We start from the raw sequence: 107,567 nt of genomic DNA on the forward strand, positions 1-107,567 counted from the left end.
GGACTAACCAGACCGCTTGCTCGGCAGGGAATCTTCGTTTACGCACAGACGCTTTACCGGTTTGTTTAACCGCTTCTTCAACCCAATCTAAGGGAATGTGTTTAGCAAAGGCATTGATATGGTGTTCTTGACAGAACTCCGCAGTAACGTGTAATTCTTTAGAAAACTCGGACATAAAAAAATCGGTCTCAACTATGTTGAGACCGATTATGATGCCTTGGGAGGATCGTTCAATTACTTAAAACGATCAGCATTAAGTGCCATACTGAGCTTTTTTATACCAATACCAGTCATTTAATTATCATTGCTATTATCTTTTTGGGTTGGTGGTTATATAACTCACCAGCGATAAACAGCATGGAATGGTATAAATACTAAACAACATTGCGCTTTAATAACAAAAAAGAGCAGCGTTTTGCTGCTCTTTATGTTTACAACTTCATACACAGTTGTGAAGGCTAAGAATAGACAACGTGGTCTTCAATGCCGTCTACCAACGCTTGTGCACTCGGCCAACTGAACACTTTTTCCATCACTTCCGTGCCCCCCGGCGCGCGCCAAATACGCTCTTGGCACTCTCGGCCACCAATGTGGCGATAAAATTCAATTGCTGAAGTATTTTGCGAAACGACTTCCAGATATAAGCCACTATCTTTGAAGTACTGCTGCTGCCATTCTGCGGCGGCAAGTAATAGTTGTTTTCCAATACCACGGCTACGAAACGCGTCATCTACATGCAATGCATCAATAAAAGTCCCACGCTCAAAATCATGGTTACCAAAGATGCAAACAAAGCCAATTAAAAGCCCCCCCTCTTCTGCCAGTACGATGTGCTGGTTAAATGGAGGGTTGGTAAGACGGGTCTGCCAAATCAGCAATTTATCATCCAGAGCATCTTTGTCTAAATAACTGTTACTAAGGATGCCTTGATAGTGACGTTTCCAACTCTCTGCATGCAGATGCGCGATACGCTCGTAGTCCTTATATTCCGCTAGTCGTAAATCCATTACGTATTCCTATATTCTTATATATGCTGCTCTTCCAAATAACCTTAGCATTTTCTACCATAATAATCCTGACTTACCGGTAGATTTCACATAGCCTAAGCTAAAGTTCATTTTTTAATACTACTCATTATTTAATTAAAAGCAAAATATGCCGACAGATTTATTAGCTATATACTATAAGAATCATCACAATTGTGTAACTTAAGTTTGACTTACACGTGTACGCTGATAATCTAGCGTACAGTTGTTAGCTCAAAGTCAGGAAAACATTGTGACTCAAAACAAACCACCTCTTATCTGGTTGAATATAGTAATATTTTCTACCAGCTTCGTACTTGCCTTCATTGTTACTCCTTGGTATGCCTACCACTTTGGGTTAGGGTGGGAGCACTTAATATGGGGCATTGTCGCGTTCAGTTTTACCAATCTATCAATTACAGCGGGTTATCATCGTCTTTGGAGCCATAAAACCTACGAAGCTCATCCAATGTTACGTGGCATATTCGCTCTTGGCGGCGCATTTTCCCTACAAAATAGTGCATTACACTGGTCTTCCGATCATCGCGTACACCATAAACACGTGGATAACAACGATAAAGACCCCTATTCAGCTAAGCGTGGCTTCTGGTACTCGCATTTAGGCTGGATGTTGCGTGATTACAACAAATCAAGAGAGAACGACTACACCAACTGTCGTGACCTTAAACGTGACAAGATAGTAATGTGGCAACACGACTACTATGTTCTACTGGCGCTCGTGACCAATATCGGCTTTCCGGTTGCCTTAGGACTTATTTATGGTGATGTCTGGGGCATGCTATTAGTGGTGGGCGCGGTTCGTCTTTTTATGAGTCACCATACCACCTTCTTTATCAATTCATTGGCTCATATTTGGGGTAAGCAGACGTTTACCGACAAAAATACAGCGCGTGATAATGGAATTTTGGCCTTTTTTACGTTTGGTGAGGGCTACCATAATTTTCATCACATCTTTGAGAATGACTACCGTAACGGAGTATATTGGTGGCATTACGATCCAACCAAATGGCTGATTAAATCATGCTCGTGGCTGGGGTTAACATGGAAATTACGTACAACCCCAACTTTCAGAATAGAAAAAGCCCGTGCGACCCAACTGTTAAAGACGACCAAAGAGAAGCTAGAATCGAGACCGAATACCCAGCCTATTCTCGACCAACTTCAGCAAGAGTTTGATTCTCTCGTTCATCATATGCAGGAGTATTATGAGGTTCGAAAAGAGCTGATTAGTAAAAAAACAGCAGACGTAGTGAAGAAGTATGAGTACTCAGTCTGTAAGTTGAAGTATCAGCAGATAAAAGCAGAGTTTGAAAGGCAACAACACAGTTGGAATCTAATGGTTCGTCAATACGCGTAACCTTATCCCTACCACCACTTCAAAGCTCCGACTCATCGGGGCTTTTTTTCTTCAGACATTCATTAACTCAAAATCAGGTTACAACCACCCATTTAGATTACTTTCCGCCCACCTCCTGTGTTAATGCACCAGTTATCGACCAGTATTATATTTCATTAAAACTTATATAAATTGGCATATATCACTCACACAACCATATTTAAACAAAATAATACATCGCGTTTACTTATTAAAATATTATTTGTTTTAGATCATGCAAGTCCCAGATTCAACTCGTGCCACAGACAAGAATTCTGTACATTTCTTGTCATAATTTGAAACAGTTTCATCCTTATTTTCAATACATCTGGAGACCCTTATGCTAGAGCTCTTAATTGGCTTAATAGTGACCATTGCCGTGGGCTATTTCATTGTCAAAGGCTATAAAGCGGCTGGCGTGCTTTTAACCGCAGGTATTAGTTTGCTTCTCTTAACTGGCGTGTTAGGCCACCAAGTATTACCATCAAGCATTACCTCGACCGGTAATATGGTAACGGACTCATTAGAATACGTTAAATATATGCTTCAGTACCGTGGTGGTGGCTTGGGCATGCAGATTATGTTGCTTTGTGGATTTGCGTCTTACATGACACACATTGGTGCTAACAACGTCGTAGTAAAACAGTTCTCTAAACCGCTTTCAGTTATTAAGTCTCCTTATGTCCTTTTAGTTGCGGCATACATTGTCGCCTGCTTAATGTCTTTAGCCGTAAGCTCGGCAACGGGTTTAGGTGTACTTTTGATGGCGACTCTATTCCCTATGATGGTAGCGATGGGTATCTCACGCCCAGCGGCGGTTGCAGTCTGCGCCTCTCCAGCAGCAATCATTCTTTCTCCAACCTCCGGTGATGTTGTTATTGCCGCAGAAAAGTCAGGACTTGCTCTGGACGTTTTCGCTGTGCAAACCGTTCTGCCTGTATCGATTTGTGCCATCATCGTCATGGCTGCGGCTGCCTTCTTCTGGAACAAGTATCTGGATAAGAAGGAAAACACGCCAATGGAAAAGATTGACGTATCAGAAATCAAAGCGGATGCACCCGCGTTTTACGCAGCACTGCCATTTTTGCCAATCATCGGTGTATTTCTCTTCAACGGGCGTACAATCCCTGGATTAAGCCTAGATATCTACACTATCGTTGTTGCTTCCATTTTCCTTGGAGCTCTTATTCATTACGTCGTGAACAAGTTTGATGGCAAAAAGTCGCTGGAAGATTTGGATTCTTGTTACGAAGGTATGGCTGACGCATTTAAAGGCGTGGTAATGCTGTTAGTTGCAGCTGGTGTATTTGCACAAGGTTTGATGTCTATTGGCGCAATAGATAACCTGCTTCACCTAGCAGATCAGGCTGGTGCTGGCGGCGTTGCTCTTATGCTTATTTTGACAGTTCTAACCGTTGCAGCAGCAATCGCTACAGGCTCTGGTAACGCACCATTCTATGCCTTCGTTGAGCTCGCTCCTTCACTGGCAGCAAAAATGGGCCTAAACCCTGCATTCCTAATCATCCCGATGCTGCAAGCATCGAACCTAGGTCGCACTATTTCTCCGGTTTCAGGTGTCATCGTAGCAACATCCGGCATGGCGAAAATAAGCCCGTTCGAGGTGGTTAAACGCACCTCTGTACCTGTACTAGCAGGGTTAGTAACCGTCATTATAGGAACAATGGTTCTGGTACCAATGAGTGCTTAATATGTTTACTAAAAATATCTAGTTTCAACAATGACAAAGACCCGCTGTAAAGTTGGGTCTTTTTGTTGACGCCAGTGTTAGATCGCATCTTCTATCACTGCCTCTTCCTATCTTTTCAATCACTCTCGTTGCTTATTGACACTACTCAACACGTGACATATTTCGCGTATGTGGAACGGTATTAACGTTAGAGTTTGCTTACTATGACAACAGCTTATATAAAAACTTAACTCACTCGAAATCTGGAACTGATTATGACTGCACTGATTGTCTTTATTGTTATTGTTCTACTTATCGCGGCATACGCCATCAGCATCTACAACAAACTTGTGACTCTGCGAAACCGATTCAAAAACAGCTTTGCTCAAATTGAAGTTCAACTCAAACGCCGATACGACCTGATTCCAAATTTGGTCAACACCGCGAAAGGCTACATGGAGCATGAGAAAGAGACATTTGAACGTGTAATCCAAGCTAGAAACCAAGCATTATCTGGTCTTAAGGCAGCAAGTGAAGCGCCCGACAGCAATGCTGCGATAAGCCAACTTAGTCAAGCTGAAGGCATGTTACAAAACGCATTAGGTAAACTTAATGTTGTCGTTGAAGCTTACCCAGAGCTAAAAGCCAACGAGACGATGAGCCAACTCCAGGAAGAGTTAACCAGTACGGAAAACAAAGTCGCGTTTGCACGCCAGGCATTTAATGATGCGGTAACAAGCTATAACATCTACAAGCAAACTTTCCCGCCCGTCATTTTTGCCAACATGTTTGGGTTCCAGGACGGTAAATTGCTCGAATTTGCTGATAGCGAAGCCATCCAAGAAGCGCCGAAGGTTGAGTTTTAATGGACTTTTTTCACTATCAAGATACTGCACGTCAGCGAACTGGGCTTCTAGTAATACTGTTTGTGTTGGCAGTTTTAGCGATCACCAGTCTGGTTAGCGTGACATCGATTGGTATCTATTTTGCCGTCACTGGTAAGCCTTTCGATACTCAAAGCGTCATAAACTACAGTCTGTTAAGTTTTGTTGGTGTCATCTTGGTTGTGTCGATTAGCTCATTGATTCGACTTACAGACCTTAGCTCAAATGGTGGGCGCGGAGTAGCAGAAAGTATTGGTGGCAAACTTATTTCTCCAGATACAGTAGATTCGAAGCACAGGCAATTACTTAATGTCGTTGAAGAGATGGCAATTGCGTCAGGCATACCAGTTCCTCCTGTCTACTTGATGACAGAAGAGCGTGGAATTAACGCTTTCGCCGCAGGAATGAGCATCGATGATGCCGTCATTGGTGTTACACAAGGTGCCCTTGATAGCTTCAATCGCGATGAACTTCAGGGCGTCATCGCTCATGAATTTAGCCATATCCTGAATGGAGACATGCGCCTCAACACTCGACTGATAGGTGTCTTATTCGGCATCACTTGTATCGCTCATTTTGGCCACTTGGTATTGGACAATTCACGCCATACAACTCGAGGACTTTCTCGTCGCTCTTCAGATTCCAGCAAAGGTTATGCCGCCATTCTACTAATCGCTATCGTCTGTCTGGTACTTGGATGGTTGGGTACGCTGTTTGGTTCTATGATAAAAGCTGCGATTTCCCGTCAGCGTGAGTTTTTAGCAGACGCGAGTGCAGTACAGTTTACTCGCAACGATCAGGGGATAGCTGGCGCACTCAAGAAAATAGGCAGCAGTTCTAACGGCTCAACATTGGACACCAAAGCAAGTGACGAAATGAGTCATATGATGTTTGGACAAAGTAAACTCTCTGGGTTTTCTGGTTTGTTTGCGACTCACCCACCTCTTGATGAAAGAATTCGCCGCATTGAACCTAGTTGGGATGGAAACTATTCGCACCGAACTAAAAATAAAACTGCCACTTTTGCTAGTGAACAAATAAGCGGATTTGCGGAAAACGCACCCTTTACTGCCAACAAGTCAGATTCAACGTCAACGCTGTTCAATGATGCAGGCCAGCGCTTAATAGAACAACTACCTTCAGAACTTGTTGACCTTGCACGTGAGCCTTACAGTGCACGCTTCGTTACCTTCATCATCATCTTCGACGGCAGTGACATTCAACGAGAGAGGATAAAATGTCACGTCCCTCCTTCCTCTCAAACAAAACTTCTCCCTTGGCTCGATTACGATATACCGCTTCATCTTCGCTTTCCGCTGCTTGAATTAGCAATACCGGCACTCAAATCCCTCAGCGAAGGTCAGAGAAATCGACTTTGTGAGGTGCTGCGTGATCTTTCTCAAACTGATAATGATTACTCACTCGCAGAATGGTGCGTAATCAACTTGGTTGAAAAACAATTACTTGCTTCCTTTGGCCATACTAAGCAGAAAAAATCACTAAAACAGCTTAAAGAAAGTGTGTTTTGGTTGCTTAGGGAGCTGGCCTGGGTTAGCCACTCTCAACAGGATCATGCACAACACGCTTTCAACTCTGCGCTCGCTTATTTGGGTTTTCCTGAACATGATTTGGAAAAAGCGAATAACAACTGGAGTTTGAGTCGTGCTACGTTAGAACTGCTACTGCAGTTAAAGCCGAGAGAACGGGAAATGTTTGTTAAGGCATGCCGACTCGCAATTGAATCTGATGGTGTAATTACTGTCGCTGAAGGAGAGCTCTATCGCGTTGTGGCTTGCTTCCTTGAAGTACCAGAGCCACCACTAACGATATCTGACTAGAAACTTGTAGTGCGCAGACTACTTCTTTTTATTTAGTCTTTTATATAAAAAGCAAAACGCCAGCGAATTATCGCTGGCGTTTTTACAATTATCTTTTTACGCTGCTTTGAAGCGCTCTGGAACTCGAGTAATGCTTTGGCGGTAACTAAACCACAGATACGTTACTGCAACAGAGAAGTAGAAATAAGACAAAGCAAACACTATTGGCGAGGTAATCAGTTCCGCAGACATACCCCACATAACACCCGTAACTGTGATTGCCAATTTAGATAGCATGCCACAAATCAACAAAAATAGCGCGAGGTGCGGGAAGCGAGAGCTACGAAAAGCGAAAAAGTAGCAGCTACCAACAGCCAAGGAAGCGATAGAAAGACCTAACATAAATGAATGGAAATGCTCTGCCGATGCCACACCTGCAGAAACAGAAGCGATAAGCATTAGGAACAGTTTCATAAGTTACCTCACAATAAATCGAAAAAAGCATCCCTTCATAAATGAAAACTCATTTTTCATTATATTCTGCTCATTTTGCATGCTATTACAAGCACATTTTTTGCTCGCTTTGTGTACGACCTGCTGCATCAAACAACCTTATTACAAAAGGTTAACAACTAACTTTTCACAAATCCTTTGTATCAAATACTTAGCCATAGAAGCGCTCATTTTAGGCACTTTTGTCACAAAGTATTAACACGGAAATATTTCGTAACTTTTGTCTGAAAATGTGAACCAAATAGATATGTTCAACACGTTCACACTATTTTCCTGCACCACTCGCGGCCATTAACGATTTATTTACATATACGCCATAAATGTACACATGGTTTTATAGATTCAAATAATTTTTAAATCTAACATCAAAAAGAGATTCCAATCACATATTTATTGGTTATAATCCGCGCCAATTGCGTCAAATGTTGAAAAACGCAAACTTATTTTTATAAAAAACATCTTTAAACCCACCACTCTCTAATGTTGGTGCAATAAGCCATTCCAAAGACTGTCTATCAGTGATTGGTTGTAGGCCCCTGCCAGAGAGTTAACCGAGAGAAAAAATGAGTAAGATTGATAAAGCGATGCGCATCCTGCTAGCAGGTTTCTGCATCAACCTTTGTCTTGGCATCCTGTATGCCTGGAGTGTATTCAATAAGGCACTGGTAACTGAATCCGGCTGGACTGCTGCAGAAGCTTCTGCGCCGTACGCGACTGCAACCATCACTTTCTCTATCTGTCTTCTTGTTGCAGGCATCTTACAAGACCGTATGGGTCCACGTTTGATCCTTATTCTTGGTACAGTTCTAACAGGCTTGGGCATGATTGCATCTGGCTTTGTTGACACTCCACTTATGCTTAACATCACGTTTGGTGTGATCACAGGTGCTGGTATCGGTTTTGGTTACGCATGTTTGTCACCTTCTGCAATGAAATGGTTCCACGCCTCTAAGAAAGGTATGGTTAACGGTCTAATCGCTGCAGGTTTCGGTCTCGCGGCTATTTACCTAGCGCCAGTGACTTCTGCGCTAATCGATAGCATGGGCATTCAAACCAGCTTTATGGTTCTTGGTGTTGGTATCCTTGCGATTGCCGTTCCACTTGCAGCAACGATTAACAACCCACCAGCAGATTACATGCCAGCTGAGCCTAAAGTAAAAGAAGGCCAAGCGCCTAAAGCGCTTAAAAAGTCTGACGATTTAACCTGGAAAGCGATGTTGAAAACACCACAGTTCTACTCACTGTGGATCATGTACGCGTTCGCGGCTTCTGTTGGCCTTATGATCATCGGTAACATCACGACGATTGCAAGTGTTCAAGCTAACCTGCCAAACGCAGTTTACCTGGCTTCTATTCTTGCGGTATTCAACTCAGGCGGCCGTGTTGCAGCTGGTATGCTTGCAGACAAAATTGGCGGCGTTCGTACACTTCTACTTGCGTTCATTCTGCAAGGCGTCAACATGGCGTTGTTCGCAACGTTCGACTCAGAGTTTACTCTCATCATTGGTACCGCTATTGCGGCAGTAGGTTATGGCACACTTCTGGCTGTATTCCCTACCCTTACCGCAGAGTTCTACGGTCTGAAAAACTACGGTACAAACTATGGTGTGCTATACACAGCATGGGGTATTGGTGGTGCCATCGGTGCAGCAGTAGTTGGTTACTCAATGACTAACGGCGAAGGTTACACACTGGCTTACACAGTCTCTGCAGCAATGATGGCAGTATGTATCGTATTAGCGTTCATCACTAAGCCACTAACTGAAACGAAAGTTGCACAGCTCAAAAACGCATAATTGTGAATTGATTTGATGATGAAAAGGCTTAACCTATTGGTTAAGCCTTTTTTTATCGGTAATAAAACCCTGTCGAATTATGCAAAAACTTGTCGAACTTGCACCAGATTACTATTTAGATAACTTCCTCAAGCTAACCCAACATGCTACGCATTGGTATAGCGACTTATTACTAGAGGAAGAGCACCATTGGCTCACAGCATTCAAGCAACTGAGCAAACCATCACAATGTCTATTAGTGCGATTGTACAGTCGTAAAGGGTGTTGGTTTCGCAGTGATAAACTCAATTATCAGGAAATAGCGTCTATTCACGAAGCTCTGTCAGAGTTAAATCAATCTGAACTTATTGAGCTCTCCCCTACGCTTTCTCACCAAGAGTTAGCGGCTCACTTACTGACGAAGTCAGAAATCTCTGCGCTTTACCCTGACCTACCTAAGTCATTAAAAAAAGACAATCTCGTTGAGTGTTTGAGCAATACGGAGTTCGACCAGTTTGATTTACTGGAATTTACTATTATCCGACTGAATGCCGCTCATATGATTGATGTATTGCTGACGTTGTTTTTCGCCAATACTCACCAAGATTTAAGCCAATTCGTACTCGATGATCTTGGCTTGCATCAGTTCGAACGCTATCAATTAAGCAAAGAGCGCCGATTTTTTGATTCGCGAGAGCAAATTGATAGATTGATTGAACTCAGCCAGCTCTCTAATCTTTATTGGCAATTTGATCGGAAAGATAAGACCAACCTCGACCTGCTCATCGATGCAATGCCAGACCCCGTCAAGCATGACTACGTGGATAGAAAGCGTGAACACATGCTGAATGACATTGCCAGAGACTACGAGCGTATCAATGAATTTGAAATCGCGCTTGCACTTTTTGAACAAACCCATCTCCCGCCGAGTAGAGAACGCCGCGCGCGCATTTACGATAAACTGGAGCACGACACACTATTTAGTGACATTGTCACAAACATGGTAGAAACGCCGATCAACGCCTCCGAACTTGAAGTGGCACAAAAGCTAAAACAACGCGTAAAGCGCAAGCTTGGGCAAAAGGTGCCAAGAGCTCCAAAGCCAAAGTGCGATGAACTGCATCTTGAACTCGATTTATCACAACAACGTGTCGAGCTTGTCACTAAAGAACACTTTGAGCAATTGGGTTGGCAAGTATTTTATGCAGAGAATACGTTGCTCAATGCACTGTTTGGTTTAACCTTCTGGGACGCCATTTTTGCTCCCGTCGAAGGCGCTTTTATAAACGCGTATCAACATCGCCCACTTGATTTGTATCACAGTGGCTTTGCCTCTAAACGCGAACAGTTAATCACATCCGCGTTCAAGAACCTCGAAGCTGGTAATACAGGAACGTTAATAGAAAAATACGATGCCAAGTTTGGGATCAGCAACCCGTTCGTTCATTGGGGCGCGGTAAGTAAAGAGCTAATCGAACACGCACTCAGAACCATTCCGACTTCAATGTTGGTGGATCTATTAAACGTCCAACTCCGTGACCTCAAGCTCTACCGTAACGGTATGCCAGATTTAATTGCATTTAAGGGAGAGCAATTTGAATGGATCGAAGTGAAAGGTCCTGGCGATAAACTGCAGGACAACCAATGGCGCTGGATTAAAGAGTTTAACCGTCTTAAGGTACCGTTTTCAGTCTGCTACGTGACCGCTAAAATAGACGCATAATTAGGATAATAAGAGATTTAGCCAGATGCTCCAACACAGGGGCTGTCACTCGGTAGTACTAACTGAATGCTTTTAGGTAACACTTCAAAACGTATTTTACGCGAACTGTAAGGTTCTCCATCTAAATTGAGTGGAAGAGGGTTCGGAAAATCGATCTCCAACCAACTGGTGCGCGTATGTTTGACAAAATCACCGGTAATCCTTGGGTTATTGATCTCCTCGATCACTTTAGGCAAGTCTTGAGGTAAGAATGGGCAAACCAGCGTTAAATCCATTAATCCGTCATCAATCATAGCGTTGGGAGCTAATGACTGACCACCTCCAGCCAAACGGCCATTACAGAATGCCCCGAGTAATATCCCGCCTTCGTAGCTTCCGTCATCTACGGTGATGGTTCCATCATACGGTTTAAAGCCTAGAGCTTTTACGACCCCAGTCAGGGTATAAGCTCCCCCACCCAGAAAGTTCTTCAACTCGACAGGGGTTTCAGTGGTAATTTCGGCACCAAATCCTGCCGTAGCGACATTGATAAAATAACGGTCATTCGCTTTTACACAATCGACAGAAACGGGTTGCCCATTCACCGCCAAAGAAAGAGCGTCAGGAATAGAAACAGGTATACGGTTGGCAGTGGCAAAATCATTGGCGGTACCAAGTGGAATTATCGCAAGTTCAGGTCGCTGGTCTTCATCAATTTGGGCAATCGCCGAAACAACTTCATTGACGGTCCCATCGCCACCAGCAACAACAATACGTTTAACACCCTCTTTTACGGCTTCCTTAACTAAACGCATCATGTCTTGAGACTCCCAAGTCACACGAACCTGTACATCGACGCCTTGCTCTCGCGTCTCCATGATTGCGCTTCTTAACTCGGGTATACCAGCCTTTTTGCCATTTAGTATCGCTCGTATTGTTTTCATTGAAATCCGTCTCTGTGGCTTAATCTAGTTTCTTACTGCTCAGTACTTTCGAGAGTGTAGACAAAAACTCCATAGTTATAACGGTCAAAGTGCTCTGATTGATAAATAATTAAGATTTACCTAAATACGGCGTTAAAAACGCACTCACTTCATCAGCGCAAACCCCGACTTCTACTTCAACACCAGCTTGCTCTAAGATAGCGATACCACGGCCGCTGTTGCGTGGATCTGGGTCGAGCATGGCAACGACAACCTTTTTTATCCCGGAATTTACTAACGTCACGGCACAGGCAGGCGTTCTTCCGACAAACGAACAAGGCTCAAGTGTCACATAAGCGGTGACCTGCTCTAACGTTCCCTTGTATCCATTCAACGCTTCCACTTCGGCATGATTTCCACCGATAGCCTGAGTGTAACCCTCGGAGACTATCTGATTATCTTTAACTAAAACACAGCCTACTGGCGGATTAGGTTGACACGCTGGTAGTGCGTTTCGCGAAATCTCTAACGCACGGCGCATATATTCTTGGCTCATAGAACATCTATTCTTTAATGAAAAACAAGGGGCTATAGTAGCGCTCAGCTTTATTCAATACCATCTCTTTGCTTTAACTTATCCAATTGAGGTAAAGCCTTAGGTATACGAAGTTTGAGATGATTTTGCTTCGTTTGAATTTTCCGCCACATCGACTTGATCAGACTAGAACTGTGCTCTCCACTTTGCATTCGAGTTGAGCTTTTCTGCCATGAATCACTAGAATCTGCATTGCGCATCTCCAATTCAGAAGTATTCACTCGCAATTGTCGGTAAAGGATGGCTCTCGCCTCTCCCCAGCGATTTTCTTTGAGTAATCGATGCAAGCTAAGCCAAGGGGGAACTGGCCTTGAACGGTAATAGCGCTTGATGGCTAAAAATAAAATAATACCCAATACCAAGGTGGTAATGAGACCTATAATCCAGACAAAATAAGCTTTAACGAACGACTTTAACGTATGTTTTGCTTGAAATGACTTCCCTTCAATCACAATGCTTTCTAACTGCTGCGTTTCGCTGTTCCACCACTGGAACTCATGAGCAGGTAACGTGAGTTCACCGCCTTGCTGAATCACATATACGCTTTGTTCAGTTCGGGTAGATTGATAGTCTCCACGCGTTTGTGTATCGGTAAGCTGGTGAGGCTGCAAGTAAGTTTGATAACGATCGTTTGACTCACCTTTTAGCAAGTCAGGTAATAATACCGATAAACTATCCTGTGCGGTTATTGTAATTTGTCGAGTGATCGCATCTCCCACTTTTAACGGTTCAGAAGACGTTGCCCACTCTTGCTTTACGTCGACATGTGTCGCGGCAAACCACGGGGTATTATCGCTCAATAAGCCAGATGGCAGCGATGCTGAAAACCTAATTGGCTGAGTGTAAAGGGTTCCTGCGACGTTTTTTCCATCAGGCACTGAAACCTGAACCCCCACCGCAATGGGAGGCACTACAAAATCACCCGATACCTGAGGATACAACGTCACCTCCCAACGTTGACGCGACCAAGTTTGTCCCCCCTTTCTTTCAGTGAAGTTGGTTGCCAGTTGGTTACGCTGTTTCGCAATCACATCCGGGATTTCCACCGAGCCAACTCGCGTGCCGCCAGTAAACCAACGCGGAGTCGCCACCTCAATAGTCAAAATGACTTGCTCATTAACACTGAAGTTGGGTGAGTTTCGATTGTCTTCGTTACTTGTCGCTTTACCAACCCACGCTTTTATCTCCACATCATTATTGCGCTGTAAGTCATTAATATCTTGCGCGAATGCCAGACCGCTTGTACAGAAACTTGCCAACACTATGAAGATACAAGCCAGATAGCCGCTCATAACGCGTCGAAATAATGCCATCATTGCGTTATCCCCTCGTTATCATTACCAGTATCAGAAGCAGTCCCACCCACTGGCGTCGAGTTTAGTTGAATTTGAAACTTCGCACGTAGAAAGTCCCTTGGATCAGACTCGACACGTTTTAGCCACTTATCAGCCATCTCTTGATTACCCAGTATGTCAGCGGCACTCAGTGTCTCTTTGATCATCATTTCTTGCGAAGTTTGCTCATCCGCCCCTTCTGCCGTTTGAGGGTTATCACCAAGCTCAGTCGACATCTCTTGTTCTGTCCCTGCCTGACTTTCACTCATCTGATTGATTTCTTCAACAATGCCTCCGATGACGTTCAAGTTGTGCTCTACATCAGGGCGTAACGCTTGGCTCAGTGTTGGTTTGTTCGCCAATGATTGAAGCAGGTCTCGCGCTGCCAAGTATTCACGTTGACGGGCCAGTGCGCTCGCCGCGTTGTATAAACCAAAGTCTCTGACTTCTTCCGAGGGATCATTTTGCATTTCTAAAAACGCGCTGTGGGCGAGTTCAAATTCACTGGCATAGTAATAAGCCGTCCCTTTGTGTAGAGGATCCGAGAAATGCTTTGCCGCATCCAAATATTCTTGTTTGTTAAACAACCCCTGTCCTTGTTGATCAGGTGTCAACCACAAGTCCCACCACCATTGGGCAGCTTTGTCGAACGTAGTCACTTTTTGTACAACTTGAGGTTCTTCGGCTTTTAGCGATACATTTTCAGCCATTACCTCGCTGGGCATCACCAAACTTCCAGATACCATTGCAATTAAACACCACTGAACTAACCAGCCCTTTCGGAACCAAATCAGCATAATCAGTGCAATAGGAAATAAAAGCGCATACCCCATGTCTTTCCATGGCATTGAAGACTCACCATTCAGCTGCATATTACGTTCTACATACCGACTCAACTGCTGGATGTCTGTGTTATCAACACTCACTTCAACAAGTCTTCCACTAGTTTTACTGGCAAGTGTTTGCAGCGAATCGAGATCAATCGGGTTATTACTGACAATATCCGGGTTGCCAGCTGCCAATATCAACAACTGATAGGGTTTATCGGCAAAATAATCTTCATACTTACTGATGGTGGCGGGATTGACGCCATCCGTCACTAATAGAACCGTAGAGCCGGCTAATTCTTGTAATTGCTGGTCAATCAGAGGTAATGCCTGCTCCGCGAGCTTGCCTTTAACGGGCATGATTTCAGGATCAATTGCCGCGAGGAATGGGTCAAAAACGGCGCTGTCTTGCGTGATCGGCATAGCAACGTGTGCGGTCCCCGCAAACACCACCAACCCCGTTTTACCACCTTTTCTTGCAGCGAGTAGATCACGAATTTTTTGTTTAGAACGCTCTAAGCGGCTTGGCGGCAGATCTTTTTGCAACATAGAGTCACTATTATCCAAAACCACCAGCATCGACGCTTTATCCTCACCAAATGGTGACGCTTCTCGCTGCCAACTCGGTCCTGCACAAATCAAAATGGCGATGAATACATTGACCATCAGGAGTTTTAGTGGCAATTGTTTCCGCCAGCCATGCTCGCCTATCGTCAGTACCTCACGCAAATGATCGGGCAGGATGTCTTTCCAGCTTGGTTTGCTCTCCTCGTGCCAGCGTAGCCAAACCAGAAAAAACATCGGGATCAGCGCCAATAACCACTGAGGGCGAATGAAATGAAACTGAGTAAAAAATTGCGTTAAGCTGAGAGAATCAAACATCGCGTTCTCCTACCGATAGTTTCCTTGTTGCAAAGCGCGCTTTGGCTCTTCTTCTCAGTGTCGCAACACTGAACGCGAGCAAATGCATCAATACCACCAAAGCCATCAAGTAATGGTGTAAACTTTGTTTCGGCCGATATGTCGTGCTTTCATACAACTCTGGCTCAAGCTGGCTGATTTCTTCATAGGCCTTTGACAACTCATCTCGATTGAGCGCTTCAAATGCCTCGCCTCCTGATTCTGCCGCGATTCGCGTAATCGTGTCCATATCAAGCGCCGTTTCACCAATGGTTTGGGGATCGCCCATCGCAATGACATGCACGCGAACCCCCTTCGCTTTCGCCACTTTTGCCGCGTCTATCGGTTCAACAAAACTGCCAGTGTCGTTGCCATCGGTTAATACAATCGCAACTTTTTCACGCTCTGTAGCTTGCGTTAACTCACTGCGAGTCTTATCACTCTGCTCAAACACTTTAATCGCTAACCCAATCGCATCTCCAAGGTGCGTACTCTGCCCTGCCATAGCAACGTCAGTTTGATTTAGCAGTTCTAACCACACACTTTGATCGGCGGTAAACGGTGTTTGCACAAATGCTGCGTCACCAAACAACACCAAACCAAGTCGATCACCTTTGCGTGACTGCACGAAATCTGCCAATACTTCTTTGGCGGCATCCAGACGAGATACCTTCTCGCCCGTACGGGAGGTAAAATCAGGCTCCGCCATAGAACCAGACAGATCGACCACCACCATCACATCTCTGCCAAAACTTTCGCGCACTTGAGGTTCACCCAAAACAGTGGGCTTCGCTATCGCGCAGACAACCAATACCCAAGAGAGGATCAACGTCGCGCGCTGCCACCAGCTTGGTGTTAGCTGGCTCGCCCCTTCAGATGGCGTTTCGCCGATGGCTTCGACCAATTGAGTAAAGAACGGCACTTTAATTGCCATTTGTTTGGTACGGTAAGCCGGAACCAAGTAATACACTACCAGTGGCAAAGGTAAGAGAATCAGCCATAAAGGATAGCCAAACTCAAAGCCTGACAACCCGATAGAAGAGAGAAGATCATTCATCCTGAGCTCCTTGCTTCATCTTTGTTCTTGGCGTTGAATGAGTTGCAGCGGGCATTTGCAAATGCTCTCTAACCCAATAATTAGCTTTCTCGATGAGAAGTACTCGCTGTGCGTTGGTCAGCTCAACGTTTGGGTTAATAATGCTTTTAAGCCATAACGTTGACGTTTCATCACTAAAAGCTTGTTTTTTTGGTTCCAGCTCGTCAAGTTTACGGAGAAAAGCACCATCAAACAGTCTGGCATTACAACTGTCTATATGAATCAAAACAATTTTTAGAATCGAAAATAGCGTTTTCGGCATGTCACTGTCGCTTGGATTAATCTGGCTGATCATATCCAGTGCCTCTTTGCGATAGCGGTTAACCCACCATTTTCTTAGAAAGCGGTAAGCGATGTACGCTAAAGCCAGCACAAATACGGCAGCTAGAATTTTCCAACCAATAGTTTGAGGATACCAGCTGATACTGGGTGGTACGGTTACGTCATGAAGCTCACTCAGAATGTAAGAGCCAGGAGGCTTCGGAAGCTCACTCATTTACCGCCCTCCTACCAGTTTTTGGAACTCTTTGACATGCTCACCAGTCGTATCAAGCTCAATGTAGGGCAGATGCTTAATTGCCATCAGTTGCGCTAGGGATTGACGCTGCACGTCTGTTTTCGCTTCCAGTTTTGCGCTTGCGGCTTCCACTTTCGCTTTGCTATCCAAATTGAGCTGATATTGACCATCACCGACCACCCATTTTGATTGTGCCAAATCGTCAGGCAGTGTTTGTTCGAGCGGATCACTGACCATCACGGCAAGAATGTCATTGTGCTGTTGAAGCTGTTTCAAGTGGTCGAGATGCTGCTCTTCACAGTCACTCCAATCACTAATCAAAATCAGCGTAGCTTGCTTGAGCTTCATTCGTTTTATCAACTCAATCCATCGACTAAAGGTGACTTTTTCGGAATCGATCGAATCAACACTGAGAGATTGGTTTGCCCGCGATAAGTGTTTAAGCTGCGTTAAAAGATCGTTTTGCGAACGCTGTGGCTTTGAATGAAACAAGGCTTGATGGGAAGCAATGACAAACCCTACTCGGTCACCATCTTTTAATACTCGCCAACCACACATAGCCGCAACTTCCGCAACAACCACGGACTTCATCACTTGTGTGGAAGCAAAAAACATCGCACTGCGTTGATCAACACAGACGATAACATTGCGGTCTTTTTCTTCGGTATAACTGCGCACATGAGGTTTACCCGTACGCATCGTCACCTTCCAATCGAGATTACGAATATCATCCCCTAATTGGTAATGACGTAACTCTTCAAAATTCAGTCCGCGACCGCGAAAAAGAGAATTGTGTCGTCCAGATAGCACACTACCAGCGTTCAGATGAGGGAGTAAACTAAACGACTCAGCTTGCGATTGTAAACGCACAAGCCTTGCGTAATCACAATATAAACGATGATCTATCCCTTCAGGTTTGGGAGCAAGCGTCGGCTTTGCCATAATGCCACCACTTATCCGATTTCAACGTAATCGAGCAATTCCTCAACGACTCGTTGATGATCCACGCCATCCGCTAAGGCGTCGTAGGTCAGTGAGAAACGGTGCCCTAATACTGATGGGACCATAGCACGAACGTCATCGGGGGTGACATGGTCACGTCCCTGGAGCCATGCATAGGCACGAGCACACTTATCCAGCGCAATTGAAGCGCGAGGACTTGAGCCAATTTCAATCCATTTGGATAATTGCGAGTCTGCATAGCGCTCAGGTTTACGAGTCGCCATCACCAACGCAACAATATAGTCTTCAACTAATTCAGAGACCGCGATATCTGGTAGTTGGCGGCGTGCTTCTAAAACCAAGTCGGGTTCAATATGCTGTGGCGTAACCAACTCGGAACTGGTTTCCGCGCCGAGCTCTTCACTACGAACCAAACGAATAATCTCTCGCTCTGCGACATCTTCCGGATAGTCCACCGTGACCTTCATAATAAAGCGGTCCATTTGCGCTTCTGGCAGAGGGTAAGTCCCTTCTTGCTCGATCGGGTTTTGCGTTGCGAGGACCATGAATAGATCGGGTAAGACATGCGTTTTATCGCCAACGGTAATTGTACCTTCAGCCATTGCCTCAAGTAGCGCTGCCTGTACTTTGGCAGGAGCACGGTTGACCTCATCTGCAAGGACGATGCTGTTGAAAATTGGTCCAGGCTGAAAACGCAACTGAGGCTTACCGTCTAACTCCTGATAAACCTCGGTTCCGGTCACATCCGAAGGTAAAAGATCGGGCGTAAACTGAATGCGACCGAAACTGGTGTTTAGAAGATTGGCTAGTGATTTTACCGAACGAGTCTTTGCTGTACCTGGTAAGCCTTCCAACAGAATATGTCCATTGGTCAGTAAACCTATCACTAAGGCCTGTACAACGTGGCTTTGACCAATGACGCTTTTCTCGGTCTGTTCAATCAGTTGATTTATCGCTTGCTGCGCGTTGTTCATGAGTATTCCTTACTTAGAATTCTGTTGTTGTAAAATCTGAGATAGACCCACCAGCATAGGTAATGTGTCATCAAAGAAACGGCGAATACCAGAACAAAGGTAATTCAGCCCTTCTTCACCATCTGGTGTTTTAATAAGGCGATTTTTAGGACATTCACCCCAACAGTATTTAAGGTAAGGACATTTCTTACAGTAATCCGGCAATGAGTCTCGTTTTGCCATACCGAAGCTAAACTGACGCGTCGAGAACGCCATTTCGTTCAACGAGTGTTCGTGAATATTTGAAAGTTTGTATTCTGGATAAACGTAATGGTCACAACTGTACACATCGCCGTTGTGCTCTATCGCTAACCCCTTTCCACAGAATTCAGAGGTAATACAAAGCTGTGCAGGCTTACCCATCACCTGAGCTACCGCAGTTTCAAACAGGTTCACCAACACGCGGCCTAAATCGTTGTTCACCCATTCGACAAACATTTCACTGAGGAACTTACCCCAATCATCAGGGTCCACAGACCAATCCGTCACCACTGACATTGGATGCCCAGGCTTGGCTAGCTCGCTCCCCATGACCGGGATCATTTGTTCGTTCCAAAACTGAGGCGCGGTAGTGTGAAAATCATTAGCTTCAACCACAGGCGCAAGCTGAATATAAGTCACACCCAGCTCTTGGGTAAGAAATCGATATATCTCCAACGGATACTTAACATTGTGGCGATTAACCGTCACTAGAGCATTAAATCGCACCCCATGCTGCTGAAGTTTTTCTACCGCCTTCATGACCAAATGAAAAGTCGGCTTACCGCTGCGGGTTTTGCGGTATTTATCGTGGAGCTCTTCCGGGCCATCTATTGATAAGCCTACTAAGAAGTTATTCTTCAGTAAAAACTCACACCATTCATCGTTAAGTAGAATACCGTTAGTTTGTAAGTCATTTTCAATACGAGTGCCGTTAGGTTTGTGTTTCTTTTGCAGTTCAACCACTTTACGGAAGTAGTCTAACCCGAGTAACGTCGGTTCTCCGCCTTGCCAAGAGAACACGACTTCTTCGCCATCTTGACTCTCAATATAACTCTTAACAAACGCTTCTAATGTTTCATCATCCATCTTTGGTTGTTTTGGTTGATGAAGCAGGTTTTCTTTGTGTAAGTAAAAGCAATATTGGCAGTCAATGTTGCATTTTGCGCCGCCGGGTTTAGCCATAACGTGAAAACGGCGTTCATTACCCTGTTCGGATTTGAATGCCGTTTTCATTGGAACAATTGGCATAACTGTAGAATGACGTGGTGAAGTTTTGCTCATGCAGCCTCTCTTTTGATTTTGGCTTTTTACTTTTCTTTTTTAAGTATGGCGCTCCTAAGAGCGCCATTTATATTTATTCTAGTCTTTGCGTAAGTGCAACGTTATTTAGGAACAAATGAAGCGGCTTCCATTCGAGGAGGGAAATCTTTAAACGTATCCTTCACCTCTTTCACTTTTTCAATTGCTGGCATAACTAGGAACGTACGTTCATACATCCAACGGTCGTAACCCATACCAGTGTCACCACGTTCGAATGGATCGATGCTTAGGTCATAGAATTGTGGAACACGGAGTTTAGTAAATGGTTTCTTCCAAATATCCAAACCAGTTTCGTTTTCTTGAATCAAGAAATGGAACTTGTACTTACCTTGACGTAGTGCAAGTAGATCACCATCGTCACTCCAGTAAACAAACTCGTTACGTGCAGATTTGTCTGATTTACCAGTAAGGTAAGGCAGTTGGTTGTAACCATCTAGATGAACCTTGTAGTTCATATCACCAACTTTCTTACCCTTAAGCAACTCATCAGTCACTTTATCGTTACCTGCCGCGGCAACCAATGTCGGGAAGAAGTCTTCCAGTGACATCATACCGTTAAACGTCTTACCTGCTTCGATTTGCCCTGGCCACTTAATTAACATAGGGACACGGAAAGCACCTTCCCAACCAGTATTTTTCTCTGAACGGAATGGGGTCATGCCGGCATCTGGCCACAAGTTGATCATCGGGCCGTTATCTGTGGTGTAAACGATGATAGTGTTGTCATCAACGCCTAGCTCTTTAATCTTACTAAGTAGGTGACCGATTTGATCATCATGCTGCTTCACACCATCTGCGTAGAAACCAGCGCCTGTTTTGCCCTGATATTCCTCTGGAACGTGAGTGAAGTTGTGCATACGCGTAGTGTTGAACCAAGTAAAGAATGGTTTATCCGCTTTTACTTGTTTCTCGATGAAACTTTCTGCCGCATCAAGGAATTCACCATCAACGGTTTCCATGCGTTTACGGGTCAGTGGACCTGTATCTTCAATCTTTCCGTCAGCATATGAGTGAATCACGCCACGAGGGCCAAACTTTTTCTTGAACTCAGGGTCTTGGGGGTAATCAACATTCTCAGGCTCTTCTTCCGCATTTAAGTGGTAAAGGTTGCCGAAGAACTCATCAAAACCGTGGTTTGTTGGAAGGTGCTCGTCGCGGTCACCCAAATGGTTTTTACCAAACTGACCGGTGGCATAACCAAGCTCTTTAAGCATGGTTGCTATCGTTGGGTCCTCTTTAGAAATACCTTCAGGGGCTCCAGGCAGACCTACTTTAGACAAACCTGTGCGTTTTGGCATCTGACCAGTAATAAACGCTGAACGACCTGCCGTTGAACTCTGCTGCGCGTAGAAGTTAGTAAACTTCGCGCCTTCTTGAGCAATCGTGTCAATGTTTGGCGTGTTGTATGCCATCATCCCTTGGTTGTAGGTACTAAGGTTCCAATAACCCACATCGTCACCAAAGATAACGAGGATGTTTGGCTTGTCAGCTGCGTATGCGGTTGCCGAAGCAGCCCCTAGCGCTAGAGTACATGCGTTAAGCACGAGTTTTTTACTGCTCGTTTTGGTCGCATTTTTCATATTTTCTCCAAAAGTTTGCTGATGCATTAAAATGGCATTCGCTTTTCAACACCATTGCTGATATAAGATAAAGCACTAATTTCAGACGATAAATACAGTCAAAACTAGTTAACCTATAAATTCAATTTATGAGTGGCATTATGGACTTAAACCTTATCCAAACTTTTCTGGTCGTCGCTGAGTTCCAATCCTACACAAAAGCTGCGGAACAACTTGGCCTGACGCAACCTGCAGTAAGCGCGGCGATAAAGCGTTTAGAACAAGTCGTAGATAAGCAATTATTCGTTAAAAAAGGCCGCGGAATAGCTCTTACTTCTACCGCACATCAATTGCTTCCTCAATTTCAGCAAGCGGTAAGTATCATTGATAGTGCAATATCTGATAAAAACCATTTTGAAATATGCTGCTCAGAAATTATGCTTCATAGCATGCCTCCTATTGAAAACGTGGTGTTCTATGAATCTCCACCTGAAAAATACCTTCTGTTTGAACTTATAAGGCAACAAAAAGTCGACTTAGCTATCGATACAGTCATAACAAAAGACTCCGCATTTGTTATTGAAGATGCATACTCCGAAGAAGCGGTTGTCATTTGCCGAAAAGACCATCCCAGAGTCCATGGCGCACTTTCAAAACAACAGTTCTATGAAGAAGCTCACTGTCTATTTTCTGGAAAATGGGACAACGTGACAGGGTTCGAACAACTTGCTAAAGAAAAGATACAGGAACGAAAAGTCGATTTAGTGACATCCTCGCTAGCAGGCATGGCTCTCTATGTTGCCGACCGAGATTGCTTAGGTGTTGTCTCCCAATCGTTTGCAAAGAAATGGAGTAAGGCGCTAAACCTGCAAGTGCTCCCTTGCCCTATTCCGATTCACCCCATCCCTTACAAGTTTGTCTATCACAAACGTGAGGTTGGCAACCCTACTCACCTTGCCCTGCGCCAAAAAATTAAAGAGCTGCTTGTCGCCGTACATGACGAACCGTTCATGTAATAGAAAGCATTATCCAACTAAAATAGCCGATCTTTGGGTTTTGTCAGTTGCTACAACTTTTCAAAATGCTTGTATCGGCACCTACTAAGGTACAGACCGTGCATCAATAAACGCCTGACAAACCAAACCTAATGCAACAAATTTTATAATATACAAATCAGCCATTTTCAACAAACAAATTAGGCATTTGCGATAAATGGCATATAGGGCATCTTATAGTTTGTGAAACAAGGAGCTGTTTATCTTTTGGTTAATCTTAGGATCTTTACTCTAAACACCTTGCTTTAATCTTTGGTATTTCACCTCTTATTTTGCTTTAATTAGCGTAAATGCCATTCACCTCAAGTAACTCGATGAATTTACGCCTCATTTTCTTACTATGCATTGTTAGTATTTTTGCGGGTTGTGCCACTTATGCTGGTCTTAATTACGACCTACTTTTTGGCCCGCAACTGGTGCGAGAACGTACCGCGAGTGCTACAACACAGCATGCAAACTTTTTCCAAAACGAAGTTAAGCCGATCGTGGATAATCGTTGCGTGGTTTGTCACGCATGCTACGACGCTCCGTGTCAATTGAAGCTCTCATCGGTGGAGGGAATTGATAGAGGTGCGACTAAAGCAAAGGTTTACGAAGGCACACGTCTCACCGCAGTCGCACCCACACGTCTTTTCGAAGATGCGGATACGACCCAAGAGTGGCGCGATGCTGGCTTTCACCCGGTGTTAAACGAACGAGAGCAGAGCATGGCAGCGAATTTAGATGCTGGCTTAATTGCACGGCTCCTCGTACAAAAAGAGCGCCACCCTTTACCCGATCAAGTTCAGTTGGAAGGTTTTGATTTTTCGATAGATAGAGAACAAACGTGCCCGACAATCGAAGAGTATGAGAAGTACGAAAAAGATAACCCAACTTGGGGGATGCCTTTTGGTATGCCAAACCTGGCAGACTCTGAATACCTTACCTTGATGACCTGGCTGGAAAACGGCGCAGTCATGAATAGTCACAACCCTATTACCAGTCATGAACAAGCAGAGATTACTAAATACGAAACACTACTAAATCAGGATGATTTAAAGAACCAACTCATGGCGCGCTACATCTATGAGCACCTTTTCTTATCTCATTTGTACTTCTCTGAACTAAACGATAAGACAACACCTCGCTTTTTTTCGTTAGTCCGCTCCTCGACCCCTCCGGGACAGCCTGTAGAACGTATTTCGACTCGTCGACCATATGATGACCCGAACACTGAACGTGTTTACTACCGAGTCATTCCTGAGCAAGGCACTATTGTTGACAAAACACATATGCCCTATGCGCTAAATCAGAAACGCATCGACAATTGGAAGAAGTGGTTCATTCTTCCTGAGTATGCGGTTAATGAACTGCCTAGTTATGAACCAAAAGTTGCTGCGAATCCGATGACCTCATTTACTGATCTTCCAGTGAAGTCTCGTTTTAAGTTCATGCTGGATAATGCACAAAATACAATTATGGCCTTCATCAAAGGGCCGGTTTGCCGCGGTCAGTTGGCACTCAACGTCATCAATGATCGTTTCTGGGTATTCTTCCTTGATCCCGATAAAAGCGATATTCCTGAAGTAAACGAGTTTTATCGCTCGCAAGCAGAAAACTTAAAACTACCAAGCGAGTTAGAAAGTAACACACTGCCTGTTGCTAACTGGGTGAAATACTCACGCCAGCAAGCTCGCTATCTTGAAGCTAAGTCTGAGTTTGCTAACCAATGGTTCAAACATGGCGAGCACCTGTCTTCGGACATTATCTGGGATGGCGATGGTACCAATTCAAACGCCGCTTTAACCGTTTTCCGCCATTTTGACAGTGCTTCGGTTGTACAAGGCTTAGTGGGAGATCAACCTAAAACGGTCTGGATCATGGATTATGCCCTACTTGAACGGATCCACTATCTGCTTGTAGCCGGGTTTGATGTCTACGGTAACTTCGGCCACCAACTGATTACACGTATGTTCATGGACTTTCTTCGTATGGAAGGTGAAAGTAACTTTATCTCACTGTTACCAGCAGATATGCGCCATCAGTTACAATCGAGCTGGTATCAGGACCAAAGCCCTCAGTTATCGAATTTCTTATTGAGAAATGTTAAGCCCTTCAATCAACCGACGAGCATTGTCTACCAAACGGAAGATCCTAAGTCTGAATTGCTTAATAAGCTGAAAGACGATCTGTCTCCGATTCTGCTTCCTCGATATGAGATAACGAACACGGCTCTCTCAGATGATAATGAACAGCAAATAAAACGTATCGGTCAGGTACGTGGCGAAGGGTTGAAGCCAGTACCTCAAATAACAATGTTGATGGTGCGCAGCAAGACTGGCAAAGATGAGCTTTTTACCCTGCTTCATAATAATGCGCATACGAATATCTCCAGTTTGTTCGATGAAGAAAGCAATCGCAACTTCTCAGAAGATGATATGACCATCGTACATGGTGTGGTAGGAAGTTATCCCGCTGCGTTTTTTTCGATAGAAGAAGCTCAAGTAAAAGATTTTGTCGATCAATTCAGCAATATTCAAAACGAAGAAGATTACGTTAAGTTATTGGATCGTTTTGCGATTCGTCGTAGCTCACAAAAGTTCTGGCCATTTAGCGATCGACTTCATCATTGGTATCGTACAAATCAACCGATCGAATTTGGATTACTTGACTATAATCGTTTTGAGAATCGATGATGACTTAAGGGGGTTCTCATGGGTATCCGAGATAACATTGCCGCTCTGGAACAACAGATTTACGTTGCCTGTTCAGAGGGAGACTACGATACGGTCAATATGCTTGAGCATCAACTCGAATACTTGCGAGGCAAAGTGGAACATCCTTTTGACGATGATCCTTATGCTCTAGACACTCGGTTCGAGTGGGAAGATGATATGACCGAATAGAAAAAACCTCCGGCAAGTTCCGGAGGTTTTTGTTTTTGTCATAGTCATTAATCAGCGATAAGTTCATCAAGCGCGCTTATCGATGCTGTGATTTGATCAGTAAGCACACTTTTGTTTTGCTTGTATACCTCTAGCGGATCGGCAGCGGCTTCGATGCTCTGTAGCGTACTCATGAGCGTCGTTAAGCCTAAACTGCCTGAACTTCCTTTTAGCTTATGCGCTAAGGACTTCACTTTATTCGTGTCGCTTTTCTCTGCCGCTATCTCCAATTGATTGATAACATCAAGGCTGCTGGTTCGGAATAAATCAATAATGTGCAGCATTTTTTCTCTGCCCAAAATCTTCATATCAGACAGAACAACTTGTGGCGAAATCATGCCATTAAAAGGCAGTATGTTGTTGTCTACAGGCTTAGCAACGGCGTCTATGGAAACGGATTCTATTTGCGGGATACTGAGCTCTTTTTGGCTTAACAATAATGGCTTACCGTCTAACTGCTCTTGAATCATTACTTCAAGAGATTCTTTCACTAACGGCTTTGGTAAGTAACCATCAAACCCTGCCTCTAGATAGCGCTCAACCTCCTCTTCAAACACATGAGCAGAAACCGCAATCATTGGGGTTGGTGAGTTCTCTCGTTGTTGAGGCTTATTCTGTTCAATACACTTTAATCGCTGAATTAAGTCTACGCCGTTGCTATCAGGTAAATTGATGTCGACTAACGCTATATCAAAATCCTGCTTTTCTATTATTTTTTCTGCCTCAAGTCCATTTTCAGCCATCACTACTTGGTGTCCCATGCTTTGCAGGAAACCTTTCGCAACCACTCGATTTACTTCGTTGTCTTCAACCAGTAATACTTTGGCTTTCACTTCACAAGGCGTACTTAGAACCGTACTCGTTTCCACTTCGTTACTCTCTTCTAGCGGCAACGAGAACCAAAAACGACTGCCCTGGCCTTTTTTTGAATCAAACGCCAATGTGCCTTCCATTGCCTCAATAATGCGTTTACTAATCGCGAGGCCAAGTCCCGTTCCACCGGTTTGACTTAATCCACCTTCAGCCTGAGTAAAGGCATCAAACAGCGATGTTTGCTCTTTGTCCGCTATGCCAATGCCAGTATCGGAGATCTCGAACAGGACTTGCGTTTCGTCTTCCGGATTGAGGCTCACATAGATATCAATTTCCCCTGCTTGGGTGAATTTTATCGCATTACCAACCAGGTTATTCAGTACCTGACTGATACGTGTTACGTCACCTTTCCAGTACTCACTCACATCGCTTTCAATATGATAAGAGAACAACAAGTTCTTCTCTTTAGCACGACTTTCCATTAGCTGGTAGGTGTCTTGCACCATTTGATGCAAGTCGAAGTTTAAATGACGTATTTCGAGATGGCCAGCCTCAATTTTTGAGTAATCCAGCACGTCATTAATTATGGCAAGTAACGTTTTACCACTTCGATTAATGATGTCTGCATATCGCTTTTGTTGTGGATTTAACCCTGAATCAATGAGCAAGCGCGCCGTTCCTAACACCCCATTCAAAGGTGTACGTATTTCGTGGCTCATTGTAGAAAGGAAGGCGGACTTAGCTCGGCTCGCTTGTTCTGCCTGCTTACGTGCTTTAGCGTGGTTTAATACCTCTTCATTCAAGCGGTAATTAGCTTGCTTTAGCTGAGACGTACGTTGCTCTACCAATTCTTCTAGGTGTTCTTTGTGATCTTCGAGTTCTCTCTTCGCCTTCGCCTCACCTTCTGCGACGACTTTTAAAGCCTGAGCGGTATCTCTTGCGGTAATAATAGCTCGCCCCATATGCGCGAGTTCATCTTTTCCTTTGACTTCCAAGTCCACCGCTAAGTTACCTTGCGCCACCGACAACAACGCTGACGAATACTCCCCAAGTCGCTTGAGGACTGACAAATAAACAACACGCCAAACAATTAAAATAGCCACTATGAGGCCAACCACCGAAATAATCGCCAATGACCATTGTGCAAATGTAAGTGAACTGGTCATTTCATCTATCGCGACAGAAGTGGCTGTGTTGGAGTCGTCAACCAACTTATTAACGGTACTATTCAGTTCAGCGAACAGCTCCAGTGTTCTTTGCATCAATTGTTGAGACTGCTCATTATTTTCATATTGATGCATTAAAATGCTGAACACGACCTGACGTTCACCAAGCTCCGTGAGCAGTTGTCCCATTCGCGTCGATAAAGTCGGATCTTCCACCGCCTGTACGCGTCGCTTCATAATTCGAAGGTTATTAGCGAAGTCCGCTTGTACTTGTTGGATACGATCTAAGTTAGTCAGTGTACGCGCTTCTTCAATTTGATTGAGAACCTGAAACGCAAGCAGATGAAACTCATGCAACCGTTCGGTCAGATCCAAATCGACTTCAACCAAGGCATCTAATGCTTGATAAGCTTGTTCTTTTTTATTTGCTTCCACCAGGCCATAAATGTGGGTCACATTCGCGACAGCGACAGTGCTGGTGTTTTGCACTTGGGTGCGGGTCAGTTGCTCTAATTCCTCACTAAGTAAACGCATTTCTTCAACCCGAGTTTCTACCTCTTTGGAGAGGTAGAGCTTCCTTTCAACCGATATCCCCAAATCACCCAGGTTATTAATAACCTGCTGAACATGGCTTTCTAACTTATCGAGTAACTGGGAATCAAATGCGTCTCTTCCAAGCTTTTTGATATGAGAAAGCAACACTTCTAGCTGGTCGAAGAGTGCTCGTCCAGCGGCTTGTCGCTCGAACTCATTTTTAGCGTTAGACAACATCTGAACAGAAGAAATAATACGAGAACTTAATTCAGAGACCTGTCGGGCTTCTATCATGGCAGGGATCGCAGAATCAACCACGTTCCTTTCCGTTTTCGACACCATCGAAAAGCCAGACATGCCGATCAATGCAGATAACATGACCAACATTGCCATCGCAATAAAAGAGAGCAAAAGCTTACGACCGATGCTTGCGGTTGCTAGCAGCATATTTTAATGACCTTACTATTCGTGTTTGGCGAAATATACTCAAATGAATTCAAGATGAAAGCTTCACAGTGATATCGCTAAAATAAATATCCTGAGGATATTTGGGTATAATACGTTATATTTTGAATTGTTCACTCAATCTAAGCCAACGAACTTCATCCATGGTTATCAATCAACGCTTGTTTCGCTCAATTATCAAACACTTCGTCCTAGCCGGCACTTTATTCGCATCCTTACCGTCGTTTGGTGAAGAAAAAATTTGTGCCATTTACCCACATTTAAAAGATTCGTATTGGTTATCTGTAAACTATGGAATGGTTTCCGAAGCAGAAAAACAAGGCGTTCACCTTCGTGTATTGGAAGCGGGTGGGTACCCAGTCAAAAATCGCCAAGAACAACAACTCAAGCTATGCCATCAATGGGGTGCAGACGCCATCATTTTGGGCACAGTAGACCCTCACGCATATGAACACAACTTGACCACACTTGTAGATGACATACCGGTATTTGCAACAGTCAACCAGCTGATTCTAGATAAAAAACAGAGTCCCCTGTTAAAAGGTGAAGTCGGAGTGGATTGGTATTGGATGGGTCATGAAGCAGGAAAGTATTTAGCTCAGCACCATCCCAAAGGTTCTGGCAATACCAATATCGCTTTGTTACTTGGTCCGCGTACACGTGGCGGAACAAAGCCGGTAGCGGCTGGCTTTTACGACGCAATAAAAGACAGCGACATCCACGTTGTCACTACTTTATGGGCGGACAACGACAAAGAGTTACAGCGTAACCTAGTGCAACGCGTGATTGACAAAGGCAATATTGACTACATCGTGGGAAGCGCAGTGGCAATAGAAGCAGCGATAAGTGAACTACGCAGCGCCAGTAAAGCAAGTGAGATTGGCTTAGTTTCCGTCTATTTAAGTCACGGTGTTTATCGTGGCTTACTGCGCAATAAGGTGCTCTTTGCCGCGACAGACAAAATGGTCGAGCAAGGTCGACTATCCGTTATACAGGCAACACGTTACTTGAGAGGTTTGCCGTATAAAAAGTATGCGTCACCGAACATCATACCACTGACACCTGCAACACTTGATCAAGATACAATTCAGGAATCGTTATCCCCGTCCGAATATAGGCCAACATTCAGCGTAAAGCCTATTGATTGATCGATTAAAAAAGTGTTCTATTAAAGGATATACCTCAAATAACTTTATAATCTTGAATCGGAAATAACTTGATGCAAAATACGACTCGTACCATGCCTGCACACAAGCACGTGGCTTTAGTAGCCCACGATAACTGCAAACCTGAACTGCTTCGCTGGGTACAAGAGAACAAAGAAAAACTCCAGCGCCATTTCCTGTATGCGACAGGTACAACTGGTCATATGCTAAGCAAAGAAACAGGCTTAGCGATTAAAAATATGATCAGCGGCCCTATGGGGGGTGACCAACAGATTGGCGCCTTGATTTCGGAAGGTAAAATCGACGTACTGGTATTTTTCTGGGATCCATTAAATGCCGTACCACATGATCCAGATGTAAAAGCGCTTCTGCGTATCGCCAGTGTCTGGAACATTCCTGTTGCAACCAACCGTGCAACGGCTAAATTTCTTTTTAACTCTCCTCTTATCGAACAAGAAGTCGATATCGAAGTGCCAGACTACGAAGCTTATATAAACGAACGCACATAACCTGAGCTGATCATTTTAGATAAAACAAAGGCGATACACAGTATCGCCTTTATTATTTCAAGCCATGTCTATTTTATCGAGACGTAATCACAGGATAATCCCCAGCAACCAGCTCCTGAATGAATGCCGACCCAGCACCTGTATGGGTAATCCAGACTTTCTCTTTCGCCCGGGTAATCGCGACATAGAATAATCGGCGCTCTTCGGCATGCGGAAACTTATCGTTAGATTCCGTCAGCGCACCATCAATATGCACTTGCTTTTTCTTCGCCGGGAACTGACCTTCATCTACAGAAAGGATAATCACGAAGTCCGCTTCACGCCCTTTACTCGCGTGACATGTCATAAAGCGAATATCAAGGTTTGGGAATCGTCGCAGCCAGTCATCATACAAATCAGGTTTATGATAATGGTTACGCCCAAGCAGCAGCACTGATTTGGTTTGCTTTGCCTGTTGGTTTAACTGATCGAGAATTTTCTCAACTTGGTTGCTTGGCGCTGTATGGACACTTTTCTGCTTACGTTGTTTATGGCTATTTAGGGTCTTAGGTAACTGCGCCGGATTTTGCTGCACAAACGCATTTGCCACATTACCAATCTGATTATTAAAACGATAAGTAGTATCAAGGTGATGAACGGTCGAGTAAGCAAATCTGTCTTTAAAGCCTGTAATCAGATCGACATCAGCCCCGGCAAACTGGTAAATAGATTGCCAATCATCCCCTACAGCAAACAATGTTGCACCCGCTTGTTTCTCACTTGAGCCACACAGTGCTTCTATTAACGCTAAACGATCTGGAGAGATATCTTGATACTCATCGACCATAACAAAGCGCCATGGAGAGACAAACTTGCCTTTTTTCACATAATCGGTCGCCCGACTTATCATGGTTGGGAAGTCAACCTGATTCGTCTCTTTGAGCATTTTTTGCCAGGCAGTAAAACACGGCCAACACAGTGCGAGTTCACTATTTAATCGAGTGTACTCTTGATGATCGACCAGTTTTTCTTGAACCTGCTTTTTGGTTAACCCAATCGCAGCCAGATGTGATAACTGCGAGTCTAACCACGCAATCAGTTTAGGGTTTTCAGAATGACTGCCAAGCTCGTCATCCCCTTTCAAATAAGCAATCGGCCACTTGTCCAAGTGCTTTTGCCAGCGCTTGAAGTTAGTTGGTGTCATCCAATGCTTTTTAAGCCAATCAATACACCACGCCGTACGCTGGTTGTCGTCCAATGCTAACGGGCTTATCTCCACGGGCTGTGGCTCGACCTGATTGAGTATGTATAACCCTAATTGATGGAAGGTGTTTACCCGAGTGCCCTCTGCCGCCATGCCTACTTTATCAACTAAGCGTTCTTTCATTTCTGTCGCAGCATCACGCCCAAAAGCAAGCATCAGCAGTTCTTCAGCTTGTGCCTGATGGCTTTGAAGTAAATAAGCGACACGTGCGGTAAGGACGCTAGTTTTACCAGAACCGGCACCAGCGAGCACTAGGTTGTGATCATCGTTGAGCAGTACGGCATATTGCTGCGATAAGTTCAGCGGCGAAGATTCAATACCACTGAACAGAACCTCCCAATTTGGACGCTCACTCTCCAACCATTCGCGGTTTCGCTCTTCTAACGTCTCAGAGGTATAGACAAGCCAAGGTTCAATTTCTGCCATACGGTTCGGCATTCGTAACTTTGCTTCTTCCAGACTCGTTTTAATTTCCACGAGTTCTTGGTTTAAACGCTCTACCCAAGACTGAACTTGCGAGTGAGACAGGTAAGCAGGGAGATGTTTTAACTTATAGAGTTCTTCTTCCCACACAGGAAGGTATTCGGCTAGCTTTTTACACTGATTGTTATGCCAATCCTGATACTGACGCACAGCATCAAACGCAAATTTTCTGCATTGTGGCCATGGTAAACCCTGAACCAACCAACTTCTCTGCTTGCCACCTTGCTCATGAGAAAAGAATTGTAGCGAGCTCCAAAGCAACCCGCGCTTGACACTGACTTTACCATTCCAAACCGTAAACGGAATATGCTCTTCACTGCCTATGGAACTTAATAAAACACTGTTTTCTTTTATTTCGACATGATAATACTCATTTTGAATAAAAAACTGTGCTTTGCTGGTGGCAGTAAGCTGCATGAAATGTGTGCCTTTTCAAGTGATAAGTTTTCGATTTATATCATTTTAGAACATTTAATTGTAGCAATGACACGCACTGAAATAAGCATCCAGTTTACATTCTTAAATAAATTTCACATTACTGCTGATTTTGTGAACACTACTAACACTAATCAGCCTAAAATCATCGTTCTTGCATGAAGAACTTACCAGCTCAGACAGTCAGTAAGATTGAGCTTTTATCTTGTCACGCCAATATCTAGACTCTTTCTGATTATTTCATAAGCAAGCTATCTTTTTTCTTAAATTAAATCATAAAAACGCTATAGTGGGGTTGGTATGATATCCAAACAACCTCGAGATATACGGGTATAACTGCCCGTTTTTTATCGGAAATCTAAGGCGCATCGTGCAAGCAACTTCTAAATTTCGCCTCTATTGGGCTAACAAAACCGTTAACTACAGTATTCTTATCCTGATAACCTTATTAGGTGTTGTCATACCTGCCTGGTATTTCGGTCAAAATACATTGATTACGCCACTAATATTGGGAATTATCGCCGCAGCTCTGGCGGAAAGTGATGACAGCTTTACCGGACGGATGAAAGCGCTAATCCTAACGTTTATCTGTTTTGCTGTTGCCGCATTTTCAATTGAAGTTCTGTTCAATACTCCATGGTTGTTTGCTATCGGGCTATTTATATCCACGTTCGGGTTCATCATGCTTGGTGCAATCGGCCCCAAATACGCCAGTATTGCGTTTGGGTCATTGCTTATCGCCATCTATACCATGCTTGGAGCCCATGAAAGCCCAAATCTATGGTTCCAGCCACTACTACTTTTAACCGGGGCGGCATGGTATTACTTCATGTCGATGATATGGCAGATTTTTTGGCCGTTACAGCCCGTTCAACAAAACTTGGCGAACGTATTTTTCCAAATGGCAAACTACCTGGACGCTAAAGCAAAACTGTTCCATCCAGTGATTGACCTAGCACCGCAGCCTATGCGGATTGAAGCGGCACGCCTTAACGCAGCGACAGTTACGGCGTTAAACGCTTGTAAAGCGACGCTGCTTAACCGCTCGAAACGTGGCCATATCGATGGTCCAAGTGACCGATTTTTAAATATCTACTTTATCGCCCAAGACATTCACGAACGCGTAAGTTCTAGTCATTATCGTTATCAAGATCTGGCTACTGAGTTTGAACGCTCGGATGTTTTATTTCGTTTTAAGTATCTGCTGGAATCTCAAGCGCGAGCATGCCGAGATATTGCTCAGGCTATTCGACTTGGCAACGAGTACACTCACACCAATGAATCGATTCTCGCGTTAGCTGAAGTTCAAAACTCTCTCAACTATCTCGAAGAACAAAAGCAGAGTCACTGGAAGCGATTATTAGGTCAACTTACGTATCTATTCAATAATTTAGCTACCGTCGAAAAACAGCTGAGTAATATTAATAACCCCGATGCGGATAGGCTTGAAGAAGATATGCTGGATGACACCAATCCACATACTTTAAAAGCCATGTGGCAGCGAATTTCCGCAAACCTACACCAAGATTCGATGCTATTTCGCCATGCATTACGTATGTCGATTACATTAACGCTTGGTTATGGAATTATTCAGGCGTTTGATTTTGACCGTGGATATTGGATCCTTTTAACGACGCTGTTTGTGTGTCAGCCCAACTACAGTGCAACGCGACAGAAGCTTACTGCCCGAGTGATTGGGACGTTAGCTGGTCTATTAGTTGGCGTAATGCTGCTTACCGCTTTCCCTTCTCAAGAAAGCCAATTGGTGTTCGTTGTTGTCTCCGGAGTGATGTTTTTCGCCTTCAGAATGAACAATTATGGTTTTGCGACTGGCTTTATCACTCTGCTCGTATTGTTCCTTTTCAACCAGCTAGGAGAAGGCTACGCAGTTGTACTACCTCGATTGGCCGATACAATTATTGGTTGTATGCTGGCAGTAGGGGCGGTCATGTTTATTCTTCCTGACTGGCAATCTCGACGACTTCATAAAGTCATGTCAGATGCGATTGATGCAAACAAGCAGTATCTTGGACAAATCATTGGTCAATACCGAGTCGGTAAAAAAGACAGTTTAAGTTATCGTATCGCACGTCGTCAGGCACACAATAATGACGCCACGCTTACCTCAGCTATCAGTACCATGCTTGCAGAGCCAGGGAAATACAGAACAGCAGTTGATGAGAGTTTCCGTTTTCTCACTCTCAATCACGCTATGCTGAACTATATTTCTGCACTAGGTGCGCATCGTACACGTATCGACGATAACTCAATTCATAAATTAGTGTTAGACGCACACCGTTGTATTCATCAGCATTTGGATGTACTTCATCAGCAGCTTCACCAGCACTGTGAAACATGTGATCTTTCAGAAATTGAAGACGCAGGTCTGGAACAACGTTTAAATGAATGGCGGGACGAAGATGACAGTTCTGCTCGGATGGTATTGCAACAACTCCACCTTATTTACCGCATGTTGCCGGAGCTACATTCTCTGGCAAGTAAATTCGCTGTCCGCGTGAACTGATCGTATTCGCGACTCACTGATCCGCTCATTAACTCGGGAAGCTTGTTAGCTTCCCTTTTCTCGCCTAGATACATCAATCAAAGCGAGCGTTCTTGAATTCAACATGCGCTCAATTCATGTCGGTGTACATTCCTACATATTTACGCACCTTCCTACAAGATAAGTTTTTTCATCTTACAATTTCGTCACATTTTGACTCTTCACTTGACACACCTTGACAATATTCGGACAAAAATAATGCGATTGAGTTCTAATCTAGCCTTGTGTGAATAAGTTTGTTGTATGGCCATGGCGGCCCTAAAAATAGGTATTGAAGGATAAACCTGTGTACAACGAGGAATGTGATATGAACAAACAGCAATTTAACGAGCTAAAACAAAAATTGAGTGATTTAACTGATAGCCAGCTTAAATCTCTTCAGGGTGAAATCAGCAAGACCCTGGACAAAAAACGTTCGCCACTGCTTTCTTCGGAAGAGCGTGAGATGATTTCACAACTGTTTTCTTAAACTCACCGATCACGAAGTCAATTCGCGTATTATTCTGCCGCGCTCTCCCCTCTCTGTAGCACGTACAAAGTAACGTCTTTTAATACTCAGATCAGAGTGCGAGCCTGACCCTCCGTTAACTCCCCCCTCTTCAAATAAATACTCGTTAAGCCTTACTAGTTTATTAAACTAACGAACTCAATCAGTCACCAAAAACTGTGTTGAAACTTTGTGTATTTTTTGAGGCAACCTTATAGACACGCTTACTTCAGGTGAAAACAAAACTTCCCGATGCGACCAATAGTGGCAAAAGCCCAAATATAACGCTGTAGAAACTCGTGCGCTTAGACAGTTTAATCAGCAAAGGGGATGAGTAAAACGTAACCATAAGATAAGGAATAATGTAGATCGGTTGCAGAAACAACGCGCAAAGCAGATGCGAAAAAATATGCAACTCCGCACTCCAAGAGCTTGGGTTCGTTCTACGGATCAATGCAAAAGAAAGTATAAGGCTAACAATAAGGTTTAACATAACAGTAAGAATGAAAATGATTATCATTTTCTATTTTAGTAAACCATTCAAACATCTTCAAATACGTTTTAGCTATTAATTCTATCACCATAATCAATCTAACAAATGGATGACGCTACCAATAATTTTCTTATTAAACGTTTGCGTAATCGCTAACCTTCACTTTCCCTAATTTTGAGGCTTTTATCACGTTATGTACGTTGTTATAGTACGCCCATCATAAAGACCATTCGAGGCACGGAGCTTCCTCAATAATCTCAAGAAGAGAAGAATTGGTACCGACATATTCGGCAGATTTAAAGAGGGTCAAAAAATGGAAATGAATATGGTTGAAATTCTAGGTTATGCGGCTTCTATCATGGTTGCTATCTCGCTTACTATGAAAGACATCGTTAAACTTCGTGTTCTTAACTTTATCGGTTGTGGTCTATTCACCGCTTACGGCCTTATGATTGATTCATGGCCAGTTGTGCTAACCAACGGCTTTATTGCATGTGTTAACGTGTACTTCCTCGCTAAAATGCATCAGGAAAAGAACAACTTAGAACCTGAAAAAGCACAATAGACACCAATGTCTTAAAAATACGGTATTTAAAAAGCCCGCTAACTTCGGTTAGCGGGCTTTTTTGCCTCTATCACTTCATCCATCGTCTTCTTCAAGTACAAACATTGATCTCCAGACAAAGATGGTTTCTAACATCTTTCAGCAGATACATAACCTCCATCATGTCGAACGTCAATTAATCACGAGAAATAATGAGCACAAACCGAGGCAGCGTATGAAGCTGGTTATCACCATCCGTCCAATCGAACGAACGTGTTTAAAAAGGCGTTTGGTGTGCCACTTCATGAAGTCGCGAAAGGATAAACTGCTTATCAAGCATGGGGCTCTTTCGAAAAGCTTGAGATAACTAATTATTTTACCGGAACTTTCCCAAAAAACCTCACTCTAACTCCTGGTGCATATTGAAGCTATTTGGGTATATAATCGCGTTAAGCGCTGTCTTGAATGAAGAGGTAAAATATGAATATTGGTGCTGTAGCCAAACTGACTGGTCTTTCCTCTAAGTCTATCCGTCTGTATGAAGATAAAGGAATCATTACACCACCAGCTCGCACTGACTCTGGATATAGAGAATATTCTGACAACCATGTCCAAGAGCTTAACCTAGTTTCACGCGCGAAAAATGCAGGATTCTCGCTGCAAGAGTGTAAAGAATTTGTCCAACTCGCGCACAACCCTAATCGAAAAAGCAGTGAAGTTAAAGCTCGCACCATGGATAAATTAAAAGAAGTGGAAGAGAAAATAGCGCACCTGCTAGAGATGAAGCAACAGCTAGAAAGTTGGGTATCTTCCTGCCCTGGTGATGCTAAAAGTCGTTGTCCTATCATTGACGAACTAACCAAGTAAGTTCATTTGCCCATATAAATTGAAAGGAGGACACAAGCCCTCCTTTAACAATTCAAACTAGTAGTGCACTTACGCTACGATTTTGAAATTGGGTATCTTTTCTTAAATGCCGATGCGGATGCAAACAGCCCAGTCGCGGCAAAAGTGACAAAAATCCCTAGCATGTATGATAATTCCTCATGAGCTAGAAGACCGTAACTACTAAACAAAAAGACAAAAAAGACGAGTGCTACACTAACACGATGACACCATGGCCGTTTTACAGAATACTGAGCGTATTTTTGAACTAGAGCAAACCCCATCCAACTACCTCATTAATTACAATTTTATTATTTATTGGCGGTAATCATAGATATTTTATTAACTTATGAAAATGTGTGTATTCATTTCCTGGTAAAAAGTCACATTTATTATAAAAATAGTCACTTAGCGTACAAAATTAACCCACGCAACTTAAAAATTGATATATATCAAAGATATAAAAAACCAACATAAACAGTTAGTAAAAATGGCGCTAAAAGAGCATTTTTACGCTATTGCGCTCAACTAACGCAGGCTCTAATTGGACAACTTCTGCTTCCGCTGCTTTGTCGTTTAGCCGTCTTAGCAAGGTTTCAACTGCAGCCTGCCCCAATCGATACTTAGGCTGGTGAATGGTTGTCAGTGATGGCGACATAAATTTAGCGATATGTATGTCATCGTAACCAATGAGAGAAAGATCCTCTGGCACGTTGATGCCAAGCTCGTTAGCCGCATTGATCACCCCCATCGCCATCATGTCGTTGGAGACGAAGATAGCAGTCGGTAGCTCTCCCCTTTCAGATATCTTTTTCAGTGCCTGATAGCCACCTTCACATTCAAAATCCGATTCGATGATCCAGTTTGGATTAAACGTCAAGCCGGCTTCAAGCATCGCACGTTTGTAACCTTCATATCGCATCTGAGCTTGATGCTTGATCAGAGGGCCGGTGATGCAGCCAACCTGCTTATGCCCACAATCTATCAGGTGCTTCACTGCAAGGTATCCGCCACGTAGCGAGTTATCTTGAATCTTATCGCTGGTAAAAAGCATTGGTCCCCAGTCCATCACCACGACCGGGATATCAGGGTATCGCTCGAACACATCAATACGCTCTCCTTCCAATGAATCACACATCAGAATTAAACCATCAACACGCTTTTGAAGCAGCGTACTAATAGATTGACGCATACGTTCGTTGTCTCCTTCCGTGTTACACAGAATAAGGCTATAACCTTTTTGGTAACAACTGCGCTCAACCCCCTTTACGACTTCACCGAAGAACGGGTTGGTAGAGGTTGTTACCAACATACCAATAGTTTGAGTTCGATTGACCTTGAGGCTGCGCGCTAACGCTGATGGAGCATAATAATTGAGCTCTTTTGCTGCGTTATTAACTCGCTCTGAAATCTCTTCACTAACAAAGCGAGTTTTGTTAATAACATGGCTCACCGTAGAAGTGGAAACCCCTGCCAGTTTTGCGATGTCTTTCATCGTTGCCATGTTATTAATTCCTTACTTATTGGTTTTCAGCTAAGAATGCGTCCACCTCTTCACGAGTTGGGATAGACGTCTGTGCACCAAAGCGCGTAACTGAAATTGCTGCCGCTGCGTGTGCAAACTTAATTGCTGATTCTAAAGACAAACCTTCCAATAAACCAGTGACGAATGCCCCATTAAAGGTGTCACCCGCTGCTGTGGTATCGGTGGCGTCGACACGGAAACCAGGAATAATCTCGCCACGACCATTCTGACTTAACCAAACGCCTTTCGCACCGAGGGTAATCATCACGATTTCAATGCCTTTGCTATGCAGGATGTTGGCCGCTTCCTGAGCACTATCGTTATCCGTCACTGTCACGCCTGTCAGCACTTCTGCTTCGGTTTCGTTCGGAGTGATGACATCAATGCACGCTAATAACTCGTCAGACAATTCACGCGCAGGAGCGGGGTTAAGAATTACGTTCGTTTTTGCATCTTTTGCTACACGTGCCGCTTTCTCGATCGCACATATCGGAGTCTCAAGTTGCATTAGCAAGTATTCAGCGCAGCGTATGCGCTCCAAATCAGGCTCAATAGCATCAGCAGTGAGCTTAGCGTTCGCTTCTGCCGAAATACAAATACTGTTCTCGCCACTATCTGCTACCTGAATCATCGCGATGCCTGTTGGACAGTTTGGCTGCATCTTCACCGCGGTAATGTCGATGCCATCCATCTTAAAATTCTCACGAATATTGATCCCGAATGAATCATCACCAACACAAGCAATAAAACCAATATCAGAATTCAGGCGTGCTGCGGCAACGGCTTGGTTCGCCCCTTTACCGCCAGGGATAACTTGGTAGTTGCGACCATGAAGCGTCTCGCCTGGGCGAGGAAAAGAAGGCACTTGAAGAACATGGTCAGCGTTTACACTACCTAACACTACTAACTTATTCATACGGTTATCCTCGGTTCTGAATGAACCCTTTTTGAAAAACTGTTTTCTGGAAAATACATTAGATGACTTTAACTTCTCATTTGAGTCGCCTTAAAAAGTCAAAGGCATCTATTCTTGCCCTCTCCCCCTAACGACAGATAAAAACGGAGGAGAGAGCTAAGAAACTAGGATACTTTATCCCAAGTCGTAATTACTTAGTGACTACTTTTAGAGGAACAGGGATGTAAGCTTCTACTTTGTCGCCTTTCAGTACTTTGTCCGCTGTTTCGACACCAAGTGCGCCAATAAGGTCTGGTTGCTGTGCGATGGTTGCTGCAAGCTTGCCACGATTTACCGCTGCGATACCGTCTTCTGTGCCATCAAAGCCGACGATAACTACATCTTTTCCTGATGCCTGTACCGCACGTAGCGCACCAAGTGCCATTTCATCGTTTTGTGCAAATACCGCTTGTACATCAGGGTTTGCTGCCAGTAAGTTTTCCATAACGTTCAGACCTTTAGTACGGTCAAAGTCTGCTGGTTGGCTGGCAAGAAGTTCCATGCTGCTGCTCTTAACAGAAGTCATGAAGCCTTCACCACGCTCACGCGCTGCGGATGTACCCGCAATACCTTCGAGTTGGATGACTTTCGCTTTCTCACCCACTTTCTCCATGATGTATTTACCAGCCATTTCACCGCCGATCACGTTATCTGAAGCAATGTGGCTAACAACATCACCACGGCTTGCACCACGGTCTAGCGTCAGTACAGGGATATTAGAACGGTTCGCCATACGAATCGCATTGGACACTGCATCGGAGTCTGTTGGGTTGATCAGAATCGCTTTAACACCGCGTACAGTCAGATCTTCGATGTTTGATAGTTCTTTACTCGGATCGTTTTGCGAATCGAGGACAATCAAGTCGTATCCCAGTTCTTTCGCTTTCGCTTCAGCGCCGTCTTTCATCGTTACGAAGAAAGGGTTATTCAGCGTTGAAACCACAATCGCCATTGTATCTTGAGCTTGTGCAGCTACCGATACTGTAGAAGAAAGAAGTGCAGCAGAAATAAGAGTTGCGAGTTTTTTCATCGTTCTAGTCCTTTGTGTAGGGGGAGCCAGCACACGTATACCAGCTCGGTTTTATTCACATATTTTTGGATTGTTATGAATTACTTGTTTTTGTTATCTACCAGTACTGCGGCCAAAATAACCACTGCTTTTGCAATCATTTGGTAGTAAGAGGAAACATCGAGTAGGTTCAGTGCGTTATTCAAGAAACCGATGATAAGCGCACCAATGAGTGTCCCCATAATGCGGCCTTTACCACCCATCAAACTGGTACCGCCCAACACTACCGCTGCGATGGCATCTAGCTCGTAGCCCATACCTGCTGTAGGTTGCGCGGAAGACAGCCGAGACGTCACGATGATGCCAGCAAGTGCCGCTAACATACCGCAGATTGCATAAACACCCATCTTGACACGATCAACATTGATGCCTGATAGGCGAGTAGCAGATTCGTTACCACCAAGCGCGTAAACATAGCGACCAAAGCGAGTGTGGTTTAGTAAGTACCACGCGGCAGCAAACACAATTACCATTATCCATACAGGAACGGGAATACCCATAGCATAACCTGTACCAAACCATGCAAAGGCATCAGCTGTATCCGTAAAGCCAGTCGAAATTGGTCGACCATCGGTATAAACCATGGTTACACCACGCAATAACGTCATGGTAACCAGTGTGGCAATAAAGGCTTGAACCTTACCCTTCGCGATAATAATGCCGCTGATCGCGCCCAGTGCAGCACCTGCAAGAAGAGCAGTGGGCACTGCAACCAGTACAGGTACTTCCATCGCAATCAGGCTTGCAGCGAATGCACCACATAAAGCCAGTACAGAGCCCACACTCAGATCGATACCTGCGGTCAAGATAACAAGTGTCATACCTACAGCGATGATCGCATTAACCGAGGTTTGACGTAGGATGTTCAGAATGTTGTCTACCGTAAAGAAGTTCGGGTTCAAGAATGAAACGACAACAATCAAAAATATCAGTGCAATCAGTGATTTTTGTTCAATCAGCCATTCTTTAGTGAACAATTTTTTGCTGCTAGTTGCATTCGGTTTGCTCATGGTATTGGTACTCATGCTGCTTCCTCATTGATCTTTTTGCCCACGGCACAGGCGAGTAATGTTTCTTGATCGGCGTCTTTCGCATCGAATTCGCCAGTAATACGACCTTCATGCATAACAAGAATGCGGTCACTCATGCCCAGCACTTCTGGCATCTCAGAAGAGACTAAGATGATGCTCATGCCTTCGGCTTTGAATTTATTGATTAGCTGATAAATCTCTTTCTTGGCGCCAACATCAACGCCGCGTGTTGGTTCGTCCAGAATCAGAACTTTAGGTTTGGTCATCAATCCTTTCGCGATAGCCACCTTCTGTTGGTTACCACCAGAAAGGTTGCCAATAATTTGATCTCGCGTAGGCGTTTTGATATTGAACAGTTTGATGAAGTCTTCCACCGCGATCACTTCGTCGCCGTGCTGGATTTGGACACCTTTTGTCAATTTATCCAAAGAACACAAAGACATGTTCTCTTTAACGGATAAGCCGAGAACTAAACCGTCGCCTTTTCGGTCTTCAGAAATATAAGCGATACCGTTGGCTAAACCATCTTGTGGGCTGACCGGGTTAATGGTCTTGTTGTCCAGGTTGATGACTCCATGCTCACTCGGAAGCGCTCCATAAATCACCTTCATCAATTCAGTACGACCAGCCCCCATCAACCCTGAAATACCAAGAATTTCACCACGCAGAAGCGTGAAGCTAACGTCGTGAACACCTGAGCCCGTTAAGCCGATCACTTCAAGACAGGTCTCACCGTGTTTCACATCAATCCGTGGATATTGTTCTTCAAGCTTGCGACCTACCATCATTTCGATAAGGCCATCTTCGTCGGTATCAGAAACCTGACATTCGCCAATGAACTTACCGTCACGAAGAACCGTAATATCATCACAAATTTCGAAGATCTCTTTCAAACGATGAGAGATGTAAACAATGCCGCACCCTTGAGCACGAAGCTCATTGATCACTTTAAATAGCGATTCGGTTTCGGTATCCGTTAGCGCATCAGTTGGCTCATCCATGATGATGACTTTGGATTCAAAAGAGAGCGCTTTGGCAATCTCTACCATCTGTTGCTCACCAAGACTTAAGTCACCAAGCAAGGTATTTGAGCTGTGTTTTACATTCAGTCGCTGTAAAAGCTTGTCCGCTTCATCATACATTTTGCTCCACTGAATACGTCCCATCGCACCAGTAAACTCACGCCCTAGATAGATGTTCTCCGCAATGGTCAACTCAGGGATCAAATTCAGCTCTTGGTGAATAATGCTAATACCAGCTTCTTGAGAATCTCTTGGGCCTTTAAATGCAGCAGGTTGACCTTGGTACTGAATGGTACCTGAATCCATGTGATAAATGCCGGTTAGCACTTTCATCAAGGTTGACTTACCTGCTCCATTTTCACCCATAAGCGCCATTACTCGCCCTGGATAAACGTGTAGGCTCGCTTTATCTAGTGCCTTAACGCCCGGAAACGCTTTTTCAATTTCACTCAGTTGTAGAATGGCTTGAGTCATATTCTGTCCTCACATTCCCTGGCTTAAAAAACCACGCCAGCTTGGAAGATAACGTTCGCATACGGTGTACATTCACCCGTGCGAATCACTGCTCGGCTTTGTTCCGTGCGAGCTTTAAACGCTTCATGCGATACATAACTAATTTCAACAGGCTTGCCTGTTCGCTTGCTTTCTTGGTTTAACTCTTCGATTAATGCTTTATGCAGCTCTGGGTTAACGTCGCAAAACTCTTCTGCAAGGATGGCCCCTTCAATCTGTGATTCAGACAACATCACTCGAACAGTATCAATAAAGCTTGGTACCCCATGAGTGAGCGCTAAGTCGATTCGTTGCACATGATCAGGAATTGGCAAGCCAGCATCACAAATGGTGATTTCATCGGTATGACCCAACGTCGCCACCAAGTAAGAAATATCTGAGTTTATAAGGGTACTTTTTTTCATCTCATAGACCTTTCGGTTACACGTTCATAAAACAATAAGTGTCTGCATTAGGATGTTTTGGTTATTTACAGAAAGCTCATCGAAACGTTTCGATTGAATAATAGTTCGAAGGAAAAATTTGAAAAGAGAGCGATTTATAAGGTGTGAGAATGATCTGCAATTGAAGCTTCAACATACATAAAAATACAACTTACATCACAACCTACCCATCGAAACGTTTCGATAGATAAGACTTTTACTCATTACCTATCGGCATATAGAGTCAGACACTAATAACAAACACGTCTAATTATTGAGAATCAACCCAATTAGGCCAGTTAAAAACCATATGCAACTTCACAGTTCTCAGAGAGCCAACTGATTTTCAACATCGGTAAACTCAAAATCTAGTTACACTTTGACAACATACGTCATCCGTTAACTACCGAGTAGGTATATAACGTTTGTAAGGACACAAACGGAACTGAAGAAACAGAATGAAATTAAGCAGCAGAGTAATTTTGCTTGTAACACCTGTGATCTTATTAGGTGCGGTGGTATCGAGTTACATTATCTACAGCATCCAAAAAGTCACCCTCATCAAGCGGGAAGATAGCTATATTCAATTGCAAATGGAGAAACTTGCGGGACAATTCCGACAAGCTAATATTTTCCTTCATAGCTACGCTTATACGTTGGGTAAAAGTAACGTTCTAAACGATTATTTAATTAATCACAATAACCCCTACCATGCGCGAGTGTTGTTTAACCGCTTAGAAGAAACAGCTAATGTATTAAGCCACGGTTATCATGGCGATACCAACATGGCTATCCTCAATGGCAATAAAAAACTACTCTATTACACAGAAAATAATTTTTTTGAATCTTCAGGGTCTATTGATCCCAAAGTAAGGGAGTACATTTCAGACAGCTTTTCAAAACACGGCGATTATAGCCGTACGGGTTTTATTTATAACTCCAGTGGTCAAAGCATTCTTCTTCAATACGATTTGATCGATAAACGCACGGGAGAACACCCGTTAAGCTTTGATCCTAGCAATGTGTTTTTTGTTATTGTGACCGTCTCTCTGGAAGCATTTAGTGATATTAAACACGAGATCGAATTTGACACCCATAGCGTCATTACTTTCTCTGATAAGCCGATATATCTCGACGTTCCTCTTGCTCAAACGATAGAGCTGCTGCCAAACTTTTTTGCCATACTCTCTCCAGCAGAATATTTGATGTGGAATAAAGTCGACAAAGTGTGGCTGGAGTTGGCACTTTCATTTGGGATTGCTGCGTTTTGTACAATTACACTGATCGTACTGGTTCTATATCAAAATGTATTACGCCCTGTAGCTCGACTCGACAGACAACTCAAAGAACTCGAAGCAAATAAGAGAGAGAATATTGAAAAGTTGGATACTAATGACGAGATAGGAAGGCTTTCTTCACGCTTCTTCGATATGTATGAAGAGCTAAGTACCATCTACAAAAAAACAAAACGTCTAGCAGAGACAGACCAGTTAACGCAACTCGCAAACCGTCGCCGATTCAATCAACTGGTTACTCAAGAACTCGCCTCAGCTTCTGAGTATTTATGGGTCATTTATGTTGACTTAGATAACTTTAAATATGTAAATGACAAGTATGGGCATGATTTGGGGGATTCGTTATTAAAAGTGTTTTCAACCCACATCAAGAACGTGTGTCAAAAGTTCTCTAATCAATATAACAGCCCTTGTTTTGGTGCGCGTCTTTCCGGAGATGAATTCGCCATTCTGCTTAGCTCCAACGAATACGTGGAAAATCTTCCTGACTTACTCGCAACAGAATTGCTAAAACCTATCAATACTCTAAGCCATTCGTGGCCAAATACCTTCCCTGTCACTGCCAGTGTAGGCATTGCACGTTACCCAGAAGACGGTGCAGACATTACAAAACTTCTGTCCAATGCAGATGCCGCAATGTACCAAGCTAAACGCGCTGGTAAAAACCAATACACCTATTACTCTGCCGAGTTGAATATAGAGTCACAAAGACGGTGCCAAATTGAACGAGCGTTAAGAAAGGCCGATGTAGAACAAGAGTTCCGATTAGTCTTTCAACCCTACTTGAGCCGTTACGACAATGAAATTGAAGGCTTAGAAGTATTACTACGTTGGGATGCGGAAGGTATAGGGCCAATACCTCCCACTGAGTTTATCCCTATCGCTGAGCAAACAGGTCTGTTTGATAAGGTTGACCGTTGGGTGTTCTCCACTGCCGCAGCGCAATATCACCAATTGAGAGAAATTTTTGATAAAGACATTATTTTATCGATCAACCTATCCTCCGCAGAACTCAATTCTCTGGAAATGGCGGAGTATATCCATGCATATACAACGAAGTACGACGTTGAACCCAAATTTATTGAACTTGAAATCACAGAGACTTTTGCCTCTGACCAACGCGGAACAGCGCTGCTAGACGAACTTTCTAAACTTGGTTATCGATTGGCAATAGACGACTTTGGTTCAGGTTATACGTCCCTTACCCAGCTTGTTCAATTCCCTGTGCAAAAAATTAAATTTGACCGCGAGTTTCTGCTCACACTGATGAGAACCAATAATGGGCATGTAATCAAGCCCATTATTGACCTGTGCCACGCCCAGAATAAAACCGTCACCGCAGAAGGTATTGAGCACGAAGTGATGCGCCAATGGCTATCAGAATATCAATGCGATTTTATGCAAGGCTATCTTTTTGGTAAGCCAATGAGTATCGAGGAATTGGAAACATGGTGGGAATCATCCAATCACATGATCTTCAATCGACAGAAGCATACTCAGAATTTTGCAGGAGGGCTTTCCAAAATAGCCAAGTAAAGCGGTATTGAATTAACTTTGTTTTGTATTTAGCGCCTTACCAACGCGGCTTTTTGACGAAACAGCAGGCATAAAAAATTCACAGGCATACCTCGTCGCTATGGTTGGCTGCCCCCAAGCGCCACATATATCTTTATTGTTTGCCTTCTCTCGAGTAAATTGCCGACATTGACCACATTTATTCATCATTTCATTCGCCATCTAGCAAACCCTAATGTATTGACGATCGTGACTAAACATTTCTCTATGCTCTCCATTTGCTAGGAAAATTGGATAGGATAATCAGTTCATAAAAAATATAGCTGGAAAACTTGATATTTCACAACGTTTATATTCATCGCTTAATTTTTAAAATACACGCTTTAGTATGAGTCAGCTTTCGTTGATTAATTAATAGTAAATTTTTAATTAAATCTAATTTACTCAGATTTAAAATGAACTAAATGTATCTTTCATTCGTCTAAACTCTTTCAACGCGATTCTATCAACCTCTGTTGCTACCGGAGAGTTATTAGCCGTATACCAATCAATAGATTCCGCTTCATAACACTCTAAATCCCCTTCCCACTCAGTAACGATATAATAATGTATTAGCTGTAATTCGATCGTGGGATGGTAAAGAGAACATAGATATACAAATGATCTTGGAGTGACATTCAACTCTTCTTTAAGTTCTCTGAATAATGTTTGCTTCTGGCTCTCAGTTGAATCCATATGCCCTCCTGGAATAGCAATAACTCCAGGATCTGTTTCTTTATCTTTTGCTCTTGTTTCCAACAGTATTTGTGAGTCTTTTACTAATATAAAGGAAACGCATTCGTGTACTATCATCCTAACCTCATGCTCATCGACACTCTATTCCAATCTATACTGTGCAAGTGTTTTCATTCAAGATTAAACCCAATGTTTTGTTACGACTCGGATCACAGAGTTAGATTTTTATTAGCAGTCGATAACTAGAAATAAACACATTGAAATTTCAAGAAATTTTTTAAAAACATTAATAATTATACATTGTTTTAAATCAGAAGAATTTGATAAACGTTGCTACTCACCATTTTATTAATTATCAATTTAAGTTATTATTAAATCTAGAGTTTCTCTTAGTTTAAGGAAAAGCTCTAAATATCAAAAAGTTAGCATTTAAAGCTAGATATTAATAACACCCCAAAACGTAAGTGCTTAATGCATAAAGGTTAATATTGGGGAAATATAATTGATGTGCATGTAGTATTACTGAACGCATGAAGCATTCGGCAAATTTGTAACACCTAGAGTTTTATTTGATCAAAATGAAAAAATCATTTTTATTGTTTATATGGACATTTTTCTCTGTTTCTCCTTTTGCTTTCGCCAAAGATTCGGACGGTAAAGCTCAATTAGAGAATCAGATTTCTCAACAACAAGTTAGAAAAGCATATAAAGACGCCAAACTAGAAGGCATTATCGACTTTAAGCTATTTAACGACGCCTATTTAGCTTACAAGAAGACCAAGAAGAGAAAGAAGCCAGTACTTACAATCATCGACTACAGCAAACCTTCAACGGATAAGCGATTTTATGTTGTTGATTTAAACAAGAAGAAGCTGATCTACAATACCTATGTTTCACACGGTGTAAATAGTGGAAAGAAAACCGCAACGAAGTTTTCAAATATTGTGGATTCTAGGAAAACTTCTTTGGGTACTTTTTTAACCGATACCACCTATTACGGGTCTAATGGTTATTCTCTTCGCTTAGATGGCCTGACTTCTGGACTGAACGACAAAGCACGTGAACGCTACATCGTCGTGCACGGTGCCAAATATGCGAATCCTTCTTTTATTAAAAAGAACGGGTATTTAGGACGCAGTTGGGGTTGTCCGGCACTACCAGACGACCTGTCTCGAGAAATCATCGACACGATTAAAGGCGGCAGTGTTATCTACGCAAGCGCATAATAAACGAAAGGGAGCTGTGGCTCCCTTTTATCTTTCTAGTTAGCACTATCAACCCTATTTCTTTACTGTCGTCATTCCTTCTATTTCTTCACCTTGGGTTGTATTTTGAAACAATTCAAGCTTGAAATTCCAGTTACTCCGTGAGAAAAGCCTGTTCATCCATCTTTCCTCTCGTTACTATACGAAGTCTTTCAGATACTAAGGTTGAAAGCCGCGAGGTAAGGAACTCACCGGTGATGAATTGGTGTGTAGAATCGACAACAAATCATTGATGTATTAGGGTTAATTTTTGCGTTATCTACTTTGTACGTTTTGGCTAATTGCTTTGTCTCTGATCCCAGATTGCATGCTATCTGCCTACGCGCATGAATATGACAATAACCAAAAAAGCAGTACGTCAGATCATTTAGCGAAATGGACTCAACAGTCACTTTTAACACCAGATTTTGCTTTACCCCAACTCTCTTTAGAAGATGATACATCTTCGGTTTCCCATGATTACTCTCAGCACCACAAAAGAGACTTATTGGCACTCGTCTCATGCCGTCGCACTTCTCTGCATGATGATCTACAAAGTTTACGCTTCGAACCCGACTATCAATTACTCATCGCTTTTTTATCGCCGCCTTTGATTTCTCTCGCTCAGTTGACAACCCCATTACCTCGAGATACTTACGGTAAACTTAGAAACCAACGCTTGCTTTATCATCTTCTTGGAAGAAAGGAAGCGAACTTACTCTATGTATTTAAACATGGCCGTGAATACTTGACGAAAGAAAAACAAAGAAATCAAGAAAGCGTGTCAACAAGTGACATGGATACTCTTATATTTACCTGAATCCATTCGAGGCCCAGATTATGACCAGATTCGTAATTCCAACTAGCTTAACTTTATTACTTACTGCATTCTCTAATGTCGTTTACGCCGACGTAAATATTGAACAAATGAGCAACGAAGCCCTTTTGGAATGCGCCAATGTTTCGAACGTTCAGAGTGCCGTGCCAGAACATCGAGCCTCTTTTAGAAACTATTTAATGTCCGTGCGAAATTATAGTTTTAGCAAGCTTTCTTCCGCAGAACTGGAGTTTAAAGCAAAGAACAAAAACACGACAGATGTGTTGGTAGTGTATCAGAGCCAGTGCCGGGAGCTTGGTGAACATCTCTACAGCATTGGGTACTGATTCGAGTTAACGTCCTACGACAAATGAAAAAGGCGCACACATTGCGCCTTTTTCAGTATCAACCATAAATCTCACTACTTAGCGCCATAAGGGAAGTTTTCAAACATCTTCGCGATCTCTTCTGCAATTAACTGCTCTCTTTTCTCACTATCCATTGACGCCGTTAATTTACGGCTGGATACCCCTTTCCAAATGACTTGGTTTGCTTTGATGTCCACTAATTCGATAACTAAATTACCATATTTACGCTCTCTGTATCGCTCCGGGCTGGAAGTAACAACACCAAATCGATTCCATCCGTAACCGAAGCTCACATTCGATCCAGAAGAGACAAATTCCGTGTTCTCGACAATATCATGATGGGCATAAATATCACCACCACTCGAGACTTGTGTAAGACCATTTGCTAGTAATTGAGAGGCAATACTCTGCTCAATACGCCTCGCATCGATGCTTGCTGGCGCACCATTCAGCTCTCCGAAGTCGAATGTTTTATACGATGAAAAGTCTGCCTGCTTGTCGACATCCGTTGTTACTGTAGTGCATGCGACCATAAACAGCCCCATGACTCCTAACATAAACCCTTTCCACATAGATATTCTCCTCTGATTTATCGACAGTATCAGCGTCGTCCTCTTTATTTCATTTATACGGCTATAAACAAAAATGAATCATTGTGCTACTACAAGATGACTGATTCAGAGCATTTTCTAACTCGTAAGCCACCTCACTTTCGTTGAAGCACGCATCTAAAAATTAACTAGGTAGACATTATTGAGTCTTACCTAAGAATGCCAAGTGTTCAATATCTGGGGCTTGTTTAGCAAAGCCTTAGCCAATTTAGTGCTGATCTTATTGATAGAATTGCCCACCAGCACCCGAATTGAGTGTCCTTGCATCATATTGAGTGATATTTACGCAATCGACAAACAATTGAAGAGAAAAGACTTTTCTTTTCGAATTAATGTGGCATATTAGATGAGTCCTTTCGATGCGCGGGCATCGTATAATGGCTATTACCTCAGCCTTCCAAGCTGATGATGCGGGTTCGATTCCCGCTGCCCGCTCCAAGCTTCCTTGCTTAAATTTCACACTCTTTCGTACACATTCCCGATAAAGCCTTTGATTTGTTATTCGAATGACATCATCTCAACCATGTCAAGATTTTTACTAATTTAGTATTTCTCGGATTAAAATTGGTAAGGAAAACTCCTCTTTCCAGCGACCAGTTTTTGGAAAGTGATACACTAAACAATTATTTTAAGCCGAGACGTTTCATTAGCCGGTGTAGATTACTCGGATTAACTTTCAACTGCTTAGCGGTAACACTCAGGTTCTTATCATTTTCCAGATAGGCACTCTGTACAAACTGAGCCTGAAATAGATCAATAGCCTCTTTTAAACCCTGATGTTTATATTCAGCCACAACATTTTCTGACATAGCGCCATCTTCTGGCTTGTATTCAGCAGCCTGTATGCCAGCCACCTCTGAGGAAAAGTTAAAATGTTGAGGAAGCAGCGTTATCTGCTCAGACGAAGTATCCGACTTTGCTATCACTGACGCCCTATTTATTGCATGCTCAAGTTCACGGACATTACCGGGCCAAGAATAGCTTTGGATAACGCTAAGGGTTGCAGCATCCAAGCTGATATTCGCCACACCCAACTTATGAGCACATCGCTCAGCAAAAAAGCCAGCAAGCAATACAATATCTTTATCACGCTCACGCAAGGGAGGAACAAATACCGGGAAAACACTCAGTCGATGATATAGATCTGCCCTAAAATTACCTTGCTTAACCTCGTCATGCATTACTCGGTTCGTGGCAGCAATAATACGTACATTAACCTTAATGTTTCTATCATCACCTACCCGCTGTATATCCCCATACTGAAGTGCACGCAGCAGTTTTGCCTGAAGAGGAAGGGACAGCTCACCGATTTCATCCAAAAACAAGGTACCATTATCCGCTAACTCAAACTTACCTTTTCGATTGCTAATTGCACCAGTAAAAGCCCCTTTTACATGCCCAAACAACTCACTCTCAGCGACAGACTCTGGAAGCGCGGCACAGTTCAAGTAAACCAGAGCGTTTTCAGAGCGACTAGACTGGCTATGAAGCGCATTTGCTACCAACTCTTTACCTACCCCTGTTTCACCCATAACAAGCACGGAAAGATCGGTATTTGCCACAGCATCAATCTGTGATTTTAGCTCTAACATTGGCGGCGACTGCCCAATTATTTCTCCCTGTTGACTCAATTTACGAGAACGTCGTGGGGAGTGAGCTTCAACCCCCGCCGTTCTTTCTAATTGCTCCATTAGCAAGGCCGTGTTCAGACTGCTGGCAGCCAACGCACTGACAACCCGCAAGTCATCATTTTTGAAATTTTCAAATTGAGTCGGATCAAATGCATCTATCGTGACCGCTCCTATCAGACGATCATCCAGCATCAATGGCAGCCCTATACAGGAATGAACCTTGAGCTCTTCTTCATGGTTTGGGATCAGGCCATCATAGGGATCGGGAAGATCACTGTTCGAAGGAAAACGCACGATATCTCCCGCTCTTGCAATGGCCTCAAGACGAGGATGCTTTTGAACATCAAACCTACGACCCAGTACATCTTCACTTAGCCCATTAATCGCGAGAGGAACAAACTGCTGATTACGAAAAAGTAATAAAGCTGATGCATCGCATCTTAGTGTGTGTCTGATAGTCGAAAGTAATCTGTCAAACCTGTCCTGATCGGAAATACCAGAGGTAATATCCAACGCCACCTGTATCCACTCTTTTCCAACCTGATCCATAACCATGCGTCTAACCCCAATCTTTATCAATATGACAATGAACTTATCATAAAGACAAAACTATTTCCTTGTCAAAATGACAACAAAAAAGAACAAGTTAATATATGTTATTGATAATTAATAAATAAAAAACATGGCACGCAACATGCTCTTATAAGAGAAAGTAATACTACTATTTGAAGGTAAGAGTAAAAATGACTATTCATGTAAAAAATAATATTCACTGGGTTGGCCAACGTGACTGGGAAGTTCAGGACTTCCACGGTACAGAATACAAAATGACAAAAGGGACTAGCTACAACAGTTACCTTATCCGTGAAGAGAAAACGGTATTGATCGATACAGTAGACCACCGTTTCAGTCATCAATTTCTTCAGAATCTGGAGATGGAAATAGATTTGAACGATATCGATTTTATCGTTGTAAACCATGCTGAAGAAGATCACTCTGGCGCTCTGTCTGCCCTCATGGATAAAATTCCCGGCACACCAATCTATTGTACCGAAGCGGCTATCGACTCTATTGTTGGTCACCATCACCATCCTGAGTGGAATTTCAGAACCGTTAAAACCGGCGATAGCATAGATATCGGTAATGATAAGCAACTTATTTTTATTGAAGCCCCAATGCTACACTGGCCTGATAGTATGATGACGTATCTGACAGGTGATGCGGTTCTGTTCAGTAATGATGCTTTTGGTCAACACTATTGCGACGAACATTTGTTTAACGACGAAGTCGATCAAAACGAGTTGATGGATCAGTGTCTTCGTTACTACTCCAATATCCTGACGCCCTTCAGCAGTTTAGTCATAGCTAAGATTAAAGAGGTTCTCAGCTTTAACGTTCCAGTAGATATGATCGCAACCTCTCACGGCATTGTATGGCGTGATAATCCAACGCAGATTGTGCACCAATACCTTGAGTGGGCAGATAACTACCAAGAAGACCGAATCACTATTTTATACGATTCCATGTCTAATAACACGCGCATGATGGCCGATGCCATTGCTCAGGGGTTTCATGATGTTGACCCGAAGGTAGCCGTTAAAGTATTCAACGTTTCTAAACACGATAAAAATGAAATTCTGGCGAATGTATTCCGTTCTAAAGGCATATTTGTAGGCTCATCAACAATGAATAATGTAATGATGCCAAAGGTCGCTGGTATGCTTGAAGAGATCACCGGTCTAAGGTTCAAAAATAAAAAAGCGGCGGCATTTGGCAGCTATGGCTGGAATGGTGGAGCCGTTGATCGTATTCACGCTCGATTAACCGACGCAGGATTTGAAACAGCATTAAGCCTGAAAGCCAAGTGGCGTCCGGATGGTAAAGCAATGCGAGAGTGTCGAGAGCATGGTCGCCAAATTGCTAAACTGTGGACACTCAACAGCGAAAGACAAGTAAAAGTAGAGCCTGCTCCCGCTGAAATTACAGGGGCTTCTGCCAACAATGCTCATCCATCAGATTGTCAGTGCATGATCTGCACAGTGTGTAACTGGGTTTACGACCCTGCTATCGGTGAACAAAACCAAGGCGTAGAACCAGGCACAGTTTGGGACGAGGTTCCGGACTACTTCCTTTGCCCAGAATGCAACTTGGGTAAAGAAGTCTTCGTTGAACACGCAAAAGAAAGTCAGGAGGCCGCTTGATGAACGCCCCTCTGATTATAATTGGTAGCGGCTTTGCCGCTTACCAACTGGTAAAAACACTACGTCGTAAAAACAGCGATATCACTATCCAGTTATTTACTGCAGATAACGGGGACGAGTACAACAAACCGGATCTCAGCCATGTATTTACTCGCAAAAATCGGGCTGACGATCTTGTTTCTGTAACGGGAGAAGAGTTTGCTGCACAACATCAAATCAAGCTTTTTGCCAATACCAGAGTTGATAAGATAGACACGGAAACCCGTACGATTTCTGCCAATGGCTCAAATTATCGCTATTCAAAACTTGTTCTGGCAACGGGTGCAAAAACATTTGTTCCTACATTAAATGGTGATGCGACCGAAGAGGTTATTACACTAAATAGCTTGGAAGAATACCGTACTTCTGAACAGCGTATAGCTCATGCCAAACACATTTCTATCATGGGTGGCGGGCTTATAGGTACTGAACTCGCAATGGATCTCGCTGCCAGCGGTAAACAAGTCACAATTATTGAACCGGGTGCTCACCTTATGGCAAACCTGCTGCCCGACTTTGTCGCCACAGCTTTGGAAAAACAACTGCGCAACGACGGCGTTCAAGTTGAGTGTCGGAACTATGTCACCTCCGTTGAGCACAGTGAGAATGGCCTGATTATCGCGACAAATACAGGCTCACGGCACCAGACAGACTGCGTAATATCCGCCGCAGGGTTAACTCCCAATACCAAACTGGCCCAAGAATCCGGAGCAGCAGTCAATAGAGGTATAGTGGTTAATAAGCAGTTAAGAACCTCATTAGAAGATGTCTATGCTCTGGGAGACTGTGCCGAAATAGATGGTAAGGTAATGTCCTATTTGCAGCCGATTATCCTGAGTGCAAACACACTGGCAAGTACAATACTGTCTGACAGTTCAACACTGAAAATACCAGCCATGATGGTAAAAGTGAAAACGCCAAACTACCCTATCCAGCTGGGAGGACACCATAACTCTGACTCCAGTTGGCAGGTCAGTTTCTCTGAACGGGGGGTGCTCGCTAAAGCTTATGATCAGGAGCAACGTATGACTGGTTTTATTGTGACTAAGGACAACGTTAATCAGGCATTCCCTCTTTTAAGAGAAGTGCAAACCCAATAAACATATATGACAACTAAAAAGCAATGACTGGTTCACTGGTACAAACTTAACTGAGTCAGAAGCTACAAACGTTCTTCCGGCAGTAAGATTTACGGCCAGCACTGTCAATATTGGCATCGTATTGAACTGAGTGATGATACTCAGTTCAATACAATTTTAGGCAGTATAATTAAGAGCCCTAGAAATGACATGCCATTAGGCAAGATCTGCCACCACAATCTGTACCGGCACCTCAAACTTTACATTACCCTCTGAAGATTGAAATGCCTTCAATGCGATTTCAGCTTCTTTGGTAACAGCATTAATAGTGTCCTCATCTAAGTCAATCCCGGCAAAGGGGAACCATCCTTTAACGTCAGATAGAACCATCTCCCTTATGCTTGAAAAGCAAACCACTTCTGACTCCGTCGTCGTTCGTGCCGCTCTAATTCCAGCACTATTAAACAGAGACGTAAGTGTATCCTTATCACCCATCGAAAATGGCATACGTAGAGCATTACCTACGGACTCGTTTACCACGTGCTCATATACATCAGCGATCGCTTTATAGGCAGGTAAATTGTCTAGAGAGCCAAAAACAGCTACCACTAATTTACCATCAGGTCTTAAGACTCGACTCATTTCTTGAAGAGCCACTTTGGGTGAAGAAAAAAGCATCAATCCGAACTGGCATAAAACAGCATCGAAGCTATTATCCTCGCATGGTAATGACTCCGCATAACCTTCACGCCAGTCAACTTCTGGGGTTATTCGCTTTCCAACCGCTAACATTCCTGGATTAGCATCCACTCCCACGACTAAACCTGTACTTCCAACTCGATCCGCGATGACCCTCGTTAGAATTCCAGTTCCACATGCAACATCCAGGGCATCTTGACCCTCTTTAATTTCTGCTATGTCGGCTAAGCGATATGCCCAATTTTTAAACATAACGGGTGCAAGTCGTTTTTCATAAGCTTCAGCAGTTGTTTCAAGTTCTCGTAGAGTTAGCTCTCTCATCGTAGGCCTCCTTCAAACCGTCCACACCTTTAAGGTGAGAAAGTTCAGGTTCTATGATTATTAAGTCTAGGAAACCCTATGAATCATACAACCATCGACTGCCACCACTGTATCTAGCTGAGGGGGTAAACATGAAATAGTACCCTGGCTGTAACCAGAGTCGCTTGGTGATCAAACAGCTAGCCTCAAAAACGCTAAAACGTCCTTAGACAAAAGAGTGTCAGTTAATCTATTAATTTAGCAAATCATGACTAACTTCAGGTATTGAGAAATCGTATAAACACTGTCTAGATTTGATGTTGCGAGTCATATTCTCCTATTTACCAACTAGGCCATCATTGTTTAAACGAAGTTCCTTAAACTGTAAACGAATGAGTAATATACGTTGAACGTTACATAGAGGGTAATTTAAAGCAACCTCATGATATTAAATGTACGGATGCCATCCATATAGCCATTATCATCATCATTATATTTTCGGTAAGCGAGATAAACCCTAAAGGCACATTGCTAGCTCCACCTACACATGCGCATTTTAATTCACGTTTATCGATATAAACTGCCTTAAAAACGGAAATGGCACCAATAGCACCTATGGTAAAGGCCAACGGCACAGATAACCAATAGAAGACCCCTGATATCATGAGAATACCAGCTAAGCCTTCAGCAAATGGATATAGGTATGAATATGGAACCCACCGTCGAGCGAGCAAATCATAATTAAGAAACATCGACGAAAAACTTTCTACATCTTGGAGTTTTAACAGTGCCAATATCGCCATACTAAAAGCAATGAATAGTTCCAATGCCTTAACAGTAAATGGATTGCCATTGAACGAAAAATTTACTGCTAATGACATTAGCAGCATCATTATAAACAAAGCGACAACTGGTCGGTATGTTGTTGCTGATGGATCTTGCACTGCTATCCCAAAATAACGTCGAAGCTCATCCCAACCACCAACTCGTTTGTTATCAATAAAAATCTGAGGGGTTGTCTTTACATCGTGTTTTTGCTTGAAGTTATCTACTTCTTTTCTGCTCGTTAGCCATTTATCATCTACATGATACCCTTTATGTCTTAGTAGATATTTTGCTTTGATTCCGTATGGGCATACGTGACTATCCATCACAATTCGATATAGTTCAGCAGTTTTATTATGCCTCATATAATCTCCTGAATTAGATCTATGTGATTATTCCTCACTTTAGTCTATTTAAAGATTTCATGATGTGTTTGAACCAGTAGTAACGCGATTATTTAGCAAAGCCATTTATGCTGTTCATCCCCGCATCAGAAGAACTAGTTTTCATGCTGCCATACTATTCGGGCCACTCATTTTTCTGTTGCCGAACGGCCCTAAGGTTTTCGCGCGCTTCTTTACGGCTTTACGGGTTGCTTCGTTCATTTTATCCCAGTTTTTATTCACATCTAACCTCTTGACCATTGATATCTGAAAATCAATACAATGCTCACTTAAATCGTGATATGGCATTTCTAACTGCAATTGATAGTGAATCCCACGCACTATCAGCGCCAGCTTTAAGATCCTCCCAAGCATCGTCACTAGACTCCCTCAATTCAGCTAGTTTGTTATTTGCATCTTCCTGCATGGAACGTAACTCTTCTATTTGCTTATAATATTCAAGCTGAGCATCAGCTTCTGCATTATCAGCCTTAGCTTTTAGCTTATCTATCTCTGCCCCCCACTCATCTAGTTGGGCCTGTAGTTTTTTTTCATAAGCTTCTTTCATACCCATAATTAACTCCCTCGACATAAAGTATTAATTCATTAAAATTCCTGAACAGAATCAGACATTAAAAGACACTAATAATCAAAAAATTAATTTTTTGTAAGCAACTACTATTGCCGTTTAAAATATCGAATCAATGATCACTGTAGTAGTAAGATAAACGTTATTCAAGGTTAGTATTACTTTTGAATGCTGACATAATCTAAATGCATCGAACTATTAAATATATGAAATGTATTTCTTTAATGTGGTATACACATCCATAACCAATTATTTTTATGATTAGGCGTAATATTTACCCAAAATATATTTATTGATACAAAAAAGAATTGGCATTCGCATAAAAAGATCAATTTATCCATTAGGTTTCTTATGATTTAATGACCTCGTTTCCTAACTCGAAGCAACGAATTCCGACCTTGTCGTTCTGAAATTGAAACGCCAAATTCTGTGCTACTCTTTGCCGTGCTTGGCCTCTTCCATTCGCCTGACAGTTATTACTAAACCTGATGCTTAAGTTTAAACTAAAGTGAAATCATCTCTTCTAGCAGCACTGAGTACTATGGTTTTGTATTATGTTAGGAATAACAATCTTGTTTTAAGAATACCTGTCAACATAAAAGGGCCTTGCCGTTCAAGCAAGCCCCCTTGTTCGGTACGCTTCGTTATTGAGAACTCCGTAAAGGAGGCAGACCTATCGTTAAATATCCATCGCTTCCTACCGGACCAATGAGTGTCGCATTTGGCGGTATTGTATCGATATTGCAGCCATTACCGTAACATGCGAAATGGCAAGTAAAATCTGTCGCTTGTAATGTGTCATGTAATGCAAGGTCGAGGTTTCTGCACAATGGTTTATCTTTATCTCCACTCAAGATAAACAAATTATATACAGTCGATGCATCAGCACAGTCACGATACTCTTCAACTATATAGGCAAGTCTCCCATACTCATCGGGGCCGTGTCTTCCTGTAATTGTATTCAGTGCATACGGCTTATTGTCAGGACATTTCTGTGTCATACCCAATACTAAGTCTAAGTCCGTACACGGCTCCCGGTCATTAATATGACCACAAACCAGTGCCTCTGTACCTTTTCGACCAGGTTCCACCAGCGCAACAATCTCGCTCGTGGTTTCTGCTGTTCGCTGGGCAGAATCAGTCACTGTCAGTTTAACTTCCAGACGATAACTAGCCACATCGACGCGGCGTTCAGCGACGTCAACAGGTGTAATGGTCGGGTTTTGACCGCTCTCGCTTAAGGTCGGTAAGCTAAAAGCCATCTTACCCGCAATCGCTTGTACTTCAGGTACTATCTCCCATTCATAACTATAGGGTGGTATGCCTCCCGTAGCATCCCCTTGCAGACTCAGCGAAGTTCCCAAGGCAAAACTGGTAGGCGATGAAATATTCGGTACTAATGGACTCAAAGGTGGCGCTTTTACGATGATATCTTGCGTCGTTTTTACCATATTATCCACCCTGTCATAACTGGTAAATTCAAACCTCAACACTGCATCATCTGCTCCAGGTGTCAGTATGGGTGCACTAAAGTGCCAATTTCTAATCTGATCGCCTGTTGCATCACCAAGAGGGCTTAATGTCACAGTTGGCGATCCGCTGACTTGCACTATCGAGTAGCGGTATCGCTCCGACGTGGAAAACACGACACCACCTATCGGCTGCGGTGCATTGAGCTTGACCTTATCGCCACTTGCGACCGTCATTGGTGCCATCACTCCAACGACAAAACTGTCTGCCACGTCATTAACCTGAACCAACACATCCCGGTCAGAAGTCTGCACTCCATCCGTCACTTCTACATGAAAACGTAATAGCTGAGGTCTGTCTACTGCTGGCGCGATTAGCTCTAATCGGGATGAATCTTCACCTGAATAGTCAATATCTGGATCACCACTTTCCTGCTGATAAGTCCACTTGTAACGATAAGCAGCACTCCCTTTGCCTCCCTGAGCCACTACACCTAACGCTTGCGTAGCCCCTTCACTAATTATCACCCCAGAGGTACCCCCCACGATAACGAGTGGGTCATCTTGTTTCGGCACCTCTTGCGGCGGTAGCACCTGGACTGGTGCTTCTATTGCTGGCGTTTGTTGTGAAGGTCTCATGATCAATACTGGGATAATATTACGCACAGGTAAACCTAACTTGTCATAGCCAACAACATCGATGGTGGCATATGCCGAGTGCTCTTTCAGCTGCGGGGCCTTGACCATTACCTGAGTACCTGAGCCAGCAATGTCAGGCTGTTGAGTAATCTGCAGCTGTGGACCAGCTAGTTGCGTTACCGTTAAATTCTTTAATTGTGTATACATTACCGGAACGGTTTCATTCACCACAACCATACGAGGCTCCAATGGTGTTATCGGTACCGGGGTATCGCCCCCGGAAGCTGCAGGTGGTAAGAGAGCCTGAATGACTGCCTCAGCCGTACGTACTTTCCCCTCCACATCGGTCACCGTCGCTCGGAAGGTAAGAGTCTGCGCAGTCGTCACCGTAGGTACGGTAACTCTTGTCACAGCAAGCGTGTTGTTTGTAATAATCGCATCTGGTCCACTCGTTTGTTCCCATTCCCACTGATATGGCTCTCGACCACCACTGGCCGTCGCACTTAGAAAAACGTCTGTTCCCCCTGTCGCAAACTCCGGAGGTTGCGCCGTAAGCACTAATGCCTGAGGAGGGATCTTTGGTGGCACCAATACCGGATTTGGCACAGGCACCAATTGTTGAGTTTGTGGCAGATTAAGTGGTTGGGCTATTTGTAGTGGGCTAAGCAAAGGTGCTGCTAAAGGGACAGGCATAGGTACCTGTTCTGGTGTTTGTGATGGCTCCTGAATCGGCATTGGTGTCGGCACTTCGTATTGTACGCCCACCGATGTACGTGCGCTTGCGCTTTTCCCAGTAAGCGGATCACTTACCGTAACTTCAAAATGTAAAGCGCCTCCTTGAGGCATCTCCGGAACCTTAAAGCTCGGATTTGCTGTATCGGGATCTATGAGAGTGACTTCTGGAGTTTCTGGAGAGGCCGGTAATATTTGTCGCCACGTGTGAACCAAATTTTCATGGCTTCCACTAGCATGCAGAGACACTTCGTCGCCTGAACTGGCAACACGAGATGGAGCACCCACTTTAACGCTAACATTATTTGCAGGTATTACTGTGACAGCGACCTTCGAAGGTCGACCAGGCCCGTTATCGTCGTGAGTTCTCAGCACAAATGATAATAGAGTGTTCTCCGTTACATCTGGCGCGACAAGAGTGAGCTCTGCGCTGTCGGTATCCGTCAATATAACTTTTGGACCACTCTCTTGTGACCAGTTCCACACAATTTCACCAGTAGCATTTTGGGCAAATGCATGTAATGTGGTTTTCAAACCAGAAATGACTTGGCGGCCATTATCACCAATATTCGTTGTCATCTGCGGTAGTTCTTCGGCAGGCGCTTGTGCTGCTGCTAAAGACGCAATAACCGAACCACAATATTGACCTTCGATAGCTGCGCACGCTTGTAGATGGTAAACATACGCTTGCAGGGCGGTGTAAGGAGGATGGTCGGTATAATGAGTTTCGGTGGTATATCCAATCGGTTCGCCACAGTTTTCTACTGGTGCAGAAGAGATAAGATCCTGACTTACACTTTCAGGAACTTCACATCGATACAAAGCATAGCTTGACGCCATCGGAACACTTGGCCATGTGAGATAAACGCCTTCTGTTGAACCTCTCTCCGTGGTCATGGTGATCGGAGCAGAAAGTTCGTCAGATACAACTGTACCCTTATGACTATCACACCCCACTAGAAAAAAAGCGGAAATAACACTTAATAATGCAATTCGTCCAGTAGCCAACACATTATTTTCCTTATATAAACAAATGCAATCAAATGAATATTATAGTATTAGCATCATAAATTCGCTCAACAAGCGCGGAACCCGAATTTAAAAATAATGTAATGAAGGAAGGTGTATTCAGTATCTTTCGGCAAATCAAGGTTTTAATATTAGCATTGAAGTAACCTTAAAAGGTCCTTGTCTACAGTACTATGAACTAAATCCACTAAGGTATTGAAAAGCTTAGATAATGACTTAAACATCATTTCTCGTTCTTCAATGGCAATCTTTGTATATGGTTATTGAGTTTGCAAATAGCCTTTTAGAAAACAACGCTTATGTCTTCGGAAAACTTTTTGTAGGGTAAAAGTTCGTTAACAAGGTTTGATTTAGCTTTCGATCTAAATTGAAATGGGGCAAAGCAAGTTTGCGATAAGCGGAGAGGTAAAGTCCTTTATTGTAAATGAGCAGACTTTATTGGAGCCGAAAATATATTGTCTTGCAACAACCTGAGAGCACTCAGTGTATTAACTAAAGGTCTATCTGTAGGTTGAGTTGTAAGGTGTTATACCCCGCATTCGCTGAATACATCCCACCATTGGAGTAATGGAGGTAGAGTAATGATAAATAGACCCGATCCCATTTCAACCCGGCTCCAATTCTGTCTTCAAATTGGAAATGCCCCCCCATATTACGGTCGATGATTTCTTTTGCACTGATATAGCTCGCGCCGATGCCAAACTCTATTCTAGGTTTAGCTTGATATATGCTTTGATGAAACTCGTAATAGAATACCGGTGATAAAGCGTAGATAGTGAGGTCATGGGCCTCAGATAAAAACAAATGGCTGTACGAAACATCCAGATACGCTGAAAGCGCTCCTGTATCACTGAGCCACCATGCGGAATCGAAGTAATGTTGAAGACCAACGCGCACCAATACCTCCTCATCCAGCGAGTATCCAACCCCTGCGCTAAAACTACTGACTATCGTTTGTCCAGATACCAATGGCGATAAAGTGCAAGTAAAAAACAGCAAAAGTAATTTGTATATTGTGGATTTCATAGGCAATTAATCATTATGATTTTTTATAGTTAATTGTAGATATAGAAATCAATCACAACAAATAATTAACCCTATCTCATATGACCATCCCGTCGAAGGTAAGAAACCTTAACTAACTGAGCCCCGCCAGCTGATTAAGTTATCAGCCATAAATCTTGCGTGTTAACGGCGTATAACACATTGGAGAGATACGTAGTCAGGTGTTGGCTTTTACCACTCATTATTTTTTGATATCAATGTTACCTTTTCATCTTTATTTAAATTTAGATTTAGATGCGTAACTTGAGACGGGGCATAAATTAGTCGGAGACATCACTAACTCGAATGTGGGCAAAAGTTATGTTCGGAAAATTGAACATTAGATATTAATGAATAGCCTTTTATAAGGATTGATACTAACAGTGCGCACTCTTTTGGCTTATGTCGAATAGCGCACTATCTTATCGCAAGTGGAGGAGATAAGTCTCGTTAAGCGTACTTACCTCATCCAGTATTGATTAGGAGGTTATATCAGTCAGCCAACATACGTTTTTTAAACCGTGGCAGGGACATTTTTACTGATTAAGCAGCTCCATCGACTGCGAAACTATTACCCACTCTTCATTGGTAGGAATAACCAGTACTTTCGCATCAAGTAATTCAGATTTACCAATCTCACCCGAATTACCAAATCGGGCATCTTCATTCCCTTTCTCATCTTCAACGAAGCCAAGCAGGCTAAGGTTCTTCAGTACTTCACGGCGAATATCCAGAGAGTTTTCGCCGATACCACCAGTAAAAATAACCGCATCTAGGCGATCAAGAGGGATCAAGTAAGAACCGATGTATTTCGCGACACGATAGGTAAACACCTCAAACGCCAACTTCGCACCTTCGTGACCTTCTTCCATCGCTTGCAGAATGCCTCGAGCATCGGAAGTCACTCCAGATACTCCCAAGAAGCCTGATTTCTTGTTTAGCGTTTCGAAGACTTGCTCCTGAGTCCACCCTTTCTTCAATAGGAACTCAATAATGCCTGGGTCTAGATCACCAGAACGTGTCCCCATCATTAAGCCAGCCAGCGGAGTGAAGCCCATCGAAGTATCAACCGATTGGCCATCTTTGATCGCACATACAGAAGCGCCATTGCCAAGATGTACCGTAATGAAGCTAGACTGTTCTACTGGCTTGTTAAGCATTTTTGCAGCTTCACGACTTACAAAGTAATGACTTGTGCCGTGGAAACCGTAGCGACGGATGCCATACTGCTCGTACAGCTCATGTGAAATAGCGCCAGTAAATGCCTTTTGAGGCATCGTTTGGTGGAAGGCAGTATCGAAGACCGCAAATTGAGGGAGGCTTGGAAACGCTTCAATCGCAGCACGAATACCGATAGCACCTGCCGGGTTATGTAATGGAGCAAGATCGGAAAGCTGTTCGATTTCTTGTGTCACTTCATCTGTAATACGAACCGTCGCTGTAAATTTTTCACCGCCATGAACGATACGATGACCAACCGCAACGATGTCTTTCGCTAAACCTAATTCGTCAGTTAAGCCTACTAGTTTTCCGATAGCGATTTTATGATGGCTATCGTCACCTTCGATAGAAATTTCCTTTTTTTCACCGTTGAATTTCCAGCTCATACGAGATTCTGGAAGACCAAAACATTCACCCAAACCACTTAGAACGGCATCACCTGAATTTGAATCGATGACGGCGAACTTTAGTGACGAGCTTCCTGAGTTGATCACTAGTACAAACGAATTAGACATGAAATAGTTATCCTGTTGTGGAGCAGAGGTTGTCATTGCGCTTTCACGCTGCGAACTACTTATTTATTGCCTTCTATTATTCAATAATTTTTTAATCTTTCAACAATCTTTTAAAGAACACAGTCTGATCGAACATTTTTTATTGATCTAGAACACTTTTTGATTTTATTCGATGCGAAAAATATATCTAGTTAGATGATAGATTTGTGATTTAGCCACCTTATGCATAGTCTAAATAATGAGCTAATTTATTTGCTAGACAAATAAAAACAATAAACATTTCAATAAATCGGGGAATACCGTGCCCAAAATAACGCTTTGGCTTGTCAGTTTAGGCTTAATATTGCTCTGCTTCGGATGGCAAATGACCAGAAATATCCGCTCGAAAACAGATGTTGTTGGGTGGACTTGGCTGCTAGTCTTGATCAGCTATTTCATCATTGCTTACGCAGCCTATTTATACACCATTGTGCAAAATCCCGAAGCTTCAACACTTGAAACAGGGATTTCTTTACTCTTGTTTACCGGAAGTGTTTTTGTCATTTTCGTTATAAAGTTTAGTAAAGACTCCATCGTCGAATTGCATCTCCTTGCGAAACGCGAAAACAAAAATGCCTTTCATGATGCATTAACCGGACTCCCTAACCGAAAATACTGTTTTGAGGTGATCAGCGATCGCATTCAAGCAGATCTTCCTTTTTCGGTAATTGTCTTTGATGTCGTGAATTTCAAGCAAGTGAACGATGCGATGGGCCATTTCTGTGGCGACCAATTACTGGTTCAAATTGGCCGAAGACTGAAAGATACCCTTGAAGATAATGACAAGATCTTTCGTGTCGGCGGTGATGAATTTGTGATAATCACAGCGTCTGCGACTGAGCAAGATGGTAAAAAGCTCATCGATACTCTCAGCACCGCGTTGTCTGCTCGCTTTAACCTCGACGAGTTCCACGTTTCAGTAGGTGTAGTGTTTGGTATAAGCACGTACCCACAAGATGCGGAATCCAATGAGTTGCTGATAAAACATGCTGATATTGCAATGTATAACGCCAAACGTAACGGGACCCTTTTCGCATTTTATAATGACGACATGAATATTGGGGCGAAATATCAGCTGGAAATTTCATCACGCATTCAGTTTGCGCTAGATAAGGAAGAGTTTCGTTTGTATTACCAACCATTAATTGATGCTCGTACCAGCGTTGTGGTTGGCTTTGAAGCAGTTATTCGTTGGCGAGACGAGAAAGGCAATAACATTTCGCCGAATGACTTTATTCCAATTGCCGAACGAAGTAATCAGGTCAACAACATAACCATGTGGGTGCTAGGGCAAGTTGAAAAAGATCTGAAAACCTTTATCCGAAGAGGCATCAAGCTTCCAATTCATGTCAACTTATCAGCCAAAGACCTATCTTCAAACGTATTACTTAGTCGCCTAAAAACGTTAATCGAACATTCTCCCGAATTTACCAATCTTCTCAGTTTAGAGATAACAGAGACAATGGCGATTGACAAAGTTAAGGAACTTAACCCATTGATACAAGAAATAAAAGAACTTGGGATCAAGATCAGCCTGGATGACTTTGGTACGGGCTATTCTTCACTCTCGCTATTAAGAGACCTGCCAGTAGATCAAATTAAAATCGACCGTTCATTCTTATCCACCGCGAACCGAACTGAAGGCAACCGCTCGATTGTTGAAAACACCATTGCCCTTGCGCATGGGCTCGGTTACTCCGTAGTAGCAGAGGGCGTACAAGATATGGATACCCTGCACTTTCTACGCAATCGCGGCTGTGACATTATCCAAGGCTACTTATTCTGCCCTGCTCTCCCACTTGAAGAAGTGATCAATTGGGTGACAGAACACGACGAGAAGCTCGACAGTTTCCTTCCCGCATAAAAAAGCCGAGCATGTTAACTATGCTCGGCTTTTGCAATTAGCTTTTATCTAAATCAGGTTATATGAAGTAACCTAAATCGATTTATGCTTCTGGTGTACGACGGCCACGGCCGTGACCACGTTCACCACGGTAGTTACCACGGTGATCTCCACCACGGTTACGGTCGAAACGACGCTCACCACCTTCTCGGTTGCCATCACGGCTGCCTTCGCGGTTGCCACGGAAGCCACCCTCACGACGGCCACCACCTTCGCGACGAGCACCGTCACGATTACCACGGTAACCACCATCACGACGTCCGCCGTCACGACGACCACCACGAGACTCACGGAAATCATCGAAATCACATACTACAGCACCAACATCTTGTTGACGAATACGTAGTTTGCTTAACTTGCTCGCCGCTTCAGAAGTCATTGCTTTTGGTAACTGTACGAATGTATGACCTTGCGCTAGCTTAATCGCGCCGATAGAACCTTTACCTAGGCCAAGTTCGTTCGCCAGAGCACCAACGATGTCTTTAACTTGAACACCCTGCTCACGACCAACTTGTAGCTGGTAAGTATCCCAATCTTGGTTGTTGAAATTACGACCGCCATTGTCACGATCTTCACGACGATCTTTACGACGCTGCTTGTCGCGCTCAATAGCTTCAACCATTGGATCTTCACCAATGTAGAACAACGGACGCTTGCCTTGCTGACGCTTAAGAAGCATCGCAGCAAGCATCGCTGGATCGATTTCCAGAGAAGCTTGTAGTTTCTCAACCAACTCAGCAAACTTATCTAGTGATTTGTGTTCTTTCTCAGCTTCTAGCTCCGCACCTAGTTGAGCTAGACGAGCTTCAGCAACCTGGTCACGTAGAGGAAGTTGGATCTCTTCCATTAATGACTTAGTTACACGCTCGATAGTACGAAGCATGCGGATTTGGTTAGTGCGAACTAGAAGGATCGCTTTACCTTTACGTCCAGCACGACCAGTACGGCCGATACGGTGAATGTATGACTCTACGTCGAACGGGATGTCGTAGTTAAATACGTGAGTAATACGTGGAACGTCAAGGCCACGTGCAACAACGTCAGTTGCAACAAGGATATCGATAACACCCTGTTTGATGTGGTCAACAGTACGCTCACGTAGAGACTGAGGAATATCACCATGTAGAGCAGCAGCTTTAAAGCCACGAGCTGACAGCCAATCAGCTAAACGCTCGGTATCTTGACGAGTACGTACGAATACGATTGACGCATCCGTTTCTTCAGTTTCAAGAAGACGAGACATCGCTTCATCTTTCTCTACACCCTTCACTACCCAGAACTGCTGTTGAACTTTGTCTACAGTGTGGTTCTTACCAGCAACGTCTACCATTACAGGGTCACGAAGGAAGCGCTCAACAATTTTTTTCAGCATTGGAGGCATTGTTGCAGAGAATAGAACGCGTTGTGCTGATTCAGGAGCGTGCTCCATAATTGCAGTTACGTCGTCAACGAAACCCATGTTTAGCATTTCGTCCGCTTCATCTAGAACGAAGGTACTAACTTCATCTAGGTGTAAGCGCTCACGGTTGATAAGGTCTTGAACACGGCCAGGCGTACCAACAATGACATGCGCACCGTTCTTAAGCGCACGCATTTGATCGACGATAGACGCACCACCGTAGATTTCTAGAACTTTCAAGCCCTTGATATTTTTACCAAGGTTCTTCATTTCAGCGGCAACCTGAATCGCTAGCTCACGAGTTGGAGCAAGTACGATTGCTTGTGGTTTACGTTGATTAAGATCTAGTTTGTTTAGAAGAGGCAGAGAGAATGCTGCCGTTTTACCTGTACCCGTTTGTGCCTTGCCCAGCGCGTCAGCACCTTCCAACAGGTGAGGGATTGCCGCAGCCTGAATTGGAGTTGGTGACACGAAACCCATTCCGTCTAGAGCAGAAAGGATAGAATCATTCAGAGATAAATCACTGAATTGAATAACAGAATCTTGCATTGGGATCCTACTTAATTAAACTAAAAAACAGTCCCATATGCTCTTCCAATTCAATACTGAATTATCCAGATACTAAATCCATTCAGATAGGAATTAGCACAGTACACAACCGCGATAAGCCATTAGGGACGACTAAGGGAGGCGGATTATTCCTTAAAAGCATAAAAAAAGCCAGAAAAAATTGAATTCCATCACAATTTATTCTCAACAATGGCATTTTCCGCATAAAATACCACCAGCCCACCATTTAAAAAAAAGCGCGCCATGAAAATTGATGAATTCTTCACCAAATCCAAATCACTACGCCGCTGTTTATCAGCCCATGTTTTATAGAAGGCTCTCAGCGAAATACGCTCTATCGGTAATAATAGCTCGCATTGGTCATAGCCTGTTTACCTTTTGTATTGAAAGTTTGGTTGAATGTAGGCTGACCGTTGAGGTTTAGCTGTTTGTTCTTAAGAAAACACCTTTATAAACCGAGCTTCGGAATGCTCAACGATCACTTATCTTAGTTACCGCTTAAGAGTTTCTTTTCCTCATCAAAGTCAGCATGCATTAATGCGATGCGTTTGAACTCGTCTTGAATTTCGATAAACGCTTGCAATATAGTCGGGTCAAAATCATCGGGCGAGGTACGGTTGTCACCTTTGGTGATAATCTCGACGGCCTTTTCATGGGTAAAAGGTGGCTTGTACACGCGTTTACTGATTAACGCATCATAAACATCAGCCATGGCCATGAGTCGTCCTGAAAGTGGTATTTCCTCGCCTTTTAAGCCTTGTGGGTAGCCTTTTCCGTTCCATTTTTCTTGATGTGTATATGCAATTTCTTTAGCGATATGAATAAAGGCATTTTCACCTAAACGTAACTCTGCTCTTTTCAAGGTATTATAACCGTAAATGGTATGCCGTTTCATTTCCTCATATTCTTCTTCGGTCAACTTGCCCGGTTTTTGTAAGATATGATCCGGAACACCAACCTTACCGACATCATGAAGTGGTGAAGAAATATAAAGTAGCTGAATATAGTCATCCGTGAGAATATCACTGAACTTACCTTGCTTTTGTAAATGCTTTGCCAAGGCTTTAACATAATTTTGGGTTCGCTTGATGTGTCCACCCGTTTCAGGGTCCCGGTATTCCGCTAAGGTACCCAGGCTTTCGATCATTACAGCCTGAGTAAGCTGTAGCTCCTGAGTCCGTTCGACAACCATTCTTTCCAGATCCTCTTTATTCTGCTTAACAATGAGTTGATTTCGTACTCTTGTCTTAACCAACGCTGGCGAAAAAGGCTTGGTTATGTAGTCTTCGGCTCCCAGAGAAAGCCCCTTATATTCATCTTTTTCGTCAGACAAAGCGCTAACAAATATGATTGGTATGCTTTCCGTCTGTGGCATGCCCTTAAGCTGTTCACAAACTTCATACCCGTCCATGTCTGGCATCTTAATGTCTAATAATATCAAATCAGGTTGGGGATCTTTTTGAGCCAGCTCTATCGCCTTAGAACCATTTGTGGCTGCGATGATTTTGTAATCTTTTTTTAGCAGCTGCATCAACACCTGTATATTTTCTGGTGCATCATCAACGATGAGAATTTTCTTTTGTTTCAATTCCATCAATATTCCCTTCCTTGAGTTATCTATTGAGCGAATTCATCATTCGCTTGACAAGTTGAGCAGCTAAGTCGACATCGAATGTATCTAAACTGGCGACGAGCTCCTTGGTTAGTCCCTCTACCGATGTACCTTGCAACTTATTCTCTAATACATCGGCAATGTGAATTGCTTCAGACAAATCGTCTTCCAAAACGCGGTTAAGTTCGGTGAGGAGGGCTTTAATCTCCTCCGGATCCATATTTTTGCCAGCCTCTAGATCATCCGAACGAACCTGTTCGCTGCTCTCAAGAATCACTTGGTTAACGGACTGCATAACCTCTTTTAGAACGTCTTGAAACTCATCGAGCAATACATCTAAATTATCGAGAGACTTGTCTAGGAGTGCTCGTTCTGTACTGGCCGCACATCGAGCTAGCTCGATGGCGCCTAAGTTTCCTGCAACTCCCTTTATAGTGTGTGCGAGTCTTGCCGCGGTATCCAAATCTTCCTTGTGTAATGTGGAACGTATATCACTCACCACATTCACATGCTCGGCGAGAAATGTTTTGAGCAGTCTTCTGTATAACTTGCGATTGCCGTTCAGTCGCGCAAGGGCATCTTGAACGTTTAGCCCAGGAATATTCTCGAGAGACACATCATCAACTTGGTAGCTAACGATTTCCTCGCTATTTGGCTGATTGATTTGTTCGGGAGTCCACTTAACAAGCGCTTGATATAACTCTTCAGGGTTGATGGGCTTAGTAACGTAGTCATTCATTCCAACCAGCTCACTTCTCTTTTTATCTTCTTCCATAGCGTGAGCCGTCATCGCGATAATCGGCACGGTCTTATCAATCTGACGAATCTGACGAGTTGCCGTAAAACCATCCATAACTGGCATCTGAATATCCATTAATATCACGTCAAATTTGTTCGTTTGCATTTTCTCTAATGCTTCTGCTCCATTATCTGCCGTTCCCACATTGAGTTTACACTTCTTCAGAAGATTCACAGCAACCTGCTGATTAATATCATTATCTTCTACCAACAGCACTTTGGCCCCTGATATTTTCTTCAATGATCTCGTATCTAATTTAGGTACTGTTCGGATACTAGCTTTTTCATCTGCAATGCCAAAACGCGAAGTGAAATAGAATGTACTTCCCTTACCAAATTCGCTCTCAACATTGATTTCTCCGCCCATCAACTCAACCAGTTTGCGACAAATTGACAAGCCTAAACCAGTACCACCATACTTTCTGGTTGTAGAACCATCTGCCTGGACAAAAGGTTCAAATAGAGATTCCATCTGTTTCTCAGTAAGGCCGATCCCTGTGTCTTTCACCAAGAATTTCAAAGCAACTTGCTGCGCATCTTTTCTCGTCAACTCAGCACAAATGGTAATTTCCCCTTTATGTGTGAATTTCACAGCATTGCCAACAAGATTGATAAGCACTTGGCCTAGGCGCAATGGATCGCCAATTAAGTAACGAGGGACATCGGGTGATATATTAAAGCGAAGGATGAGCGCCTTCTCTTCACATCTAAGACTGAAAATAGTGGAAAGATCATTCATAACCTCATCCAGATTAAAGGCAACCTTTTCAATATCCATTTTCCCAGCTTCGATCTTAGAAAAGTCGAGAATATCGTTAATGATACCAAGCAGAGAGTGCGCTGAGCGACTGACCTTACGAATATAATCCCTTTGGAGTGGAGAAAGCTCCGTTTCCAAAGCTAAGTAGCTCATGCCCATAATCGCGTTCATTGGTGTACGTATCTCATGGCTAATCCGAGCAAGAAAGTCACTTTTCGCCTGAGCTGCATCTACAGCCAGTTCTTTCGCGAGCGTTAGCTCCTGCTCTACTTGTTTTAATTGGGTTATATCGCGAGCAACCGCTTCAATGACCGGCTTGTCATTGATTTCAATCAAATTTAATAATATGTCGGCCGTAAACTCTTCACCATTTAGGCGTCGATGTAACCACTGGAAGCGAAGACTGCCATTTTTTAATACTTCCGCCACTTTCTGCTCCGCCAACTCCCTTGAAGGCCGCCCATCAGGTTGAAATTCTGACGAAACATCCGCCGGGTGATACTTAGTAAATTCTTCAACGCTATCACACCCAAACATTTCTAGTGCCGCAGGATTACAATCAATAAAATGCTCTGAATCAAAAAGCATAACCGCATCGCCCGTCGCCTCGTAAATCGTCCGGAACTTACTTTCACTGGTTTTTAGTTTCCGTTCGCTTTGCTTGCGTTCGGTAATATCAAGAAACCAACCAAGAATCCCCTCTTTGCCAAATAATCGTATCGGCATGAAGCTCGCAAAAACGTCTCGAATTTCGTGATCCGGAGAGTACATCTGGATTTCAAAATTGTTTACATGCCCATGATTCTCTAGTTGATTAACCATTTTTTCTCTTTCTTCCGGGCGGACGTAAATGTTCATTGCGGGTTGATCAATTTGGGCATCTACCATTTCAAGTACTTTAGGGTTTACAAATTTAAATACCCCATCTACGGTAAAAGCAACGCCAATCGGGCTAGTATCGAGTATGGTCTGCAACTGCTCCCTTTCTTCAGCAATGGCATTTTCGAGATCTTTTTGTTCTGTAATATCCGTTGCGATACAGACCAGTGCATAAGCCTCACCATGTTCATCTAATAGTGGCACTTTCGAAGTGAGATAATTATGTAAAGTACCATCAGGATGTGGCACCGACTCTTCGAATGTTTTAGGTTGACGAGCTGTCATAATCTCCAGATCGTCAGCCATAATCCTGGACGCAGTTTCGGCATCAAAAAACTCTGCGTCGGTTTTTCCCAGCACTTGTTCAGACTGACAGCCAGTCGCCAGAAGATGATATTTATTCACAACAAGGTGGCGTCCATCCCGATCCTTAAGAATGACTATATTTGGAACATTATCGATAATGCTCCTTAATAGCGTTTTACGCTGCTCCAGTTCATCCAACGCTTTACGCTTCTCTGTAATGTCCTCTTTAACGGCAACAAAGTGTGTGATGTTTCCGTTTTCTTCCACGATCGGGGCGATAGAAATGGTTTCCCAAATTAAGTCTCCATTTTTAATCTTGTTAACCATTTCTCCTTTCCAAACATTGCCCTCTAAAATCGTCTTCCACAGATCATCATAAATATCTGTCGACATTTTTCCTGACTTCAGAATACTTGGGGTTTCACCTATTGCCTCTTCATAGGTATACCCCGTAACACGCGTAAATTCCGGATTAACATACTCAATCATACCGCCGCTATCAGTAATGACGACGGTTGCGGGACTGTACTCTACCGCTTTGTGGAATTTTTCTAACTTCTCTTCCACGCTTTTTTGCTCACTGATATCAACCGACAGCCCGGCCATTTTTATTGCTTTACCCAGCTCATTCCACTCGACGGCACGTGAGACCATAGAAATCCACGCCCAAGTACCATTTTTCCTTTTGATGCGCAGGTCTGCCTTTTGAATGGGCTCAATTCCTTGAACGTGTTTTAGGAAACTCTCTGTAAGTCGTGGACGGTCATCTGGATGAACCAACGCGACATACTCCTCTACGCTCGTTGGTATTTCATTTTCATGGTATCCATACTGGATAAGAAACTTCGGAGAGTCATACGTCATCACCTTTGACTCTAAATCACCAGTCCAGTAATACGCACCTAACGCAGCCAGCGAAAATCTAAATTTTTCGGCAGCGTCTTGGATGGCTTTTTCCGAGCGTTTATGATTCGTTATATCACGTACGCTGCAGACGATTAGCAGGCCAGCTTCAGTTTCAATAGGGCTCAGTTTGATGTCTGCAGGAAAGTGTTCACCTGTTTTTTTAGATGCGACAATTTCCAAAGCCTCACCGATTCTCTCTTTTGAAGCTCCAGACTTTATTGCAGACAGGTATTGATTGAGTTCAGCTTTATACTTCGTCCTATCCTCCTCTGGAAACATCAACCCTACCGACTGACCTATGCACTCCATGCGAAGGTAACCAAAAACAGACTCGAACTGATGGTTAGTTATCACGATCTCCCCAAGATCGTTGATGATTATTAATGGATCTGGCGAAGATTCTAGTAACGTTCGGAACTGTTTCTCACTTGATTCAAGTTGTTTCAGGCTCTCTTTCCGCTGACTGATATCATTGAATACAACAACAGCCCCGCTTAAAACGTCTTCTATGAATACGGGTGTGGCGGAATACTCAACGAAGAAACACGTCTTATCCTTTTTCCATAGCACTTCGTCACTCACCCGACTTGTTTTTCCGAAACGGTATGCTTCTGTTATCGGGCTTATATTGATTGGATATGGGTTTCCGTTTTCGTCAGAATGGTGGAAACTCTCATGGATATTCCAGCCGATAATCTCATTTGCCGGATAACCTAGCATTTTGCTTCCCGCTCTATTGCAAAATACGATCTCGCCTTTTACATCAACCTCAAAAACGCCTTCAATTGTCGAATCCAAGAGAAGCTGTACACGTTCTTGAGCTCTTTTAATATCGCTCGTTCTTTCTTCTACTTTGCGCTCTAATATTTTCTTAGATGAACGAAGACTATCGTTCGCTACTTTGGCCATCCAAAGGGATATACTCGCCAGAATTGAGGCTATGAATACTGTGATGGTTAAGACCATCAGTAACACATTTCTTATTTCAAAGTAATCACTGAATGCTTCTTCCACGTCGATTTCTGATACTATGCCTAGCCCTAGAGCATCATCCCAAACCCAAGCACCGACCACCTCGACACCACGATAGTCTCGATAACCTTGAACATTAAAACCTGTTCCACCCTGCAGCGCATGACTCGCCATAAGCGTTAGCGGATAATTTTCAGGCGAGAAGTCACCTGCAGGCTTTAGGGTTAAATTATGTTGAGGATCGACTAACTTTATGTTTCGAATTGACGTATTTGCACCATCGAGTAACCCCATTCTTTTAAGGCTTGGTAAAAAGCGACTTTCAGTCAACATCCAGCCATCTGCATCGAATGCGTAGGTATCTCCACTTTTACCCATTTGTTGGCCTAGACTAAGAAACCGATAAAATATTTTACTTAAGTCATCTTCTACAATAAGAGCCGCAACAACATCACCATTGGCGTCCAGTACCGGGCTGGCAACATGAGATATGGGCAATGTCTTGTCGACCTCCTCAACTCTGATTGCTATCGACGGAATAAATGTTGAACGTCCTGAAAAAACTCGAAGCAGATAATCGGAATTACTTATAGCGATATGGCTAAGTTTACCAACGGCTGAGTTATCACTGGATGAGATGGTGATGTAATCTGGAGAGATGAGTTCATACGCAAATGCGCTATTTCGCTCCGTTTGGTTAAAGTACTGACGTAATTGTCCCCGTGCACTTTCTAATGCTGCCCCATCAAGCTCGCCGTTTATTAGTGGCCTCGCTAACTCAATAAAAGCGGAAGAGCGTACATGACTTACCGTATTATTGATTTTCTGTTGTACCCAGAAATTAATCATGTTGTGAGCAGAGTCTCGTGCAAAGATCAAGCTATCTTTCACATTTTGCTCTGTTTTGTGTTTTACATGATCAACCACCAAATAGGCTGCAAAGCAGACCATAACTAAAAACAGTGACGATGACACTAAGCCAAAAGCACGCATTTTTTGCGAATTCAAAGCTTGAGAAGAATCGTTATTCGCATAGCGTTTGTAGAAGAAGGCCAGCAACAAAACAACTGTAGTAATAAAAATGCTCGAAAGAGCCTCTATTTTTAACAATGGTTCAACATCACCTGAATAAGTTAACCAGCCAGCGCGTGCATTGCTTATAAAATGAGTCAAGTTATGAATTGTGTAGTCTAGCGGACTATAGTCATCAGCTGCAGATGCCACAGATGAGATTGTGGAGGAAAATGACATGGCAAAACACAATCCGATAAAAGCTATTCTCATAATTGCTTCTCAATGTTCTGGTTAGAATGACTCAGAAAAGGTTTTCTAACTTTAAGAGTAGCAAACGTAGGCTTTGTTGCTTAGAACGATGGAAATAAATCAAGAAGTTACGTTCTGAACCGCTTATCCCGCCCAGAGGCGGGGATAATTTATCTTTTCTCTGAACTTAGACAATAATGCAGATTTAGCTTCTTTATTTTGGGTTTCGCCACATTCGATAACCACTTTTCCGCATGGCTTTACCTAATAAGTGCGCGGCAACAGGTGCAGTGAGGAAAATAAACAACATGGTACCCAAAGCGCGAGAAATCACCGTGGCATCAGGAATGGCTATAGCTACCGACAGAAGCAAAGACGCCACTCCAACCGTTCCCGCTTTTGTTGCGGCGTGCATGCGAGTGTAAAGATCTGGCATTCTAACCACGCCCAAGCTGGCGATCAGAAAAAACAAGGTGCCAATGCACAACAAAATACCAATGATCAGTTCCATCACTCCTCTCCTTTTCTCTTCGCTATCATTCGAGCAAATGCAATCGTTCCGAGAAACGCCACTAAGCCAAGCGTGATAGCGATATCTAACAGCGTTTGTTGTCCGCTATCCAAGGTATAAACGGCGATGAACCCAATCGTGACAAACGAGATAAGATCAAGTGAGACGACTCGGTCTGCTAACGTTGGCCCTAATACCAAGCGTACCATTGCCATTACGACGCTTAGCAACAATCCACTGTAAGCAAAGAAAATACTGAACTCTAGCCAGTTATCCACGCGTCACCTCCAATATCCGTCTCTCTAAGCCACCTTTGATGTCTTGAATCACTTTATCGTGTTCCGGCGCGAACATGGCATGCACGATCAGATGCTTTTTGTCAGGGGTAATATCCAAACTTAACGTGCCTGGCGTTAGCGAAACCATATTCGCAAGCAGCGTGATTTCTATATCGGACTTAGCATCGAGTGGGACGTAAATGATATCCGGTTCACTTAAATGTGTTGGCGTTAACACATCCCACATCACTTGAGCGGCAGACATTATCAACTCGAAACAGAAATAGCTCACTAAGCCCACAAGTGAGAGAAAAACTTGAAAGTAACGGCTTTTCGTTCCAAATGGCTGAGTTAGCTTCAATACAAAGAATCCAGCAATAAAGCCAAATACAAAGTTGAGGCTGGTGTATGTTCCGTTTAAAAGCAGCCATGCCAATGCGAGGAAGAGGTTGAGAAAAAAGTAAATCATTGTCCACCTCTCAATACGGCCTGAATATATTCTTTAGGTTCCAACAGCTGGACCGCAGCCTGCATCGCAAATTGATAAAATGGCTCTGCAACCAGGCCGATGATCACACTCATCGCTGTCAAGGTAACAATAGGAATACAATACAAGTACGTCGTCGACTTAGTCATTATTTGTACTTCAGTATCACTTTCCTGTTTTTTCCAAAACACGGCATTCCAAATTTTGCTCATGGAAAAAACCGTCAGCAACCCCACCAGCAAAGCCGTCCCCGCGAGCCAATATCCCTCTGTTTGTAAACTCGCTTTAATCACTAAGAACTTACCCCAAAAGCCGGATAGTGGTGGAAAACCAGCTAAAGAAAATGCAGTAATGAAAAACAAAAAGGCCAGCCAAGGCATGGCTTTATATACACCACCTAATTGCTTAAGCTGACTGGTTCCGTATTTACGCTCTACGAAGCCGCCAATTAAGAACAGGTTCGCCTTCACCAAAATATGATGAACGATATAGAAAATAGCCCCAGCCACCGCCAAGGGCGTATAGATGGCGAGTCCCATGATCATGTAACCAATCTGACTGATGATATGAAATGAAAGGATTTTCTTTATGTCGTAGTGACTTGCCGCCCCTAATACCCCCGTCAACATCGTCAAGCCAGCAATCCACATCAACGTCGATTGCCAGCCACTTTCTGCCAACGGAAAAACCAGCGTAAATACACGTATTAGTGTGTAGACGCCTACTTTAGTCAGTAAAGCAGCAAACAGAGCAACCACGGCACTCGGTAACGTGTGGTAAGAAGCTGGAAGCCAAACAAACAAGGGAAACAGTGCTGCTTTGATGGAAAAAGCGAATAAGAACAGACCAGCGAGCAAGGTTTTCGTGTCGGATGGTATCAAAGCCGCTTTAGCATGAAGGTCCGCTAGATTTAGTGTCCCGGTCACGCCGTACAACAGACCTATCGCTAGCAGAAAAAACAACGTCGAAATCAGGTTCAATAACACGTATTTCACTGCGCCATCAATCTGATACTTGTTAGCGTCCAACACCATCAGACCGAAGGAAGCAATAAGCATCACTTCAAACCAGACATAGAGATTGAAGATATCACCAGTCAGAAATGCGCCGTAAACGCCCGCAAGCAAAACATGTATCAGCGCATGGTACGTCGCGTATGAAGGTTTGTTTCGGAGATCGCCAACGGCATAGAACACACAGACGAGACCAATCACCGCCGTTACCATGACCATGGCTACCGTGAGCAAATCTGCCACAAACACAACGCCGAAAGGTGCGAGCCATTGCCCAAAAGCCACCGCAACTGGCCCATGCTGCACCACGTCGTGTGTAAGAAAAGCGGCAACACACAGCGTAGAAAAAGCGCTCGCACAGCTGACGCGTTCAGCAAGATACAGATTACGTTTAGCGACAAACACAGCGACAGCCGTCAGGAGTGAAATCACGATAGGTAGAGTTAGCCAAATGGTCGTCATTCCTCCTCCTCTTCTGAGCGTCGCATATCATCAACGTCTGCTGAGCCTGTTTCTGAATAAGCCCGATAGAACAACAGCAGAGCGAAAACTAACAAACCAAAACCAATCACGATCGCGGTCAAGATCAATGCCTGAGGTAAAGGATTGGCAGCACCATCTGGTGGGAGTTGTGCGTTTGACTCAATAAGCGCGGGAATACCTAAGGTTAAACGCCCGGCCGTCAATATGGCAAGATTCACAGCGCTGCTTAATAAAATCAGCCCAAACAGTATTCTCAATATATGCCGTTCGAGTAACAGATAAATACCTGCAGTAACAAACACGCCGACGACCAAACTCCACAGTACTTCCATCAGTCGAGCACCTCATTCACATGTAACATCACGCCCATAACGCCACCAATGACCGCAAAGTAAATGCCGAGATCGAATAGCAGCGGTGTCCCAAGTGGCAGAATATCCTTCCACCATAATCCGGTCAGGAAAGGGAGGTTGAGTGCCAAGCCTATTAGCCCTGCCATAACACTGAGCGAGATACCGAACATCGCAATACTTAATGGCGAATAATACAAACGGTCTCTTACGTACTTGGGCGACTCTGCATACATCATTAGCGCGAATCCTATTACCGCAATAAGTGCTCCGATAAACCCACCTCCCGGTTCGTTGTGCCCGCGCAGTAGTAAATACAGAGAAAACATCAACATCAATGTAAATACAATGTGGGCAGTAGTAGAAAAGATCAGTGAATGGACAGGAGGATGCTTGTGATTTGGGGTGGTAAATAAACTTGTCGCAGCAATACCCGCCATCACGACCACGATCACCTCACCTAACGTATCGATGGCACGAAAGTCCACCAAGATGACATTGACAATATTTCGCCCGTGTCCTTCTGATAGACTATTGTGGACAAAAAAGTCGGACAACATCGGGTCGAACGGTTGAGAGGTGATGTTGATGAGCGCAACGCTCACAGACAATCCAACTATCCCGGCGATAACAGCGTGTAATAAGCGACGCTGTTTAGAGTGATTACGCACAGTGGTTAATTTCGGCATATGGCGCATCAGTAAGACTAAAAATACCACCATCAGTGTTTCTACTAACAACAAGGTCTTTGCGACATCGGGCGCGCTGTACAACATAAACACGAGTGTTGTCATAAAGCCAATCACACTCAGGGCTGACACCGATAACAAGCGAGAGTTAGAGAACGTGCACACCGACACTGCTGCCACGAGTAACAAAGCAATCGTTACTTCGTAGAAATTAATCGCAAACAGCTCGGTAAAACGCGCTGCTGAAATATCTAACGGACGGCTAAGCAAAACGATTGCCAGAACGAGACTAAACATAAGCACATAATTGCTCAACCGTTTTTGCTGTATCCATTGTGTCTGCCACGTGGCAAAACGTATGACACCATTGACAAGGTGATTAAACACCAGCTCCGCAGTAGGGACTATAAATGCGCTTTTATACCACTTGGCAAACCTCTGCGTGTACAGAGCGTAAACCGCCCACCCCAGCGCCAAGGTCACTACGCTCAATAACAATGGAAAGTTGACTCCATGCCATAACTTAGTGGCCTCCGGATTTGATGCTGGAAGGCTCGTTAAGACCCCGGGAATAATGACATGATGATTAACCCAACCCAGCCCCAACACCGGTACAATCAATCCCCCGATTGACAGTAGCAGCGGTGGAATCCATAAGCCTCTTTGTGACTCGATGCCTTTCGCGGGGGTTGGCTCACGGTAAGCATGAGCAAAGAACGGTTTATAGATAAATGCAATCGTTACTGCCACCATAATGACATTGACAACGAGCAACAAACCAATCACTACACTGCTAATCTCCAGTCCTGACTTATACATATATTCTTTGCTCAAGAAACCGAGTAATGGTGGTATACCTGCTTTTGATAACGCCGCTAACGTCGCTGCTACTAAACTTAAAGAAAGCACAGCTTTCAGACCATTCAGCTTTGTTATGTCTCTCGTGCCTGTTGATTTATCAATATTTCCGACCACCATAAACAGGGCCGCTTTATAAAACGAATGCGCCAGTATGAACAAAAGTGCCGCGGTCAGAGCAAGCTCCGTTCCCATTCCAATTAACAGAACGAGCTTACCCAGCGCAACATTGGTACTGTAGGCAAGCATTAACTTTAAATCCGTCTGCTTTAATGCCAATAATCCACACCAGATGGCCGTAAACCCTCCTGCAATGCTTAGAGTGTAAAACCAAATGTCGCTGTGCGCGTAAACAGGAGACAACCGCGCCAGAAGATAGACGCCCGCTTTTACCATGGTAGCGGAGTGCAGATAAGCGCTCACCGGTGTAGGTGCCGCCATAGCATTTGGCAACCAGAAGTGAAATGGAAACTGTGCTGACTTGGTAAAAACACCGAGGAAAATCAATATAAGAGAAGGCAAAAACCATTTGTGTGAGGTAATTTGCGTTGATTGTTGGACAATAACACTCAGTTCATAACTTCCGGCTATTTGTCCTAAAAAAATCAAACCCGCTAATAGGGCTAACCCTCCAGCGCCAGTAACCAAAAGCGCCTGTATCGCTTTTTCACGCGACTCCTCTTTTTCGTGGCTAAAACCAATCAGCAAATAGGAGGTGATGGTCGTGAGTTCCCAAAAAACAAACAGCAGCAGAACGTTGTCGCTCGTGACAATGCCTAACATAGAAAGCATGAACAACGTCAGGTAGACATGGAAGGAAAAACGCGCCGCATGGCTGCGCATATAGGCAAGCGAATAGAAATGAATCAGAGCCCCGATACCACAAATCAAACACACAAATAGGAATGACAAACCATCGAGACGAAAGCTTAAATTGACATCAAGACCCGGAACCCAGCTCCCCTGCCAACTCACCCCTTCAGGGCGGTACCAACTCAAAACAAAGAACAAGATAATTATCGGTATCAAAGGAAAGATCATCAAAAGCGGCGTGCACTTTTTTGACTTGTGAGTCTGACTTCTATCGTTAACGTCGTTCAATGTCGCCATCCATACCTTCAATGTGTTCAACACAATCCAGTTGATTGAATACTCACGACATAAAAGCGCTCTCGACCTCTAAAAAGCCAACCGTTTGAGGATAGAATACAGTCCGAGCAATGCAGGTGAACGGACTATATTGTACTAAGCGATGAACAGAACTCATGAGCATCAAATTACAACTGTCTACTTCAAAAGTAGACTTAATTTCCTATTAATTCTAGCTACTTAGTATCGGGGACAACATAACCACGCGTATCGCTGAATGTATTCGTATGATTTAGCGCTGCTGTAAAGTCGTCCTGCGGTATGTTGAGCGGATCATAACAACAATCCCCAATATCATTTCTCGGACATACAAGAACGTGCGCACGTTCAACCATTTCAGTACGGCAAATGGGACAAAAAGCTTTCATATCATCCTCCTTTAAGCACTTAAAGCTTCGTGGTAACAACGTAGACGTTAGTGATTCTCCTTGACGTTTCAATGAATATTGAGTTACTCAATCGGTGAAACAAATCCTTCGGGTTTCATCGCGACTAACGAGCAACTAATGGATTGCAGGATATTTTCTGCAGTATTACCAATGACGAACCCAGATATACCAGTTCTGGCAAGCGTCCCCATGACAAGCACATCGATTTCTAGTTCATCAACACTATCCGGAATCTGGTCATCAGCTTTGCCGTGAAGAAGGTGGTACACCATTTCACCGGAAATACCAGATTCCTCAACAAGGCTTTGCAACGCTTGCTTATGTTTCACTTTAGCTTGAGACACTTCATCGGCAAGTTCAGCGTCATCAACTTGGATCCAAGCATTATTTTCTAAATAGCTTTCCAAATAGTATTCCCAGCAAGAGATAATATGCAGACGACTGTCACAGGTGTCAGCGATCGAACGCGAGAGTTCTAATAATCGTAGTGACATCTCGTGTTGCTCGTCACTCGTCTTCATCGGATCAATTGCGACCGCAATGCGCCGTTTATTCCTTGGCTTGTTGATTGGTCGGTGTAACCAAACCGCACACGGACATTTTCGTAGTAGCGTCATATCAAGCGCTTTAAAGCCTTCTGACCCTTCATCAATTGGCTCGGCTTCTTTAATGATCAAGTCATTCTCGTGTGCTATCGCTTCTTTAATAATACAAACAGCTGGCTGATCGCTGCTTTTAACTGAAAGGGGAAATGGCACTTGCTCTTTAGACACGTCGTACTCAACGCGCAAGGCTTCTACACGTTCCAGTAGAGAATCATACAGAGACTGCTCATACCTTTGTTGATATTGAACCAAGTGGCTAGGAAAGTCCGGACAAGCAATAAGACCAGACACTTGAACGTGATCATGGGATGCGATTCTAATAGCTTGCCCCAACGCGTCACTATGCCCAGGAAGTCCTTGAGTCGCAAAAAGTATATTCTCAAACCGTTTCATACACGCCTCCTTTATTGATTAAATCTTAACCAATAAAAGTTTTTTTTCTAGTTAACGATTGTAACGGCGAGTAAATTTAAACACTCACTACATCGTTGAACCTAGTACAGGCTTGTTTTCCATGTGTTACTTTTTTAGAAGAAAGAACAAACTGTGAAGCAGATTTAGATAATAAGGTTTAGCTTGAATTTCTCAGCCAGAAAAGCGCGGTTCAATATCGTGATGAATACAATGATCACTATACAATCATTCCTATGCCAAGTAACATGTGTCTCAGTAACTATTTCGGTAAATTTATTGCTTTCACTGCGCACCTTTTTACGTTCACTCTCATTAAAAGTAAGAGTTTTAAAAAGGGCCGAAACATCCAATAAGTTTATTAAAAGCAATCAGATAGAAAATCAAGATGTTTCAAGATAACCCGCTATTAGCCCAACTTAAGCAGCAAATCCAAGAAAACCTTCCTAAAAAAGAAGGTTCAATCAAAGCAACCGATAAAGGCTTTGGTTTCCTTGAAGTGGACAGCAAAACCAGTTTCTTCATTCCACCTGCGTACATGAAAAAGTGCATTCACGGCGACAAAGTGGTCGCTATTATTCGCACAGAGAATGAACGTGAAGTGGCAGAACCACAAGAGCTGCTAGAACAGTCACTTACGCGCTTTATTGGCCGCGTAAAAATGTTCAAAGGTAAGCTAAATGTTGTCCCTGACCACCCACAACTAAAAAAGCTGTCTCTGAAAGCCAAACTAAAGAAAGGCCTAAAGCCAGATAACTTCAATGAAGGTGATTGGGTTGTCGCTCACCTAATTCGCCATCCTCTTAAAGGGGACAATACCTTCTTCGTGGAAATCTCTGAAAAAATCACGGATGCCGACGATAAGATCGCACCATGGTGGGTAACCTTGGCACAAAACGATCTTCCAAACTCTGAGCCTGCTGGTATTGAGAACTGGGAATTAAAAGACGACGCAGAATTAAACCGCGTTGATTTAACTCACGTACCTTTCGTGACTATCGATGGCGAATCCACCAAAGATATGGACGATGCGCTGCACGCGAAGAAAACTGAGTCTGGTGATTTTGAACTGACCATCGCAATTGCCGACCCTACCGCGTACATTACTCCAGAAGATGAAATGGACAAAGTGGCTCGTGAGCGTGGCTACACCATCTACTTGCCTGGCCGTAACATCCCAATGTTACCTCGCGATCTTGCTGATGACCTATGTTCTCTGATTGAAGGTGAAACTCGCCCTGCTCTTTGCTGTACCGTAAGCGTGAGCAAAGAAGGTGTGATTGGTGACGACATCAACTTCTTTGCCGCTAACATAAAATCTCACGCTCGTCTCGCGTATGACCACGTATCTGATTGGCTAGAAAATGGCAGCTCAGATAAATGGCAACCATCAGAAGATATCGCAACTATCGTACGAAATCTTTACGACTTCTCTCTTGCTCGTGCCGACTGGCGTGAAAAGAATGCTGTGGTATTCCCAGATCGTCCGGACTACCGTTTCGAACTGAGCGAAGACAATGACGTTATCGCCATTCATGCAGATATGCGCCGCAGTGCAAACCGTCTTGTAGAAGAGTCGATGATCACAGCGAATATCTGTGCTGGTCGCACTCTACGCGATAAGTTTGAAACTGGTGTGTTTAATACTCACTCTGGCTTAAAAGCTGAAAAGATTGAAGAAGTGGTTCAACTCATTGACCCTGAAGGTGTACATGGCTTTACGGCAGACTCAATAGCAACACTAGAAGGCTTTGCAGCATTGCGTCGTTGGTTATCTACTCAGGAAACTTCATACTTGGATAACCGCATTCGCAAGTTCCAAGCGTACAGTGAAGTTGGTAATCAGCCACTTCCTCACTATGCTATGGGTCTAGATATTTACGCAACTTGGACATCACCAATTCGTAAATACGGCGATATGATCAACCACCGTATGCTAAAAGCGGTGATTCTGGACAAAGAGCCGGTTCAAAAGCCTGATGACCAAGTTGGTGAAGAACTGGCATTGCACCGTAAGCACCACAAGATCGCGGAACGCAATGTATCAGATTGGCTTTACGCTCGTACTCTTGCTGAGGAGCCAAGCAAGCAAACTCGTTACACCGGTGAGATTTTCGATATTAATCGTGCTGGTGCGCGTGTTCGCCTGATTGAAAACGGCGCAGCAGCGTTTATTCCTGGCTCACTGATTGTTGACAATAAAGAACGCATTGAGTGCAGCGGTGACAACGGTACTATCTCTATCGATAAAGAAGTTGTGTACAAACTAGGCGATACGCTAGAAGTTGTCTTGGCCGATGTGAACCAGGAAAACCGCAGTTTAGTTGCTAAACCAACGCAGGTGTTTGCTGAGCCGAAAAAGGTACAGATAGAACAGACGGTTAGTGAATAAAACTGAATAAACCGAAACGATAAAGGCGCTCTCAAAGCGCCTTTTTATTGTTCAACTTTAAAACTCTACTCCCAGAAACACGCCTGAGGGTCGCTTTCTAGTTCACCCAGTAACACCTCGAGGGACTGGCTGTATGGCAAAGTTTCATAAGGGACCCACTTCAAATCACCAGTTCGATAGCTCGGCACATAAAAACGCCAAAGTTGCGTTTTTACATCAAACAAAATCTTTGCTACTGGAGACGTATATTCACTATGCTGTGAATCTAGCAGGAAATGTGCACGATGAAGCTCCACGCCATTTTCTATAGGCTCATACAAGCACTTGCCTTGCTCTACGGGTAAATTCGCATTACGAGCAGAACAGAGTGAATGAACTAACTTGTATAAACGGCTGGTTGCCATTTGCGACACTGACATGAAAGATCTCCTGATAGGTAGTTCTTAGTATACACCTTACCCCAGCGAAAAGAGGCACTCTTAGCCCATTTGTTTGTTCACTTGCGAGTGATGTTCGCAAAAATAAATCTGACTTAAAAGAAGGTATTTCCCTCCTTTTGGACTGGTCAATTCACAAAAATGTAACTTCAACGAAATATCATATGCGCTGCTTGATACCATTTTTTGGAGTTTAATATGTTACGTTTTACTGTGGTGACTCTGCTAGCCATGGCCATCGCTCTTCCTTCCGCAATGGCGAAAGAGGTGAATATCTCTGGTTCTACTTCCGTTGCACGTATTATGGATGTTCTTGCCGAGAAATATAATAAAACGCACCCTGATAACTATATCGCAGTCCAAGGCATTGGCTCGAGTGCAGGCATTACCATGGTGAACAAAGGTGTGGTTAAAATTGGGATGAGCTCCCGATACCTGACAGAAAGCGAAAAAGGAGAAGACCTAAACGTTGTACCAATCGCTTATGATGGTTTGGCAATCGTGGTAAACCGTGCAAACTCTATAGAAAACCTCTCTCAGCAGCAACTATTTGATATTTATAAAGGCAAAGTTAAAAACTGGAAAGAAGTCGGTGGTGACGATCAACCTATCGCTGTTGTGACTCGTGAAGCGTCATCAGGCTCACGTTTCAGTTTTGAAAGTCTTTTGGGTCTTACCAAAATCGTCAATGACCGTTTGGTCTCTGATATCAGCCCAAATAACCTGGTAGTAAACAGCAACAGCATGGTGAAAACGATCGTAAACCATAACACACGTGCTATTGGTTTTATCTCTGTGGGCTCAGTTGACCGCTCTGTAAAACCTATCCTGTTTGAAGGAGTTGAGCCTACCTCTGAAAATATAGCGAACCACAAATACACATTGGCACGACCTTTTTTAGTTCTGTATAAAGTGGACGCACTGGACAAGGCAGGTAAAGACTTCGTAGCATTTCTGAAATCAGATCAAGGCCAACAAGCCGTGGCTGAATACGGCTACACGCCAGTGAAAAAGTTTGACCAATAAATAAAAAGAGAGCATATCGATGCTCTCTTTTTTTGTTCTTTCCGTCGTTTAGAAATGCAGTTGGATAACTGAAACGACAACGGCCCCTGGGCGACGTATACCTTCAATTTCGACTTTGATCTCACGCTCAATCTCAAGACCTTTCTTGATTGGAGTAACTTTAGTCAGCGTACTCACAGCGCGAACGTTGTTGCCCGCTTTTACTGGATAAGGGAAACGAACTTGGTTCAGCCCTAGATTGACAACTAACTTCGCCGTCGGGAACAATGGCTTGTCGGGATCAACCGAATCTGTCAGCTTTGGTAATAACGCCAAAGTTAGGAACCCATGAGCGATGGTCGTCTTAAACGGTGACTCTGCTGATGCACGTTCAGGATCAGTATGAATCCACTGCATATCTTCAGTTACTGCACCGAACTGATTAATGCGATCTTGAGACACGTGAACCCAATCACCAACGTGAATGACTTCACCAATTTTCCCACCGAGCTCTTGGTACACCTTTTGAGCTTCCGGTGCCATGACGATTGGTTCTGGCTGAGGCGCAACTTCTTCGTTAATCGCAGGTTGCTGGTGATCGCGCACTTTTGAGAATAGGAAACTATGCTGAGCTTTATCCAAAAAGTCACTCCAATAGTCGCGTAGCGTTGGAGACATCCAATTCATAAACTCGGATTGATGTGCAGAAATCGCATCAACTTTGTCTTTAAATAGATTTGTGACCTTCATAAACACCCTTAGAAATTTAAGCACAACTGGCTATACCAGTTAATTTTGAATTAGTTCACAAATTGATGCAAACACTTTCGGGCGAACACATGTATACTCAAAGGTGATTATCTCTTTATTTTCATAACGATATCAATAAAACACCATTTTATTGATAAGCCACAAGATAAAGTAAAAGCTCTATAAAATGCCCTACTTAAATAGATATTTCTATATCACGACCTATCACAGCATAGATCTATGATTACAAAACGACCAAACAGTTCTTTTTCGTTAGTTCAACGCTTTACAAGCTTTCTCACTGTCACTATTATACGACCCACACGGAGAGATGGCTGAGTGGTTGAAAGCACCGGTCTTGAAAACCGGCATACGTTAATAGCGTATCTAGGGTTCAAATCCCTATCTCTCCGCCACATTTAGAAAGCCTGTTGAGAAATCAACGGGCTTTCGTCGTTTTAGCATAGGGGAAATTTAACGGGATTTCTAAATCCCTAGTTGAACGTAACCCCCGGCACTCCGCTACATTTAGTAAAAAGGCCGCTAAGAAATTAGCGGCCTTTTTCGCTTCTATGTCACGTCCTGAAGATGAACGCTAAGCCTCAGAATTGCTGATCAATCGCCATATTCCTGAATTGGCCGAACGTAGTATTGCTCTTGGTAACCTCATAGCAACGAAATGTTTGATTCGTCACCGGGAACGAAAAATTGTATGTTGCTCTTCGGTAAAAACAAAAAAGGTGGGCATGTAGCCCACCAAAAACGCTATCTAAAATTCGAACTGATACACGGTTCGATGCTGATAGCAACCCCCAAAACTCAACCCCCTTTTGTTGAGTCCCCATTCTGGTTTGTTTGGTCCATCAGGAAAGTATTGGGTTTCCAATGCAAGGCCGTCATAAAGCGCGTAGGTTTTGCTGGCACCCGGCACGCCTGCTAAAAAATTTCCTGAATAGAACTGGATAGCTGGTTTAGTGGTTTTGACCTTCATCACCACATCTTCTTTCGGTGCAGTCAGAACCGCAGCGACAGACACTCCATCAGACACTTCAGGCTTGAGTACAAAGGCGTGATCATAGCCACCAGCGGTTTTCTGATCCTGCTCGGTAAGAAATGCTTGGCCAATAGGTTTTGGCTCAGTGAAATCAAAACTGGTACCTAAGACAGGCTTTTGTTCGCCCGTAGGAATTAACCCCGTATCCGTTGGCAAGTAATGCTCTGCAATAAGCTGCAAGGTATGATCCATACTGTTCACGTTACTCGCCTCACCCGCTAAATTAAAGTAAGCGTGGTTGGTTAAGTTCACCGGCGTTGTTTTATCGGTATTCGCTTCATAGGAAATAACGAGCTCATTCTCGTCGGTTAGCGTGTATGTAACTCTGACATCTAGATTGCCTGGATAACCTTGGTCACCATCAGGCGAGTGGAGTGTAAGGGTGACTTCTTGAGTGCTTTGCTCGACAATCTTCCAACGGCGTTTATCGTACCCATCCAAGCCTCCGTGGAGCGAGTTTTCACCGTTATTAACGCTAAGTTGATAATGCTCTCCATCGATCTCAAATTGACCTTTTGCAATGCGGTTGGCAAAACGACCGACTATGGCACCAAAGTAAGCGTCTTGCTTCATGTGCTCAGCCATATTGGGTGAGTGCAATAGCACTTCTCTTTGTTCATCATCTAACGGCAGTGTGCAACTCAACCACGTCGCGCCAATATCCATGAACGATGCTGTCATACCACTCGCATTAGTAAGGTGGATCAATTTCGCGACTTGACCGTCAAACGATGGCGTTTGCATCATCGCATGTTCTAGTTGTTCAAAATATGCCTTCATCACTTGCCTTTACAACACTTCGACCAGACCAGCGCCATCTTTGGCTTTGCAAACATAAATCGACTCTTTTAAACCTGTCGCTGCTTGGTATTTTGCTTCTACCGTCGCTTTCACTTCATCTACCAATGCAGGTGGAACAAGAGCGACAATACAACCACCGAAGCCGCCACCAGTCATGCGCACGCCACCTTGACCATCAATCACTTCTTTCACCATCTCAACTAGGATGTCGATCTCTTTGACGGTAATTTCGAAATCATCACGCATTGATGCATGTGACTGAGCCATCAGCTCACTCATACGTTTAATATCATGCGAACGTAGCGCTTTTGCTGCTTCAACTGTGCGTTCGTTTTCAGTGATCACGTGACGAGCTCGTTTTGCCACCATTTCATCCAGCTCAGAAACTTTCTCGTTGAACTGCTCAATAGTTACATCGCGCAGCGCTTTAACGCCAAAGATGCGCGCCGCTTCTTCGCACTGTGCGCGACGAGTGTTGTATTCGCTGTCTACCAAGCCACGTTTTTTGTTCGAGTTGATGATCACTACTGCCATGTCCTCAGGCATAGACACCGCTTCTGTTTCCAGGCTACGACAGTCCAATAACATGGCGTGATTTTCACGACCTTCTGCCGAAATCATTTGATCCATGATGCCGCAGTTACAACCAACGAATTCGTTTTCTGCTTGCTGGCCATTTAGTGCGACTTCCGGTTGGCTGATTTCTAGGTTGAATAGTACCTTAAACGTTTGACCAATCACGACTTCAAGTGCCGCTGAGGAGCTCAACCCTGCACCTTGAGGGACATTGCCGCTCACAGAGATATCAGCACCTGAAAACTGGTAACCACGCGCAAGTAGACACTTCACGACACCACGAATGTAATTCGCCCACATCTTGTCTTCTTGGAATGTGATTTCTTGAGTGATATCGAATTCATCGACCGCGTTGCCATAGTCAACCGATATCACGCGTACTAAGTTGTCTTCACGTTTTGCTGCCGCAACAACCGTTTGATAGTTGATCGCGCATGGCAGTACAAAGCCATCGTTGTAGTCGGTGTGTTCACCAATCAGGTTTACACGACCAGGCGCTTGGATAATGTGGCTTGGAGCATAGCCCAGCACTTTCTCAAAAGACGCTTTCACATTTTGGATTAAATCAGACATAGGGGCGTTCTCTTAAATTTTGAAATTAATGTTGGGATAGCGCTTTGAGCCTAACTTTTATTTGTAAAGTCGCGCTATCCCATTATTCGTTATCAGCCTAACTTGAAGGCTTACTGTTCTTTGTAGTGCAAGTCACTTAGATCACGCAGACGCTGTGCCGCTTGCTCTGCGGTTAAGTCACGTTGACTTTCAGCCAGCATTTCGTAGCCCACCATAAACTTACGAACTGTCGCGCTACGTAGTAGTGGCGGGTAGAACAGTGCGTGAAGCTGCCAATGGTCGATGTTTGTGCCTTGTTCAAAGAACGGCGCGTAGTGCCAGCCCATTGAGTAAGGGAAAGAACATTGGAATAGATTGTCATAACGGCTGGTCAGCTTTTTGATAGCAACAGCAAGATCGTCACGCTGCTCATTACTTAACTCGCTCATACGGCGGATGTGTGTTTTTGGTAATAGCATGGTTTCGAATGGCCACGCCGCCCAATAAGGGACAACCGCAACCCAATGTTCGGTTTCTACCACGATGCGGGAGCCGTCTTTCATCTCTTCCTGCACATAATCCACCAGCAGGTTAGTGCCATTTTCTTGGTAGTAAGCTTTTAGGTTCTGCTCTTTGCGTTCAATCTCGTTTGGTAAGAAGCTGTTCGCCCAAATTTGACCGTGTGGATGCGGTTGAGAACAGCCCATAGTTTCACCCTTGTTCTCAAATGCTTGAACCCAAACGTACTCTTTGCCTAGCTCTTCAATTTGCTCGTTCCACGTGTCAATCACACCACGGATTTTGTCCACGGGTAGTTCAGGTAGGGTTTTGCTGTGGTCTGGAGAGAAACAAATCACTCGGCTCAAACCGCGCACACCTTGGGTTTTAAATAGTGAGCTTTCTGATTCTGGCGCATCTGGTGAATCCACCATCAGAGCAGCAAAATCATTATTGAACACGTACGTACCTTGATAATCTGGGTTAACATCGCCAGAAATACGCTCATTTGTCGGGCACAGGAAGCAGTTCTCATCGTAGCTTGGTAGCTCATCGATCGCAGCTTTCTCATCCGCGCCACTCCAAGGACGTTTTGCACGATGTGGTGAAACTAAAATCCATTGACCCGTTAGTGGGTTGTAACGACGGTGTGGATGATCCACTGGGTTAAATTCAACGTTCGACATTTTACTTACTCAACTTAATATTCTTGCTAGTCCGACGCGCTGCACCGGATTTAAATTAGTAACCTTGTGGGTTCTTAGATTGCCAACTCCAAGTATCGGCAGTCATTTCAGAAATGCTGCGAATTGCTTTCCAACCCAGCTCTCGCTCTGCCTTATCTGTGCTCGCCCAACATTCCGCAATATCACCCGGACGACGTGGGCATAGCTCGTAAGGTACAGGTTTACCGCAAGCAGCACCGAAAGCTTCCAGCATTTCAATTACGCTAGAGCCTTTACCTGTACCTAGGTTGTAAATGTGCAACCCCTCTTTCTCACCCACTGATTTCAATGCCGCAATATGACCATCAGCCAAGTCCATTACGTGGACGTAATCACGCACCCCTGTACCGTCTGGCGTTTGGTAGTCGTTACCAAATACCGAGAGTTTTTCACGACGGCCAACCGCGACTTGTGCGATGAACGGCATCAAGTTGTTTGGAATACCTTGTGGGTCTTCGCCCATTGTGCCCGATGGATGCGCGCCAACAGGATTGAAGTAACGCAGCAAAGTGATGCTCCAATCCCTTTCTGCATTGAACAAATCACTCAAACACTCTTCCACCATGTATTTACTGCGCCCATATGGGTTTGTGGTTGCGCCTGTTGGTGAGTTTTCTGTAATCGGAACGATTTCTGGATCGCCGTAGACGGTTGCAGAAGAGCTGAATACGATGCTCTTCACACCCGCTTTACGCATACTGCGCGCCAACACCAATGAACCATTGACGTTGTTATCGTAATATTCCAATGGCTTGACGACTGACTCACCTACCGCTTTCAGGCCAGCAAAGTGGATCACCGCTTGAATGTCATGCTTAGCGAATACTGAGTCCAAAAATACTTCATCACGAATATCGCCTTGGTAGAACGCTGGCTGTTTTCCAGTTAGCGCTTCAATACGGCTCAATACTTCTGTTTTGGCATTACACAAGTTATCGACAATGATGGGCTCCATACCAGCCTCAATCATCTGAACGCATGTGTGACTACCGATGTAACCCATACCACCTGTGACAAGAACTTTCACTTTTGCTTCTCCACTGTTACTGCCTCCTGCTCGATATCGGGTCCGATGCTCACTGAACCAGTTTTAATCACATCCGATCGATACGCCCATTTCTTAGCTGTTTAAAAGTCTATCAATCAATACCGATTCAGATCCGTGATCAAACTCAAATTAGTGTAAACGTTTCCACTAATTTCTAAAAGATAACTGTTTAGTATTACAGAGGATGGGTGATAACTAGCCTATATAAGCATTCATAAATGTTCGACAAGTCTCAACTCGGAGGTAGTCACAAATTTAACTGACTTAAATTCGGAAAATACGCCAACAAGTGTAATCGTTACCACTAAAATGCAGTTCTCTTTGAATGAGTAATAACTCATCAGCGCACGAGAAATAGAAAAAGATCGGCATGAACAAGCGAGTCAGATAACTTTGACGACAAACGCAATTATGTATACTTTCAGCTCATTGTATAACTAAGCTAGAGAAGACATATCGATAACAAAGCGATGCGCTAAATCGCGAACAGCTGATTGCTTAAAGGCGTCGTTAATTTCGTTTATTCTCTATTGCTAATATATACACCTTATACATTTAGAGATCACAGTTCTTGCCCGATAGCCTTTTATCCTTGCTCGATAGTTGTTTAATGGATTTAGATTAAATGAGATGCCCCAATTTAAAAGTAAGTGAGAAGTAATGCAGGTAAAAACCCCGCAATCGAATCAGCGTAATACTTGTCCTGATCCCATCAGAATCGGTTTTATTCTCCAACCGCATTTTTCTCTTATGGCGTTTACTGCTGCGATGGATGCACTGATTACAGCGAATCTTGTGCATGAAACAGAGCTATTTCAAATCCAAACCTTTGGTATCGACTCACGTAAGGTATTGAGTGATATTGGGATCGATATAGCAACAGATGCAACAGTTGAGTCGTTAAACCTACACAAAAGAGGCTCACTAGATTGGCTGTTTGTTTGTGGAGGTTACCGTTGCAGTACGCAAGCATCACTGCCCCTTACGGAATGCCTGACTTCCGCCAACAATCAAAAGATCAATCTGGGAAGCATTTGGAATGGGACCATTGCGTTAGCACATGCGAATACTATTGAAGAAAATACCGCTTCAGCGGTGCATCCCAATAGCCATCAGTTTATTCATACGACTTTCCCAGCTCTGGAATTATCTCCTCATACTTATGAAGTCACGCCTAAGACTGCGAGTTGTGCAGGGCCAAACAGTGCGATGGAGATGATGCTGAGTATCATAGAGGTGAAGTTTGATAAAACGTTAGTGCGTGCTGTGCGAGAGATCTTAAGCTGCGATCAAGCATCCGAAGGAAGGCAGGCAATATTACACAGCCAAGCGAATAAGCCGTCAGTAGATACCCTTGCCCGCCCAGACGCACTGCAAGACGCGATAGCCCTGATGGAATCAAACATTGAGGAACCTTTGACGCCAGACGAGCTCGCGCGATTTTTATCGATGTCACGAAGACAGTTAGAACGGCTATTTCAAACTCATCTAGATATCTCGCCATCGAGGTATTATCTGAAGCTACGTCTGTTGGCGGCTCATAAAGAGCTGGAGAAGAATAAAGAACCGATCATTCAAATCGGCTTAAGCTGTGGATTTGTTAGCAGCAGTCACTTCAGCAACTGTTTTAAAGACTTCTTTGGTTACACACCGACTCAACTTCGTCAAAACATGAAGAACAAAAACTCAACGCATTCGACACGCTAACAAGCCAAGTTCCAATAAAAATAGGTGGTGCAATAAAAAAGAAGACACAGAGCCCGCTGTGTCTTCTTTGGCTTAGTAAGTGAGTGTCAACACCAAGGACGAGAGATAGAAAATATTAACACTCAATCACATTAACAGCTAAGCCACCTGTTGATGTTTCTTTATATTTGTCCTGCATATCCAGACCAGTATCGCGCATCGTTTTGATGACTTTATCCAGAGAGACAAAATGCTCTCCATCACCGCGCAGCGCCATTTGTGCAGCGTTAATCGCTTTCATTGCAGCAATCGCGTTACGCTCGATACACGGAACCTGAACGAGTCCACCCACCGGGTCACAAGTCAGTCCTAAGTTATGCTCTAATCCGATTTCTGCTGCGTTTTCAATTTGTAGTGGCGTTCCCCCTAGAACGGCACAAACACCCGCAGCGGCCATCGCACAAGCAGAGCCAACTTCACCTTGGCAACCCACTTCCGCGCCAGAGATAGACGCATTCTTCTTACATAGAATACCTATCGCTGCTGCAGTTAAAAGAAAATCGACCACTTGCTCGTCTGAACAGTTCGGCGTGAACTCTTTGAAGTACATTAATACTGCTGGAATGATACCCGCCGCACCGTTTGTCGGTGCCGTCACCATTCGACCACCTGCTGCGTTTTCTTCGTTAACCGCTAACGCGTATAAATTTACCCAATCCATACCGCTTAGTGTGGAGCTGATAACATTCGGGTTCTCGCAATAGACCAGCGCATCAAATAGTTTCTTTGCACGGCGTTTAACATTTAGCCCGCCAGGTAACACGCCTTCAGCACTAAGGCCGTTAGAAATACAAGATTTCATCGCGTACCAGAGGCTGAGCAAACCGTCTCGAATCTCCTGCTCTGAGCGCCAAACTTTTTCATTTTCCAGCATCAGTTCACTGATACTGAGTTTGTGTTTTTGGCATAGCTTTAGGAGTTCTTCACCGCTATTAAAATCATAAGGAAGCGCGACAGAATCCGTTGCAGAAGTCTCAGACAGCGCTTCTTTCTTATCTAAAATGAAGCCACCGCCCACTGAAAAATAGACGTTTTGGTACAATGTATGACCAGATTGGTCGATGGCTATGATTTCCATTGCGTTCGGGTGGTAAGGGTGCACTTCACTTAAGAACTTCATGTCGTTTGGCCAGTCAAAAGGGACTAACTTTTTACGCTTTAGCCATAAGTCTCCGCCTTGCTTTAGCTCCTGTGTGATGACGGGGATCGTTGCCGTATCAACGGTATCCGGCAGTTCACCCATCAGGCCAACGACGATGGCGGAATCCGTGCCATGGCCAACACCAGTCGCACTCAAAGAACCCATTAACTTAACCACAATTCGCTGAGTCGCTTCTAAGAAATTTAATTCATCTAACTCATTGGCAAATCGATTGGCGGCGACCATGGGTCCAACGGTATGGGAGCTTGATGGTCCAACGCCAATTTTAAACAAATCAAAAACACTGATAGACATCCCTTGCTACTCCTATCAATGGCTTAAAATAATAGTGCGAGAACCGGATAAAAATACCCGCTTTTCAACATGATGTTTTACGGCATTAAACAAAGTGATTCGTTCAACATCCTGACCTTTAGCAATCAAGTCTTCTGGGTAGTGAGCGTGCCCTACTTCCTGAAGGCCTTGAGAGATGATTGGACCTTCGTCCAAGTCGTTGTTTACGTAGTGAGCCGTTGCGCCAACCATCTTCACGCCTTTTTCCCATGCCTGATGGTACGGACGTGCGCCTTTAAAGCCTGGTAACAGGGAGTGATGGATATTGATTGCGCGTCCGTTTAAGCGTTCACATAGCCAAGGAGAGAGAATTTGCATGTAGCGCGCCAGTACAACCAGTTCGATGTCGTATTCATCTAACAAGCGAACAATTTCAGCTTCCTGCTCTGGCTTGGTTTCTGGGGTAATAGGCAAATGGTGGTAAGGAATACCGTGCCACTTGGCTAGGTTTTCCAAATCAGGATGGTTAGAGATGATAACTGGTACTTCAACGTTCAACTGACCGGTACGGTAGCGATAAAGCAAATCGTTTAGACAGTGATCATATTTTGAGACCAGGATAGCCATGCGCATGCGATGGCCAGACGCGGTAAGATTCCACTCCATCGAGAAATCTTTCGCTCTTACACTAAACTCTGAGTCAAACTGCTGCGGATCAAAATCTGGTTCTGCTGGAATAAACTCAATACGAATAAAAAACTGCCCTGTAGCCCTGTCATCAAAAGACTGGATTTCATTGATGTAATGTCCAACGCTCGCCAAGTAACGCGTAACGACGTCAACAGTGCCACTTACACTTGGGCAATGTGCGGTAAGAATCCAAGTTTGTGTTGAATTTTCCATAGTTCCCTCTACTCATGGTATAGCCGGTACATCCCGTACCGGCTTGATTACGACTTAGCTAGCTCTTTACTTAGCGATCGACAGACCAAACTCTAGGCTTGCATCTTGAATCCACAACCATAGGTAGTCAGAGAAGCTACGGCGAACAACCAACTCGAACTTATCTTCTTCAAGGCGACGAATAATAGCGCCACTTTTCGCAAATACCGTTGACACAACTTTGCCAACTGGGAATTCCTTCAAGTGAATATCAATCGGCGTCGATTTTTTTAGAACATCAACAGCATGAGTACCAGAAAGCTCAAGAATCGTTGAACCGCCGCTACCGTTAACCAGCGAGTAGTGACCTTTCATCTGCTCACGAAACGCAGATTCCACATCAAATGCTGTCAGTCCAGGAACCGTTATCAACCATTCATCCGGCGCTAACCAACGAGCGGTAAAATCGCCTTTCGACGTGGATGTCAACGGCTCAAGTGGTAATGAGAAGCCAAGAATTGAAGACACTGTTTTTAGCATTTCTTCATTTTCTGGGTTGCATCGTAACGTTAGATGCCCCATCAACTTCACTTCTTTAAGAACCACACCTTGTCGGTCTGGCGGCATACTTGCCAATTTATCGAACTCTGCGTGATGCAAAGGAGATTCACCGAAAATTTCTCCACCAGGAACCTGGTTCATTAAGTCAAACAATGGTTGTTTGTTTTCTTGTTCAATCAATGTTGTATCAGACATTTTGGCGCTCTCCCTTTGGATCCAAAAATACAGTGCTGCAGATTTCAGCTTCAATCACGCTACCGTCTACTTGTGGGTAGTAAACCTTTTCGCCCATGCGGTCCAGACCACCTTTTACAAAGCCCATCGCGATACTGCGGTTCAGGTTTGCACTCCAGTAGCTAGAGGTAATATGCCCAACCATTGGAACAGGAATCGGCGCATTTGGATCAAGCACACCTTGTGAACCTTCAGGAATAACCACATTCGGGTCGATGGTTTTCAAGCCAACCAGTTGCTTACGGTTTTTTCTTACACAGTCTTCACGTGCCATGCCTCGTTTACCGATAAAGCTGAATGGCTTGCTGTTAGCCACACACCACCCCATGCCTAAATCGTAAGGGTGAACGCTTCCGTCTGTATCCTGACCTGCGATAATGAAACCTTTCTCTGCACGTAGAATGTGCATTGTTTCAGTACCGTAAGGCGTGATGTCGTATTTCGCACCGTGTTCCATCAACTTCTTCCAAACGTGTAGGCCGTAGTTCGCCTGTACGTTGATTTCGAATGACAGTTCACCAGTGAAAGAGATGCGGAAGATACGCGCTGGTACACCGGCAACCGTTGCTTGTTTCCAGTCCATGAACGCAAAGTTTTCTTTGCTTAGGTCACAGTCAGTTAACTCTTGCAGCAGTTTGCGGCTGTTTGGACCTGAAATCGTCGCCGTCGCCCAGTGATCAGTAACCGAAGTAAAGTACACTTCAAGTTCTGGCCATTCTGTTTGATGGTATAGCTCTAACCACTCAAGTACGTGTGCTGCACCACCAGTCGTCGTCGTCATCAAGAAGTGGTTTTCACCAAGACATGACGTAACACCATCGTCAAACACCATACCGTCTTCGCCACACATTAAGCCGTAGCGACACTTACCAATTGGCAGTTTTGCCCATGCATTACTGTAAATACGGCCTAAGAATTCACGCGCATCTTTACCTTGAATGTCGATCTTACCAAGTGTTGATGCGTCCAGAATACCGACTGAGTTACGTACTGCCAGACACTCACGGTCAAGAGCTTGTTGCATCGTCTCTGCTGGTTTTGGGAAATACCATGGGCGTTTCCAGTGACCAACATCTTCAAACAAAGCGCCATTGTCTAAGTGCCACTGATGCATTGCGGTGTAACGCTTAGGATCAAACAGCTCTTTACAGTTACGTCCCGCAATCGCACCAAAGGTAACCGGCGTGTAGTTTGGACGGAAAATCGTCGTACCTGTTTCTGGAATTGACTTGTTCAACGCGTTAGCGGCGATAGCCATACCATTAATGTTACCTAGCTTACCTTGGTCGGTACCAAAGCCCATCGCTGTATAACGTTTAACGTGCTCGATTGACTCAAAGCCTTCACGACATGCCAGTTCAATACCAGCCGCTGTTACGTCATTTTGGAAATCCACAAACTGTTTCGGCGCTTTCGATGTCTTTTTCGGATGCGGGATATGGAACAATGCCATTGGTTTCGCTACCGGTAACTCATTGGTTTTTGGTAGCGCAACATCCACTGCACTCAGGCCTAACTCTTGGATTGCTTTATTCCCAGCGTCAATACCTTCTTGCATTGCGCCTTTAGTGGTAAAGTTACCGTTGATCGCACCTGCAATCAGTTGCTTCTGCTTAGTTTCACCAGGAACAAAACCGATAACCTCTTCGTTCCACACAGGACGGCTGCCTGTATGACAAGAAAGGTGTACTGCCGGGCTATAGCCACCAGATGTAGCAATCGTATCAACTTGTATCGTCTCGCTTGAGCTTTCAACTTTCTTACCGCTCGCGTCGAGTTTGTTAATACGAACTCCAGTTACGCGCTTGCTTCCTAGAGCTTCAACAACCGCAGAACCTTTGATAACACGAATACCCGCTTTAATCACGCTCTGGATTATTGCACTATCCGCATTCGCTCGGGTATCAACAACGGCACTGACCTTACGACCCGCGCCATGCCAATCCAATGCTGTCTGGTAACCACTGTCATTCGTCGTCATAACGACAAGGCTTTGACCTGGTACCACTGAGTAGCGGTTGATGTATGTAGATACAGCGCTACAAAGCATGCTGCCTGGTAGATCGTTGTTACCAAATACAAGTGGACGCTCGTGCGAACCTGATGCCAACACTACCCATTTCGCGCGAACACGATGCAAACGCTGACGAGCAGTATGCTTAGGCGCTAAATCAGTCAGGTGATCTGTACAACGCTCGTGGATAGTTAAGAAGTTATGGTCATGGTAGCCGTTCACCGTTGAACGCGGTAGTAACTTCACTTCTGGGCAAGCTTCCAGCTCCGCCAGAACCTCTTGCACCCACTGGGTCGCTGGTCGGCCATCTACTTGCTCTTTAGTGTTAAGCAGGTTGCCGCCCATCTCACTTTGTTCATCAGCCAGAATAACGCGAGCACCGCTGCGTGCTGCTGTTAATGCCGCCATTAATCCTGCAGGGCCTGCACCAACGACTAAAACGTCGCAGTGTTGGTTGATGTTTTCGTAACGGTCAGGATCGTTCTCTAATGGTGAACGACCTAGTCCCGCAGCGCTACGAATGTATTTTTCGTAGGTTTCCCACATTGATTTTGGGTACATGAATGTTTTGTAGTAAAAGCCTGGAGGCATCATGCCACCGCCGACTTTACCTAAAACGCCCATTACATCTTTATCAACATTCGGCCAGCCATTGGTTGACTGACAAACAAGACCATCGTAAAGCTCTTGCTGTGTTGCACGGATGTTTGGAACCTGTGTGGCTTCTGTCGCACCAAGTTGGAAGATTGCATTTGGCTCTTCTGCACCTGCCGCGATGATGCCGCGAGGACGACTGTATTTAAAACTACGACCTACAACATCAACACCATTTGCTAATAGTGCTGAAGCCAATGTGTCACCAGCATAACCTGGGTATGACTTACCATTGAATTCAAAAGTCACTGACTTGGACTGGTCAACTCGACTTTGTGATGAAATACGATTTACTTGTGTCATCCTTAACACTCCTTACTCTGCAGCCAGTGAAGGTTGCTCACCAATCTTGTAGACTTCTTTAATTTCATAAGTCTGCGTGTCGCGTGTCATGTTGAAAAACTTGCGACACCCCGCTGAGTGCACCCACATTTCGTGGTGAAGTCCTCTTGGATTCTTACGGAAGAATAGGTATTGGCCCCACTCTTCATCTGTGCAGCTGTCCGCATCGACTGGACGTGTAATGTGAGCCTGACCTTTTGGGTGGAACTCTTCTTCTTCGCGATACTCACAGCAGTGAGGGCAATAAATCAGAAACATAATTCTTCTCCTGTTAGTGCGCTACGCCCGCAGCACCGTGTTCGTCGATCAATGCACCATTGTTGAAGCGGAACATTGAGAAAGGTTCAGCAAGTTCATGCATTTCGCCTTTCGCCAAGCTGGCTGCAAATACATTGCCTGACCCAGGTGTTGCTTTAAATCCACCCGTACCCCAACCACAGTTGAAGAATAGGTTTTCAACCGGTGTTTTCGTGATGATTGGACAAGCGTCCGCTGTGGTATCAACAATGCCGCCCCACTGACGATTCATGCGCACACGGGAGAAGATTGGGAACATTTCAACAATCGCTTGAACAGTGTGTTCGATGGTTGAGTAAGAACCGCGCTGACCATAACCGTTGTAGCCATCGATACCTGCACCGATAACCAAGTCGCCTTTATCTGATTGGCTGACGTAACCGTGTACGTGGTTAGACATCACTACTGTATCCAGAATTGGTTTGATCGGTTCTGATACTAGTGCCTGCAATGGATGAGATTCTATAGGCATTTCGAAACCAGCCATTTTCGCTAGCACGCCTGAGTTACCTGCTACCACACAACCAACTTTGTCAGCCATGATGTTGCCGTAACGGTTCGTTTTCACACCAACAATCGCGCCATCTTCAATGATCATGTCGATCACTTCAGTTTGCTGAATTAGGTCAACACCCATGCTGTCTGCACCACGAGCAAAGCCCCATGCAACCGCATCGTGACGAGCTACGCCAGCGTTAGCCTGCCATGACGCACCAAGGATTGGGTAACGAGTGTTCGCAGAGCAATCCATGTGAGGTACAAGCTCTTTAACCTGTTGCGTATCAAGAACTTCACCCTGGATACCGTTCAGGCGGTTTGCTGCAACACGACGTTCGATGTCGCGCATGTCTTGCAGCGTGTGCCCTAGGTTGAGACAGCCACGACGAGAGAACATCACGTTATAGTTCAGGTCTTGTGACAAGCCGTCCCACAGTTTCAGTGAATGTTCATATAGAAATGCAGCTTCATCCCACAAATAGTTAGAACGAACGATGGTTGTATTACGTGCTGTATTACCGCCACCTAAATAACCTTTTTCAATGACAGCAACATTAGTAATACCATGTTGCTTTGCCAAGTAGTAAGCGGTCGCTAGACCATGGCCACCGCCACCAATAATAATTACGTCATACTTTTTCTTTGGCGTCGGATTGCGCCATACACTTTGCCAATTTTCGTGATGGGAAAGCGAGTGTTTAAGTAGACCAAAACCAGAATAATGCTGCATTTGTCTGTTCCTTCATTTCAGCTAAAGTCAATTACCGTTTTGATATCTATTGGTATGCTGGGAAATCACGACATAGTGACTGAACTTTGCTTCCTACCACTTCAATCGTACTTGCAAGCGCTTGCGGGTCATCAAGTACATCTAGAATGTCTGAGATCCAACCTGCCAGCAGTTCACACTCAGATTCTTTGAAGCCACGTGTTGTGATGACTGGTGTACCAATGCGCAGGCCTGAAGTAACGAACGGAGACTGTGGATCGTCCGGTACAGCATTTTTGTTTACGGTAATACCCGCCAAACCTAGCGCCGCGTCTGCCGCTTTACCTGTCAGTTTCTGACGGATTAGGCTCAATAGGAACAGGTGGTTATCTGTGCCGCCAGAGACAACGTCGAAACCGCGTTCGATAAATACTTTCGCCATCACTTGTGCGTTAGCGACAACTTGTTTTTGGTATTCAACAAACTCTGGTTCTAACGCCTCTTTAAACGCCACTGCTTTTGCAGCAATAACGTGCATTAGCGGGCCACCTTGACCACCTGGGAAAACTGCAGAGTTGATCTTTTTCTCTAGCTCAGCATCGCGAGAGACAATCAAACCACCACGTGGACCACGCAGAGTTTTGTGCGTTGTGGTTGTTACGACATCAGCGAAAGGAACAGGGTTTGGATAAACACCGGCTGCAACCAATCCCGCTACGTGAGCCATATCAACGAATAGGTAAGCGCCAACTTTGTCCGCGATATCACGGAAGCGTTGCCAATCAACGACGCGTGAGTATGCTGAGAACCCAGCAACGATCATTTTAGGCTTGTGCTCAAGAGCAAGTTGCTCAACTTGTTCGTAGTCGATTTCGCCGGTTTCAGCGTTTAGACCGTATTGAACAGCGTTATAAATTTTGCCTGAAAAGTTAACGTGTGAACCGTGAGTCAAGTGACCACCGTGAGCAAGGCTCATGCCCAATACTGTGTCACCTGGTTCACAAAGAGCCATGTACACGGCAGCGTTTGCTTGTGACCCTGAGTGTGGTTGTACGTTCGCGTATTCTGCACCGAACAGTTGCTTTGCACGTTCGATTGCCAATTCTTCTACTTCATCAACATACTTACAGCCACCGTAGTATCTTTTTGCCGGGTAACCCTCAGCGTATTTATTGGTTAGTTTACTACCTTGAGCTTGCATCACTCGTGGGCTGGTGTAGTTTTCAGAAGCAATCAGCTCGATGTGGTCTTCTTGTCTCTGTTCTTCTTTTACAATCGCCGACCATAGTTCACTGTCGTACGCTTCGATGTTTTGAGTAGTGTTAAACATATCTTCTCCTTGATACTGGAATCTCGCTTCCCTGTTTAGGCATCAGGTTTGCCGCACGACATTGAATTCAAAATCGTTACAATGAAAACCTAATCGACAACTCAATAGTAATTAATTCGTAATATAGCGCTTGCGTAAATACGACAAAATCTGCGGATTTGCGACATGATTTAATTTATTTTTAAATAAAAAAAGCAGAGCTTGCGCTCTGCCAAAATCCCGATAGAAATCAATAAGTCTTGTTATATACACCTCCTTGTCTACATCCCAAAAATCATTATTAATACATTTATTAACAATGATTTTTAGAGCACAACAATTCAGTTCTTAATTCAAATAAATGAGCGTTATAATTTCATTTATTGACACTTATTCTTTGAATTAAGTACTGAAGTTAAGGTTGTGAGTTTTTACTATTTGATTAGCATTCGATAACAACGTTTCCGTTAGGAACACTACAGCAAGAAAGAATGTAGCCATCTGCGACATCGTCATCGGTAATACCGCCGTTGTGGCTCATTTCTACATCACCACTGACTTTCTTAACCTTACATGTACCGCAAATACCCATACCACAAGCTTTTGGAATGGTAAGTCCTGCTTTGGCCGCGGCAGCATGGACTGTTTCACCCGGCGCGACCTGAACTTGCTTGTCGCTTTCAGTAAACATGACTTCGATTAGATCGCTTTCAGTCAATAGTTCCGCTTCTTCTGCTGCAATTTCAGCATCTTGAACCGCTTGTTCTTCTACGCCCGCAGGAGCCTCACCAAATGCTTCTTCATGGTAGTGCTCCATGTTGAAACCTAATTTGACAAGGATAGATTTTACCGCGCGCATGTATGGCGTCGGACCACAACAGAAAATCTCGCGTTCATGCAAATCTGGCGTGATCATCAATAGCTTGATGTCATCTAAATACCCACGGTATCCCGACCAGTTTTGCCCTGACTCCAAACGCTCACAAATTAGATGCAGGTGGAAGTTAGAGATGCGAGATGACATAAATTCAAGCTCACGATGGAAGATGATGTCTCGTGGCGTTCGAGCACTGTGCACGAAAGTAACATCGACGTCGCTATTGGTATCGTATATCCAGCGAGCCATAGACATTAGCGGCGTTACACCTACCCCACCAGATAGTAGAAGTACTTTCTCTGCAGGGAAGTCAATGCTGTTAAATGCCCCAACCGGTCCATGGACAGCTAATTCAGAGCCTTCTTCGAGATTGTCATGGATCCAGTTAGAAACAAATCCACCCGGAACACGCTTTACCGTGATCGAAAAGCTATAAGGGACCGACGGTGAACTCGAAATGGTGTAAGAGCGGAAAACTTGCTCCCCTTCTATCTCAAGCTCAAGCGTGACAAACTGACCAGGCTTAAAGAAAAACATGATCGGCTGTTCAGCCATAAAACAGAATGTTTTGGTGTCCCAAGTTTCTTGAATGGTTTTAACGCAACGAACTGCGTGACGACCGTTATCCCAAATTTGAGTTTCAACAGGTATAAAAGAGCCACTGGTGGCTAGTGAGTTCATTGGGGTATTCATATCCGGCTTCTCCGCAACGGTGTATTTGGTGGATTCCCTCCATGGGTTGTGCTTATTTTGGTTATTATTGACTATTCGAGTTATCCATTAACGACACGGAGTTATCCAAAACGGTCACGTAAGGGAAAATAGTTTATTGCGTGTCTTAAATAGGCTCACTCAATGTCGCATTTAGACCACTTCTTAACATGCCAATAATGGCAGGATATCTGCGAGCCAAACATTTACCCACTATTAGTAAGGCTGTTGGCCAAAAACGCATGGAAGCCCCCTAGTAGGGCGTATCGTCCACATTTTCTAGAAGAAGATAGACAATGACACAAAACGATATTCTCAACATCAGTTACTCGAGCTTAGAAGTAGCACGAGCAGAAATGAAAAAAATGCTCGAAGAGCGTCGTATTAATTATTCACTACCGCGTCCGTTATATAACGATCCACTTCTATTCAAAATTGATGTAGAAGAGATCTTTCAGAAGGAGTGGTTATTCGTTGGCATGACGAGTGAAATACCGTCAAAAGGCGACTACTTTACTGTAGAGATCGCGCAAAGCCCTGTCCTTATCGTCCGTGACGCTGATGGACAAGTTAACGCGTTCCACAATACGTGTCGTCACCGTGGTTCTCGTATTTGCTTAGAGCACAGAGGGAAAGTGGCCAATTTAGTTTGTCCATATCACCAGTGGACATACGATACGAAAGGTAACTTGCTATTCGCTGGCACTGAGATGGGCGATGAGTTTGATATGCAGAAGCACAAACTTAAACCTGTTCACTGCAAAACGGCGGGTGGCTTTATCTTTATCTGCCTTGGTGAACAGCCACCAGAATCAGATTTTGATGAGTTCCTAGCAACACTTGAAGAATACATGGAACCGTACGACGTTGAGAATACCAAGCTTGCCGTTGAGTCGAACATGTATGAAAAAGCGAACTGGAAACTTGTTCTAGAAAACAACCGTGAATGTTACCACTGTTCAGGTAGCCACCCAGAACTACTGAACACGCTTCTGGAGTGGGATGACACGAACGATCCACGTGCTCCAAAAGAGTTCTTAGATTACTACGAGCGTATGGCTGCGGAATGGGATGCAGAATCGATCCCGCACGAGCATAAAAAATACGGTCGAAGAAACCGTTTGGTGCGCATGCCTTTGAAAGAAGGTACGTCTGTAATGACCATCGATGGCTCGGCCAGTTCACAAAAACTGCTAGGCCGTATCAAGAATGACAAGTTGGGTTCTTTGCGTATTTTGCATCTACCTAACTCGTGGAACCACATGCAAAGCGATCACTTCATCGTTTTCCGCGTTCTGCCAATCTCAGCGCAAGAATCGATGGTAACGACCAAGTGGTTTGTTCACAAAGACGCGATTGAAGGTGTGGATTACGATCCAGAAAACCTACGTCGTGTTTGGGATGCAACAAACGAGCAGGACCGTCGACTTGGTGAAGAGAACCAACGTGGTATCAACTCGCTAAGCTACGAACCAGGGCCTTACTCTGAAACCTTTGAGTTTGGTGTCATTGATTTCGTCAACTGGTACGCAGAACGAATCCAGGAAAAGTTGTAATTAGCTTTGCTCCCTGACAAAAGCCTCATCCTACGATGCAACGTAGTTCACTTAAGCGGAGCTGCCTTGCGATTAACAGGATATCGGGTCTTTGATATTTTTACCGCCCTAGGCCTATTAGGCTTAGGGCGTTTGTCTATAAAAAGGATAGACAAGTCGCCACG

81 protein-coding genes, 2 tRNA genes and 1 pseudogene are annotated in these 107,567 nt (G+C 43.9%); 29 read left to right on the forward strand and 55 right to left on the reverse strand.

The window, feature by feature from the left end; genetic code table 11:
* Both L3V31_RS18500 and L3V31_RS18505 read right to left on the reverse strand, forming a co-directional pair.
* Positions 1-175, reverse strand: a 175-nt coding sequence (locus L3V31_RS18500) for a transposase domain-containing protein (RefSeq protein WP_237318322.1), incomplete at its 3' end; no start/stop codon positions are given.
* Between the two features lie 283 nt (positions 176-458).
* Positions 459-1,007, reverse strand: coding sequence for a GNAT family N-acetyltransferase (locus L3V31_RS18505; RefSeq protein WP_237318181.1), 549 nt, complete (start codon positions 1,005-1,007; stop codon positions 459-461).
* Between the two features lie 271 nt (positions 1,008-1,278).
* Here L3V31_RS18505 and L3V31_RS18510 point away from each other — a divergent pair, with 271 nt between their 5' ends.
* The 4 genes from L3V31_RS18510 to L3V31_RS18525 all read left to right on the forward strand — a co-directional run bounded on the left by L3V31_RS18510 (position 1,279) and on the right by L3V31_RS18525 (position 6,830).
* Positions 1,279-2,403: a fatty acid desaturase gene (locus tag L3V31_RS18510; protein ID WP_237318183.1), complete on the forward strand. Its 1,125-nt coding sequence runs from the start codon at positions 1,279-1,281 to the stop codon at positions 2,401-2,403.
* Between the two features lie 358 nt (positions 2,404-2,761).
* Positions 2,762-4,129: an anaerobic C4-dicarboxylate transporter DcuC gene (gene dcuC / locus L3V31_RS18515; RefSeq protein WP_237318186.1), complete on the forward strand. Its 1,368-nt coding sequence runs from the start codon at positions 2,762-2,764 to the stop codon at positions 4,127-4,129.
* Positions 4,130-4,383: 254 nt separating this feature from the next.
* On the forward strand, positions 4,384-4,974 hold the full coding sequence (locus tag L3V31_RS18520) for a LemA family protein (RefSeq protein WP_237318188.1): 591 nt from the start codon (positions 4,384-4,386) through the stop codon (positions 4,972-4,974).
* On the forward strand, positions 4,974-6,830 hold the full coding sequence (locus L3V31_RS18525; RefSeq protein WP_237318189.1) for a M48 family metallopeptidase: 1,857 nt from the start codon (positions 4,974-4,976) through the stop codon (positions 6,828-6,830). Before L3V31_RS18520 ends, L3V31_RS18525 begins: the two co-directional genes overlap by 1 nt.
* Positions 6,831-6,926: 96 nt before the next feature.
* Here L3V31_RS18525 and L3V31_RS18530 read toward each other — a convergent pair whose 3' ends face one another.
* On the reverse strand, positions 6,927-7,283 hold the full coding sequence (locus L3V31_RS18530) for an NADH:ubiquinone oxidoreductase (RefSeq protein WP_237318191.1): 357 nt from the start codon (positions 7,281-7,283) through the stop codon (positions 6,927-6,929).
* 602 nt (positions 7,284-7,885) lie between these two features.
* On the opposite strand from L3V31_RS18530, the gene L3V31_RS18535 reads away from it, so the two are divergent.
* Positions 7,886-9,118 carry an OFA family MFS transporter gene (locus L3V31_RS18535; protein ID WP_237318193.1) on the forward strand — a complete coding sequence of 411 codons (1,233 nt, stop codon included), beginning with the start codon at positions 7,886-7,888 and terminating at the stop codon, positions 9,116-9,118.
* Positions 9,119-9,197: 79 nt separating this feature from the next.
* On the forward strand, positions 9,198-10,820 hold the full coding sequence (locus tag L3V31_RS18540) for a VRR-NUC domain-containing protein (RefSeq protein WP_237318195.1): 1,623 nt from the start codon (positions 9,198-9,200) through the stop codon (positions 10,818-10,820).
* Positions 10,821-10,837: 17 nt separating this feature from the next.
* Here L3V31_RS18540 and yegS read toward each other — a convergent pair whose 3' ends face one another.
* The 10 genes from yegS to L3V31_RS18590 form a co-directional block, all read right to left on the reverse strand.
* The gene (yegS, locus tag L3V31_RS18545) at positions 10,838-11,743 is read right to left on the reverse strand and encodes a lipid kinase YegS (RefSeq protein ID WP_237318197.1); all 906 of its coding nucleotides are present in this window, start codon (positions 11,741-11,743) and stop codon (positions 10,838-10,840) included.
* Positions 11,744-11,852: 109 nt separating this feature from the next.
* The gene (locus L3V31_RS18550) at positions 11,853-12,278 is read right to left on the reverse strand and encodes a bifunctional diaminohydroxyphosphoribosylaminopyrimidine deaminase/5-amino-6-(5-phosphoribosylamino)uracil reductase RibD (protein ID WP_237318199.1); all 426 of its coding nucleotides are present in this window, start codon (positions 12,276-12,278) and stop codon (positions 11,853-11,855) included.
* A gap of 50 nt (positions 12,279-12,328) precedes the next feature.
* Entirely contained in the window at positions 12,329-13,609 is a 1,281-nt protein-coding gene (locus L3V31_RS18555; protein WP_237318324.1) for a BatD family protein, read from the reverse strand.
* A 20-nt stretch (positions 13,610-13,629) separates the two neighbouring features.
* On the reverse strand, positions 13,630-15,360 hold the full coding sequence (locus L3V31_RS18560; protein WP_237318201.1) for a VWA domain-containing protein: 1,731 nt from the start codon (positions 15,358-15,360) through the stop codon (positions 13,630-13,632).
* Positions 15,353-16,435 (reverse strand): VWA domain-containing protein, encoded by a 1,083-nt coding sequence (locus L3V31_RS18565; protein ID WP_237318202.1) that lies wholly within the window; start codon positions 16,433-16,435, stop codon positions 15,353-15,355. Before L3V31_RS18565 ends, L3V31_RS18560 begins: the two co-directional genes overlap by 8 nt.
* A complete protein-coding gene (locus tag L3V31_RS18570; protein WP_237318204.1) occupies positions 16,428-16,970 on the reverse strand; it encodes a DUF4381 domain-containing protein in 543 nt (180 codons plus the stop codon). Before L3V31_RS18570 ends, L3V31_RS18565 begins: the two co-directional genes overlap by 8 nt.
* On the reverse strand, positions 16,971-17,933 hold the full coding sequence (locus L3V31_RS18575) for a DUF58 domain-containing protein (protein ID WP_237318206.1): 963 nt from the start codon (positions 17,931-17,933) through the stop codon (positions 16,971-16,973).
* Positions 17,934-17,944: 11 nt separating this feature from the next.
* Positions 17,945-18,928, reverse strand: coding sequence for a MoxR family ATPase (locus L3V31_RS18580; protein ID WP_237318208.1), 984 nt, complete (start codon positions 18,926-18,928; stop codon positions 17,945-17,947).
* A 9-nt stretch (positions 18,929-18,937) separates the two neighbouring features.
* On the reverse strand, positions 18,938-20,230 hold the full coding sequence (locus L3V31_RS18585) for an anaerobic sulfatase maturase (RefSeq protein WP_237318210.1): 1,293 nt from the start codon (positions 20,228-20,230) through the stop codon (positions 18,938-18,940).
* Positions 20,231-20,331: 101 nt separating this feature from the next.
* Complete coding sequence (locus L3V31_RS18590) at positions 20,332-21,849, reverse strand: arylsulfatase (protein ID WP_237318212.1); 1,518 nt, start codon at positions 21,847-21,849, stop codon at positions 20,332-20,334.
* 140 nt (positions 21,850-21,989) lie between these two features.
* Here L3V31_RS18590 and L3V31_RS18595 point away from each other — a divergent pair, with 140 nt between their 5' ends.
* The 3 genes from L3V31_RS18595 (at position 21,990) to L3V31_RS18605 (ending at position 25,768) form a co-directional block, all read left to right on the forward strand.
* Positions 21,990-22,844 carry a LysR family transcriptional regulator gene (locus L3V31_RS18595; protein ID WP_237318214.1) on the forward strand — a complete coding sequence of 285 codons (855 nt, stop codon included), beginning with the start codon at positions 21,990-21,992 and terminating at the stop codon, positions 22,842-22,844.
* A 353-nt stretch (positions 22,845-23,197) separates the two neighbouring features.
* Positions 23,198-25,558, forward strand: coding sequence for a fatty acid cis/trans isomerase (locus tag L3V31_RS18600; RefSeq protein WP_237318216.1), 2,361 nt, complete (start codon positions 23,198-23,200; stop codon positions 25,556-25,558).
* A gap of 18 nt (positions 25,559-25,576) precedes the next feature.
* On the forward strand, positions 25,577-25,768 hold the full coding sequence (locus tag L3V31_RS18605; RefSeq protein ID WP_237318218.1) for a hypothetical protein: 192 nt from the start codon (positions 25,577-25,579) through the stop codon (positions 25,766-25,768).
* A gap of 47 nt (positions 25,769-25,815) precedes the next feature.
* Here L3V31_RS18605 and torS read toward each other — a convergent pair whose 3' ends face one another.
* Positions 25,816-28,767, reverse strand: coding sequence for a TMAO reductase system sensor histidine kinase/response regulator TorS (torS, locus tag L3V31_RS18610; protein WP_237318220.1), 2,952 nt, complete (start codon positions 28,765-28,767; stop codon positions 25,816-25,818).
* A 161-nt stretch (positions 28,768-28,928) separates the two neighbouring features.
* On the opposite strand from torS, the gene torT reads away from it, so the two are divergent.
* The gene (gene torT, locus L3V31_RS18615; RefSeq protein WP_237318222.1) at positions 28,929-29,933 is read left to right on the forward strand and encodes a TMAO reductase system periplasmic protein TorT; all 1,005 of its coding nucleotides are present in this window, start codon (positions 28,929-28,931) and stop codon (positions 29,931-29,933) included.
* A 71-nt stretch (positions 29,934-30,004) separates the two neighbouring features.
* Entirely contained in the window at positions 30,005-30,460 is a 456-nt protein-coding gene (locus L3V31_RS18620; RefSeq protein WP_237318224.1) for a methylglyoxal synthase, read from the forward strand.
* Positions 30,461-30,533: 73 nt separating this feature from the next.
* Here the strand turns inward: L3V31_RS18620 and helD are convergent, their stop codons facing one another.
* On the reverse strand, positions 30,534-32,603 hold the full coding sequence (gene helD, locus L3V31_RS18625; RefSeq protein WP_237318226.1) for a DNA helicase IV: 2,070 nt from the start codon (positions 32,601-32,603) through the stop codon (positions 30,534-30,536).
* A gap of 388 nt (positions 32,604-32,991) precedes the next feature.
* Between helD and yccS the strand changes: the two genes are divergently transcribed.
* The 4 genes from yccS to cueR all read left to right on the forward strand — a co-directional run bounded on the left by yccS (position 32,992) and on the right by cueR (position 37,575).
* The gene (gene yccS / locus L3V31_RS18630; protein WP_237318228.1) at positions 32,992-35,145 is read left to right on the forward strand and encodes a YccS family putative transporter; all 2,154 of its coding nucleotides are present in this window, start codon (positions 32,992-32,994) and stop codon (positions 35,143-35,145) included.
* Positions 35,146-35,491: 346 nt separating this feature from the next.
* Complete coding sequence (locus L3V31_RS18635) at positions 35,492-35,653, forward strand: hypothetical protein (protein WP_014234060.1); 162 nt, start codon at positions 35,492-35,494, stop codon at positions 35,651-35,653.
* Positions 35,654-36,477: 824 nt separating this feature from the next.
* The gene (locus L3V31_RS18640; RefSeq protein ID WP_237318229.1) at positions 36,478-36,729 is read left to right on the forward strand and encodes a YgjV family protein; all 252 of its coding nucleotides are present in this window, start codon (positions 36,478-36,480) and stop codon (positions 36,727-36,729) included.
* A gap of 459 nt (positions 36,730-37,188) precedes the next feature.
* Positions 37,189-37,575 carry a Cu(I)-responsive transcriptional regulator gene (gene cueR, locus L3V31_RS18645; RefSeq protein ID WP_237318231.1) on the forward strand — a complete coding sequence of 129 codons (387 nt, stop codon included), beginning with the start codon at positions 37,189-37,191 and terminating at the stop codon, positions 37,573-37,575.
* 514 nt (positions 37,576-38,089) lie between these two features.
* Here the strand turns inward: cueR and L3V31_RS18650 are convergent.
* The 6 genes from L3V31_RS18650 to rbsD all read right to left on the reverse strand — a co-directional run bounded on the left by L3V31_RS18650 (position 38,090) and on the right by rbsD (position 44,112).
* A complete protein-coding gene (locus tag L3V31_RS18650) occupies positions 38,090-39,097 on the reverse strand; it encodes a substrate-binding domain-containing protein (RefSeq protein ID WP_237318233.1) in 1,008 nt (335 codons plus the stop codon).
* Positions 39,098-39,113: 16 nt separating this feature from the next.
* Positions 39,114-40,034, reverse strand: coding sequence for a ribokinase (rbsK, locus tag L3V31_RS18655; RefSeq protein ID WP_237318235.1), 921 nt, complete (start codon positions 40,032-40,034; stop codon positions 39,114-39,116).
* Between the two features lie 190 nt (positions 40,035-40,224).
* The gene (gene rbsB / locus L3V31_RS18660) at positions 40,225-41,103 is read right to left on the reverse strand and encodes a ribose ABC transporter substrate-binding protein RbsB (protein ID WP_237318237.1); all 879 of its coding nucleotides are present in this window, start codon (positions 41,101-41,103) and stop codon (positions 40,225-40,227) included.
* 80 nt (positions 41,104-41,183) lie between these two features.
* A complete protein-coding gene (gene rbsC / locus L3V31_RS18665) occupies positions 41,184-42,167 on the reverse strand; it encodes a ribose ABC transporter permease (RefSeq protein WP_237318239.1) in 984 nt (327 codons plus the stop codon).
* Complete coding sequence (rbsA, locus tag L3V31_RS18670) at positions 42,164-43,669, reverse strand: ribose ABC transporter ATP-binding protein RbsA (RefSeq protein ID WP_237318241.1); 1,506 nt, start codon at positions 43,667-43,669, stop codon at positions 42,164-42,166. Before rbsA ends, rbsC begins: the two co-directional genes overlap by 4 nt.
* Positions 43,670-43,692: 23 nt before the next feature.
* Positions 43,693-44,112 (reverse strand): D-ribose pyranase, encoded by a 420-nt coding sequence (gene rbsD / locus L3V31_RS18675; RefSeq protein ID WP_237318243.1) that lies wholly within the window; start codon positions 44,110-44,112, stop codon positions 43,693-43,695.
* A gap of 476 nt (positions 44,113-44,588) precedes the next feature.
* Here rbsD and L3V31_RS18680 point away from each other — a divergent pair, with 476 nt between their 5' ends.
* Positions 44,589-46,961 carry an EAL domain-containing protein gene (locus L3V31_RS18680; RefSeq protein WP_237318245.1) on the forward strand — a complete coding sequence of 791 codons (2,373 nt, stop codon included), beginning with the start codon at positions 44,589-44,591 and terminating at the stop codon, positions 46,959-46,961.
* A gap of 429 nt (positions 46,962-47,390) precedes the next feature.
* On the opposite strand, the gene L3V31_RS18685 is transcribed toward L3V31_RS18680, so the two are convergent.
* Positions 47,391-47,792 (reverse strand): NUDIX domain-containing protein, encoded by a 402-nt coding sequence (locus L3V31_RS18685; protein ID WP_237318247.1) that lies wholly within the window; start codon positions 47,790-47,792, stop codon positions 47,391-47,393.
* Between the two features lie 461 nt (positions 47,793-48,253).
* On the opposite strand from L3V31_RS18685, the gene L3V31_RS18690 reads away from it, so the two are divergent.
* The 3 genes from L3V31_RS18690 to L3V31_RS18700 all read left to right on the forward strand — a co-directional run bounded on the left by L3V31_RS18690 (position 48,254) and on the right by L3V31_RS18700 (position 50,083).
* Complete coding sequence (locus L3V31_RS18690; RefSeq protein ID WP_237318326.1) at positions 48,254-48,901, forward strand: murein L,D-transpeptidase catalytic domain family protein; 648 nt, start codon at positions 48,254-48,256, stop codon at positions 48,899-48,901.
* 289 nt (positions 48,902-49,190) lie between these two features.
* The gene (locus tag L3V31_RS18695; RefSeq protein WP_237318249.1) at positions 49,191-49,739 is read left to right on the forward strand and encodes a hypothetical protein; all 549 of its coding nucleotides are present in this window, start codon (positions 49,191-49,193) and stop codon (positions 49,737-49,739) included.
* Positions 49,740-49,759: 20 nt separating this feature from the next.
* Positions 49,760-50,083 (forward strand): hypothetical protein, encoded by a 324-nt coding sequence (locus L3V31_RS18700; protein ID WP_237318251.1) that lies wholly within the window; start codon positions 49,760-49,762, stop codon positions 50,081-50,083.
* Positions 50,084-50,157: 74 nt separating this feature from the next.
* Here L3V31_RS18700 and L3V31_RS18705 read toward each other — a convergent pair whose 3' ends face one another.
* A complete protein-coding gene (locus L3V31_RS18705; RefSeq protein ID WP_237318253.1) occupies positions 50,158-50,676 on the reverse strand; it encodes a DUF4136 domain-containing protein in 519 nt (172 codons plus the stop codon).
* A 402-nt stretch (positions 50,677-51,078) separates the two neighbouring features.
* On the opposite strand from L3V31_RS18705, the gene L3V31_RS18710 reads away from it, so the two are divergent.
* Positions 51,079-51,153, forward strand: a tRNA-Gly gene (locus L3V31_RS18710).
* A gap of 185 nt (positions 51,154-51,338) precedes the next feature.
* Here L3V31_RS18710 and norR read toward each other — a convergent pair.
* The gene (gene norR / locus L3V31_RS18715; RefSeq protein WP_237318255.1) at positions 51,339-52,895 is read right to left on the reverse strand and encodes a nitric oxide reductase transcriptional regulator NorR; all 1,557 of its coding nucleotides are present in this window, start codon (positions 52,893-52,895) and stop codon (positions 51,339-51,341) included.
* Positions 52,896-53,089: 194 nt separating this feature from the next.
* Here norR and norV point away from each other — a divergent pair, with 194 nt between their 5' ends.
* Together norV and norW are read left to right on the forward strand one after the other, a co-directional pair.
* Positions 53,090-54,547, forward strand: a complete 1,458-nt coding sequence (gene norV, locus L3V31_RS18720; protein ID WP_237318257.1) for an anaerobic nitric oxide reductase flavorubredoxin — start codon at positions 53,090-53,092, stop codon at positions 54,545-54,547.
* Positions 54,547-55,686, forward strand: coding sequence for an NADH:flavorubredoxin reductase NorW (gene norW / locus L3V31_RS18725; protein ID WP_237318259.1), 1,140 nt, complete (start codon positions 54,547-54,549; stop codon positions 55,684-55,686). The genes norV and norW overlap by 1 nt, the downstream gene beginning before the upstream one ends.
* Before the next feature lie 195 nt (positions 55,687-55,881).
* On the opposite strand, the gene L3V31_RS18730 is transcribed toward norW, so the two are convergent.
* The 6 genes from L3V31_RS18730 to L3V31_RS18755 all read right to left on the reverse strand — a co-directional run bounded on the left by L3V31_RS18730 (position 55,882) and on the right by L3V31_RS18755 (position 65,110).
* Positions 55,882-56,685: a class I SAM-dependent methyltransferase gene (locus L3V31_RS18730; protein ID WP_237318261.1), complete on the reverse strand. Its 804-nt coding sequence runs from the start codon at positions 56,683-56,685 to the stop codon at positions 55,882-55,884.
* A 419-nt stretch (positions 56,686-57,104) separates the two neighbouring features.
* Entirely contained in the window at positions 57,105-57,854 is a 750-nt protein-coding gene (locus L3V31_RS18735; protein ID WP_237318263.1) for a MauE/DoxX family redox-associated membrane protein, read from the reverse strand.
* Between the two features lie 304 nt (positions 57,855-58,158).
* Positions 58,159-58,446, reverse strand: coding sequence for a hypothetical protein (locus L3V31_RS18740; protein ID WP_237318265.1), 288 nt, complete (start codon positions 58,444-58,446; stop codon positions 58,159-58,161).
* 659 nt (positions 58,447-59,105) lie between these two features.
* Entirely contained in the window at positions 59,106-62,312 is a 3,207-nt protein-coding gene (locus tag L3V31_RS18745) for a hypothetical protein (protein ID WP_237318267.1), read from the reverse strand.
* Between the two features lie 510 nt (positions 62,313-62,822).
* Positions 62,823-63,227: an acyloxyacyl hydrolase gene (locus L3V31_RS18750; RefSeq protein WP_237318269.1), complete on the reverse strand. Its 405-nt coding sequence runs from the start codon at positions 63,225-63,227 to the stop codon at positions 62,823-62,825.
* Between the two features lie 683 nt (positions 63,228-63,910).
* The gene (locus L3V31_RS18755) at positions 63,911-65,110 is read right to left on the reverse strand and encodes an acetate/propionate family kinase (protein ID WP_237318270.1); all 1,200 of its coding nucleotides are present in this window, start codon (positions 65,108-65,110) and stop codon (positions 63,911-63,913) included.
* Between the two features lie 364 nt (positions 65,111-65,474).
* Between L3V31_RS18755 and L3V31_RS18760 the strand changes: the two genes are divergently transcribed.
* Positions 65,475-67,013: a bifunctional diguanylate cyclase/phosphodiesterase gene (locus L3V31_RS18760; RefSeq protein ID WP_237318272.1), complete on the forward strand. Its 1,539-nt coding sequence runs from the start codon at positions 65,475-65,477 to the stop codon at positions 67,011-67,013.
* 82 nt (positions 67,014-67,095) lie between these two features.
* Here L3V31_RS18760 and L3V31_RS18765 read toward each other — a convergent pair whose 3' ends face one another.
* From L3V31_RS18765 to L3V31_RS18815, 11 genes are all read right to left on the reverse strand, one after another.
* Positions 67,096-69,000 carry a DEAD/DEAH box helicase gene (locus L3V31_RS18765; RefSeq protein ID WP_237318274.1) on the reverse strand — a complete coding sequence of 635 codons (1,905 nt, stop codon included), beginning with the start codon at positions 68,998-69,000 and terminating at the stop codon, positions 67,096-67,098.
* A gap of 508 nt (positions 69,001-69,508) precedes the next feature.
* Positions 69,509-70,615 (reverse strand): HD domain-containing phosphohydrolase, encoded by a 1,107-nt coding sequence (locus tag L3V31_RS18770; RefSeq protein ID WP_237318276.1) that lies wholly within the window; start codon positions 70,613-70,615, stop codon positions 69,509-69,511.
* A gap of 19 nt (positions 70,616-70,634) precedes the next feature.
* Positions 70,635-76,538 (reverse strand): PAS domain S-box protein, encoded by a 5,904-nt coding sequence (locus L3V31_RS18775; RefSeq protein WP_237318278.1) that lies wholly within the window; start codon positions 76,536-76,538, stop codon positions 70,635-70,637.
* Positions 76,539-76,731: 193 nt separating this feature from the next.
* The gene (gene mnhG, locus L3V31_RS18780) at positions 76,732-77,028 is read right to left on the reverse strand and encodes a monovalent cation/H(+) antiporter subunit G (RefSeq protein ID WP_237318280.1); all 297 of its coding nucleotides are present in this window, start codon (positions 77,026-77,028) and stop codon (positions 76,732-76,734) included.
* The gene (locus L3V31_RS18785; RefSeq protein ID WP_237318282.1) at positions 77,028-77,306 is read right to left on the reverse strand and encodes a cation:proton antiporter; all 279 of its coding nucleotides are present in this window, start codon (positions 77,304-77,306) and stop codon (positions 77,028-77,030) included. The genes mnhG and L3V31_RS18785 overlap by 1 nt, the downstream gene beginning before the upstream one ends.
* Entirely contained in the window at positions 77,299-77,775 is a 477-nt protein-coding gene (locus L3V31_RS18790) for a Na+/H+ antiporter subunit E (RefSeq protein ID WP_237318283.1), read from the reverse strand. Before L3V31_RS18790 ends, L3V31_RS18785 begins: the two co-directional genes overlap by 8 nt.
* A complete protein-coding gene (locus L3V31_RS18795) occupies positions 77,772-79,268 on the reverse strand; it encodes a proton-conducting transporter membrane subunit (RefSeq protein WP_237318286.1) in 1,497 nt (498 codons plus the stop codon). The genes L3V31_RS18790 and L3V31_RS18795 overlap by 4 nt, the downstream gene beginning before the upstream one ends.
* Positions 79,265-79,621: a Na+/H+ antiporter subunit C gene (locus L3V31_RS18800; protein WP_237318288.1), complete on the reverse strand. Its 357-nt coding sequence runs from the start codon at positions 79,619-79,621 to the stop codon at positions 79,265-79,267. Before L3V31_RS18800 ends, L3V31_RS18795 begins: the two co-directional genes overlap by 4 nt.
* Positions 79,621-82,227, reverse strand: coding sequence for a hydrogen gas-evolving membrane-bound hydrogenase subunit E (gene mbhE / locus L3V31_RS18805; RefSeq protein ID WP_237318328.1), 2,607 nt, complete (start codon positions 82,225-82,227; stop codon positions 79,621-79,623). The genes L3V31_RS18800 and mbhE overlap by 1 nt, the downstream gene beginning before the upstream one ends.
* A 284-nt stretch (positions 82,228-82,511) precedes the next feature.
* Positions 82,512-82,703: a hypothetical protein gene (locus L3V31_RS18810; protein ID WP_237318290.1), complete on the reverse strand. Its 192-nt coding sequence runs from the start codon at positions 82,701-82,703 to the stop codon at positions 82,512-82,514.
* Positions 82,704-82,786: 83 nt separating this feature from the next.
* Positions 82,787-83,722 carry a universal stress protein gene (locus L3V31_RS18815; RefSeq protein WP_237318292.1) on the reverse strand — a complete coding sequence of 312 codons (936 nt, stop codon included), beginning with the start codon at positions 83,720-83,722 and terminating at the stop codon, positions 82,787-82,789.
* Between the two features lie 406 nt (positions 83,723-84,128).
* Here L3V31_RS18815 and rnb point away from each other — a divergent pair, with 406 nt between their 5' ends.
* On the forward strand, positions 84,129-86,132 hold the full coding sequence (gene rnb, locus L3V31_RS18820) for an exoribonuclease II (RefSeq protein WP_237318294.1): 2,004 nt from the start codon (positions 84,129-84,131) through the stop codon (positions 86,130-86,132).
* A 65-nt stretch (positions 86,133-86,197) separates the two neighbouring features.
* On the opposite strand, the gene L3V31_RS18825 is transcribed toward rnb, so the two are convergent.
* The gene (locus tag L3V31_RS18825) at positions 86,198-86,551 is read right to left on the reverse strand and encodes a DUF3024 domain-containing protein (protein WP_237318295.1); all 354 of its coding nucleotides are present in this window, start codon (positions 86,549-86,551) and stop codon (positions 86,198-86,200) included.
* Between the two features lie 216 nt (positions 86,552-86,767).
* Between L3V31_RS18825 and L3V31_RS18830 the strand changes: the two genes are divergently transcribed.
* Positions 86,768-87,595: a phosphate ABC transporter substrate-binding protein gene (locus tag L3V31_RS18830; RefSeq protein ID WP_237318297.1), complete on the forward strand. Its 828-nt coding sequence runs from the start codon at positions 86,768-86,770 to the stop codon at positions 87,593-87,595.
* A 48-nt stretch (positions 87,596-87,643) separates the two neighbouring features.
* Here the strand turns inward: L3V31_RS18830 and L3V31_RS18835 are convergent, their stop codons facing one another.
* Positions 87,644-88,324, reverse strand: a complete 681-nt coding sequence (locus tag L3V31_RS18835; protein ID WP_237318299.1) for a MaoC family dehydratase — start codon at positions 88,322-88,324, stop codon at positions 87,644-87,646.
* 325 nt (positions 88,325-88,649) lie between these two features.
* On the opposite strand from L3V31_RS18835, the gene L3V31_RS18840 reads away from it, so the two are divergent.
* Together L3V31_RS18840 and L3V31_RS22100 are read left to right on the forward strand one after the other, a co-directional pair.
* Positions 88,650-88,740: transfer RNA gene (locus tag L3V31_RS18840), tRNA-Ser, on the forward strand.
* A 192-nt stretch (positions 88,741-88,932) separates the two neighbouring features.
* A pseudogene (locus L3V31_RS22100) lies at positions 88,933-89,049 on the forward strand (DNA-binding transcriptional regulator GalS); the annotation flags it as partial.
* Between the two features lie 44 nt (positions 89,050-89,093).
* Here L3V31_RS22100 and galM read toward each other — a convergent pair.
* The 4 genes from galM to galE all read right to left on the reverse strand — a co-directional run bounded on the left by galM (position 89,094) and on the right by galE (position 93,557).
* Positions 89,094-90,158: a galactose-1-epimerase gene (galM, locus tag L3V31_RS18845; RefSeq protein ID WP_237318301.1), complete on the reverse strand. Its 1,065-nt coding sequence runs from the start codon at positions 90,156-90,158 to the stop codon at positions 89,094-89,096.
* Positions 90,159-90,167: 9 nt separating this feature from the next.
* Positions 90,168-91,328, reverse strand: coding sequence for a galactokinase (gene galK / locus L3V31_RS18850; RefSeq protein WP_237318303.1), 1,161 nt, complete (start codon positions 91,326-91,328; stop codon positions 90,168-90,170).
* A gap of 110 nt (positions 91,329-91,438) precedes the next feature.
* Positions 91,439-92,491 (reverse strand): UDP-glucose--hexose-1-phosphate uridylyltransferase, encoded by a 1,053-nt coding sequence (locus L3V31_RS18855; protein WP_237318305.1) that lies wholly within the window; start codon positions 92,489-92,491, stop codon positions 91,439-91,441.
* Between the two features lie 55 nt (positions 92,492-92,546).
* Positions 92,547-93,557, reverse strand: a complete 1,011-nt coding sequence (gene galE, locus L3V31_RS18860) for a UDP-glucose 4-epimerase GalE (protein ID WP_237318307.1) — start codon at positions 93,555-93,557, stop codon at positions 92,547-92,549.
* A 681-nt stretch (positions 93,558-94,238) separates the two neighbouring features.
* Here galE and L3V31_RS18865 point away from each other — a divergent pair.
* The gene (locus tag L3V31_RS18865; protein ID WP_237318309.1) at positions 94,239-95,285 is read left to right on the forward strand and encodes a helix-turn-helix domain-containing protein; all 1,047 of its coding nucleotides are present in this window, start codon (positions 94,239-94,241) and stop codon (positions 95,283-95,285) included.
* Positions 95,286-95,400: 115 nt separating this feature from the next.
* On the opposite strand, the gene L3V31_RS18870 is transcribed toward L3V31_RS18865, so the two are convergent.
* The 8 genes from L3V31_RS18870 to L3V31_RS18905 form a co-directional block, all read right to left on the reverse strand.
* Positions 95,401-96,780, reverse strand: coding sequence for an L-serine ammonia-lyase (locus tag L3V31_RS18870; RefSeq protein ID WP_237318310.1), 1,380 nt, complete (start codon positions 96,778-96,780; stop codon positions 95,401-95,403).
* 15 nt (positions 96,781-96,795) lie between these two features.
* On the reverse strand, positions 96,796-97,662 hold the full coding sequence (gene purU / locus L3V31_RS18875; protein WP_237318312.1) for a formyltetrahydrofolate deformylase: 867 nt from the start codon (positions 97,660-97,662) through the stop codon (positions 96,796-96,798).
* A 66-nt stretch (positions 97,663-97,728) separates the two neighbouring features.
* Positions 97,729-98,397, reverse strand: a complete 669-nt coding sequence (locus tag L3V31_RS18880) for a sarcosine oxidase subunit gamma family protein (protein WP_237318314.1) — start codon at positions 98,395-98,397, stop codon at positions 97,729-97,731.
* Positions 98,390-101,407: a sarcosine oxidase subunit alpha gene (locus L3V31_RS18885; protein WP_237318316.1), complete on the reverse strand. Its 3,018-nt coding sequence runs from the start codon at positions 101,405-101,407 to the stop codon at positions 98,390-98,392. The genes L3V31_RS18880 and L3V31_RS18885 overlap by 8 nt, the downstream gene beginning before the upstream one ends.
* Before the next feature lie 12 nt (positions 101,408-101,419).
* Positions 101,420-101,704 (reverse strand): sarcosine oxidase subunit delta, encoded by a 285-nt coding sequence (locus L3V31_RS18890; protein ID WP_014234561.1) that lies wholly within the window; start codon positions 101,702-101,704, stop codon positions 101,420-101,422.
* Between the two features lie 13 nt (positions 101,705-101,717).
* Complete coding sequence (locus L3V31_RS18895) at positions 101,718-102,971, reverse strand: sarcosine oxidase subunit beta family protein (protein WP_237318318.1); 1,254 nt, start codon at positions 102,969-102,971, stop codon at positions 101,718-101,720.
* Between the two features lie 46 nt (positions 102,972-103,017).
* Positions 103,018-104,280, reverse strand: a complete 1,263-nt coding sequence (gene glyA, locus L3V31_RS18900) for a serine hydroxymethyltransferase (protein WP_237318319.1) — start codon at positions 104,278-104,280, stop codon at positions 103,018-103,020.
* 421 nt (positions 104,281-104,701) lie between these two features.
* Entirely contained in the window at positions 104,702-105,829 is a 1,128-nt protein-coding gene (locus L3V31_RS18905) for a hybrid-cluster NAD(P)-dependent oxidoreductase (RefSeq protein ID WP_275949732.1), read from the reverse strand.
* A 314-nt stretch (positions 105,830-106,143) separates the two neighbouring features.
* Here L3V31_RS18905 and L3V31_RS18910 point away from each other — a divergent pair, with 314 nt between their 5' ends.
* The gene (locus L3V31_RS18910) at positions 106,144-107,403 is read left to right on the forward strand and encodes an aromatic ring-hydroxylating dioxygenase subunit alpha (protein ID WP_275949733.1); all 1,260 of its coding nucleotides are present in this window, start codon (positions 106,144-106,146) and stop codon (positions 107,401-107,403) included.
* Positions 107,404-107,567: the final 164 nt, after the last annotated feature.

This window comes from Vibrio sp. J1-1, assembly GCF_021728395.1.
Lineage (GTDB): Bacteria > Pseudomonadota > Gammaproteobacteria > Enterobacterales > Vibrionaceae > Vibrio.

Coding starts and splice junctions, on each gene's coding strand:
- L3V31_RS18705 (WP_237318253.1), bottom strand. CDS start 50,676: ATGTGGAAAGGGTTTATGTTAGGAGTCATGGGGCTGTTTATGGTCGCA.
- rbsD (WP_237318243.1), bottom strand. CDS start 44,112: ATGAAAAAAAGTACCCTTATAAACTCAGATATTTCTTACTTGGTGGCG.
- L3V31_RS18865 (WP_237318309.1), top strand. CDS start 94,239: ATGCAGGTAAAAACCCCGCAATCGAATCAGCGTAATACTTGTCCTGAT.
- L3V31_RS18700 (WP_237318251.1), top strand. CDS start 49,760: ATGACCAGATTCGTAATTCCAACTAGCTTAACTTTATTACTTACTGCA.
- L3V31_RS18525 (WP_237318189.1), top strand. CDS start 4,974: ATGGACTTTTTTCACTATCAAGATACTGCACGTCAGCGAACTGGGCTT.
- L3V31_RS18530 (WP_237318191.1), bottom strand. CDS start 7,283: ATGAAACTGTTCCTAATGCTTATCGCTTCTGTTTCTGCAGGTGTGGCA.
- L3V31_RS18775 (WP_237318278.1), bottom strand. CDS start 76,538: ATGAGAATAGCTTTTATCGGATTGTGTTTTGCCATGTCATTTTCCTCC.
- rbsC (WP_237318239.1), bottom strand. CDS start 42,167: ATGAGTACCAATACCATGAGCAAACCGAATGCAACTAGCAGCAAAAAA.
- L3V31_RS18830 (WP_237318297.1), top strand. CDS start 86,768: ATGTTACGTTTTACTGTGGTGACTCTGCTAGCCATGGCCATCGCTCTT.
- rbsK (WP_237318235.1), bottom strand. CDS start 40,034: ATGAATAAGTTAGTAGTGTTAGGTAGTGTAAACGCTGACCATGTTCTT.
- L3V31_RS18800 (WP_237318288.1), bottom strand. CDS start 79,621: ATGGAAGTACTGTGGAGTTTGGTCGTCGGCGTGTTTGTTACTGCAGGT.
- L3V31_RS18580 (WP_237318208.1), bottom strand. CDS start 18,928: ATGAACAACGCGCAGCAAGCGATAAATCAACTGATTGAACAGACCGAG.
- L3V31_RS18855 (WP_237318305.1), bottom strand. CDS start 92,491: ATGTCGAACGTTGAATTTAACCCAGTGGATCATCCACACCGTCGTTAC.
- dcuC (WP_237318186.1), top strand. CDS start 2,762: ATGCTAGAGCTCTTAATTGGCTTAATAGTGACCATTGCCGTGGGCTAT.
- L3V31_RS18535 (WP_237318193.1), top strand. CDS start 7,886: ATGAGTAAGATTGATAAAGCGATGCGCATCCTGCTAGCAGGTTTCTGC.
- torT (WP_237318222.1), top strand. CDS start 28,929: ATGGTTATCAATCAACGCTTGTTTCGCTCAATTATCAAACACTTCGTC.
- L3V31_RS18550 (WP_237318199.1), bottom strand. CDS start 12,278: ATGAGCCAAGAATATATGCGCCGTGCGTTAGAGATTTCGCGAAACGCA.
- L3V31_RS18835 (WP_237318299.1), bottom strand. CDS start 88,324: ATGAAGGTCACAAATCTATTTAAAGACAAAGTTGATGCGATTTCTGCA.
- L3V31_RS18585 (WP_237318210.1), bottom strand. CDS start 20,230: ATGAGCAAAACTTCACCACGTCATTCTACAGTTATGCCAATTGTTCCA.
- L3V31_RS18505 (WP_237318181.1), bottom strand. CDS start 1,007: ATGGATTTACGACTAGCGGAATATAAGGACTACGAGCGTATCGCGCAT.
- L3V31_RS18790 (WP_237318283.1), bottom strand. CDS start 77,775: ATGATTTACTTTTTTCTCAACCTCTTCCTCGCATTGGCATGGCTGCTT.
- L3V31_RS18680 (WP_237318245.1), top strand. CDS start 44,589: ATGAAATTAAGCAGCAGAGTAATTTTGCTTGTAACACCTGTGATCTTA.
- L3V31_RS18770 (WP_237318276.1), bottom strand. CDS start 70,615: ATGGAATTGAAACAAAAGAAAATTCTCATCGTTGATGATGCACCAGAA.
- L3V31_RS18650 (WP_237318233.1), bottom strand. CDS start 39,097: ATGGCAACGATGAAAGACATCGCAAAACTGGCAGGGGTTTCCACTTCT.
- L3V31_RS18560 (WP_237318201.1), bottom strand. CDS start 15,360: ATGTTTGATTCTCTCAGCTTAACGCAATTTTTTACTCAGTTTCATTTC.
- L3V31_RS18555 (WP_237318324.1), bottom strand. CDS start 13,609: ATGAGCGGCTATCTGGCTTGTATCTTCATAGTGTTGGCAAGTTTCTGT.
- L3V31_RS18765 (WP_237318274.1), bottom strand. CDS start 69,000: ATGCAAGATTCTGTTATTCAATTCAGTGATTTATCTCTGAATGATTCT.
- L3V31_RS18565 (WP_237318202.1), bottom strand. CDS start 16,435: ATGAATGATCTTCTCTCTTCTATCGGGTTGTCAGGCTTTGAGTTTGGC.
- L3V31_RS18735 (WP_237318263.1), bottom strand. CDS start 57,854: ATGAGGCATAATAAAACTGCTGAACTATATCGAATTGTGATGGATAGT.
- L3V31_RS18690 (WP_237318326.1), top strand. CDS start 48,254: ATGAAAAAATCATTTTTATTGTTTATATGGACATTTTTCTCTGTTTCT.
- galK (WP_237318303.1), bottom strand. CDS start 91,328: ATGTCTGATTTAATCCAAAATGTGAAAGCGTCTTTTGAGAAAGTGCTG.
- L3V31_RS18740 (WP_237318265.1), bottom strand. CDS start 58,446: ATGGGTATGAAAGAAGCTTATGAAAAAAAACTACAGGCCCAACTAGAT.
- helD (WP_237318226.1), bottom strand. CDS start 32,603: ATGCAGCTTACTGCCACCAGCAAAGCACAGTTTTTTATTCAAAATGAG.
- norV (WP_237318257.1), top strand. CDS start 53,090: ATGACTATTCATGTAAAAAATAATATTCACTGGGTTGGCCAACGTGAC.
- L3V31_RS18520 (WP_237318188.1), top strand. CDS start 4,384: ATGACTGCACTGATTGTCTTTATTGTTATTGTTCTACTTATCGCGGCA.
- L3V31_RS18905 (WP_275949732.1), bottom strand. CDS start 105,829: ATGAATACCCCAATGAACTCACTAGCCACCAGTGGCTCTTTTATACCT.
- L3V31_RS18825 (WP_237318295.1), bottom strand. CDS start 86,551: ATGTCAGTGTCGCAAATGGCAACCAGCCGTTTATACAAGTTAGTTCAT.
- L3V31_RS18895 (WP_237318318.1), bottom strand. CDS start 102,971: ATGCAGCATTATTCTGGTTTTGGTCTACTTAAACACTCGCTTTCCCAT.
- rbsA (WP_237318241.1), bottom strand. CDS start 43,669: ATGACTCAAGCCATTCTACAACTGAGTGAAATTGAAAAAGCGTTTCCG.
- norW (WP_237318259.1), top strand. CDS start 54,547: ATGAACGCCCCTCTGATTATAATTGGTAGCGGCTTTGCCGCTTACCAA.
- L3V31_RS18880 (WP_237318314.1), bottom strand. CDS start 98,397: ATGTCTGATACAACATTGATTGAACAAGAAAACAAACAACCATTGTTT.
- L3V31_RS18590 (WP_237318212.1), bottom strand. CDS start 21,849: ATGAAAAATGCGACCAAAACGAGCAGTAAAAAACTCGTGCTTAACGCA.
- purU (WP_237318312.1), bottom strand. CDS start 97,662: ATGGAAAATTCAACACAAACTTGGATTCTTACCGCACATTGCCCAAGT.
- L3V31_RS18595 (WP_237318214.1), top strand. CDS start 21,990: ATGGACTTAAACCTTATCCAAACTTTTCTGGTCGTCGCTGAGTTCCAA.
- L3V31_RS18540 (WP_237318195.1), top strand. CDS start 9,198: ATGCAAAAACTTGTCGAACTTGCACCAGATTACTATTTAGATAACTTC.
- L3V31_RS18600 (WP_237318216.1), top strand. CDS start 23,198: ATGAATTTACGCCTCATTTTCTTACTATGCATTGTTAGTATTTTTGCG.
- L3V31_RS18810 (WP_237318290.1), bottom strand. CDS start 82,703: ATGAAAGCTTTTTGTCCCATTTGCCGTACTGAAATGGTTGAACGTGCG.
- L3V31_RS18890 (WP_014234561.1), bottom strand. CDS start 101,704: ATGTTTCTGATTTATTGCCCTCACTGCTGTGAGTATCGCGAAGAAGAA.
- mnhG (WP_237318280.1), bottom strand. CDS start 77,028: ATGGAACTGATCATTGGTATTTTGTTGTGCATTGGCACCTTGTTTTTT.
- norR (WP_237318255.1), bottom strand. CDS start 52,895: ATGGATCAGGTTGGAAAAGAGTGGATACAGGTGGCGTTGGATATTACC.
- L3V31_RS18910 (WP_275949733.1), top strand. CDS start 106,144: ATGACACAAAACGATATTCTCAACATCAGTTACTCGAGCTTAGAAGTA.
- glyA (WP_237318319.1), bottom strand. CDS start 104,280: ATGTTTAACACTACTCAAAACATCGAAGCGTACGACAGTGAACTATGG.
- galM (WP_237318301.1), bottom strand. CDS start 90,158: ATGAAGGCATATTTTGAACAACTAGAACATGCGATGATGCAAACGCCA.
- L3V31_RS18885 (WP_237318316.1), bottom strand. CDS start 101,407: ATGACACAAGTAAATCGTATTTCATCACAAAGTCGAGTTGACCAGTCC.
- rbsB (WP_237318237.1), bottom strand. CDS start 41,103: ATGAAAAAACTCGCAACTCTTATTTCTGCTGCACTTCTTTCTTCTACA.
- L3V31_RS18605 (WP_237318218.1), top strand. CDS start 25,577: ATGGGTATCCGAGATAACATTGCCGCTCTGGAACAACAGATTTACGTT.
- torS (WP_237318220.1), bottom strand. CDS start 28,767: ATGCTGCTAGCAACCGCAAGCATCGGTCGTAAGCTTTTGCTCTCTTTT.
- L3V31_RS18730 (WP_237318261.1), bottom strand. CDS start 56,685: ATGAGAGAGCTAACTCTACGAGAACTTGAAACAACTGCTGAAGCTTAT.
- L3V31_RS18815 (WP_237318292.1), bottom strand. CDS start 83,722: ATGAAACGGTTTGAGAATATACTTTTTGCGACTCAAGGACTTCCTGGG.
- L3V31_RS18755 (WP_237318270.1), bottom strand. CDS start 65,110: ATGTCTAATTCGTTTGTACTAGTGATCAACTCAGGAAGCTCGTCACTA.
- L3V31_RS18640 (WP_237318229.1), top strand. CDS start 36,478: ATGGAAATGAATATGGTTGAAATTCTAGGTTATGCGGCTTCTATCATG.
- L3V31_RS18795 (WP_237318286.1), bottom strand. CDS start 79,268: ATGACGACCATTTGGCTAACTCTACCTATCGTGATTTCACTCCTGACG.
- cueR (WP_237318231.1), top strand. CDS start 37,189: ATGAATATTGGTGCTGTAGCCAAACTGACTGGTCTTTCCTCTAAGTCT.
- L3V31_RS18870 (WP_237318310.1), bottom strand. CDS start 96,780: ATGTCTATCAGTGTTTTTGATTTGTTTAAAATTGGCGTTGGACCATCA.
- yegS (WP_237318197.1), bottom strand. CDS start 11,743: ATGAAAACAATACGAGCGATACTAAATGGCAAAAAGGCTGGTATACCC.
- L3V31_RS18760 (WP_237318272.1), top strand. CDS start 65,475: ATGACCAGAAATATCCGCTCGAAAACAGATGTTGTTGGGTGGACTTGG.
- L3V31_RS18620 (WP_237318224.1), top strand. CDS start 30,005: ATGCAAAATACGACTCGTACCATGCCTGCACACAAGCACGTGGCTTTA.
- L3V31_RS18635 (WP_014234060.1), top strand. CDS start 35,492: ATGAACAAACAGCAATTTAACGAGCTAAAACAAAAATTGAGTGATTTA.
- rnb (WP_237318294.1), top strand. CDS start 84,129: ATGTTTCAAGATAACCCGCTATTAGCCCAACTTAAGCAGCAAATCCAA.
- L3V31_RS18685 (WP_237318247.1), bottom strand. CDS start 47,792: ATGATAGTACACGAATGCGTTTCCTTTATATTAGTAAAAGACTCACAA.
- L3V31_RS18575 (WP_237318206.1), bottom strand. CDS start 17,933: ATGGCAAAGCCGACGCTTGCTCCCAAACCTGAAGGGATAGATCATCGT.
- mbhE (WP_237318328.1), bottom strand. CDS start 82,227: ATGATCTTTCCTTTGATACCGATAATTATCTTGTTCTTTGTTTTGAGT.
- L3V31_RS18570 (WP_237318204.1), bottom strand. CDS start 16,970: ATGAGTGAGCTTCCGAAGCCTCCTGGCTCTTACATTCTGAGTGAGCTT.